Here is a 115,343-nt window from a genome sequence, read left to right on the forward strand (position 1 = left end):
ACCCATCCGACCCTGCGCACGCACAACTTCGTGAACGACGCGAACGGCAACGCCCTGTACGCCTACTACGCCTACGAGGGCACGCCCCAGGTGCACGCCAACGGCCAGCGCCAGCTGGTGGTCAACGGCGAGGTGCTGGGGCGCTACGGCCTGCTCGCGGACACCCGCTTCGAGGGCACGGCGCTGGCGCAGAACGGCCCGCTCTTCAGCGCCCAGAGCGACTTCAGCTTCGGCTACCAGCCCATCGACGGCAACTACCCCGCGGGCAGCCCCGGCACCTATGCGGTGGCCACGGGCGACACCCTGCAGAGCATCGCCAAGGGGGCGTACGGGGATGCGAGCCTGTGGTACCTGATCGCGGATGCGAACGGGCTGAGCAGCGATGCGGACCTGCGCACCGGGCAGGTGCTCAGGATTCCGACCAGGGTGGGGAGTGCGGACAACGCGAGCACCTTCAGGCCGTACGACCCGTCAAAGATTGCCAGCGACTCGCCGACCATGATGGCGACGCCGCAGGCCGAGGATGGCGGCTGCGGGGCCGTCGGCCAGATCATCATGGTGGTGGTCGCCGTGGTGGCTGCAGTCTTTACCGCAGGAGCGGCGCTCGCTGCCATGGGCGCCACACTGGCGACCGCCGGGACGGGCACGCTCATCGCGGCGGGGGCCATTGGCGGTGCCGTTGGCTCCATCGCGAGCCAGGCGGTCGGAATAGCGATCGGCGCGCAGGACAGCTTCAGTTGGAAGGGCGTGGCGCTGGGGGCCATCGGCGGCGGTGTCACGGCCGGCCTGGGCGGGGCCGGGTTGCTCCCAGATACGGGCAATGTCTTCCTCGATGGGGCGATTCGTGGTGCCGTGAGCAGCACCTTGACGCAAGGTATCGCAGTGGTCACCGGCTTGCAGGACAAATTCAGCTGGAAGTCGGTCGCTGCATCCGCAGTCGGTGCGGGTGTGGGCGCGGCGGCAGGCCCGGCCATCGGCAAGGCGTTCGGCGAAGCGTTCGGCAACAACGCAGGCAGCGCCTTCGCGGCGCGACTTGCGACGGGCCTGGTCGCGGGCACGGCGGCTGCGGTGATGCGCGGGGGCAAGGTGGCGATTCAGCAGGTCGCGACTGATGCCTTTGGCAATGCGTTGGGGGAATCCATCGCAGCGGCGAATGGGCAGCAGGCGCAAGGCGTCGGGCCGCGGATTACCGCAACGGGATGGACATCGAGAGCGACAACGCCGCGCTGCAGCGGCAGACGCAGCCTTACTACGACCAAATCGTGGGGGCATTCGGTCAGCCCGGTGACGGCAACCGGTACGCTGGCGTGCAGATCGCAGCGGGTTCGGGCTACAGCGGCATGGGTTCGGGCAGCGGCCGTGATCAGAACATCGATCGCATGCTCGATTTGGCTAATAGACCCGAGTCGGGTGGAACGCGGAGCAGCATGGGTGCCGATGGCGTGCCGCGTGTGGGCTTCGGTGTGTTTGGGCCGGCCGAGAGCATTCGCAGCGACGGGCGCGGCTTCATCGATGAAGTCAGGAGTGCGACGGAAGGGTCGATCAATCAGGGGAGCGCGATCGGCACGCCATTGCCACCGTCACCGTACAAGTGGGTATCCAACGAGATGGTCGACGGAAGAGTTGTCCCTGGGCATTGGACAGACGGCGTCGACACAGGAGACGATTCGGCGCGCCTCCTGGCGCGGTCCAAGGACAGTCCGGCGATGCAACAGTGGGCGAAGAACTACTACAGCGATGGTGCCAACTCGTTGAATGCGGCCGAGCGCGCGGATGGCTTTGCGGACAGCACGAACCGCTTTATGCCTCCAGCATCGACACAGACGCTGGGTGATTTGTATGCGGCAAATGCACGGATGGTTGGAGCTGCAACAAGCAAAGAAGGCTGGGTGGCCGCTGCTCGCGTGGTGTTCTCGAACCCGACCGATGGCGAGAGGAGATCGGCCCTCGCCACGGTCGGGTCTGCGGCCATGATTGGACTAGACGTGGCGCCTGTCGGTATCGTCGGTAAGGAAGTCAGTATGGCGATGGTCGGAGGGGTCCGGTCAGCCTGGAATGGGGCCAAGGCCGAGTTGAGGCTGGCTGCTGCGGCCCAGGATGCGGTTGAAATGCGCGTAGCGGGTGACATCGGCGTGCCTGCGACCCGGTCTGCTAATCCACTGAGCACGGTGCTGGAGTTCGATGCGCATGGGAATGAGATCATGTATCGGTCGATGTCGAGAGAGGACTACAGGTATCTGCGAGACTTTGGTGAACTGCGTCCAACAACCGAAACCTCCATCTCGCCCAACTTGGCCTATTCTTCAAAATACACCAACAACAACAGCGTGACCGTCCGCTTCGCCACCACGCCGGGCACCTCGGCCGCGTTGCAAGAAATAGGCATTGCAGCCAACCCACCGGCAGCGAAGGCTTTGAGCTTGGCCGAGCGCAACGACAGCTGGATGCAAACCAACACGCGCTTCAAGGTCGAAGGCGGGCAGATGACCACGCAATTGGGCCAAGGCCCTGGCATCACGACTTTCAATCGTGGCATCGTTGACTTTGAGCTCGTTCGCTAAAGGGAAGACCAATGTTTTTACAGTTCGATCAATCCGGCGTTCCCATGAAGCGCGTGTACCTGCTCTCAGAGGAACTGAAGGCAGACCCCGGTCGGATCGCCTTGGCGCAAGCCTTGACCCTGAATGCTGCCAAGCCACGCATGGGCCTCAAGGGCACGCTGGGACTCTTTGGATCGCCCGAATGGTGGGCCAATATAGAGCAACGAAGAATGCCCTTGCGGTTTGTGCAAGGCATCATTCGCAGCACGTATTTCGCTGGGCAGGATGAGCCGGGCGACCACAACTCCTTTGAGTTGCTGCTGGAGGATGGTGCAACCTACGATGAAAGTATTTACGCCAACGACAAGGCCAGTCGTGCACTGTTTCGCGTCGGTCATCGGGTCGAAATCGTCTACGCGCTCGATGAGTCAAAGCGCCAGCCCGCCCAAGATGGCGGCGTGAATTATTCAGACATCGTGCTCGAAATGGCCGTCTCCCTGGAGCCCGTCAAGTAGCCTGCTGACCGGGGTAGGCCTGCTCCACCGGTAGCTTGTTGGCAGCTTCTTGGAGCTGCCCTTGCTGCACCAGCGCGCGCACTTCATGGGCCGTCGCCGTCACTTCCGTGATCCTGCGCGTCCACTGGTTCACGTAGAGCCGCACAGCCTCCTTGCTCAGGCCAATCTGAATGGCCCGATGCTCCAATGGCTGCAAATGCAAATCGCGCTCCGGATCCCATTGCACCCGCACCGGGCGGCGCTGCTTGAGCTCGGCGTAGGCATCCATCGACATGCCTGCTGGCGAGTGGCTCGGACAGCTATGGGCCAAAGCCCACTCGAAGCCCTCGCGCGTGATGTCGATCGCCAGAATGCGCTTCTGGCCTTCGTCCTTCAACCCCCAGCCGGCGCGGTACATCATCCAGAGGAAAGAAGGCTTGATCCACGTCATGCGCTCCAGCTTGAACGGTGGCGAGATGAAGCGGCCATGCGCCAGAGCAGAGTCGGCAATCGCATCGCTGTACGCCTGATAGACCCGAATGGTGTCGGCGTCGTACATGGCGCGGATTTGGTTGTGGGGAATTGCGTCGGTCTTCATGCGTGCATGCCTGTTCAGTAGCAGCTAAAAAAATAAATGCCTCGCCCAACCCCTTGGCCGCCGAGTGCCGGGGTTCTGTGGTCGCAAGCTGCGACCACCCTGGGCGCGTCATCGGTGTGTCGTCTGTCAGCCCGTGCGCGCCTTGCCCTTGGTCGCCTTCTTCTCCTCGGGCGTCACGAACCCGATCGGCCGCTTGGGCGACTCCGGTGGCATCGTCAGTTCCCTGACCGCCTCGAAGAGCTGCCTCAGCTGATTGCGCGTGTTGCGGCTGAAGGTGTCGTGGCTCAATTCCAGCCGCTCCGTCTTCTCCTCGATCTCGGCCAGCCGCTTGGCCGGGTCCTCATGCAGGCTCGCCGCCTGGCGCAGCCGCACGAACGCGCGCACCACGTAGATGCCCATCTCGACGGCCTGGCTTGAGGCCAGGATATTGGCCAGCGCCACCGCCCCGAACTCCGTGAAAGCAAACGGCAGCGATCTGGAAAACTTCAGCTTCGAGAGGTGGTCACAGTTTGTGACCACCTCGGCCTTCTCGGCCGCGTCCAGCTGGAACATGAAGTCCGACGGAAAGCGCCCCGCGTTGCGCTTGACGGCCTGGTTCAGCGCCTTGGTCGGCACGCCATAGAGCTCGGCCAGATCGGCGTCGATCATCACCTTCAGGCCGCGCAGCAGCTGGATGCGCCCCTCGATGCGCGGCAGCAGCGCGCCGGCTGTTCTTGTCGTTGTTGTCGCCATGCGTTCCCTGGTCTTGTCTTCCGGTCTTTGTTCTTCAGTGGCTGGCCTGCGCCAGAACCGTCTCCAGCATCTGCGAGACGAACTGCTGCTTGGTCTTTGGCAGTTGCTCCACCGCATCGATTTGCTGGTGCAGCCGCGACACCGGCCCGCGCCTGGTGGTACCGCGCCGCGTGGTGCCGGCAGCGGCCGGCTGCGTGTTCTGGCCCATCAGTTTAGCCCGGCCCTAAGCGTTTCACGCGAAGTGCGGATGCATTGACGGAGACCCTGAGCACCCAGCTGGTGGCCGCGCCGGAGCAAGACAGCCAGCGCTACTTCCAGATTGGCGGAGTCGCGCTTATGTCCAGACTCGACTGTCAAGAAATAAATTCCTTGATGCTTCACAGCTAGACACCCGTCATCTCGCCCGAGCAAGTTACTCGAAAAGCCGCCCTTGTACTTGCCCCTTGGCATACTCTGGCGAACACTCCGTCTCTCATTCATCCAAGGTAGGCACGATGCCGAACGCAAGAAAAATCGTCAATCTGGGCATCGCCACTCCGGCATACAACAACACGGTGCTAATGAGCTATGCGAACACGCTGTTCGGCATTCAGGCGGCGGCAATGAACGGGGGGATCGGGTGCCGGCTGCTGTGGTCGTCGAGTTCGAGTGTGATCGCGGTCGCGCGGAATTTGCTTGTCGACGAATTCTTGCGTGATGATCGCCTGTCTCATCTGTTGTTCATCGACGCGGATATGGCCTTTCCGCCGGAGGATTTGATGCGCATGTTGGCAGCCAGTGAGTCGCTGGAGCCTCACGACGTTGTTGCGGCCATCTGTCCCCGCAAGCGCTTGAACTGGGAGCGTGTGATGGCGGCAGCACGCATGCAGCCTCAACTGGCAAGTGAGGGTCTGGCCACGCTGGCCGGGTCGTTCGACGGCATGTTCAAGCCGCTATCGGGACGGATGGAGGATGTGTTCGAAGATCGTCCTGTGGAAGTCGAGGCGATCGGGACGGGCGTCATGCTGATAAGTCGCTCCGCTCTAGAACACCTGATGGCGCACGGGGTTCAGCGCGTCAGGATGGGATCGCAGCAAATCGAACTGAATGTGTTTTTTGAAGAGACCGTGGTCAACGGCTTCCATACCTCGGAAGACATCTCTTTTTGCCACAAGGTGCGCCGCGCGGGTGGGCGAGTGTGGGGCGTTCCATGGTTCCGCGTGACGCACGGCGGCAATTACGACCACATCGGGGATATCGGTGCCATCTCGCGAGCCCATATGGCGCTGTAACGGCGATGTCTTGCGGGCGGGAGGGCAGCACTCACGGCGAGCCGTGCAACTGCCGCGCGATCATGCAGGGACGACGAGCGGGATCGGTGGCTCACGTCGCATGTGGCGCTCCATCATCATCTGATACGCGGCTTCGATACCAGATCGGTACCGCTCTATATCGAACAATGGTGCACTCGTCCTTGCCTGGTGTAGATGCTCCCTTTGGCCCTGGAGCTCCATAGGATCTGCGGCCAACTCGATGGCCCTCGTCGCATACGCTTCGAGAGTGGGCATCACCATCTCCGGCAACCCGACGGCATGGAGCAGGCTGGCGGCAACGCGGCTGGCAAACGTTGTTCCGAGGCAAGTGAGCAAGGGAAGGCCTGCCCAGAGAGCGTCGCTCCCCGTGGTATGCGCATTGCAAGGAAACGTGTCCAGGAACAAATCAGCCAGCGCATGCCGGCTGAGGTGATCAGGCAGGGGTTGCCGTGGCGCAAAAACAAGGCGCTCAGGCGAAATGCCGAGATTCAACGCTTCCTGCCGCAGGCGAGGTTCTGTCCCGCTGTCCGGCCTGTACAGCCATAGAACGCTGTCGGGGACCGCATGGAGAATTCGCATCCAGACCGCAAAGACGGCTGGGGTGATCTTGTAGGTGTTGTTGAAGCAACAGAAGACGAATCCGTTTGCAGGAAGGCCGGCTGCATTTCTGGCAGTTGCCTTGTCAACCTGCAGAGGCGCGATCGAACGCAAGCCCGAGGCGTTTGGTTGATAGCAGTGAGGCAGGGTGACGATTTGTTCGGCATAGAAACGCGCGTGTTCCGGCGGCGTCACAATCGCATCGCCCACGATGTAGTCGATACATGTGGTCCCCATGCTTGCGGGATAGCCCAGGTAGTTGACCTGCACGGGTGCGGCACGTTCGGTAAATATGCGTGGGCGGCAGTTTTGTGTGTAGCCTTTCAAGTCGATTGCTAGGTCGATTTCCAGCTTGCGGGACAAGGCGCAAACAGCGCTATCCGACTCCTGGGAGACGTCGAAAAAATGATCTATCGACTGTGTCAGACGCTTGGTCATGTCATCTGGAGCCGACGGTCCGAAGGAAAAAAGAAACACCTCGAACTTCGAGTTGTCATGCTTTTCAAGAAGCTCAGCGATCAGCAACGTGGTCGCGTGCGCATGAAAGTCCGCAGAAAAATACCCCAGGCGAATCCTTTCGTGGGGACTGCGTTCGGGCAGCGGCAAAGGCTCGGCATCTGGGAAAAAATGCGCCATGAACGTCGCTCCCGCCTGTCGGATCACTTCAAGGTCATCGCATCCGACCGCCATGACAAACGGGGATGCGGTTGGTTCTCCCCGCATGACGGCTTCACACAGACGGGCCTTGGCGCTGTCGAAGTCGCGCCAGCGCACCAACTGCGCCATCGCAAGGAAATGGTCTCCCGCGGCGTAGGCTGGCACCGGATCGGAGTCGAGGGCCTTTTCAAGATGAAGGAGCGCTTCGTCATGCCGGTTCCCTACGACGAGCGAGCGCGCGGCAAGGAAGTGGTCTTCCCCGCAACTGCGCGGCGATAGCGCGCCGAGAGCGATCACGCGTTCAAACGCTTGCACGGCCTTGGGCGAATTTCCCATCCCAAGAAGCACATGGCCGTGCGCTCTCCAGGCGTCCACCGACGAAGCGCGGCGAGCGATTGCCTTGTTGCTTTCGGCCAGGGCCTCCTGATGCAAATGCAAGCCGCATAGCGCGTAAATGCGTCTGCACTGGGCATCGGGGTCATCGCTCGACCTTGCCAGCACGGCATCAAAATCGACCAGCGCTTCGGCATGCCGTCCTTTCTCGAACAGCGCCACCCCTCGGTTGTAATGCGTGTCGATGGAGGTCGGGCAGATTGCCAATGCGCGGTCATAGCACTGCATTGCCCGCTCGAAGTGGCCCTGCCGATTGAGAGCATTCGCGAGATTTGTAAGAACGTCATGCGCGCCGGGGTCCAGTAGCAGCGCCACTTGATAAGCCTCTATCGCTTCTTCATGGCGCTTCAATCCGTGCAAGGCATTGCCGCGGGTTGCATGCGTATTTGAAATGCGCGGTTCGATGGCAATCGCGAGATCGGCGTACCGCAACGCGTCGTCGAGATGGCTTCGCTGAATGCCCAAGATGCCAAGCATTCCAAGGCTCTGGTGATGGCGCGGTGCGCGGCGCAGGATTTCCTGATAGCCGGCTTCCGCTTGATCCAGCAGGCCCTCCTGGTGAATGCGCAACATCGCGTCGAATTCACGATCGATCTCTTTGGTCGCACTCTCCATCGAATCTCCCTGAATGGTTGCACGCGCCTAGAACGGCGCTCACCCGATTCTCCCTCCCCTTTTGCGCCACTGAGACGGTGCACTTTTCCACAAATCGGGCCCTTCAATTGTCAAATATCGTCGCGCCCGCTCTGAGGCAGAACGCCTCGCTCTATATTGCCGACGCAAACGTTCGACCGGTTCAATTGCATACATTGATGACGCCCTTATCGAGGGCCCGTCCCTGCACGCAAATTGTTCAGATCAAAGTCTGTGACGCATTCAGGACTCCTTCGCACGAAGGTCCTTGGATATCCTACAAAAAACATCAACGGGGCTCCGATGCAGGTTCCCCAAGGGAGAAAGTTTTGAATTTATCGCTTACCAAAATCGCGGCCGTGATCGCCTTTACGTGCGCGCTGCCCGGTGCTTGGGCCCAAGGTGCAGGCGCCGTCGTGGTCGACGGCGCTGGAACGGCGGTCTATGGTTCGACCGGTACGACATTGGACCCTTCGACCGGTAGCCCGGTGTTCGGCGCCATCGCCAGTTCGGCCACGGAGTTCTCAGCACTCACGCTCACGCCTACGGCGGCGCAGACCCTCGTGACCGACGGCACGAACGCCTCGGCCGTGACGCAAACGCCGACGAGTTTCGACGCGACGGCGGCGGGTTCCGGCGTTTTTCTGGGGCCCGTCGGCGCTAGCCTGTTGCGCACCAACGCCACTTCGACCGTGAATTCCGGCTATGTTGCAGTCGACAACGCCGCTGCGGGTGGCACATTCGAAACCGGCACTGGCCGTCAATACAACGGAACCCGCACCTTGTTTGGCCCCGGCTTGGACACGACGCAGACGGGTTCTTTCGATGCGAGCAGCAATCTCGCTACGGGGTTGCTGACCGATGGGGTCGCCGGCACCAACACGCTACTGGGAAGCACCTCGACAAATGGCATCGTCAATGCAGGAAATATCGCGACGACGACGCTGAACGTCAGCGGTGCCACTACCACCAATGGAATCGCGAACACGGGCCACATCGCTACGACGTCCTTGTCCACAACTGGCAATGCGACCGTCGGCGGCACGCTTGCGGTGTCCGGCGCCACAACCACCAATGGCATCGTGAACACAGGCAACATTGCAACGACGTCGTTGTCCACAACTGGGAATGCGAACGTGGGCGGCACACTCGCTGTGTCTGGCGCCACGACGACCAACGGCATTGACAACAGCAACCAGAAAATCACTGGCGTTGCGCCTGGCACCGTCAGCAGTTCGAGCACGGACGCGGTCAATGGCAGCCAGCTTTACCAAGTGAGTTCGGCCCAAGCGACGGCGAACGCCAATCAGGCCGCGATCAACAACAACCAGGCGTTGGTCAATGCCAACCAGGCCAACATCAACGCAGCGCAGTCGCTGACGAATCAGCAGATGCAGGCCCAAACCGCAAGCAACCGCAAGATCTCCAGTGGCGGCATCGCATCGGCCACTGCTACCGCATCAATGCCCGCTCTCCAGCGTGAGCAAAAGTTCGGAATAGGAGTAGGCGTGGGCAATTACGACGGCCAATCGGCCCTCGCCATCGGTGTGGCTGCGCGTGTCTCCGAACAGCTCCAGTTGAAATTTTCTGTGGGTACGAGCGGCGGCGGCAAGACAACTGTTGGCGCTGGCGGTATGTACGCCTGGTAGCGGGTCAAGGGATTTCATGATCGGCTTCCTCGCGATTCTCGGTCACCCCTCGCTGCCCTCAACCGCAGCGCATTCGTGATCACAGACGCCGAACTCAGGCTCATCGCCAGCGCCGCGATCATCGGGGACAGCAGCCATCCCGCGAATGGGTACAGCACGCCGGCGGCCAGGGGGACGCCGAGCGCGTTGTAGACGAAAGCGACGCCCAGGTTCTGCTTCATGTTGGCGATAGTCTGTTCGGAGACGATGCGCGCCTGCGCGATGCCGCGCAGGTCGCCCTTGACGAGTGTGACCTGCGCGCTGTTCATGGCCACGTCGGTGCCGGTGCCCATCGCGACGCCCACGTCAGCCTTGGCGAGCGCGGGCGCATCGTTGATGCCGTCGCCGGCCATGGCGACGATGCGTCCCTCCCGCTGCAGCTTGTCCACCAGCGCGAGCTTGTCGGCGGGCTTGACTTCGCCGTGCACCTCGTCGATGCCCAGCCGGGCGGCGACGGCGCGGGCCGTGGTCAGCCCGTCGCCGGTGGCCATGATCACGCGCATGCCCGAACCATTCGAGCTCTCCAACGAGAAAACGGGAAGATGAGGCGCTCCGTGCAGAGCGCAGCTCCAGTTTCCAGGTTGACGCCGTGTCAAGGTCAAGCCCGGCAAGGCTTCTGGCCGGCGGGCCTTCTCAGACGGCGGAGGTGGTGACGGCCGAGGCGCCGCTGCTGCCGGTGCCCGGCGGCGTCTTGACGATGGAAGTGAGCGCGGGTTCGGCCATGCGCAAAGTCGCGAGGTCGGGCCGTGGGCGGCGCAACTGCGCGTCAGATGCGAATGCCATCTCCATCGCATGCGCCGCGCCCAGCACCTGATGGTCGGTCCGGAACCCGCCCACTATCTGCAGCCCGAACGGCATGCCTGCATGGTCGACGCCGCAGGGCAATGAGAGCGCGGGATGCGTCGTCAGCGTCACGACATACGTCAGCGCGAGCCAGCGGTAGTAGTTCTCCTGCTTCTCGCCATTGATGGTGTCCGCGTAGAGCTGCGTCCACGGGAACGGCGACACCGGCGTGGTGGGCGAAAGAATCAGGTCGTAGTCGGCAAAGGTTGACTGAAAGCGCTTGATGAGCCGGGTCTGCTCGGCCTGCGCCCAGGCGCTGTCGAGCAGGCTCATCTGCGCGCCCATCTCGTAGTTGGCGCGGGAGTTGGGCCCGAGGCTGGCGGGGTCCTTTTCGTAGGCCGCATGCATGCCGGCCACGAAGGCTTCGGCGCGCAGCACGTCGAAGCAGCGGTGCGCTTCGCCCAGGTCGAGCGTCACTTCGTCGCAAGACTTGAACAAGTGCCGCATGGCGCCGACCTTGCGGCGCATCGTGGCGCGGATGTTGTCGTCCACAGCGCAGACACCGAAGTCTTCGGTCCACGCCACGCGCAGCTTGCTCAGGTCGAGGTCGGCGGGCTTCAAGAAAGACAGCGGGTCCAGCGGATAGCTCAGCGGATCGCCGGCGTGCATGCCCGCGGAGGCCGCCATCTGCAGGCAGGCGTCTTCCACGGTGCGACCCATGGGGCCGACAACGGAGATAGGTGTCCAGCCCAGCAGCTTTCGCACGCTGGGCACGACGCCCGGCGAAGGCCGAAAGCCGACCACGCCGCATTTGGCAGCCGGAATGCGCAGCGAGCCGCCGGTGTCGGAGCCGGTGCACACGGGCAGCATGTCGCACGCCAGTGCCGCCGCCGAGCCGCCCGAGGAGCCACCGGCATTCAGGTTGGGGTTGAACGGATTGCCGGTGGCGCCCCACACGTCGTTGCGCGAGTTGGCGCCGGCGCCCATCTCGGGAACGTTGGTCTTGCCAGCGACGATGGCACCGGCCCTGCGCAGGCGGGCCACCAGTTCGATGTCTTCGCTGGGCACGTGGTCGCGGAAGATCGCGGAGCCCCAGGTGGTGAGCAGGCCTTCCGTGGGTTCCAGGTCTTTCACGCCGAGCGGGAGACCGTGCAGCAGGCCCAGCGAGTCGCCGCGCATGACGGCCGCCTCGGCCGTCTTGGCTTCGGTTCGCGCGCGGTCGAAGCAGGTCGCTGTCACGGCATTGACGAAGGGGTTCACCCGCTCGATCTGCGCAATGCAGGCCTCCAGCAGATCGACCGGTGAAACTGCCTTGCTGCCGATGAGGCGCCGCAGTTCGACCGCGGATTTTTCGACCAATTCGTTGTGAGTGCTCATGTCGGTTGTTGTTTCATCAGGCCCAGTCCAGTGCACCCGCGGAACGGGCTTTGCCCGGCCGCCGGGTGCGCCCCCCGTGGGGGGAGGCGCCGAAGGCGCTTCGGGGGGCGTTCATCATCTAGTCGGAGGTGATGTTGGCGCGCGCAGCAATGGCGCGCATCAATGGCAGTTCCTTGCTGATCAGCTCGCTCACGGCGGCCGAATTGCTGTAAGCAGGCTCCAGGCCCTGCGCGGTCAGCTTGGCACGCGTGTCGGGGTCGGCAATGGTTGCAGCCAGCGCCTTCTCGAGCTTGGCCTTCACATCGGCAGGCAGGCCCTTCGGTGCAGACACCACCAGCCAGCTGTCCATGTTGATGTCGGGGTAGCCGCTTTCGGCCAAGGTGGGCACGTCGGGCAACAGGGTGGAGCGCTTGGCCGTGGTCACCGCAATGGCCTTGATCTTGCCGCTCTTGAGCTGGGGGATGGCGGCGCTCACCGTGTCGATGCTGAACGGAACCTGGCCGCCCATCAGGTCCGTCATGGCCGGGGCGCTGCCCTTGTAGGGCACGTGCGTCATCTTGAGGCCGGCGGTGTGGAGGATGGTTTCTCCCGCGAACTGGGACGTGGTGCCGGTGCCGTACGAGGCGTACGAATACTTGCCGGGCGATGCCTTCACGTAGTCGACGAACTCCTTGACCGTCTTCACCGGCACCTCGCTGTTCGCGAGCAGGATGAGGCCGACGCGTCCGACAAGGCCGATCTGGTCGAAGCTCTTGACCGGGTCGTAGGGAAGATTCGATCGGATGGCCGGGTTAACGGTGAACGTGGTGCCCGAGCTGACCAGCAGCGTGTAGCCGTCTGGCGCCGCCTTGGAGACATAGCTTGCTCCGATCACCGTGCCGGCGCCGGCACGGTTCTCAATGACGATGGGCTGGCCGAGTTCCTTGCCCAGGCGCTGGGCAATCACGCGCCCGTTCACGTCGGTGGCGCCGCCGGGTGGAAAAGGAATCACCAGCGTGACCGGACGCGTGGGAAATGCGGTGTCCGCGGCAACCGCTGCCAGGGACGACAGTGCCAGGCAGGACATCAGCACCATGCGGGCGAAAGCGGGAAGGCGTTTCATGAAGAGTTCTCCTGAGGGGGCGGGACGCTGCAATAAAAGGCGGGACTGCGAAAGCGCGAGGCGGGGGAGGCAGTCTCATCGTAGGAGTCGCAAGCCGCTGCCACAAGCGCAATGTTTAGAATTGTGGATTGCCGTTTCGGCAATCGACGCGTTGCGGTTTCGAGCAACGATCGCGAAGGAGCATCCATGTCGCTTCACGCACTTCAGGAGACGGCGGTCCGGTACTTTCTGGAGGTCGTCAGAACCGGCTCCGTCAAGGAAGCCGCGACCAAGCTCAACGTGGCGCCGTCGGCGGTGAGCCGGCAGGTGGCGCGTCTGGAGCGCGAGCTCGACACCTTGCTGTTCGAGCGCCATGCGCGCGGCATGGTGCCCAATGCGGCCGGCGAACTGCTGGCGGCGCATGCCAAGCGGGTGCAGCAGGACATCGAGCGGGTTGCGAGCGACATCGAGGGCTTGCGCGGCCTGCGCAGTGGGCGTGTGCGGGTGGCAAGCACAGAAGGCTTCGCCTTCGATTTCCTTCCGACGCTGATCTCGCGCTTTCGCAGCAAGCACGAGGGCATCCGTTTCCATCTGGAAGTCTGCTCGCCGAGCGAGATTCCAGGCCGCATCCGCGACGGCGACGCGGACGTCGGCATCACTTTGAGCGCGCTGCCCGAGCCGGGCATCAAGATCGAGCTGCGCCACCCGAGCCCGATCCTCGCGGTGATGGCCAACGACCACCCACTTGCGGCGCAGCGCCAGCTCTCCCTGCGCCAAGTGGTGGGCTACCCGCTAGGCCTGCCGCCGCAGGACAGCTCCATCCGCCAACTGCTCGACATCAGCTGCAGCCGGCAAGGGTTGCGCTACATGCAGGCCATGTCCAGCAACCATGCGAATGCACTGGTGAGTTTTGCCGCGGCGGGGCGCGGCATCATCGCGTTCTACGGTGAGCTGTCGATTCGCACGCTGCTGAAGTCCAAGGCGCTGGTCGCCATTCCGCTCAAGGACCGCGAAATGAACGAGCGCCATCTGGAGGTCGAGACACTGGCGGGCCGTTCGTTGCCCGACGCGGGGAAAGCCTTCGTGCGGTTTCTGACGGATGCCATCAAGGAAGCGGCCTGAAAGCACTCCGCACAAGCGACTTGGCGAAGCCGCAAAAGCGCTCGCAAATTTAAGAGGCACGCCGCGTGCGCTACACTCCGCGCCGCTTGCAGACGGCCTCAGCCGCTGCGCCGTCATTGGCAACATGACGAGAACAATCCTAAGGAAACTTTCAAGTGAACCGTATCGAACTGGTCGAAAAGATCGCCACCGCCCACACCGTCAGCAAGGCTGAAGCCGCACGCATCCTGGAAACCGTCACCGGCTCCATCATTGCCGCAGTGAAGAAGGGCGACCCCGTGCAACTCATCGGCTTCGGCACCTTCAAGCAAGTGGCCCGCGCCGCGCGCACCGGCTTCAACCCCCAGGCTGGCGCCAAGATCAAGATCGCCGCGCAGAAGGTGCCCAAGTTTGTGCCGGGCGCCGCATTCAAGGCCGCCATCGACCCCAAGGCTGCAAAGCGCAAGGCCGACAAGGCAGCCGCCAAGCCCGTCGCCAAGAAGGCAGCGCCGGCCAAGAAGGCCGCCGCTCCCGCCAAGAAGGCCAAGAAGTAAATCGCGCAATGCGCAAGTTGGCGGCAGCTGCAAGGCTGCCGCTGCGACGACGGCCCTTCGGGGCCGTTTTCTTTTTCAGGGCTTCAGTTGAGTGTGCCCAGCCGCGCAAGGATCAGGTCGTGCAACGTCTGCGCCGCGACGGAAAGGCTCCCTTCTCGCCGCTGCACCAGGTAGATGGTCCGCGTCAGGCCGGGCAGCGGCAACGGCCGGGTCGCCAGGGTGTCGCGCCGGAAGTGAAAGAGCGTGAGCTCCGGCACCACGCTGATGCCGATGCCCGCCTCCACCAGGCCCATGACGGTGGCCAGGTGCTCCACTTCGAACACCGCATTGAGCCGAAGCGGATGCAGTGCGACATCGAGCGACTGGCGCACGCTGCTGTTGCGCGCCATCTGGATGAAGGGCCAGGGCGCGAGCTGTTTGGCCGTGAGCCGGGGCACGGCGGCCAGCGCATGGTCCTTGCGACACACCAGGTGAAAGCGGTCGTCGCAAAGCTTGCGTCCGCGCAGATCGCTGGCCGCGGCCGCGCCGGCGCCCGTGGCCGCCAGGGCAAAGTCTGCCTGGTGGCTGCGCAACTGGGCGATGCAGGCGTCCGACAGTGCATCATGCAGCTCGACGGTGATGCCGGGCCAGGCCTGCATGAATTCCGCCAAGATGGCCGGCAGCCAGCCGGCCGCGAGCGAGGGCAGTGCTGCCACGCTCACGCGGCCCTTGCGCCGCTGGGTGTGGTCGGCAAGGTCGCCGATGGCGCCCTGCATGTCGTCCAGCAGGCGCCGCGCGGAAGGCTCGAACAGCCGCCCCTCGGGCGTGAGCTGCACGCTGCGCGTGTCGCGGTCGAACAGGCGGGCGCCAAGCGTCTCTTCCAGCGCCCGGATCAGCGCGCTGAACGCCGGCTGCGACAGATGGCAGGTCTCTGCCGCCCGGGTGAAGTTGCGCTGCTCGGCCAAGGCGGTGAACGCGCGCAATTGGCGGCTGGACAAATCGGGCGCTGGCATCGGTTGGAAAATGAATGAAATGGTCCGCAGTTCCGGAAAATCGGGTCCGTCGGCTCTGGGGATAGTATTCCTGTGCCGTGGACGCAACGGGCCCTTGCCGACATTGCCGCGCAGGATGCTGGAAACGTGGTTTTCTGTAAAAAATTTGTGACTTGAAGCGCAATTCGGCATCATGATCCGGGCCATGAAGTCCGGCGAAGCATCTCCCGCTCGGCAACGCGTCCTGTGGATGGCGCAGGTTGCCGCTCTTTTTCTGGCTTTCGCAGCGACGAACAGCGAGGCTCAGCAGTCCGTGCCTGTGCAACGGCTGCGGGTGGTGGGCGGTCTTGCCAGCGTGAGTCAGTACACGCTTCAAGAGGAGCCCTTCTGGAGCAAGGACCTGGCCCGTTTGAGCGGCGGCAAATACAGCGCGAGCATTGTCCCCTTCAACCAGGCCGGCGTACCCGGTCCGGAAATGCTCAACCTCATGCGCCTGGGCGTTATCCCCTTCGGCACTGCGCTTCTGACGCAGATCAGCAATGAGTACCCTGAACTGGGTACCCCGGACATCGCCGGCCTGAACCCTGACATGCCGACGCTGCGCCGGGTGATCGGCGCTTTCAGGCCCTATCTTGAGAAAACGCTGCGCGAGCGCCATGGCGTCGAAGTCCTTGCGGTGTACGTGTATCCGGCCCAGGTGATCTTCTGCAAGCAGCCCGTGAAGCAGCTCTCGGACATGGCGGGGCGGCGCATCCGCGTTTCGGGCAGCACGCAAGCCGACTTCGTCCGGGCCCTGAAGGGGGTCCCGGTGTTCACCGAATTCGCCGAAATCATGGCCAACATGAACTCGGAAAACACCGAGTGCGCAATCACGGGTGCCATGTCCGGCAACACGCTCGGCCTGCACAAGATCACCGGTTCCCTCTACACGATGCCCATCAGCTGGGGTATTGCCGTGTTCGGCGCCAACACCGACGCATGGAACGCACTTCCCCCGGACTTGAAGCTCCTGTTGAAAACCGAGCTTCCAAAGCTGGAGGCCGCAGTCTGGGCCGAATCGGAGCGCGACACCGGCAACGGCATTGCGTGCAACACAGGTGCTGCTACATGCGTGAAGGGCACCAAGGGCGCCATGGTGGAGGCACGTCCTTCGGCGGATGACGACCGCCGCAGGCGCGAAATCTTCGCCTCGAGCGTATTGACACGATGGGTACAGCGGTGCGGCGCGGTGTGCGCGGAGGTCTGGAACCAGACCGCGGGCCCCGTGGTGGGCATCAAGGCTCCCGTCGGACAGTGAACACGCAACTGCCCCGCCGCATCACCGCCTTCGTTTATGGGGTTGCGGCGCTGTTTCTCGGCGCCGTCCTGTCGATTGCCGCCCTCACGATGTGGCAGACCTACCAGAAGGCCATCGCCGAAAGCGAGAGCGAGGCCAAGCGCTTCGTCGGCGCCTCGGAAGCCGCGCTCAACCGAAGCCTCTTGGCCGTGGACATGCTGCTCGCGGGCATGGGGCAGTTCCTGCGTAAATCCACGGAAGCCAGCGTTGCGGACGATATTGGGCAAGCCGACACTGCGCAATTGTTCGAGACCACCGTGCGGCAGAGCCTGCTGGTGCGTTACCTTGCCTTCCTGAATCCGGACGGCAGGGTCGTCGGGTCTTCCGACCGCCGAGGCGCAGGGCTGGCGGTACAGCTGCCCGACGGCTTCCTGAAAGAGCTCTTGAACCGGCCGGGGGCATTGCTGTCGATCAGCGCGCCTTCGGTCAGCCTCGCCACATCGCAGCAGGTGCTGTACTTCGGTCGTGTGCTCCGGCTCGCCGACGGCAGCCGGCTGGTGGCGGTGGCTGAAGTGCAAGTGTCGATGCTCACCACCATTCTTGCGCAGGGCGCGAGCATCAAGGGGCTCGAGGTCACGCTGGAGCGAGAGGCGGGGCCGCTCCTGGCCAGCATGCCGCCGCGCGACGATCTTGCCGGACGGGTCATTCGCCCGGTGATGACGGATCCGGTCAGCGACGGGCGTCCGCTCAGGATGGATGCGCGGCTGAGCGGCACTCCCGCCATCATCGTGGCCCGCCCCACGCTTTACCGGAACCTGCTGATCGTCGCAGGCATTCCGCTCGAGGTTGCACTGGAAGATTGGCGCAGGGAGCGCGATCTGATCCTGGGCACGGCACTGGCCTTCACGCTGATGATCCTGGCCGTGAGCTACTTCGCCCATCTGCAGCTGCGCCGGCAGTGGAGCGCTCGCGGCGACCTGCTCCGCTCCAAGGCCACGCTGGACCAGGCCCTCGAATCGATGGCCGACGGCTTCGTGCTGCTCGATCCAGAGGGCCGCATCGTCACGTGGAACCGCCGCTTCGTCGATTACTTTCCCTGGACCGAGACATTGCTTTCGCCGCGGGCAACGTTCCAGCAGATCGACGATCAGAACGTGCGTCACCTGCAAGCGCAGAACGAGCAGGAACTCACCTTGCCGAACGGCCAGGTGATCCTCGCGGTGAAAAGTCCCACGCCGGACGGCGGGCTGGTGTGCGTCTACCGCGACGTGACCGAGAAGCGGCGCCATCTGGCGGACATCCTCGAAGGCAAGGCACAGTTGCAGGCCACGCTGGACGCCCTGCCCGACGTGCTGCTCGAGGCCGGCATCGATGGCCGGTGCTACCGCTTCCATTCGCCGCGCCGCCCCAGGTCCTCCATCAAGGTGCGCGAGCCGGTCGGCAAGCTGATGTCCGAGCTGTTGCCAACCAACGCCGCCGCCGAGGTGATGGTGGCGCTGCGCGATGCGTTCGAGTTCGGTTTCTCGTCCGGCAGGCAGTTCGAAAGCCGGGGTCCCAAGGGCGCGCTCTGGTTCGAGATTTCGGTGTCGCGCATGGCGGTTGGCGAAGGTGCGGACGCTCGCTTCATCGTCATCCTGCGCAACATCACGGACAGCAAGCTCGCGGCCCGCGAGATCGAGCACCTCGCCTTCTACGACATCCTCACGGGCCTGCCCAACCGCCGGCTGCTGCTTCATCGCCTGCAAGCCAGCATCGACTCCAACATCCGGCGCTCGCGGCACGGTGCCTTGCTGTTTCTCGACCTGGACGACTTCAAGACACTGAACGATGCGCTCGGCCACGCTGTGGGCGACGAGCTGCTGAAGCAGGTGGCCGTGCGGCTCCAGGGCAGCCTGGGCGAAGGCAGCACTGTGGCGCGGCTCGGCGGCGACGAATTCGTGGTGCTGCTCGAGAACCTCAGCGAAGATCCAGCCATTGCCGCCATGCAGACCAATGCCAGCGGCGAGGCCATCCTCACGGGGCTGAACCAGTCGTTCCAGCTGGACAATCATCAGTACCACAGCACCTGCAGCATCGGTGCCGTGGTCTTCAACGCCACGCATCAATCGCTGGAAGACCTGCTGAAGCAGGCGGACATCGCCATGTACTACGCCAAGTCGGCGGGTGGCAACGCGCTGCGGTTCTTCGAGACTGCAATGCAGACGGCCATCACGGCCCGTGCCACGCTGGAGAGCGAAATGCACGCGGCGCTGGAAGGCGGGCAGTTCTTGCTGCACTACCAAAGCCAGGTCACGTCGGAAGGCCACATCGTAGGCGCCGAGGTCCTCATTCGCTGGCAGCATCCGGAAAAGGGCATGGTGCAGCCCGGAGGCTTCATCGAGCTGGCCGAAGAAACCGGGCTGATCGTGCCGATCGGCATGTGGGTGCTCGAAACCGCCTGCGTGCAGCTCGAGCGCTGGAGCCATGACCCGAGGCGGCGGCACCTGCAGCTCGCCGTCAACGTCAGCGCGCGCCAGTTCCGAAGCGACGATTTCGTGGATCGAATCCGCGATGTGATCCGAAGAACCGGCGCAGACCCGACGCGGCTGAAGCTGGAGCTCACCGAAAGCCTGCTGCAGGACAAGGTGACCGAAACCATCGGCAAGATGCAGTCCCTCGCGGCCATGGGCATCCACTTTTCGATGGACGACTTCGGCACCGGCTATTCGTCGCTTTCCTACATGACGCAGCTGCCGCTGAACCAGATCAAGGTCGACAAGTTCTTCGTGCAGAACATCGGCATCGATCCGAAGGTCGAGCTGATCATCCAGGCCATCATCGGCATGGCGCACAACCTGGACCTCGAGATCGTGGCAGAGGGCGTCGAAACGCAACAGCAGTTCGAGTTTCTCCAGGCGCACGGGGCCATGCTGTGCCAAGGCTACCTGTTCAGCAGGCCAGTGCCGATCGAGCAGTTCGAAGCGCAGCTGGACGTCGCGATGGCCGACTGAATGCATGTCGCGCTGATCGAGTTCACACGATGATGCGCTTGCCCACATTCAGCCTGCGCACCCGCCTGACGGCGGGCGTGGTTGCGATCGTTTTCCTCACGACCTTCGGGGTGACCACCGCTGCGCTTTACTTCGTCAAGCGCAACATGCAGGCCGCCATTGCCAGCGAGCAGCTCGAACGGATATCGGCCATTGCCGAGGCGGTAGACCAGAAATTCCTAAGCCGGCGCACCTTGCTGAAGACCTTCGGCGACGCCGTCGAGAGCCACGACCTCGCCAGGCCCGAGGGATTGCAGGACTTGGTCATGCGGCACAAGTCGCTGAAAGAGGCCTTCGACAACGTCGCCTTCGTGGACACCGATGGCAAGCTGGTTGCCAACCTCAACGGCGCACACCAGATCGGCCGGGTCAACATCAAGGATCGCGAGTACTTCCAGCGCACGATGGAGGCCAAGGCCGGCGTGATTTCCGCGCCCTACCGCAACCGGCTCAATGGCCTGGCGCAAATCGCCATGACCGAACCGGTGCTGGACCGGCAGGGCAACGTGGCCTACGTCATCGCCGCTTCGATCAATCTCAGCGAACAGAACTTTCTCGGTGAGCTTGCCAACGTGAAATTCGGCAAGACGGGGTACATGTTCATCACCAACACGGATGGCATCGTCATCGAGCATCCCGACAAGTCCAGGCTGCTCCAGCATGTGGAGGCCGATGGCGTGCGCAATGCCGCCACGGAGCGCGCCATTGCGGGCTACGAGGGCACGGCAGAAGCCGTCAACCGCAAAGGCGTGCGCGGCCTGTACGCGTTCAAGCCGCTCCGCCAGACCAACTGGGTGCTGGGCGCCATTTATCCGCGCGCCGAAGCCTTTGCGCACATCGAGCGGATCGAGCGCTTTGCATGGGCGGGCGCAGTGCTGCTCACGCTTGTGGCGGGCGCGCTCGCCTTGGTGACTACGCGGTCGCAGCTCGCGCCCCTGTCGCGGCTGCGCGAGCACATGCAGGTCTCGCGCGCGGTTGCGGTCTATGCGCCAATGAAAGAGGCGCCGCCGTCCACGGACGAGATCGGCGATTTGTCGCGCACCTTCGATTCGCTGATGCAAGAGCGCCAGGCGTCTCAGGAGCGGGTGCAGGCCAGCGAAAGATTCCTGCGCGACGTGACCGACAACCTGCCGGCGGTCGTCGCCTACTTCGACAGCGACCAGCGCTGCCTGTTCGCCAACAAGGCGGGACTCGGCATGCGTGGCAGGACGCAGGCCGACATCGGACGCATGACCATGCAGGAGTCGCTGCCCGATGCGGTCTACCGGCAGCTCGTTCCGCACATCGACAAGGTGCTTGCGGGAACGCCGACGCGCGCGGAAGGCACCTACGACCGCAACGGCAAGGAAGGCTTCTTCGAGTGCCATCTGGCGCCCGACATCCGCGATGACGGCATGCTGGCCGGCTACTACGTGATGACCTTCGACATCACGCGCCAGAAGGTGGCCGAGCGCGAGCGCGCCGCTGGCGAAGCCCGCGTGCGCACCATCACCGACAATCTTCCGGCGCTCGTGTCTCACGTGGACTCGTCGCTGCGCTTCACCTTCGTGAACGAGCATCTGCGTGCCCTGTTCGACGGCACCGAGCTGGTGGGAAAGCTGCTGCCCGAGGTGCGAGGCGTCGAGGACTTCGAGGTGGTCGAGCCTTATGTTCGCCGCGTGCTCGCAGGGGAAGCCGTCACCTTCGAGAAAAAGGGCGATGCCGCGCGCGGCATCGGGCACCGGTGGCACCAGTCGCACTACATTCCCGACCGCAACGCGGACGGCACCGTGCGCGGCTTCTACGCAATGACCTTCGACATCACCGAGCGCAAGCAGGCCGAGATGCGAAGCGCCGAGAGCGAGCGCCGCCTGCGGGGCCTGACCGACAACGTTCCGGCGCTGCTGACCGAACTGGACAGAGAAGAGCGGGTGGTCTTCTGCAACGGCAGGTATCAGACCTGGCTCGGCATCTCGCCGGATTCGATCATGAATCGCCCCATCCGAGAGGTGATCGGCGACGCGCACTACGAGATGCGCAAGCCACTGCTGGCCCGCGCATTCGCCGGCGAGGTGGTGTCTTTCGAGCAGTCGGCCCGGCTGCTGATCGGCGAGCGAACCCTGCAGACGACCTACCTGCCGCAGAAGAATGCCGAGGGCGAGGTGGTGGGCCTCTATGTGCTGGCGAACGACGTCAGCGACCTGAAGCAAAAGCAGCTGCAGCTGGACGTTCTTGCGCGCGAAGATGCGCTCACGGGCCTGCCGAACCGCCGGTCGTTCGAAGAGCATGCGCACGACGCGATGGCCAGGTCGCGGCGCTCCGGCCTGTCGGTCTGCCTACTGTTCCTGGACATCGACTACTTCAAGACCATCAACGATTCGCTGGGCCACGCAGCGGGCGATGCGGTACTGAAGGAATTCGGCCGCCGGCTCCGGCAGAGCGTGCGCGACACCGACATGGCGGCGCGCTACGCCGGTGACGAATTCGTGATTCTTCTCGAAGGGGTGGCGGGCCCCTCCGAAGCGCAAATGGTGGCGGGCAAGGTGCTGGCTTCCATGCGGCCGCCCTTCGATCTGCCCAGCCGCAGCCTGAACACAACGACCAGCATCGGCGTTGCGATGTCGGAAGACGACGAGGACTTTCCTTCCTTGCTGGTGCGCGCCGACAACGCGCTGTACGCGGCCAAGAAAGAGGGCAAGAACCGCTTCGTGATGGCGGCGCCCAGGACCGAAGCCAGGGGCGCCGGCGCATGGCCGCGGCAGGAGCCCTACAGCGCCTGAGGCCGCGGCTTTCGTCGTGCCCGCCGCTCGCGATCTCGGCCTTGTCCTACGCGGAAAGTACCCGAGGCTGCCCTAAATTTGCGGCAGCACCTTCACGGCCAGCCTGCATGCGCCAGCGCATGTACGCAGCCTCGTGCGGGGATGTTCGAGCGAAGGAATTCGGGAGTTCGGCATCAGCCGCTGAAGCGGGGAGCCGCATGCCGCTGCACCGATGCGCGGCCACTGGAAGGGCGAAGAGCAATGGCAGAACACGGCGGTGGGAGTGCACCCCTCAACCAACGTACTCTGACCGACGCCGATTATCGGCTGATGGTCGATACAGTCACCGGCTACGCCATCACCGTTCTGGACCCGGGCGGCATCTTCATCAGCTGGAACGACGGGGCGAGAAAGCTCAATGGCTACGAGCCGTCCGAGGTGCTCGGGCGCCACTTCTCTTTGCTTTACCCGAGCGAGCTCATCGACCAGAACCGGCCGGAGCAGGAACTCGCCCGGGCCCGTGACGAAGGCTATGTGGAAGAAGAGGGCTGGCGCTTGCGCAAGGACGGCACGCGCTTCTGGGCCAGTGTCGTCCTCACCCGGATGACCGGTCCGGGCGGTGATGTCCGCGGCTATTCCATCATCACGCGGGACCTCAGCGAGCGGCGCCGCCAGGACGAAATGCTGCGCATGAGCGAGGAGCGGTTCCGGCTCCTGGTCGAAGGCGTGAAGGACTACGCGATCTTCATGCTCGATCCCGGCGGCCACATCGTGAGCTGGAATCTGGGCGCGCAGAAGAACAAGGGCTACGAGGCATCCGAGATCATCGGGCAGCACTTTTCCAAGTTCTATCCGCCCGACGTGGCCGCCAGCGGCTGGCCGGAACAAGAGTTGCGCTATGCCCTGCGCGACGGGCGCTTCGAGGACGAGGGCTGGCGCATCCGCAAGGACGGCAGCCGGTTCTGGGCCAGCGTGGTGATCACCGCGCTGCACGACGCCACCGGCAAGCACCGCGGCTTTGCCAAGGTCACGCGAGACCTGACCGAGCGGCGCCGCGTCACGGCGCTGGAAGACGAGGGGCGGCGCGTGACCAACTTTCTCGCCATGCTCGGGCATGAGCTGCGCAATCCGCTCGCGCCGATCTCGAATGCGCTCGAACTCCTCAAGCGCGAAAAGACGGATTCGGGGGTGGTTGCGCATACACGCGACATCATCGGCCGGCAGCTGCGGCAGATGACGAGGTTGGTCGACGACCTGCTCGACGTGGGCCGCATCACGAGCGGCAAGATCCATCTGGAGAACAAGCCGGTGCGCCTGCGCGACGCCATTGCCCAGGCCATCGAGGCAGCGCGGCCGTTGATCGAAAGCAAGTCGCAGACGATTCACCTCGAGGCCCGTGACGCGGACCCGTGGATTTCAGGAGACAGCGCGCGGGTCATCCAGATCGTCAGCAACCTGATCCACAACGCGGCCAAATTCACGCACAACGGCGGCAACATCCACGTGTCGCTCTCGCAAGGCACCGCCGATGCCGACATCAGCGTGCGCGACGACGGTCCCGGCATCCTGCCCAAGGACCTGCACCGGATCTTCGACCTGTTCGTGCAGGGCGAACAGAACATGGCGCGGACGCAGGGCGGGCTTGGGCTGGGGCTCAGCCTGGTGCAGCAGCTGACCACGCTGCACGGAGGCCGGGTGAGCGCCTTCAGCACCGGCAGGGCGGGTGAGGGCAGCGAGTTCGTGGTGCAGTTTCCCACCGTCCAGGCGCCGATTGCCACGCTCGAGGCGCAGCCCCGGCCCTTGGGAGAGCAGCGCGTGCTGGTGGTGGATGACAACACCGACGCGGCCGAAACCATGGCGCTGTTGCTGGAAGCGCTTGGCTACAGGTCCAGCGTCGCGCATGGCGGGCTCGCGGCCATCGAGGCGGTCAAGGCGCAAGACCCCGACGCCGTGCTGCTGGACATCGGCCTGCCCGACCTGAGCGGCCACGAGGTTGCCAGGCGCCTCAGGGCCGAGATGATCAACCCGCCGCCGCTGATTGCCGTGACCGGCTACGGCCAGGCCAGCGACCGAGACACGAGCCTCGAGGCCGGCTTTCGCGCCCACCTCACGAAGCCGGTCGACGTCGACAAGCTTTCGGCGCTGCTCGAGCGCCTGCTGGAGCCGCCGCCTCGCTCGAAGGCGGCGTAGCAGCCCCTAGAAGTCCACCAGACTCAGGCCGATGCTGAGCACGGTGCGCTTGCGGTTGTAGTCGACCAGCGTGTCGCCGTAGCCATGGAACAGCTGCGTGTGGAAGCGCAGGTTGCTCGTGGTCGCATCGCCAATGGCCTTGAGCCATTCGAGCCGGACCGAGCCGCGGCCGCTGTCGCGCAGGTTGTTGCGCACGGTAATGCCCAGCGTGTTGTCGCGGTTGAAGTTCCAGCGGCCCGTGATTTCGGCCCGGCCGATGTAGTTGGAGATGTCCGGGTTGTCGTCCTTCGCCGCCTCTTCCGACAGCCGCTGCCACACGCGTCCGGTGATGGTGAAGCGGTCGTCGAGTTCGGCGCCGCCCATCAGGTAGACGCGGTTCCAGCTGCGCGACAGCGGCAGGCTCTGCCCGTTCGACTGGTGCACCAGGCCCACGCCCGCGTAGCGCCAGCGCCAGCCGCCAGGTAGGTTGAAGTCGAGCGGATAGACGTACATCAGCTCCGGCTCGTGGTCGGTGGTGCGGAACGGGCGCGAGACCGAGCCGTTGAACAGCTGCCAGGTCGACTGCTGCGAATACGCGAACCACAGCGAGTCCTTCTTGGCCGGCTCGTTCTGCGTGAGCAGGCCCTGCGCGATCTTGGTCCGCACCGAGAGGCCGATGCGCATTTCGTTGGCCTGGTAGGACACGGGGGTTGCAGTGTGGCCTTCGGCGGGCGAGGTGGGCGTGTCGGGCTTGCTGGTGGCGGCCGAAGCCGACACGTTCAGCGGGCGGTAGCCGCGGAACACGAAGGCGCCGCAATCGGTGCCGTTCTCGAGCTCCCAGAAGCGAGACAGGATCGAATACTGCCGGTCGCGGCAGCCTTCGCTGGTGGCGACCGAAACCACGCGGGTGGCCGGAATCGATGCGTCCACCGGAGGCGGCGGCTGCGTGCTGGCCAGCACCGGCGGCGCCACCGGCACCGAGACCGAAGGCAGCGTCTGCTGCTGCGTCCAGCGGTCGAAGCAGGCCAGCCGCGCTTCGTTGTTGTTGCCGAGCGCGGCGCACTGCTGCCAGGTCAGCTGGGCATCGGCCAGCGGGCTGCGCGGCCGGTCGACCGCCTGTGCCTGGGCCGGCGCCGCAAAGAGGCCGGGAGCCAGCAGCAGGCCTGCGGCCAGCGTGGTGCGTAGTTGGATTGCGTTCATTGATCTCGTGTGGGTTCCGTCTTTTTCAGAGTGAAGGGATGTGTGCTGTCGTCGGCGGCGTTGCGCCACGTGCCCTTGAACTCGCGGCCGCACGAGTCCGGCTGCAGAGCGCCCGACCACACGCCGCTGATGCTCCGGCCGTCGAGCGATTCGTCGATGGCGAGCTCGCCCTCGTCGTCGACGTCACCCGCGAGCTGGGCCACGGTGGTGCGCGCCGAAGGTGCGGCCGCCCTGCGCGTGATGGTGCCGCGCACCCCCGCGTACTCGGGGTGTTTGCCGAGCCGCACCAGGGCCGCATCGGGCTGGCCATCGAAACGCGCCTGCCAGTCGCCATAGAGCGCCTCGACGGGCAGGTCTTGCGCAGTGGCCGGGCATCCGGCCTCGGCCGCGCTCCGGCCGCCGGGGCCGGCGCAGGCCGTGCAGAGCGCCGCCACGAGAAGAAGAGAGAACGGTGCCTTCATGGTGCTGAGGCGGCGGCTGCTGCGGCGGCCGCGCTGTCCTGGGCCTTGCGCGCGAATTCGGCGCGCAGTGCCTTGAGTTTTTCGCGCGGGTCTTCCCGCGTGGTGGTCTTGTCCAGGCCCATCTCGGCAATGAAGCGGCTCGGCACGCAGGGCACCATCTCGCGGCCCTGCTTGCGCTTCTTGGTCCAGCTCACCGCAAGGCTGCGCTGCGCGCGCGTGATGCCCACGTACATGAGGCGGCGCTCTTCCTGCAGCCGCTGCAGCGTCTCGTCGCTCACCTTCAGCTGGCGGCCGTTGTCGTCTTCCAGCTTGAAGGGCAGCAGGCCCTCGGTCACGCCGATGAGCATCACGTGCGGCCATTCGAGACCCTTGGAGGCATGCAGCGTGGAGAGCGTGACCACGTTCTGGTCTTGCTCGCGCTCGCTGATGGTCGAGAGCAGAGAGATGGTCTGCGCCACCTCGAGCAGGCTCTTGCGCTCGCCTTCGATGTTGTCGTTGGCGCCGGAAGCATCGTCGAGGCCGCCGCCCGCGCGCTGCGACATCCAGTCGACGAACTCCAGCACGTTGGTCCAGCGCGCGGCCGCGGCCTGCTCGCTGTCCTCGCCGTCGTACAGGTGCTTCTCGTAGTCGATCTCCTTCAGCCAGTCGAGCATGAAGGTGCGCGAGTCTTCCGCGCCCATGGTGCGGCGCGCGCGGTATTCCAGGTCGTTGATGTAGCGGCCAAACTCGTGAATGCCCTCCAGCGTGCGCTTGGGCATCACGCTCGGCAGCGATGGGCTGAAGAGCGCCTCGAACAGGCTCAGCTTGTACTGGCTGGCAAAGGTGCCGAGGCTCGCGAGCGTGGTGTGGCCGATGCCGCGCTTGGGCGTGGTGATGGCGCGCAGGAACGCCGGGTCGTCGTCGTTGTTGACCCACAGGCGGAACCAGCCGCACAGATCCTTGATTTCGGCGCGGTCGAAGAAGCTCTGCCCGCCCGACACCTTGTAGGGGATCTGCGCCTTGCGCAGCGCCTGCTCGAACACGCGCGCCTGGTGGTTGGCGCGATAAAGAATGGCGAAGTCGCGAAATTCCTTGTACTGCTTGCCTTGCGTGGTGGCATCGCCCGCGCGCTGGCTGACGATGCGTGCCACCGCGCGCTCGGCCTCGTGCGCTTCGGAGTCGGCATCGACGATGCGCACCGGCTCGCCTTCGCCGAGCTCGGAGAACAGCGTCTTCGGAAACAGCTTGGGGTTGGGGCCAATCACGTTGTTTGCCGCCCGCAAGATCGCGCTGGTCGATCGGTAGTTCTGCTCCAGCTTGATGACCTTCAGGGTCGGGAAGTCGACTGGCAGCTTGCGCAGGTTGTCCAGCGTGGCGCCGCGCCAGCCGTAGATCGACTGGTCGTCATCGCCCACCGCCGTGAAGCGGCCGCGCTCGCCGGTCAGCGCCTTCAGCACTTCATATTGGGTGGCATTGGTGTCCTGGTATTCGTCCACCAGGATGTGGCCGAGTGCGGCCTGCCACTTGGCGCGCACTTCGTCGAAGTCGCGCAGCAGCTTGAGCGGCAAGCCAATGAGGTCGTCGAAGTCGACGCTCTGGTAGGCCGAAAGCCGCTCTTCGTAGCGCGCCATGATGCGCGCCGTGATGCGCTCGTTGTCGTCCGCCGCGGCCGCCTCGGCCTGTGCGGCGTTGAGGCCCATGTTCTTCCACTTGCTGATGGTCCACTGCCAGATGCGTGCGGTGGCCGTGTCGGTGGTGCCGCCCGCATCCTTCAGGATCTTGGTGACGTCGTCGCTGTCGAGAATGCTGAAGGCGGGCTTCAGGCCCAGTACGGCGCCGTCTTCGCGCATCATGCGCACGCCCAGCGCGTGAAAGGTGCAGATCACCACTTGCTTCGCGTCGCGCCCGATCAGCCCCTTGGCGCGCTCGCGCATTTCGCTGGCGGCCTTGTTGGTGAAGGTGATGGCCGCGATGCGCTTGGGTTCGAGTCCGGCCTGGATGAGCCGGCCGATCTTGTGCGTGATGACGCGCGTCTTGCCCGAACCCGCGCCCGCCAGCACGAGGCAGGGCCCGTGCAGGTAATTGACCGCTTCTTGTTGCGCGAGGTTGAGGCCGGAGGACATGGGGAGTGGGGACGGAAGGCCCGCAGGGGAACGGCGGGCGCAAAGCGCGCAATGATACGGGGCGCATGTGTCTGGAAAGGCCGCCCGAGTTCACGATGCGGGACGCAACGACAATAGCCCCGTGCTGCCTGTATTTCTCGTAACTTTTCCTTTCTTCGCATTGATCGCGGCCGGCTACGGCGCCGCGCGCGCCCGCGTCCTGCCGCTCGATGCAATTCCGGGTCTCAACACCTTCGTTCTGTACTTCGCGCTGCCTTGCATGTTGTTGCGATTTGGCGCCGGCACGCCGATCGGGCAGCTGCTTGACGGCAGCGTTGCGCTGGTCTGGGGCTTGGGCGCGCTGGCCGTGGTGGCAGGCGTGGTGGTCTTCACCCGCAATGCACGCATCGGCTGGAACGACGCCGCCTTCGGCGCGCTGGTGGCGGCCTTCCCGAACACCGGCTTTATGGGCGTCCCGCTGCTGGTGGCGCTGCTCGGTGCGCAGGCCGCGGGGCCGATCATCATCACCATCGCCTTCGACTTGATCGTGACCTCGTCGCTGTGCATTGCGCTGTCGCGCCTTGACGAGGTTGGTGGTGGCGCGGCGCAGCACGGCCCGCGGCAGGCGGCGCGCCAGGCGCTGCGCGGCGTGCTGGTCAATCCGATGCCGTGGTCGATCCTGCTGGGCGTGCTGCTGTCGGCCGCGCGCTGGCGCCTGCCGGGTCCGGTGGAGCGCACCATCGCCATGCTGGCCGATGCGGCTTCGCCGGTGGCGCTGTTCACCATTGGCGCGGTGCTGGCGCGCTCGGCCTTGCTAGCGCGTGAGCATGGCGCCAGCGCGGCGGTGGCGGCGGCCATGGGCACCCGGTCGGCCGTGCCGCCCAAGGCGCCGCTGGCCGACGTGCTGCCGGTGGTGCTGGTCAAGCTGCTCGCACATCCGGTGCTGGTCTGGGCGCTGGGGCAGGGCGCGATCGCGCTCGGCCTGTCGCTCTCGTCGTCGGCGCTGATGGTGATCGTGCTGGTGGCGGCTCTGCCCAGCGCCAGCAACGTATCGATGCTGGCCGAGCGCTTCGGGGCCGACAACGGCCGCATCGCGCGCATCATCCTGTGGACGACTGTCGCAACCTTCTTCAGTTTTCCGCTGGCGGTGGGGCTGCTGCGCTGAACCGGTGCGGCCCGGCCTCAGGCATCAGGGTGTCAGCACGCCGAGCTTGAAGGGGTCGGCGTCGGGCAGACGCTCGCACTTGGAAAAATCGCGGCCTTGGCTGCCGTCGCAATAGAACGCGTTGTAGATGCGCCCGAAGAGCGTGGGGCTGGCCGTGAAGAGCACGCCATGGTCGGGCTGCCAGTTGTCCTTGGCCGACCCAGTGCTGGGCTCCGGCTCCTTGGCGGGGGCGGCCGCCGCGATCGGCGTGAATTCCGCCAGTGTCTTGTGGGCTTCGTCGCCGCGCCAGCGCGACGCCAGTTCGGTCGCCGACGGCCTGGTCGCCACTGGCAGCAGCACGCCGTTCACCTGCAGGCCGTAGCCGAAGCGGTGCGTCTTGCCGGCCAGAAATGCGTAGGCGCAAGCGGCCATGCACTGGCCGCGGACCTCGGTGTCCACGCCGCTCGATCGGATCGCGTCGGCATAGGCGCCGGCCGCGTCGGCGGTGCCGCCGAACGAATCCTCGAACACCACGGTACGCACGGTGCCTTTGGCGAGATATTGGGCAAAGGTCTTGATGGCGCTGCCGTCGAGCATGCCCGACACCATCAGCCGGCTTCCCTGCAGTTCGAGTTCGGCCGCAGGGCATGCAAGGCATGCGAACAAAAGAGCCGAACCAAGAAATAAAGGCAGTTTCACGACAACCCCTGCAAACCAGCGTGCTTGCTTGATGCGCGAAGCCGGAACGGGCTTCGCACAGCGACAGCTTGCGCAACCAGCCGGTGCTCGGTCAACCTCTTTTTCAGAATATTTCCGGCTTTGCGACCGGCCGTAAGACATACCTACTGGTATTACCGTTATTACTTCAGATGAATACTTGTGTTTTCATCGCACCTGCTAGAGTGTTTGCAAATCAAAGTATGAATGGGCAGCACGATGACAATACTTGTTCGTGTCCTGTTGTGGCTGGCATGGATTGCTGGCGTGAGCTGGTTCTGGCACGCCGGGGATCTCGGCACCGGGACTTCGCTGGCGCTCGGCGCCCTGAGCCTCATGGTGTTTGCATGGCCCGGCAGCATTGCGCGGCGTCGCAGCACCGAACTGCGCTATATCGACGTCGGCAAGGAGCCTGCAGGCCTGCACCACTGACCGCGGTGCGCACGGCTCAGATGCTGTGCGGATCGACGTCGACGAGCCAACGGATCACGCCCTTGCCTTCGGGCGTACGCCGCAACGCATGCAAGAGCGGCTGCCAACCGGCCAGCAGGCGCTGCAGCGCGGCGCGCGAGGGGCTTTCGATCAGCATCTGGGCCCTTTCCACATTCGCCACGCGCTGGATGGCGAGCGGCACGGCCGGGTATCGCACCACGCGGTCAGCGCCTTCTAGCGCATCGGCGGCCGCACTCGCCGCATTCAGGAAAGCCTGCGCGGCCTCCTGCGTGCGCGCATCGGCCCGCAGCAGCGCCTGAAACGCGAACGGCGGCATGCCAGCCGCGGCGCGCTCCTCCAACTGCTGCCGCGCGAAAGCGGTGTAGTCGTGCCTGCGCAGCGCGGCAAAGAGGGGATGCTGCGCATGGTGGGTTTGAATCCACATTTCGGCCGTAGCGCCTTGCGCCGCCAGATACGCGGCATCGCGGCCGGCCCGGCCGGCCGATTGCATTAGCAGGCTGAACAGCCGCTCGGGCGCGCGAAAGTCGCTGGAAAAAAGCGCGCCGTCCGGGTTCACAGCAGCCACCAGCGTGATGCGCCGGAAGTCGTGTCCCTTGGCGATCATCTGCGTGCCGACCAGTACGTCGACCTCGCCGGAATGCACAGCCGCAAGCTGCGACTCGAGCGCGCCCTGCTTCTTGGTGCTGTCGGCGTCGATGCGCGCGATGCGCACCGCGCTGCCATCCGGCCGCTTGACCGCTGCGAACAGCTCGGCCAGGTGCTCCTCGAGCCGCTCGGTGCCGCGGCCGACGGGTGCGATGTCGGGGTTGCCGCAGGACGGGCAGGCGCGTGGCACGCGCTCGGTAAAGCCGCAGTGGTGGCAGCGCAGCGTGCGGTCGATCTTGTGGAACACCCGGTAGGCGCTGCAATGCGGGCATTCGCTCTTCCAGCCGCAATCGGCGCAGGCCAGCACGGGTGCATAGCCGCGCCGGTTGAGAAACACCATGCTCTGCTCGCCGCGCGCAATGCGCTGGCCGATGGCGTCGAGCAGCGCGCTGGAGAGCACCGTCTTCGGCGGCTGCAGGTTCATGTCCACGAGCCGCACCGCGGGCAGTTCGCCAGCGCCAATACGCGATGGCATGGCCAGCCGCACGTAGCGCCCGCCCGGGTCTTCGCCCTCGGCGGGGCGGCTCTGGTGCCAGCTTTCGAGCGAGGGCGTGGCCGAGCCCAGGATGACTTTTGCGCCCTCGCGCTGGCCGCGCCACACCGCCAGGTCGCGCGCCGAGTAGCGTGCCCCTTCCTGCTGCTTGTAGCTGGGGTCGTGCTCCTCGTCGACCACGATGAGCTTGAGCCCCGGTATGGACGCGAACACTGCCATGCGGGTGCCCAGCACGATGCGCGCGGCACCGCTGTGCGCCCCGAGCCAGCTCGCGAGTCGCTGCGGGTTGGTCATGCCGCTGTGCAGCGACACCACCGCTTCGTCACCGAAACGCGCCTTGAAGCGTGCCTCGAGCTGCGGCGTCAGGTTGATTTCCGGCACCATCACCAGTGCCTGCGCGGCGGCATCACGGGCGAGCAGGTCGGCCACGCAGCGCAGGTAGACCTCTGTCTTGCCGCTGCCGGTGCTGCCGACTAGCAGAAAGGTGCCCGTCTCGGCCTCGATGCGGGCGAGGGCGGCCGTCTGCTCCGGGCTCAGCGCGATCAGGTTGGCGGATTCGTCGGTGGCGGCCACGGGTCCGGTCGTCGCCTTGCGTTTGAGGCGGCGCGCCAACTGCGTCGTCGTGAGGTCGCGAAGTTGCGGCGGCAGAGCGGCCAGGGCGATTTCGCCGATCGAGCGCTGGTAGTAGCGCGCGGCAAAGGCGACCAGGTCACGCCAGGCGTCGCCGAGCGGAGCCAGCCCATCGAGGGCGGCGCCAACGGGCTTGAGGGCCATGTCGGGTTCGGCGCCGTCGAGCGGGGCCGCGTCGTTCCAGACAACGCCCAGCACCTCGCGCCGCCCCAGAGGCACCCGCACCAGGGTGCCGGGCGCGAGCGGCATCGCGGCGGCATAGCTCAGCAGGTCGCCCAGAGCCGCGTGCGCGGGGGTCTGCACGGCAATATCGAGCCGCCAGGCCGCCGATTCGGTTGCCGCTGCGTCCGTCGGGAGGTCAAGGCTGAGAGGGGAAATGGACGTCCTCGCTGGCAGGCTTTGTTAATGCGAATTTGAGCAAAATCACTTAAGTTGTTGATTTTCCAGAGCTTTGGCGGCCATCCAGAGTTTCTGTGGATAACTTTGTTGACAACGAGGCTCGACAGGCCGCCAAGCCTTGCAGATCAAGCTCCTGGCTAATTTGCCCTCAAAAAAAGCAAAGTCCAATTTCTATATAAATCAACAACTTACGAGTGCTACGAGTTTGTGAGCAAAGAAGGGTTCGCCTCAGACGATCTTGCGCAGTGCAGCACATTTTTTGTGTATAAGTCGGGCCTCTTACACGGTTTCCAGGGCTTGACAAACGGCTTGGAATTGATTTCCAACGCCCGAGTCCCTCCGGCGCAGACTGCCCTGGTAATGACGGGTTTCAGCTGCGCAGAGCGCGCGACTGGGCGTGCACCGCCTGCACCAGCGCCGCCACGTGGTCCGGCGGCGTGAACTGGCTGATGCCATGGCCCAGGTTGAAGATGTGGGTCGGCCCGGGCACGCCGCTGTCCGTGTGCGGCTTGCCGAAAGCGCTCAGCACCTTGGCCACCTCGGCTTCGATCCGCTCGGGCGGCGCGAACAGAACGTTGGGGTCGATGTTGCCTTGCAGGGCCTTGGCCTTGGCGTCGGTGCCTTCGCCGACCAGCCGGCGCGCAGCCGCGAGGTTTACCGTCCAGTCGACGCCGAGAACTTCGCAGTCGAGTTCGCGCATGGCCTCGAGCCACAGGCCGCCGCCCTTGGTGAACACGATGCGCGGCACAGGCTGCCCGTCGGAGCCGTTGCGCTTCAGGCCGGCCAGCACGCGGGCCGTGTAGGCAAGGCTGAATTCCTGGAACGCACCGTCAGCCAGCACGCCGCCCCAGCTGTCGAACACCATCACGGCCTGCGCGCCGGCGTCGATCTGCGCATTGAGATAAGTGGCCACCGAATCGGCATTGACCGCGAGCAGGCGGTGCATGAGGTCGGGGCGGCTGTAGAGCATGCTCTTCACGAGCCGGTAGTCGCTGGAGCCCGCACCTTCGACCATGTAGCAGGCGAGCGTCCAGGGGCTGCCGGAGAAACCGATGAGAGGCACGCGGCCATCGAGCACCTTGCGGATGGATGCCACGGCGTCGAACACGTAGCGCAGCTTGGCCATGTCGGGCACTTCGAGCGCCGCAACGGCCGCTTCGCCCTGCACCGGCCTTGCGAAGCGCGGGCCTTCGCCGGCTTCGAAGGACAGGCCCAGGCCCATGGCGTCGGGCACGGTGAGGATGTCTGAAAACAGAATGGCCGCGTCCAGCGGATAGCGCTCGAGTGGCTGCAGGGTGACCTCGGTCGCGTAGTCGACGTTGGTCGCCAGCCCCATGAAGCTGCCGGCCTTGGCACGCGTGGCCACGTACTCGGGCAGGTAGCGCCCGGCTTGGCGCATGAGCCAGACGGGCGTGTGGTCTGTGGCCTGGCGCCAGCAGGCCCGCAGGAAAGTGTCGTTTTGCAATGGGGCGAAAGGCATGGCCCGATTGTCGCAGGGGCCCGCACATGGACCGTGTGACGGCCCTGCGGCAGGCCCGGAAAAGCTCAGACCACCGGCACGCGCCGCGAATCGGCTGGGCTCACGTTGCGCCGGTAGAGCATCAGCGTGGCGACGAGCCCGCAACCGGCGGCAGCCGTCATCCACAGGCCCGGCGCGCCCTTGTCGCCGGTAATCTCGATCAGACCGGTCGCAATTGCCGGCGTGAAGCCGCCGAACAGCGCCGTTGCGAGGCTGTAGGCCAGTGAGAAGCCGGCGGTACGCACATTGACCGGCATCACCTCGGTGAGCGCCACCACCATCGCGCCGTTGTAGCTGGCATAGAGGAACGACAGCCACAGCTCGACCTCGAGCATGCGCCCGAAGCTCGGCGCGCCCACCAGCCATTTGAGCGACGGGTAAGCGGTGAAGATGGTCAGCACCGTGAAAAGAATCAGCAGCGGCTTTCGGCCCACGCGGTCGGACAGCGAGCCCATCACCGGCAGCCAGAAGAAGTTGGAGACCGCCACGCACAGCGTGACGATCAGCGCATCGGTCGTGCTCAGGTGCAGCACCGACTTGCCGAAGGTGGGCGTGTAGACCGTGATCAGGTAGAACGACACGGTGGTCATCGACACCAGCATCATTCCCGCCACCACGAGGCCCCAGTTGGCCACCATCGACTGGAAGATCTCGCGCGCATCGGGCCGGTGCTTGCGCGCCATGAACTCCTCGGTCTCCTGCAGCGAACGCCGGATGATGAAGAGCACCGGCACGATCAGGCAGCCGACGAAGAACGGAATGCGCCAGTAGAAGTCGCCGATCTCCTGCGAGGTGAAGGTCACGTTGAGCCAATAGCCCAGTGCCGCCGCCACGATGATCGCCACCTGCTGGCTGGCCGACTGCCAGCTCACGTAGAAGCCCTTGCGCCCGGGCGTGGCCATTTCCGACAGGTAGACCGAGACGCCGCCCAGTTCCACGCCGGCCGAAAAACCCTGCATCAACCGCCCGATGAGCACCAGGAGCGGCGCCGCAAAGCCGATGGTGGCGTAGGCCGGCACGCAGGCGATGAGCAGCGTGCCGAGCGCCATCAGCGCGAGCGTGGCGATGAGGCCCTTGCGGCGGCCCACGCGGTCGACGTATGCACCAAGGAAGATCGCACCCAGCGGCCGCATCAGGAAGCCCGCGCCGAAAGTCATGAAGGTCAGCATCAGCGACGCGAACTCGTCGCCCGCCGGAAAGAAGGCCTTCGATATCTGCGTGGCGTAGAAGCCGAACAGGAAGAAGTCGAACATCTCCATGAAATTGCCGCCCGTCACGCGCAGGACGGTGGCCAATTTCGAGGAGGATGCGGTGCTTGAAGAAGAGGCGCGGACGGCCGTGCCCGCTTGCGCTTCGGAGTGCGCAGGATTCATCTCGTTGTCCCCTTGGGCGATGTAATGCGCCAAGGGTAGGCCGGGGTTCCCGACCGCTGCCTGACCGTGCGAGTCAGGTAGCTGTCACTCGCGGCTTCTTCAGCTCTTGTATTTCACCGAGCAGCCGTAGGGCCGCGTCGATGCCGCCGAGATCGGTTTGCCGCCAAAGGCTTCGCCGAGCGCCTGGTTCACGTAGTTGGTCGCGCTCTTGATGTCGTCGGGCCGGGCCGACGCAATGCTGTCGATGCCGCCCGCATACACCAGCATTCCCTTGGGATCGATGATGAAGATGTGCGGCGTGGTGCGTGCGCCGTAGGCCTGGCCGATCACGCCGTCCTCGTCCATCAGCACCGCGGTGGGCGACGCCTTTTGCGACTTCATCCAGGCGTCGAGCGCGGCGGGCTGCAGATAGTCGCTGGCCGCGCGCTCGGTGGAATTGACCGACAGCCAAACCACGCCCTGGGCCGTGGCGGCCTTCTGCGTGGCAGGCATGTTGCCGCTGTTGTAGTGCTTACGCACGAAGGGGCAGCCCGGGTTGGTCCACTCGAGCACCACGAACTTGCCGGCGAAATCGGACAGCTTGTGCTTGGCGCCGCTGGTGTCCACGGCAACGAAGTCGGGCGCCTGCTGGCCGACGGCGGGCGCGGCGAAGGCATGGTTGCCCATCAGGAAGGTGGCACCCAGGGCCACGGCGGCGGCCACCACGGCGCGGCGTGAGGCGCGGCTGAGCGCGGCACGGGCCTGGCGCGCGGCACGGAGAGAACGCGAGTCGGAAGATGGCGAAACTGACATGGCCAGCTAGAACTCCAAAATAAAAACGAACAACGGCGACAGCTTAGAGCGCTTTGCTCATGTGCATGTGACAACCCATGTCACACCGGGGTCAAAGCGAAGCCAGCGCCGCGCGCACCTCGTCCTTGCCCAAAATTTCGGTCAGCACGACCGGCGGCTTTCCGGGTGCCTGCAGCACGTACAGCGGCACACCGCTGCGTCCGAGCGAGGTCAGCGCGGCCGTGATGGCGGGATCGCGGCGCGTCCAGTCGGCCCGCAGCATCGCGACCTTCTTGCTGTCGAAGTCGGCCAGCACCTCGGCGTCCGCAAGCGTGGCCTTCTTGTTGTACTGGCAGGTCACGCACCAGGCGGCCGTGAAGTCGATGAACACCGGCTGCCCCGCGCCCGTGAGCTCGGTGACGCGATCGGCCGACCAGGGCTGCCAGCGCTGGCTGGTGTTGGACGCGAGCTTGGCGGGCTCCACCGTCTGCAGCACGTTGCGGCCGATGGCGGCGGTGAGCATCGCGGTGAAGGCGACCAGCACCGTGGCAATGACCAGCCGAGTGCGGCCGCGCAGGGTCAGCGCCCACACGATGGCGGCCATGCACACCAGCAGCGCGAGCAGCGTGCCGGCACCGTCGATGCCGCTTTGCTGGCCGAGCACCCAGACCAGCCAGGCCACCGTGGCGAACATCGGGAAAGCCAGCAGCCGGCGCAGCGTGCCCATCCACGGTCCCGGCTTCGGCAGCAGCCGCGCAATGGCTGGAACGAAGCCCGCCACCAGGTAGGGCAGCGCCAGCCCCAGGCCCAACGCTGCGAACAGCAGCAGGGCTTGCGTGGCCGGGAGCCCGATCGCAAAGCCGAGCGAAGCGCCCATGAAAGGCGCCGTGCAGGGCGATGCGATCACCACCGCGAGAACGCCCGAGAGAAAGTCGTTGGCGATCGGGTGCTTGGCCTGCGCCGAGCACAGCGACACCGGCGCCGCGCGGCCGAATTCGAACACACCCACCAGGTTGAGCCCCATCAGCGTGAACAGCGCCGCCAGCGCTGCCACCACAGCCGGCGATTGCAGCTGGAAGCCCCAGCCGAGCTGGGCGCCCGCCGCGCGCAGCGCAAGCATGGCGCCGCCCAAGGCGAGAAAAGAGAGCATCACGCCCGCGGTGTAGGCCAGGCCCGCCGTTCGGTGCGCGCTGCGGTTGCCCGCCTGCCGCGCAAAGCCCAGCACCTTGATGGCAAGGATCGGGAACACGCAGGGCATGAGGTTCAGAAGCAGGCCGCCTAGCAGGGCGCCCAGCAAGGCGACAACGAAGGTGCCGGCGGGTTGGGGCGGCAGGTCCGTGGACGAGGCCGGGGCGGTCGCCGCGTTCGCGGCATTGGCGGCAAGCGCAGCCTGCAGCGCGGGCGACACTTCGGCGCGCGGCGCAGCGGCCGCCGGCCAGGTGCCGCTGACCGGCGCCTCGGTGCGCCAGGCCACCGGCTGGCCCGGCTGCCGGTCGGGCTCGGCCAGCGCAACTACCAGCGGCAGGGTCGTGGGACTGGCGCTGCGCTGCTCGGCCAGCGGCAGCGTGGCCGTCCAGGTGCCACCCTGCCAGCTTTGCGTCCAGTCCTTGCCGGACTCCGCGGCGGTGCGGATCAGCTCGGGCGTTTCGGGGAAGAAACCAAGCGTTTTGCCCTGTGCGGCGGCGGGCAGGCCTTCAAGGCGCACTTGCAGATTGTTGCCATTGACCTCCACGGCGCCCGGCTTGGCGAGCGGTTGCGGCTGGGCCGCCTGGGCCGCGTCGAAATCGGCCTTGTGCAGCGCCGTGGAGCCCTGCAGCGGCAGCGCGAGGGTGAACTCGCCTTCCTCAGGGATGCATTCCTTGCGGCACACCAGCCACGTGGCCTTGAGCCGGATGTCCATCGACGAAGCCCCCGCGCCCAAGGCCAGTGGCGGCTTGAAATTGCTCGACACCTCCAGCGGCACCGGCAGCAGCACCGTGCCCTCGTAGCCGTAGTTGGCGAGCGTGCCTACGGGGATCTTTTTCGGCACCGGCCACGCGATGTCGCCGGCCGCCACGCCCGGCGGCAGCGTCCAGTTCAGTTCGGTGGGCAGGCCGGAATCGCCGGCGTTCTTCCAATAGGTGTGCCACTCGGGCTGGTGGGTGATCTGCAGCCCGACCCAGACCGGTGCGCCCGGCGTAACGCCTTCCGGCGCGTGCGCAACCAGTTCGGCGCGCACGTGGGGGGTGGCGACGACGGCACCCGGTTTGGATGACAGTTGAGCTGCAGCCGGCATGCAGGCTGCGGCGGTTGCTACAAGAAGCGTAGCCAGATGAAAGATGCGGGAAAAGATCATGCCGATAAGTCGGAGCAGGCGGGCGGTGCGAAGTTCCGGGCTTGGAGGGGCTTCAAGCGGCCCAGCCCAGCACCACGCGGCGGCTGTTGGCGCTCTTTTTCTCTATTTTGGTGACCATCACCGCGCCAATTTCCAAAGTGTTTGCAACATGCGTGCCGCCGCAGGGCTGGAAATCGATCTGCGCTTCGCCCTCGCCGCCGATGCGGATGGTGCGTACCGTGCCCGTGCCGCGCGGCGGCTGCACGCTCATGCTCTTTATCAGCGCCGGATTCGCGTCGAGCTCCTCGTCGGTGATGGCGCCCACGGTCAGCGGATGCGCCGCTTCCACCAGCCGTGCGAGACCGGCGGTCAGCGCTTCCTTGTCGAGCTGATCGGTCATGTGGAAGTCGATGCGCGCGTAGTCGGGCGTGATCGAGCAGCCGTTGACCGGCACCGGCACAAGGTGGCACAGCAGGTGGCTGGCCGTGTGAAAGCGCATCAGCCGGTGGCGGCGCTCCCAGTCCAAGCGCGCGGTCACGCTGTCGCCGGGCTTCAGCGCGGCCAGCAGTTCCGCCTGCCCGGGGGCCGGCACGTGAACGAATTCGGCGGTGGGCTGGCCTTCGTCGTTTTTCGCCTTGCGGGTGTCGGCAATGGCGATTTCGCGGCCATCAGGCAAGGCCAGCACGCCGGTGTCGCCGGCCTGCCCGCCGCCCAGCGGATAGAACACGGTGCGGTCCAGCACCACGCCCGCGTCGTCGATGCGCAGGATGCGCGCTTCGCAGGCGCGCAGGTAGGCGTCGGCGCGGAACAGGTCGTCGGTCATGCCGCCGATGGTAGCGGCGATGCGCCGATGGGGTGCGCCCACGCCAAAAAGCGCCCATGACCGACAGCCCATCGCAGCGCCGCCCGCATGATCTGTGTCAAAGCGGCCTGCAAGCCGCGACAAACCGAGGAGAGCGAATGAAGGTCCCGAGCATCGCTGTTTCTTCCCTGGTCTCCATGGCCGCCGTGGCAGCCGCTCTGGCGCTGACTGGTTGCGGCGAAGCCGCCAAGCTGGCGCCCGAAGCCACCATCGGGCCGAGGCCCCGACTGGCCGAGCCCCACAAGACCGTGATTCCCACCGTCAACGTCGCCACCGCGGTCGGCTGGTCCGACACCGCCGGGCCCAAAGCCGCCGACGGCTTGCGCGTGAATGCGCTGGCGCGCGGACTGGACCATCCGCGCTGGGTCTACACCCTGCCCAACGGGGACGTGCTGGTGGCCGAAAGCAACAAGCCGCCAAAGCCCGAGGGCACCACCGACGGGGGCAGCGGCCCCATGGCCAAGATCCGCGACTGGGTCATGGGCAAGGTCATGAGCCGCGCTGGCGCGGGCGTGCCCAGCCCCAATCGCATCACGCTGCTGCGCGATGCCGACGGAGACGGTGCGGCCGAGGTGCGGCACGTTTTCCTCTCGAACCTGAGTTCTCCCTTCGGCATGGCGCTGGTGGGCAACGAGCTCTTCATCGCCAACGCCGACGCGCTCGTCAAGGTGCCCTACACCGAAGGGCAGACCTCGGCCAGCGCCGCGCCCACCGTGGTCACGCCGCTGCCCGCGGGCATCAACCACCACTGGACCAAGAACGTGATCGCCAACCCGGACGGCACCAAGCTCTACGTCACGGTCGGCTCCAACAGCAACATCGGCGAGAACGGGCTCGCGGCCGAAGAAGGCCGCGCCGCCATCTGGGAGGTCGACGTGAAGAGCGGCGAGAAGCGCCTGTTCGCGAGCGGCCTGCGCAACCCCAACGGTCTGGCCTGGCACCCCGAGACCAAAGCGCTTTGGGCCGTGGTCAACGAGCGTGACGAAATCGGCAGCGACCTCGTGCCCGACTACCTGACCTCCGTCAAAGACGGTGCTTTCTACGGTTGGCCCTGGAGCTACTACGGCAATCACGTCGACTCTCGCGTCACGCCGCAAAAGCCCGACATGGTGGCCAAGTCAGTCGTGCCCGACTACGCGCTAGGCTCGCACGTCGCGCCGCTGGGGCTCGCCTTCTCCGATGCGCGCGGCATGCCGCCCGAGTTTGCGAGCGGCGCCTTCATCGGCGAGCACGGCTCGTGGAACCGCAAGCCCAAGTCGGGCTACAAGGTGGTGTTCGTGCCATTCGTCGGCGGTCAGCCGGTTGGACCGCCGGTCGATGTGCTGACCGGTTTCCTCACCGCGGACGAAAAGGCCCAGGGCCGTCCGGTGGGCGTTGCGCTCGACAAGAACGGCGCGCTGCTGGTGGCCGACGACGTGGGCAACGTGGTCTGGCGCGTGTCGCGCGCAAAGCCGCAGTAGACGCCCCGCCAGTCTCTAGCGCTGCGGGCGGCCGATCCGGAACAGCCGGTGCCGGCGCAGCGGGTGCCCCTCGGGCACGCTCGGGTGCTCGAAAGCGCCGGGCAAGTCTTCATGCATGCCGATACGTTCCATCACAGCCGCCGAGCGCACATTGCCAAGCGCCGTGAACGCCACGATTTCGTCGAGCCCGAGCCGCTCGAAGCCGACCTGCAGCGCGCCCCGCGCCGCCTCGGTCGCAAGGCCTTGGCCCCACCACCGGCGTGCGAAGCGCCAGCCGATCTCCACGCATGGTGAAAAGGGCAGCGCGGCCAGCGGCGCGTTGAGCCCAGTGAAGCCCGCGAACTCGCCCGAATCCTTGTGCTCGACGGCCCATAAGCCCCAGCCGTTGGCGGCGATGCGTGCCTTGAGACTTGCCGCCAGCCCATCGCTGTCGGCCCGAGTGGGAAGCGGCAGCAGGAACGCCATGACTTCCGGGTCGGAGGCGAGCGCGGCAAAGGGCGCGAGATCGCCCTCGCGCCACTGCCGCAACCGAAGACGCGGGGTCTCGAATTCGATCGGCGGTTGAATGATGGTTTCGGCCATGCGGCCGATTGTGCGCAGAAGTGCTCAGAACCCCGCGAGCACCACCTTGCCCTGCGCCGTGCCGCTTTCGATCAGCGCATGCGCCTTCCTGAGGTTGGCCGCGTTGATGGTGCCGAAGCTTGCGTTGGCGGTCGTGCGGATGCGGCCCGCATCGACCAGCGCCGCCACCTCGGCCAGCAACGCGCCCTGCTCGGCGATGTCCGGCGTTTCGAAGCGCGAGCGCGCGAACATCATTTCCCAGTGCAGCGAGATGCTCTTGGTCTTGAGCGGCATCGCGTCGAGCGAGGGCAGGTCGTCGATCACCGCGAGCTGGCCCTGGGGCTTGAGGCTTTCGATGATCTGCGCGTAGTGCTGGCCGGTCTGCGTGAGGCTCGCGACCATGTCGACCTCGCCGATGCCGGCGGCCTTGAGTTCGGCCGCGAGCGGCTTCGAATGGTCGATGACCGCATGCGCGCCGAGCGCCAGGCACCAGGCCCGCGTCTCGGCCCGCGAGGCCGTGGCCACCACGCGCAACTGCGTGAGCTGGCGCGCAAGCTGGATGAGGATGGAGCCCACGCCGCCGGCCCCGCCGGTGACCAGCAGCGTCTGTCCCGCGCCGCCGTTCTTCGGAACCTTGAGGCGATCGAACAGCAGCTCGTACGCGGTGATGGTGGTGAGCGGCAGTGCGGCGGCCTGCGCGTCATCGAGGCTCTTGGGCGCCAAGGCCGCGATGCGCTCGTCGACCGCATGCAGTTCCGAATTGGCGCCGGGCCGGACGATCGAGCCAGCGTAGTAGACGCGGTCGCCGACCTTGAAGTTCTTCACCCCCGCGCCAATTGCCTCGACGGTGCCAGCGGCATCCCAGCCCAGCACCTTGGCCTGGCCGGCTTCGGGCGCCATGTTCTTGCGCACCTTGGTGTCGACCGGGTTCACCGAGATCGCCTTCACGCGCACCAGCAGATCGCGCGGGCCGGCCACGGGCGCGGGCAGTTCGATGTCCTGCAGCGACTCCGGGTTGTCGATGGGGAGGGCTTGGTAGTAGCCGATGGCTTTCATGTCGGAGACCTTTCTTGAATGGATGGCCTCACTGTAGGATGGCAATCAAAAATTGATAAGCCCGTCTGAATAAGCAACACTTTCAAATGAAGATTGAAAATCTGTCGGACCTGCAGGTGCTGGTGCAGACCGCGCGCGGCGGCACGCTCACGGCCGCCGCCCATGCGTTGGGCATGACGCCGGCAGCAGCCAGCGCCACTCTCAAACGGCTGGAAACGCAGCTCGGCGCGCGCCTGTTCGAGCGTTCGACCCGCGCCATGCGCTTGACGTCGCAGGGCCAGACCTTGCTCGATTACGCGGTGCGCGCCTTCGAGCTGCTCGACGAAGGCGAGTCGCTGGTCATGGCCGACCGTGGCGAACTGGTCGGCACCTTGCGCGTGGCCGCTCCGTCGGATCTCACGCGCAGCACGCTGCTGCCATGGTTCGACGAATTCCTCGAACTGCACCCCGGCGTCCAGCTGTCGCTTTCCGTCGGCGACCGTCTGCTCGACGTGACCCGCGACGAGGTCGACGTGGCGCTGCGCTACGGTGCGCTGGCCGATTCACGCTTGGTGGCGCGGCCCTTTGCCCTGACCCATCCGCTGCTCACCGCATCGCCCGACTACCTGCGCCGCCATGCCGCGCCAAAGACGCCGCAAGACCTGGTGCACCACAACTGCCTCACCTTCGATCGCGGCGGGCGCCGGCACCGCACGTGGCGCTTCGCGCAGAACGGGCAGTGGACCGAAGTGCGGGTGAAGGGCGATCGCAGCGTAGATGACGCCTCGCTCGCGCGCGATTGGGCCGTGGCGGGGCGCGGCATCACGCTGAAGTCGGCGCTCGACGTGCGCAGCGACATCCAGAGCGGCCGGCTGGTGCACCTGCTGCCCGAGTGGGACACCGAGCCCTATCCGCTGCATGCATTGCTGCCGAGCGGGCGCTTCGTGCCGGCGCGCGTGCGGGCGCTGGTGGATTTTCTGGCGCTGAAGTTCGAGGCGCTGACCGCCACCGCCTAGATCATGGGCGTGACGGCGCCGTCCATTGCGACGATGGCGCCGGTGATGTAGCTCGCCTTTGGCGATGCCAGGAACACGACGGCATTGGCAATCTCTTCCGGCGCGGCGATGCGCCCGAGCGGGAGCCGCGCCTTGGCACGCTGCAGCGCCTCGTCGCTGCCGATGCCCTGCAGCTTCGCATCCGCCTTCATGCCTTCCTGCAGCCGCTCGGTCAGCGTGAGGCCGGGGTTCACTGCGTTCACGCGCACTCCCTTGCCCGCGTAGGCCGCGGCCATGCCGGCGCTTACCAGCATCAGCGCCGCGTTGGCCGCGCCGCCGGCCATGTGGACCGGACTCGCAACCTTTCCGCCCTGCCCAATGACGTTGACGATGGCCCCGCTCCCGCGCTGGCCCATGCGCTTCACGACCGGATCGATCATGTGGATGTAGGTGAAGTACTTGGCGTCCATCGCGTCGTGCCAGGCGGCGGCGTTCAGCTCGTCGGGCGGTGTGCGGCGCGCGGCGCCGGCCGAGTTGACCAGCACGTCGACGGGGCCGAAGGCCTGCTCGGCCGCATCGAGCGCGGCCAGCGCACTTGCCGGGTCCTTGAGGTCGGCGGCGTGCACCGAGACCCGACCCACGGTTTCGGCAAACGCTTCGACCAGCGTCTTGCGACCCTGCTCCAAGTTCTGCAGATCGCGCGAGACGAGGCTCACGCGCGCGCCCTCGCGCAGAAAGCCCAGCGCGCAGGCCAGGCCGATGCCCTTGCTGCCGCCGGTAATGAGAACGTGCCGGTCCTGGAGCTGGAGGTCCATGTGAGAGAGTCCTTGAGTCGTGAAAAGAAGGCCGCGCCGCGCGGGTCGCGTGGATTGAATCACCGCTCTAAGATCGGCGGATGAATGCATCTTCGGTATCCCTGCCCCGCTACTGGTCTCAACTGACGACGCGCGACTTTGCGGCGCTTGATGTGGCAGCCACCGTGGCAGTACTGCCACTCGGTGCGACGGAACAGCACGGGCCCCATCTGCCGCTGGGCGTGGACACGGTGCTGGCCGACGGCATCGTGACCGCGGCGCTGCCGCTGCTGCCGGCAAAGCTGCCGATACTGTTCCTGCCGACGCAGCAGATCGGCCTGAGCCCCGAGCACGCGCGCTTCGCGGGCACGCTCACGCTGTCGGCCGAGACCGTGATCCGCATGTGGAACGAGATCGGCGCCGGGGTGGCGCGTGCCGGCGTGAAGAAGCTGGTGCTGTTCAACGCGCACGGCGGGCACGTGGGCGCAATGGACATCGTGGCGCGCGAGCTGCGCGCGGCGCACGGGCTCATCGTCTACAGCGTGAGCTGGTTCAACCTGCCGCTGGGCGATGCGGGCGCGCAGTTCGGCGCCGACGAACATCGCTTCGGCGTGCATGCCGGCGACATCGAAACGTCGATGATGCTGGCGCTTGCGCCGCAGCAGGTGCGCATGGGCGAGGCGAAGAATTTCCGCTCCACCTCCGAGCAGCGCGCGGCCGACTACGCGATTCTTGGCAACGGCAAGAGCGCGAAGCTGGGATGGGCCATGGAGGATTACAACCCGCAAGGCGCAGCGGGCAATGCGGCCGCGGCGACTGGTGTGCGTGGGCAGGCTGTAATCGATGCGGCTGCGGAGCAGCTCGCGTTGTTATTGGCGGAGGTGTCTCGGCTGCCGTTGGAGACGGCTCATACGGGGCCGCTGCCGTAGCTTTGGGTCGTTGAGTGTTTGGTGCGCCGTTCAGGGCGGCGCTCCCGCCGACGGGGTACCTTTCTCCGCGAATGTCCCCCGGCCTGCGGCCTCCTCCTTTATTTCGCTGCGCAAGGCGCCCCGCCAGCGGGAGCGTGATTCAGAGCAGTCGTTGATTAGCGGTACAACCGCAGCGTGCCCCAGTGCACAGGGCATCGGGTGCTCCGCGCAGCGAAATAAAGGAGGAGGGCGAAGCCCGGGGGACATTCGCGGAGGGGAGTACCCGGTGGCCTTTGCACGCGCCCTGAACAGCAGCGCCAAAAGCACGCGTCCAAAAAAACGGACTCCTAAATCTTCAAGCCACCCGCCCCAGCACCCCCGCGAACATGTCTGAATCGACATTGCCGCCGCTCACGCAGATGCCCACCGTCTTGCCGCGCCAGCGCTCCTGCTGCTGGAGCGCACCCGCCAGCGCCGCGGCGCCCGCCCCTTCGGCCACGTTGTGCGTGTCGCTGAAGAGAATGCGCATGGCCTCGGCAACTTCGTTGTCGCTGACGGCGATCACGTCGTCGGCTTCGCGCAGGATCACCTCGACCGATTCGGGCACCGGCGTGCGGCAGGCCATGCCGTCGGCCAGCCGCGTGCTGACCGGCGATTCGACGGGCCGGCCCGCGCGAAAGGAATCCTGGTACGCCGTGGCATGCGCCGACACCACGCCGATGAGCCGGGTCGATACGCCGCAATGCGCCCGCGCGGCGGCCGCGGCGGCAAAACCCGAGCCCAGGCCGATGGGCACGAACATCACGTCGGGTGGCGTGTCTTTCAGCGCACTGAAGAATTCGACATACGCGGTGGACACACCGCGCACCAGCTCGCGGTGGAACGACGGCACGCGATGCATGCCGTCGCGCTCGGCGAGCATGGCCGCGTGCTCCGAAGCCGCCTGGAAATCGTCGCCATGCTCGACCAGCTGCACGCCCAGGGCGCGCATGGCGGCATTCTTCTCGATCGAGTTGCCATGCGGCACCACGATGGTGGCCGCGAGCCCATGGCGCCGCGCCGCGAAGCCGACCGATTGGCCGTGGTTGCCGCGCGTGGCGCTGATGACGCGGCGCACGCCGGGTTGCTCGCGCGCCAGGGTCTCGAAATAGGTCAGTCCGCCGCGGATCTTGAAGGCACCCGCTGGCGTGTGATTTTCGTGCTTGGCCCACACCGTACTGCCCAGGCGCTGCGAAAGCAGCGGCCATGCGTATTGGGGCGTGGGTGGCATGGCGGCGCCGACCGTGCGCTGCGCCGATTCGATTTCTTCGCGGGTGAACTTCACGGGCGTTTTCTTTCTACTTGCGTTCCGTCAGCGCGACACGCACCGCCAGCGCAGCGAGCACGCTGCCCATCACGTAGCGCTGCGCCCGCAGCCAGCCGGCGCTTTGCGACAGCACGGCCGTGATACTAGCGGCGCCGAAGATCATGACGGTGTTGACCGCGGCACTGCTCGCCATCTGCGCAACGCCCAGCTGCATGCTCTGCAGCAGCACCGAGCCGCGCTCGGGATGGATGAACTGCGGAAAGAACGAGAGGTAGAACATCGCGACCTTCGGGTTCAGCAGGTTGGTGAGAAAGCCCATGCGAAACAACTTGCCGGGCCGGTCCGAAGGCAGAGCGCGCGCCTCGAAGGGCGCATTGCCGCCGGGCTTGACCGCCTGCCATGCCAGCCACAACAGATACGCCGCGCCGGCAAGCCGGATCACGTCGAACGCGATCGGCACTGCCAGCAGCAGCGCGGTGAGCCCGAGCGCAGCCGCAAACAGGTGCGCGAGAAAAGCCATCATCACGCCGCCGAGCGAGACCAGCCCCGCGCGGCGACCCTGGATCAGCGTGCGCGACACGCAATAGATCATGTTGGGACCGGGCGTGAGCGCGAGCAGCACGGAGGCGAGCGCGAACCAGGCGATTTCGGTCAAGCTGAGCATGTTGGTCAGAGCCCTTCGGACTGAAGTGTGACGGGGCCGCGGGGTGTGTCGAGCACCGCTACGAGATTTGGCGCGCCGGGCTGCACGGCCATGTCGGCCATGCCAATGGCGGACAGCGCGGCAGCCAAGTCGGCCGCGCGTGGATGGGTGGCCTGGAGCGACCGCATCGAAAGCCCCGAGGCGGGCATGGCATCGGTGGGGTGCACCGGTCCCCACTGGATCAGCGTGGGCAGCGCGCCGTAGAAAAGCCGCTGCCCGTCGTCGCGCACCGTGATCTGCCATTCGAGCCGGCCGGCGGGCGTGTCGCGCGAAGCCTCGAGCAAATGGCCGCGGTCGATGTGCGCGTGTTCGTCGCGCGCCAGCGCCTGCAGCGCGGCGTGTGCATCTGGCACGCGCGCCACGAAGTGCACCAGCCGAGGCCCGCGTCGCAAGAGGCCCATCTGCAGCATTGCATCGTCGAGGTCGAACCAGCGGTGGGTGCCGGACCGCGACGGCTGCTTGCCGGGCTCGATGGCGATGATTTCGAGGTAGGCCTGCGGAAAGGCCGCGCTCGCGATATTCAGCAGCCGGTTGTGCGTGCCCATCAGCGGATGCGAACCGCCGGCGCCCGGCGTCACGCCCAGAGTTGCCTCGCACCACGCCACGCCCTCGGACAGCGAGGCGGCGGCGATCACCAGGTGGTCGAGCTGCGCGCGCATGGTGTTCTCCTCTTACAGCGTCACCTGGCCGTCGACGCAGGTCACGGCATCGCCGCCGACCCACACCTTGCCGTCGCCGTCGCGCTCGATGGACACGCGCCCGGCGCGTCCGAGGCACTGGCCTTGCGCGGCGGTGTAGCGCTCGGGCATGTGGCCGTCCGCAATCAGCCATTCGGCGAGGCTGGCGTTGAGGCTCCCGGTGACCGGGTCCTCCTCGACGCCGATCGGCGCTGCAAAAGCGCGCACCTCGAGATCGATCTTCGGGCCGTCGTCGGCTTGGGCCATGGCGGCCTTGCCGCCGAAGGCGCGCGCCTCGCGGTTCGAGCGCCCGATCAGCATCGATGAGCCCTCCGCCACTGGCACGCCCGCTACGCCGGCCTTGACGCCCAACTCCTTGAGCATTCGGTGGTCGGGCACGAGCCTGAGCACGGTGTCGGCATCGCTGAGCAGCAGGCCGAACCAGACCGGACCGTTGTCCAGCACCTGGGCCGCGACGATCTGCTGCGCCTTCAGGCCCAGCGCACCCGCCACCTTGGCCAGCAGCGTGGGGCTGGGCGCACTGCGCTTGAGTGGCGGGGCAGAGAAAGCCAGCCGCTCGCCTTCATGGCGCAGGGGCACGAGGCCGGCCGCGCACTGCTGCACGATGCGGCCCGCCGCCTTGGGCGTGCCGCCGGCCTGCAGCCAGGCATGGCAGCTGCCGATGGTCGGGTGGCCCGCGAAAGGCAGCTCGCCGCCGGGCGTGAAGATGCGCACGCGGTAGTCGGCGGTGGGGTCGGTCGGCGGCAGCAAGAAGGTGGTTTCGGACAGGTTGGTCCACTGCGCGAAGCGCTGCATCTCGGCGTCGTCGAGGCCTGCGCCGTCGAGCACCACGGCAAGCGGATTGCCGAGGTAAGGCGTTGCGGTGAAGACGTCGACTTGTTTGAACGGGCGGGGTTTCATGCGTGTCATTCGAGCGGAAGGTCGAGCACGCCGCGCGTGCCCGGACGGGAAATCAGTTCGCCGTACCAGCGTTCGAGGTTCGGCCAGCTGGGGCGCTGGTATTCGGCCGGCGGCAGGCCGAACCAGCGGTGGGCTTCGCAGCCGATGGGAATGTCGGCCATCGTGAAGCGCTCGCCGGCCATGTAGGGTTGCCGCGCAAGGTGCGCGTCGAGCATCGCGAACAGAGACTCGCTCGCATGGACGGAAGCGTCGATGAGCGTGAAGTCGCGGTCGGCCGGCGCCGTGCGCACCCACTGCACGAAGGCGTCGCGGCTCGCGCGGTTGAGCGTGGTCTGCTGCCAGTCCATCCAGCGCTCGGCATCGAAGCGCGCGGGCAGGTCGCTCGGGTAGAACTTGCCGTGCGAATGCTTGGCGCACAGGTAGCGCACGATCACGTTCGATTCCCACAGCGTGACGCGCTCGCTGCCTTCGCCGTCGTCGATGGTGGGCACCAGCGCGTTCGGATTGAGCGAAAGGTACTCGGGCGTCTGCACCACGCCGAACCGGCCGCCGGCTTCGGTGCGTTGAAAGTCGAGCCCCAGCTCCTGCGCGCACCAGACGACTTTGCGCACGTTGATCGAACTGATGCGGCCCCAGATGTTGAGCATGTGTTCAGCTTCCTTGGACAGGTGTGGCGGACAAGGCGGACGGCACGGAAGGACGGTCGAGCAGCAGCAGGCGGATGGCCAGGCCGACCATCACCAGCGCCAGCAGGCCGCGCTGGAATCTTTCAGCCCCCGGACGGCGCTGAAGCCAGCGTCCGACCTGCCCGCTGCATGCGCCGAGCAGCGTGTTGAACGCAAGCGCGGCAGCCGAGAGCATGACGCCGAGCTGCACCAGTTGCAAGGGCACGCTGCCGCGCGCCGGGTCGACGAACTGCGGCAGAAACACCATGAAGAACAGCAGCGCCTTCGGATTGACGAGGTTGTTGAGGAACGCCATGCGCACGATGCGCGCGAAGGCGGACGGCTGCACGCGCGCACCCGCGGGGAGGCCGCCGTTGCTGCGAAGCGCCTGAAACGCGAGCCACAGCAGGTACAGAGCGCCGGCATAGCGCAGCAGGTCGAAGTAGGGCGGCCATGCCGCCACCAGCGCGGTCACGCCAGTGGCGGCGAAGAGCGTGTGCACCAGGTCGGCCGACGAGATGCCGAGCGCCGCCGCGAAACCGCCGCGCGGTCCATGGGCCACGCCGTGCGAGAGCACGAAGGCCATGTTCGGCCCGGGCGACAGGAACAGCGCGAGGACGGCCAGCAGGAAGAGCGCGAGCGTGGCGAGGCTGATCATGGTGTGCCTTGCAATGCTTCGTTCAGGCAGCTGCGGCCGTGGCTGCCGCAACCGGCGGGAGGTAGGGCTCGATGTTGCGCATGGCGCGTGTCACGTAGTCGTCTTTCTCGCCGACCGGCGCAACGTAGTGCAGCGCGCTCTTCGCGGCCTCGATGCCTTCGCTGCGCGCAATGAGCCAGGCCGCGAGGTAGGGCGCTGACAGGCAGCCGCCGGCAGTGGCGACGTTGCCTTGCGCGAAGAAAGGCTGGTTGAGCACCTCGACGCCGGCTTCCTGCACCCAGGGCTTGGTCGTCAGGTCGGTACACGCCGGCACCGCGCCCAGCAGGCCCAGCTTGGCGAGCAGCAGCGTGCCCGAGCACTGCGCGCCGATCAGTTGCCGCTTGGCGTCGAGGCGGCGCAGCACGCCCATGATGGCGGGATCGGCCGCAATCTCTCGCGTGCGGATGCCGCTGCCGACGAGCACCGCCTCGGCCTCGGTGGCCGCCTCGAGCGTGGAGCTCGCATGCACGGTCACGCCGTTCATCGAGGTAACCGTGGCGCTGGGGGCGGACAGCGTCACGCGCCAACCTGGCTTCTTGATGCGGTTGAGTACCCCGAGCGCAATCAGCGAGTCGAGCTCGTTGAAGCCGTCGAAAGTGAGGATGGCGATGTGCATCGTGATTGCCTCGGGGAGTGGCTCAGGCGGGTTCGGGCGCGAGCTTGCGTTCGCCAAGCAGCGCCAGTTCTTCGCGCAGCGTCAGGGCGAGTGCGGCGATGGCGATGTCGATTTCCTCGACGCTGGCCGTCACGAACGACAGGCGCAGCGTGCGCGGATCGCCCTGGCCTGCATAGAAGGGCGCGCCCGGCACGAAGGCCACGTTGCGTTCCACCGCCTTGGGCAGCAGCGCCACTGTGTCGATGCCCTCGGGCATGCGCGCCCACAGGAACATGCCGCCCTTGGGCACGTTGAACTTCACGTCGAGCCCGGCCATCTCGCGCGTGAGCGCCGCGATCATGGCGTCGCGCTGGCGCTTGTAGAGCGCGCGGATCGTGGGCACGTGGCGCTCGAGAAAGTTGTCTTTCATCACCGCCGACACCATGCGCTGCGTGAAGATGGGCGTGTGCAGGTCGACCGCCTGCTTGGCCTGCAGCAGCTTCGGATAAATGGCCTTGGGCGCAACCAGGAAGCCCAGGCGCAGGCCCGGGGCCAGCACCTTCGAGAACGAGCCCAGGTAGATGCAGCCCTCAGGGTTGCGCGCGGTCAGCGGCAGCGGCGGGGCTTCGTCGAACCACAGCTCGCCGTAGGGGTTGTCTTCGACGATCGGCAGGCCGGCCGCGGCAGCGGCGGCCGACACGGCGGCGCGGCGCTCTTCGGTCATGGTGCGGCCGGTGGGGTTCTGGAAGTTGGGCAGCAGGTAGACGAAACGGGCGTCCTTCGACTTTGCGACCAGGTCGTCCACGATGACGCCCTCGTTGTCGCTTGCCACGCTCACCGGCACCGGCTCCATCGGGCCGAAGGCCTGCAGCGCGCCGAGGTAGGTGGGCGTTTCGACCAGCACGGTGCTGCCGGGATCGAGCAGCACTTTGGCCACCAGATCGAGGCCCTGCTGCGAGCCGGTGGTGATGAGCACCTGCGCGGGATCGACGTTCCACGGCAGCATGTCGGCCACCGCCTGGCGCAGCGGCGCATAGCCTTCGCTCGCGGCGTATTGCAGGGCCGCCTGGCCGTCGTTGTGCAGCACCTCGGCGCAGGCGTCTGCAAAAGCCTGGATCGGGAAGGTCTTGGGCGAGGGCAGGCCGCCGGCCAGGCTGATGATGCCGGGGCGCTCGGTGACCTTGAGGATTTCGCGCAGCACCGACGGGTTCATTTTTGCGGCGCGGGCGGCGAGTTTCCAGTTCATGGGTTCTTCTTTCAGGCGGGTGAGGTGAGAGGCGAATTTGTTCAAGATTGTTCGGCACGCGCAGCGCGTGGCGAAACGGCATGAGCGGGCTGCGGCTGCGAAAGGCGTTTGCCGAGCATCACCGTGCAGACCACGGCAATGGCAAAGCCCAGTGTGACCACGTCGAGCGGCTCGCCCAGCAGCGGAATGGAGGCAAGTATCGAGAGAAAGGGCTGCAGCAGCTGGGTCTGGCTCACGCGCAGTGCGCCGCCCATTGCGAGGCCGCGGTACCACGCGAAGAAGCCGATCCACATCGAGAACACACCGACATAGACGAAGCCCAACCAGGCCGACGTGGCGATGGGTTCCTGTGGCCACAGGGCCCACGTGGCCGGCAAGGTGACGGGCAGCGCCATCACGCAAACCCAGCAGATCACGCGCTCGGCACCGAGGGACGGCGTGACCTGCGCGCCGTAGATGTAGCCGAACGAAGCGGCGATGACCGCACCGACCAGCAGCAGATCAGCCCATTCGAAACCGAAGCCATGGCCGTTCTGGCTGGCACGCAGCAGCGAGAACAGCACGACCAGCACGCTGCCTGCGATGGCACACAGCCAGAAGCCGAGCCGCGCCCGCTGGTGCAGCACCAGGGCGGCGACTGCCGCGGTGACGAGCGGCAGCAGCGCGGTGACGACAGCCGCGTGGCTCGCCGTCACCACGCGCAATGCGTAGGCCAGCAGCAGCGGGTAGCCGATGACGTTGCCGAGCACCGCCATGCCCAGCGGCTTCCACTGGTGCGGTGCGGGCCGCGGTGAGCGCGTGGCAAGCAGGAAAACGGTCGAGAGAATGCCCGCCAAGGCGGCGCGCCCGAGCGTGACGAACCACGGCGAAAGCTGCGGGGCGCCCTGCGTGCCAGTGGCCAGCCGGGTCATCGGCAAGGTGATGGCGAACAGTGCCACGCCGATCACGCCGAGCCACATGCCGAGAGTCTCGTCTTTGATTCGGCTCATACGCTCAGCATCCACCACGCCGTGAGCACCAGCACCAGCCCCATCGCACGGTTGAACCACAGCAGGCGCTTGCCCTTGGAGAGCCATTCGCGCAGCAGCGCGCCGGCCAGCGCATAGGTGAAGTTGCTGACGAAGGCGTAGACCAGCATTACCGGCGCGACGATGGCGAAGCGGCCGAGAGCATCGGGCTGCCCCGCGATCCAGCCGGCCACCAGCGTGAGCGCGAGCAGCCAGGCCTTGATGTTGACGAACTGAAGCATCACGCCCTGGCCGAAGCCGATATTCAGGCTGGCACTGTCCGCACGCCCCAGCGTGGCACTGCCGCTGAGCTTGTAGGCCAGCCACAGCAGGTAGCCCACGCCCAGAACCTTGATGGCCAGGCGCAGCGAAGGCACCGCCACCACCAGCGCGCCGATGCCGGCCGCGCAAAGAACCAGCAGCAGCGTCCAGCCGACCGGCACCGCCATCACGAAGCGCATGGCGCGCGGCAGTCCGCCGTTGGCTGCAAGGGCAGTCGAGAGAGTGGTGTTGGGACCGGGCGAGAAGCTCATCGCCGTGGCCAGCACCAGCAGGGCGGTGAATTCTTGCCAGTTCATTGCATACACTCTAAACTTTGCGACCATTACAGTTCCAATACAGTTGATCGAACATATGCGAAAACTGTATTGGCCTGACTTTCGACACAGAAGCCGATGCTGACACGAACCTCCACCCAGTCGCTCACCGGCCAATTGGCCGATCGGCTGGCCGAGCGCATCCGCACGCGGCTTCTGCCGCCCGGTGCGCGCCTCCCCTCGGTACGCGAATGCGCCCGCCAGCAGGGCGTGAGCCCCTACACGGTGGTGGCGGCTTACGACCAGTTGCTGGCCCAGGGCCTGGTCGAGGCGCGCCGGCAGCGCGGCTTCTATGTGCGCGATGCCGCGCCCGCGCAGGAGGAGCGCCCGTCCAACGCGGCGCCCATGGTTGCCCAGATGATGGCCTCCCGGGTGCCGGCCGACGCCAGTTCCCTCATCCGCAGCATGTTTCACCGGCCGAGCGACAAGCCGCAGCCGGGGATGGGCGTGTTTCCGCCCGACTGGATGTCGTCGACCTTCATGCCGACGGCGGTACGTCGCATGACCAGTACAGCGGCGCTGCAGGAGCTGTCGCTCCAGTACGGGGAGCCCGCCGGCGATGCCGCCTTGCGCCGCAGCCTGTCGAACAAGTTGATGGGCATCAACGTGCCCGCCGCACCGGACCAGATCGTCACGACTGTGGGCGCCACGCATGCACTGGACATCGTGAGCCGCACGCTGCTGCGCGCGGGGGATCCGGTGATGGTGGAGGAGCCGGGCTGGGCGCTGGAGTTCGCGCGACTCGAGGCGCTGGGCATGCGCATCCTGCCGGTGCCGCGTCGTGCCGACGGGCCCGACCTGGAGGTGATGGCGCAGTACTGCGCGCTGCACAGCCCCAAGCTCTTCGTGAGCGTGAGCGTGCTGCACAACCCGACCGGCTATAGCCTCACGCCGGGCAGTGCGCACCGCGTGCTCAAGCTGGCCAATGCGCATGACTTTCACATCGTCGAGGACGACACCTACAGCCACCTGGCGCCCGAGCACGCCACGCGTCTCAGTGCGCTCGATGGGCTGCAGCGCACCATCTACGTCAGCGGTTTTGCCAAGATCCTGGCGCCCAACTGGCGCATCGGATTCCTGGCCGCATCGCCGGAACTGAAAGAGCGGCTGCTCGAAACCAAGCTGCTGGCCACGCTCACCACGCCCACGCTGTTCGAGCGGGCGCTCTCATGGTGCATCGACCAGGGGCAACTGCGGCGGCATGCCGAGCGCATACGCATCCGGCTCGACGGCGCGCGTGGCCGTGCGGTGAAGCTCGCCATGTCGCACGGCTGCACGTTCGCGTCGGAGCCGGCAGGCCTGTTTGGCTGGGTCGATACGGGTGTGGACACCGATGCGCTCACCCAGCGCATGCTCGACCAGGGCTACCTGCTGGCGCCGGGTTCGCTGTTCCACGCGCGGCGGCCGCCGAGCACGATGATGCGAATCAACTTCGCGACCTCGCAGGACGCGGCATTCTGGAAAGTGTTCAGCAAGGTGCGCGCGGAGCTTTGACGGTTCTTTGCCCTTGCACGACATGGGCGTTCGCGGGTCGAAAAGAGGGATGCCTTGGAGTAAGCTGGCATCACAAGAAAACCCAACCCGGAGACCGCCGCATGAGCAACGCCAGCCAGCCCTTCGATTTCAGCCAATTCGTCCCTGGATTCGATTTTTTGAAGAACCTTGCCGGCGGTGCCGCCGGTGGTTCGGGTGGCGGCGCAGTGCCGGGGTTGCCCGGGCTTGCAAGCTGGGTGGCGCCCACGCTGAGCGTGGAAGAGGTCGACAAGCGCATCCAGGAGCTCAAGACGGTGCAGTACTGGCTCGAACAGAACGGGCACGCGCTCAAGGCCACCATCCAGGCGCTCGAAGTGCAAAAGATGACACTTTCGACCTTGCGCGGCATGAACGTGCGGATGGAAGATATCGCCAACGCGTTCACCAAGCAGGCGGCCGCCGTGGCGCCTGCCGCTGCGCCGGTCGAGCCCGAGCCTGAAGCCGAGCCGGAGGAAGAAGCACCGGCAGAAGCAGCGGCGCCCGCCAGGAAGGCGCGCAGCAAGCCGGCATCGTCCACTGGCACTTCGACCGGCAATGGCGGAGTGGTGGATCCGATGCAATGGTGGGGCTCGCTGACGGAGCAGTTTCAGCAGATTGCCAGCTCGGCGCTGCAAGATGCAGCCCAGCTCAAGGTGCCGGCCATGGCCCAGCCCGTGGTCGATGCGGTAGACAAGGCAATGGGCAAGCCGGCGGCCTCCGCGGCTTCCAAGCCTGCGGCCAAGAAGGCGGCAGCGACGCCCGCCGCGAAGAAGAAGGCGCCCGGCGCCGCGCGAAAGCGAACGGCCAGCCGGCGCTGACGCCATACACACGAACGCATTTTTGTTTGAAGAGAACGGGTTGGCACGCATCATGAAGTTGTTTCCTTCCGGCCATGCCACCCATCCGCAATGGCGCATGGCGGCCGGCCTCGTGCTGGCCCAGTTGCGGGCGCAGATGGCGCTGCCCGACTACGCGTCGTCGCCGACCCTGGGGTTGCTCTACATCACCGACCACTACGCGTCGGATGCGCAAGACATCCTCGACCACCTGAGCGCCGAGCTTCCCGAGGTCACCGACTGGTCGGGCACCGTCGGCATCGGCGTGTCCGCCAACAATGCTGAATATTTCGACGAGCCCGGCCTCTGCCTGATGCTCTGCGCGCTGCCGAGCGACCAATACCGCGTGTTTTCCGGCGTCGCGCCGCTGGGTAATTCGGAGATGAGCGGTTTCGAGGCCCACACGGCGCTGGTGCATGCGGACCCCGCGACCCCCGACCTGACCGAGCTGATCGGCGAAATGGCCGGCCGCACCGACACCGGCTACCTGTTCGGCGGACTGTCGTCGGGCCGCGCGGGCGCGCTGCAGTTCGCCGTGGGCGGCAACGGCAACATCCGCGGGCATGGCGCGGCGGGCGGTGTGTTCTCGGGTGGCTTGTCGGGCGTGGTGTTCGGCGAGGGCGTGCGGCTGGTTTCGCGCGTCACTCAAGGCTGCCAGCCGCTGCGCTCGGGCGGCGGGCGCGAACGCGAGATCACTGAGGCCGACGGCAATCTGCTGCTCAAGCTCGACGGCGAACCCGCGCTCGACGTGCTGCTGGCCGACCTGCAGGTGTCGCTCGAGCGGCCGCAGGAAGCCATCGACGCCGTGCGCGCCACCCTGGTGGGCCTTGCCGATGCGGGCAGCGACGGCATCCGCCGCACCGGCGACTTGGGCGCCGACGTGCTGGTGCGCCACATCATCGGATTGGACCCCACGCGCCGCGGCATCGCCATTGCCGACGTGGCCGAGGCCGGCATGCGCCTGACCTTCTGCCGCCGCAATGCGCAGGCTGCGCGCGCCGACCTGATGCGCATATGCGCGGAAATCCGCGAAGAGCTGGAACCCGAGGAACAGACGCTGGCCACCGCGCGCGCCGTGGCGGCCGGAGAGGCCGAAGCCGCGCCGCATCCGGCGCGCCGCATCGCGGGTGCCGTTTATGTCAGCTGCTCGGGCCGCGGCGGGCCGCACTTCGGCGCGCCCGGCGCCGAACTGCAGATCGTGCGGCACGCCCTGGGCGACGTGCCCTTGGTCGGCTTCTTTGCCGCGGGCGAGATCGCCCGGCACCACCTGTATGGGTATACGGGGGTGCTGACGGTGTTTACCGCCGCGGATTGACGGACGAGGTTTCTAACTCCTTGCGCTGAGGTCGACTGTGGTTGCCTTCATAGAATTAACCGATTGGCGCTGCCGCGCGGAGAACCTCTGCTGACCAGCGCCCATTTAGTAGGCGTGGCTTTGCGGCACCCGCCCATCGGGTCTATTACGATTTCGTTTTTCGGCCGACACAGCGAACGAACTCAAAACCAGCACGCGCGTCTAGCCTTCAGGCGCACAGAAGATGAGTTCGACGTCTGGATTGAAGTAAGAAACGGCCGTCGACACGTTGCTGACGATATGGAGCAGCGCATTACATCTCGCCATTGTCATCGCGTCTCGGATGACTTCCCAGGCCATCCGAACTGACCAATTGGACTGATCTGCAGCCACCAGGTGCTGGACCTGAAAACCTTCGGCACCTTGTTCACTCTTGCTTAAACTGTCGAAACGGGCGTCTTCGTGTTCTCTGGTTCGACGAACGTCGTCGTAGCAAAACACCCGCTCGCCGAATGCTGACCTGAAGCGGTCCACCACGCGATCCTGATCGGTAGCGAGGAATATCCCCCAGTCCGGGGATGAGAAGGCAATACCGCGTTTTTCCAATTCCAAGCGAATAGAATTGACGTAATTTTCCGTATGCGCAATGGCGCCGTCCGGCTGCTCTATCACATGACTCGGGTGCTTGATATGGGCCGCGATCATGAATTTTCTTTGGCGAAAATTGGATTCGACAAAGGCATCAAGTTCTGCCTGAAAATTCGGCAGAAGGCGAACATGCTGCTTCAGCACCGAGTTGTATTGCTCCCGGAATCTGAGGAACTGCCCGCTTTTGTATAGCTTGTAGGCATGCACATAGGTCAATTGAGGTTCCCGATGATCATTAAAGTGGGCGTCGGGAAGCTTTCCTTTGTCGTAGAGAAACGCCGGGTCATCCATTTGCTCGGGGGTGAGGCCGAACAGGGGGTGAAACAACTTTGTCCAGATATTTCCATCATCCGGCTTGCCATAGCAAAAACTGATGAATGGCTTGTTCTCATGGCGTTTCATCATGCGGGCGACATTCCAATCGGGCAAAACCATGTGACACCGAGTTTCGCGTTGGTCCCAGACGAGATGGCTCATGAAGGTATTGAAAACGGAGAAAAAGCCCCCGTCATGAGATTGAACGACTGTTCTGTCGATGTGGGGGAGGTGTTGGTTTCGCACCCCCAATTTGGCAGCTTGGCGCTCCGCAAATTTCTCGGGCCAGCGCGTATATTTTGATCCTAGTGCTTGTGGTCGGAAGTGCGGTAAATCGAAATCAACGAGTCGCGCATAATCGTTGGCCAGAGTTGAAAAACTGAATTCCGATGCTAATTCCTTGCGTACGTGTGCAGTGCGAGCAGGCTGACCTGTCGTAACAAACTGAAAACTCTCCTCAAGGCGTGCTCGGACATCCTTGATAGTCGCGCCAAATTGGCGGCCGGCGATCAAGTTGTCTACCTCTGGATAACGAGCCGGAACTGCGATATCTGCTGGCACAACAAAAACACCAGGCGTTGGGTAAAGATCCCGATGGCCGCCCACATCGGTGATGACCAGCGATTTTCCGAGCGCCAACGCTTCGCGGGGCCCGATCGAAAATCCTTCGCCTTTGGAACAATTGACAAAGATGTCGCAAGCTTCGATTAAGTCATTTTTTTGCTGATCACTCAACGCTTGATCACTGATGATTATGTTCTTGGCGGAACTCGTACGAACCTTTTCCTGGATTCTCTCCAAGTACCGTCCTATCGCCAGATTGGAGTGAATTGTCAGTTCCGCTTCCGGGTTTTCGCCGAAAGACTGGAGAAAGGCATCGACTAGTGTCTCCACACCTTTGCGGGAATGAAAGGCTGCGACCGAAAGAAATTTAATTTTCGCCTTGTGTGGCGGCCTGTAAGGGCGACTTAGCAAGGCTTCGAGATCGAGGCCCAGTGGCAACGTGCCGATGCCGATTTGAACGCCCGATTTTCGCGCGACGTCTTCCAATGTTTTATTCATGAAGAGCACGAAATCCAATCGCTCGTTCATGACTTGTACCCATTGTGGCAAAAATTCATCGGAATCCCATGCGACATGGGCGATTCGCAATGCGTCGGGGGGGATTAATTTGTAATTGAAGTCGTGGGCGCCGTTCCACAGGACATCGGTATAAAACGCGACTTGTACCTCGGAAAGATTCTTGCAGACAGGAATCCGCGTTCCATTGGGCAGGAAGATTTCGTTCAGCTCCCGAAGTTTGGGTTCCACGGGGAATATGGAAACTTCGTGAAACCTACTCAGCAACTCGCACGCCGCGTAGGTGGTCCGACCGATTCCGGTTTCAAAGGCGCATCGACCGATGACGCAAACAGACGAAAACAATTGCTGCTTCCTATTATTCATTTTCAGCGGGGAAGCATGCGTCTGATGGCTCGGAGCGGTCGCGTAATGCGCCACGAGAGCGTTCGAAATACTTCGTCCAGCCGGGATGCATGCTGCTCTCTTTGGCTTAGGAGTTCGGATTCCAAACTGCGAAGCAGTTCTTCTCGTTGCTGCTGTGACTCCACCAAGGCTTGATGTGACCCCACCAGGGCTTGATGTGCCCCGGCCAAGGCTTGCTGTGCATTTTCGCTCTGAGACAGGCGATGGCTGAGTTGCACCCGTTCATGGCTCAGCCAAGCGATATGTCGCGAGGACTCAAAGGCCTCTTGGTAGTAGGCCTCGATTTGGCTGGTCAACGTATCCTGCATTTGACGGAGCAGATCCAATTCGCTTTTGGCGACTGCGAGTTGCTCTTGCGCTTGCATGGAGTTTTGCGCTAGTCGGCTGCAAGAATCGGCTCGGTCCGAAGCCGATTTGACGAGGGCCGAAATCTCCGTTTGAGCATCTTTGAGCCGCTGCTCCAGTTGTTCGCGCGCCGTTTTCTCGAGGCGCCAGCCAGCATCCATTTCATTAAGCTCCGACGCGGTTTTTTCCAATTCAGAGGTTACCTCACTGAGTTTTCGTTCGAGCAATACCTTTCCGGAATCTAGTTCTACAGATTTTTGAAGGGCAGTTGCTTCTGAGGCACGCATGAAATGATCAAACCAGTTAGGAGGCGAGTGAAAATAAGCTTCAAGTTCATCCAGTTTTTCATTGGCGACGTAGAATCTGTTCAATCCGTCAAAATAGACAAAGGTGTATCTTTGGGAGAGAAGAAGATCTTCCCATTCTTGGTGGGTCGGAGTCTGAGAGTTGGGGAGCGTTGCTTCCACCAGAATGATCCAAGGGCGAAATCTTGCAAAGTCTCCACCAAGCAATACAGCACGTTCCTTGCCTTCGACGTCGACCTTGAGAAAATGAATGGCGCGACCTTGGGCATGCTTTTCGCAAACGTCTCTCAGCGTACCGATGGTCACTGGGACACGCTCGACCTCCCAGTTTTCGTTTTTGTACTTGTTGCCAAGTGCGGGTACGCCAGTGGATATCCCATTGCCTTCTCCAACGGAGAAATACGAAGCGACTCCTGATTTTTCCTCAAGGGCCAATTGAAGGTTGATGTCTCGGCTACGAGCGGCAGCGAGTCGTGCGTAGGCGCCAGCCATTGGCTCAATGTTAATCCCAGACCAACCACGCTCATAAAAAGCGGCGGTCACAGAATCGGCAATCGGTTCGGAGGCGCCCACATCGATATAGAAACCATCCTTGACCGTTGAGAGCGCACGCCACAGCATGACGTCTTCGAAATTCTGCGCGTAAGAAACAAATGTCATGCATTTATCCCGAGTGCGAGTGAGCGAAAGCAAGCCTTGAAAGCGGTTCACCTTCTCGCACGGGAATAATTCTCCTTATACCAGTGATAGGTCAGAGAAAGCGCCTGTTCGAATGACTGCCTTGGTTTGAAGCCCAGGGCCTGAAGACGAGAAATATCGTACTCTCTTAATTTCTGCCCGTCGGGTTTGGTCGAATCCCATTCAACTGTCCCGGTGTATCCGGAAATTTTATGCAGCATGTCGACAGTGTCGCGAATCGTTACCGAGGTGCCTGTGGCGAGATTGATCGCACCTTGATATTCCTCTGCGAGGAGGCGCAGCGCTAAAGCGGCATCGTGGCTGAAGAGAAAATCTCTTTCTGCTTTTCCCGTGCCCCAAACTGAAACCGATTCACCGTGAGTCTGGCCTTTGTAGAATTTGGAAATCAACGAAGGAATGACGTGGCCGAATTTTTCATCGAACTTGTCATGTGGACCGAATAGGTTGGTAGAAATTCCGTAGGCAAAATTCAGACCGTACTGATCTTTGTAGGCCTCCAATTGGGCCAGCATGCTGCGTTTAGTATGAGCATACGCGGCCTCGGAGTAATGCGGTGGGCCATTCCAAATCTGGTCTTCCGACATCGGCAATTTGACCATGTCCGAATAGATGGCAGCAGACCCCATGGCGACAATTTTTTTTGTGCCATACATTCGTGCAGACTCCACAACATTTGTATTGATTCTGATGTTGTCTAGATAGGCGATGCCTTTATTCGACAGATTGCCCATGATTCCCCACACGCGGGCCGCGAGATGAAAAACCAGCTTTGGCTTAGTCGCGTTGAACAGGCGTTCTGTGGCCGGTTGGTCGGTCAGATCGACCTCTTTGCTTGTTACGGAGGTTACGTTTTTATAGCCTGCGGATGCCAGTTCATGCTGCAAGGCACGGCCGATAACGCCCCCGGCTCCTGTAATTAGGATCGAATCATTTGTGATGCTCATTTTTACTCCCTGGCTATGGATGTTGATCCGCGAGCATAACTGCTCTGAAAAAGAGGTCCGCGCAGCTGAAAAGCGGTGAAGGAATTCTAATCGACCGGTTAAATGAATGCTTAAGTATTAAAATGTCTTCCATTGTCATTAATTTGGCCAAGGTGGTCTCCATGTGCGCCACTCCGGCATCGGTGAGGTTGAGGGTTCCAATGCCCAGCAAATCCCACGCCACAAATCAATTTCAGCTTAGATCGCCCTTGCCGCGTGGCAGGCTGACTCGTCAAGGTTTCAATAAGGATGAACTCGGTGGGAAGATGGGTTTCATCTGCGTGAGCTCCGCGGACGCAACGCCCGTAAACGCGAAATCCACCTCCGGCGCAAGCCCGCTCACAATGCGCGCAATCGACTTGCCCGAGCCGCAAGCGTGCGTCCAGCCCAGCGTGCCGTGGCCGGTGTTCAGATATAGGTTCGGCAGCTTCGTCTTGCCGATCAGCGGCACGTTACTCGGCGTCGCAGGACGCAGCCCGGTCCAGAACTGCGCCTGCGCGGTGTCGCCGGCGCCCGGGAAGAGCTCTTCGACGCGCCGCAAGATGGCCTCGCAACGCAGGCGGTTCAGATCGCGGTCGTAGCCGTTGAGTTCGGCCGTGCCGGCGATGCGCAGGCGGTCGCCTGAGGCGGACGTGTAGCGCGAGAACACCAGCTTGTATTCGTCGTCGGTCAGCGAGACCTGATGCGCCTTCGAGGCGTCCTGGACCGGCAAGGTCACCGAATAGCCCTTGGCCGGATAGATCGGCAGCCGGATGCCCAACGGCGCGGCAACGATCGGGCTCAGCGAGCCCATCGCCAGCACGAAGGCGTCGCCCCGGATGCGCTGGAAGCGGCCTTCGTCGTCGGTCGCTTCGACGTGATCGATGCTGCCGCCCGCTTCGCGCAGCGCAGTGATCGTGTGGCTCATGAGGAACTTCACACCGGCCGCCCTCGCCAGCGCGACCAGCTCGCGCGCAAAGCGGTTGGCGTCGCCCGATTCGTCCTCGGCCGTGTAGGTGGCGCCGGCCAGCTTCGGACGGATGTGGGCCAGGGCCGGTTCGATCTTCACCGCCTCGTCGGCCGAGATCACCTGGCGCTCGCAGCCCAGGGCGCGCATCTGCTCGGCCGGCGCGAGGGCACCGTCGAACTCCTTCTGCGTCGTGTAGAAGTGCAGGATGCCCTGAGTGCGCTGGTCGTATTGGAGGCCGGTGTCGGCGCGCAGCTGCTGCAGCGTGTCGCGGCTGTAGGTGCCCAGGCGCACGATCTGCTCGATGTTGTGGCGCGTGCGCGCCGGGGTGCATTCACGCAAGAACTGCAGGCCCCAGAGCCACTGGCGCATGTCCGCGCGGATGCGAAAGAGCAGCGGCGCATCTTCCTTGCCCAGCCACTGCAGCACCTTGAGCGGTGCGCTCGGGTTGGCCCAGGGTTCGGCATGGCTCACCGAGATCTGCCCGCCATTGGCAAAGCTGGTTTCGGCCGCCGGCGTGGCCTGCCGGTCGATCACGGTCACGTCGTGGCCGAGTTGCTGGAGGTAGTAGGCCGAGGTCACGCCGAGCAAGCCGGCGCCAAGAACGATCACGCGCATTTCAAGTACCTTTGAGTGAGGCACCTGAACGACGGACTGGGTGTGCTACCGATTCAATAGCAAGCAACCGGACGACCGACGTCCAAGTTGCCGCTCCCCCTGTCCTCGGTACCTGAGAGATTCACCCGCTGCGCCCGCAGCGGGTTTGCTCCTTCGGTGCATCACGCTCACATTCCAGTGGGTGATGGCTCTCCAGACGGCGTGTCAGTTGATGCAGTACAGGCCCCTGTCGAAACTCTTTGAAAGAAGAACTTCAAGAATTCGTCGGACCGACCTGAGCGTTTATGGGAGTTTGCGCCTTCGGTGGAGTAGTAAAAAGTTCTACTCGCTCTCCTGCAGTAAGAGCATTGTAGGTGCATGTGCCGACCTGCTCGCCCTTAATCTTGACAATTCGGACCAATGGGATAATCCCCGGCAGACTCGCCAAAGGGCGATTGTTCGACAACTTCGGGGGACTCAATGATTCTGGTAACCGGCGGCGCCGGCTTCATCGGCGCCAATTTCGTACTTGACTGGCTTGCGCAGAGCGACGAGCCGGTCGTGAATCTCGACAAACTCACCTACGCCGGCAACCTCGAGACGCTCGCCTCGCTCAAAGGCAACACGAACCACATCTTCGTGCAGGGCGACATAGGCGACAGCGCACTAGTCGATCGGCTTCTGGCTGAACACAAACCGCGCGCGATCGTGAACTTTGCCGCGGAATCGCACGTCGATCGTTCCATCCACGGCCCCGAAGATTTTGTGCAGACCAACGTGCTCGGCACCTTCCGCCTGCTCGAGTCGGTGCGCGGCTACTGGAGCGCATTGCCAGCAGACCAGAAGGCTGCATTCCGCTTCCTGCATGTGTCGACCGACGAGGTCTACGGTTCGCTCTCCAAGACCGACCCGGCGTTCACTGAAGAGAACAAGTACGAGCCCAACAGCCCCTACTCGGCCAGCAAGGCCGCCAGCGACCACCTTGTGCGTGCATGGCACCACACCTATGGCCTGCCGGTGGTCACCACCAACTGCTCCAATAACTACGGCCCGTTCCACTTCCCCGAGAAGCTCATACCGCTGATGATCGTCAACGCACTGGCCGGCAAGCCGCTGCCCGTGTATGGCGACGGGATGCAGGTGCGCGACTGGCTCTACGTGATGGACCACTGCAGCGCCATCCGCCGCGTGCTCGAAGCCGGCAAGCTCGGCGAGACCTACAACGTCGGCGGCTGGAACGAGAAGCCCAACATCGAGATCGTCAACACCGTGTGCGCCTTGCTCGACGAACTGAGCCCCAAGGCCGACGGCAAGCCCTACAAGGAGCAGATCAGCTACGTGACCGATCGCCCGGGCCACGACCGCCGCTACGCCATCGACGCGCGCAAGCTCGAACGCGAACTCGGCTGGAAGCCTGCAGAGACCTTCGACAGCGGCATCCGCAAGACAGTCGAGTGGTACCTTGCCAACGGCGAATGGGTGCGCAACGTGCAAAGCGGTGCGTACCGCGAATGGGTCGAGAAGCAATACGATGCCGCGCCCGCGGCCAAGGCCACGGCATGAAGTTGCTGCTGCTGGGCAAGGGCGGACAGGTCGGTTGGGAGTTGCAGCGCAGCCTCGCGCCGCTGGGCGAGCTGGTCGCGCTCGATTTCGACAGCACCGACTTTCACGCCGACTTCAGCCGCCCGGAGCAATTGGCCGAGACCGTGCTGAAGGTGCGTCCCGACGTCATCGTCAACGCCGCGGCGCACACCGCTGTCGACAAGGCCGAGAGCGAGGCCGACTTTGCGCGCAAGCTCAACGCCACCTCGCCCGGCGTGGTGGCCGAAGCCGCGCAGCAGATCGGCGCGCTCATGGTCCACTACTCCACTGACTACGTGTTCGACGGCAGCGGCAGCAAGCCCTGGAAAGAAGACGACGCCACCGGCCCCCTCAGCGTGTACGGTCGCACCAAGCTCGAAGGCGAGCAGCTGGTGGCCGAACGCTGCGCCAAACACCTGATCTTTCGCACCAGCTGGGTGTATGCCGCGCGCGGCGGCAACTTTGCCAAGACCATGCTGCGCATCGCCAAGGAGCGAGACCGCCTGACCGTCATCGACGACCAGTTCGGCGCGCCCACCGGGGCCGAACTGCTGGCCGACGTCACCGCACACGCCATCCGCGCCACGCTGCAAGACCCGGCCAAGGCCGGGCTCTATCACGCAGTGGCTGGCGGCGAAACCACCTGGTGCGGCTATGCACGCTTCGTGCTCGAGCAGGCCCGGCAGGCTGGCGCAGAACTCAAGGCCGGCCCCGCTGAAGTCGATGCCGTTCCCACCACCGCGTTTCCCACCCCCGCCACCCGCCCCGCCAACTCGCGCCTCGACACCCGCAAGCTGCAGTCCACCTTCGGCTTGGTGCTGCCTCCGTGGCAGCAGGGCGTGGCCCGCATGCTGCGCGAAACCCTTTAAACACGCCGAGCGCGGCAAAGCAAAGAAAGCAAGGAGAGAAATAAAACAATGACCACCAAGACCACGACGAAACGCAAAGGCATCATCCTTGCTGGCGGCTCGGGCACGCGCCTGCACCCCGCAACGCTCGCGCTCAGCAAGCAGTTGCTGCCGGTGTACGACAAGCCGATGATCTACTACCCGCTGAGCACGCTGATGCTCGGCGGCATTCGCGACATCCTCATCATCAGCACGCCGCAGGACACGCCGCGCTTTCAGCAACTGCTGGGCGATGGCAGCCAGTGGGGCATTAATCTGCAATATGCGGTGCAGCCGAGCCCCGATGGCCTGGCACAGGCGTTCATCATCGGCGACAAATTCGTAGGAAATTCGCCGAGCGCGCTGGTGCTGGGCGACAACATCTTCTACGGCCACGACTTCGCGCATCTGCTTGCCGATGCTGATTCGAAGTCTTCGGGTGCCACGGTGTTTGCCTACCACGTGCACGATCCTGAGCGCTACGGCGTGGTGGCCTTCGATGCCGAGGGCAAGGCCAGCAGCATCGAGGAAAAGCCGGCCCAGCCCAAAAGCAGCTATGCGGTCACCGGCCTCTACTTTTACGACAACCAGGTGGTCGACATTGCCAAGGCCGTGAAGCCCAGTGCGCGTGGCGAGTTGGAGATCACGGCCGTCAATCAGGCCTACCTGGATCTCAAGCAGCTGAACGTGCAGATCATGCAACGCGGCTATGCGTGGCTCGATACCGGCACGCACGAGAGCCTGCTGGAAGCGGGGCAGTTCATCGCAACGCTGGAGCACCGGCAGGGCCTGAAGATCGCCTGTCCGGAAGAAATCGCGTGGCGCCATGGCTTCATCGATCGCGAACAGTTGGCAAGGCTTGCGGCTCCGCTGCAGAAGAATGGCTACGGCAAGTACCTGAACCATTTGCTGGCCGAGGAGGTGCGCTCGTGAAGGTAACGCCCACCGCAATCCCCGAGGTGCTGATCATCGAACCGAAGGTCTTCGGAGATGCGCGCGGGTTTTTCTACGAGAGTTTCAACGGCAAGGCGTTCGACGAAGCCGTCGGGCGGCATGTCGAGTTTGTTCAGGACAACCATTCACGATCGGTGAAGGGGGTGCTTCGGGGGTTGCACTATCAAGTGCAGCAGCCGCAGGGCAAGCTCGTGCGCGTGGTGCGCGGTGCTGTGTTCGACGTAGCCGTGGACATCCGCAAGTCATCGCCGAGCTTTGGTAAATGGGTAGGTGTGGAGCTCAGCGAGGACAACCACAGGCAGTTGTGGGTTCCGCCCGGTTTTGCGCACGGCTTTCTTGTGCTGAGCGAGACGGCGGAGTTTCTGTACAAAACGACGGACTACTACGCGCCGGCTCATGAGCGCTCAATCAAGTGGGACGACGTCGATTTGGCAATCGAATGGCCGGCAATAGGCATGGATTCGCAGCTGTCCGCCAAAGACCGGGCAGGTGCATGTTTTAGTCAGGCCGAAGTCTTTAGCTAATTAAATCTGTCACGGCGGTTTCGCCAGCGAGCAACATTCGCGACGTCTTCAAACTTGCCCCCTGGGATTGGCCAGCAATCGTCGAAGCTTGGATGGATCTTCGCAGGGGCAATTTCGTTCGCCCCTGACTAAGACTGAATTTACGCGGAGTCTCTTCGGCTTCGTACGGCACGCTACTCGAAGAAACAAGATACTGCAGGCAGCATCCATAGTCTGCCGCACCGTCTTTGTATCTCAGTGTTCGTCTACAAACAAGTGCAGATTAAACCCACATGCCATTCATCTCTCACGCTCAAAATTTCGAAGATGTAATGCTCTGGCGAGCCCTCGGCGGCGTCCAGAACGGTTTCTTTATCGATGTAGGGGCGTGGTCCCCCGATCTTCACTCCGTCACAAAGTCGTTCAGCGAGCGTGGCTGGCGCGGGATCAACATTGAACCCAATCCGTTCTATTTCGCCCAGATAACCGAAAAGAGGCCGCTTGAAACGAATCTTCGTGTTGCCGTAGGAAATCGGGTCGGCCAAATTTCAATGAATTTCATCGAAGATACGGGTCTATCGACGGCGGATCAGGGTATTGCTCGGGCGCATACAAATGCCGGATGGAGCGCTCGACAAGAGGAAGTCGAGATCACGACCCTTTCCGAGATCTGGAAGAAGAATGTTCCAGTAGGCACTGCGGTTCACTTTCTAAAAATTGATGTAGAAGGCCTTGAGCGTGCCGTAATCGAGGGAAACAACTGGAAGGTGAATCGGCCGTGGGTGGTGGTCATAGAGTCGACGCTTCCTCTATCTCAAATTGAAAGCCATCAGCAATGGGAGTCGCTGCTAACAGAAGCGGAGTATGTTCACTGCTATTCTGATGGGCTCAATCGGTTCTATATTGCGGCGGAGCACAGCGAACTTGTTGACAAGTTCCGGTTTCCTCCAAACGTCTTTGATGGTTTTACCCTCGCGGAAGTTAAAAGAGAAAAAGAGCGCGTACAGAACTGCGAGGCTGATTTAGACCTCACCGCAGGCAAATTGCGCCTCGCCGCAGACAAGCTGAGAATTGCGGAGGCCCGGCTAGTAAGTGCGCAGGCTATTGCAACGATCGCGGAAAATCGACGTGCCGAGGCCGAGAAGCACGAAGAAGAAATTCAAAAGACTGCGAAATCGCAGTTGATTGCATTAAGGTCGGAGTTGCATTCCGTGAACGAGTCGAAGAACGCGCAAGTCGCTGCCGCCAATGGCCAGGCGGCTCTCGCCGAGCACCGCTACATTGCAATACAGAACTCCACAATGTGGCGATCAACGGCACCGGTCAGAAAATTGACCGGAATGCTCACCGGAACAGCCCGAGCTCGGGTGAGACGTGCTGCTAAAGCGGTGTGGTGGCTTCTAACGCCCGCGCTAATTCCTCAGCGCTTGAAGTTTATTCGCGACAGAAAAACGATCCTGGTAGAGCAGGGTGCTACGCAGCAGCCAGAGGGAACTTCGCAGGCATACGCTACGTCACCGACGAGTGAATATGCAAGATGGATACTCGAAGTCGAACGATGGTCTAATGCACGCCCTTTGCCCTCAGAAAGTTTTCCGATAGTAACTTTCGTGGTGACCGGAATTACACCTGTCGAAAGTCTGCTACGAACAGTGGGGTCTATTCAAGCGCAGGTTCATCAAGGATGGGAAGTCGTCCTATGCGGAGCGTTTCTAACAGAGGAGCCCAATTCGGCGGCGCATCAACTTGTTAGCTGTGATTCTCGGATTCGCCTAGCGACTACGGAGAGCGATGACAAGGCTTCGAGCTTGTCGGCCGGGCTTATGCTAGCCCGGGGCAAATTCATTGCCATCTTGGACTGCGGCGATATCCTCGCGCCAGCAGCGTTGAATGAATTTTCAGTAGAACTGAACCGCTTCCCCGATGCAGAGATCTTCTACAGCGATGAGGATCAGCAATCCAGCATGCAGTCTCGGGAGAGACCGCTTTTCAAGCCCGAATGGTCGCCGGAGCTGCTTTATTCCTTCAATTATTTCGGGCGACTAGTTTTTTTGCAACGCGCACTGATTGAAAAGGTTGGTGGTATAGATACAACTTCCGGAAGCGCGGTGGAATGGGACCTGAATTTGCGCACCAGCGATCTTGCTCAAAACATCAGGCGAATTCCGAAGGTACTTTGTCACATTAAAGCGGGCGGAGACAGGGGACGCGGACTGTCGATCGAAGACGCTGCGGAAAATCGTAAAGCGATAGAGAAATTCTGGGCTGCCAAAGGAGTTTCGATTGCCGCACGAACCCAAGAAAATGGGACGCAACACATCCAGTGGCTGCCGAGTAAATTTCCCAAGGTCTCCATCATTATCCCCACAAAAGATAAATCCCATCTTTTGCGAATGTGCATGAATGGACTCTTGTTTGGGACTGACTACCCCAATAAGGAAATCGTGATCGTGGATACCGGCTCGAAAGAGCCGGAGACTTTCTCCTACTACCAAGAGCTTGCTGCACACTCCGACGTAAAAATTGTTAATTTCGAAAGAATTTTCAATTACTCCGCAGCCTGCAATTATGGCGCATCTTGTGCCGAGGGGGAGATGTTGCTGTTTTTGAATAATGACATAGAATGCATCTCGCCGGCATGGTTGAAAGAGATGGTGGGATTTGCCGTGCGACCTGGGGTTGGTGTCGTCGGGACAAAATTGATTTATCCCTCACTCGAATTGCAGCACGGCGGCGTTGGAATCGGTCCTCATCTGTGTGCATTGATGTACCGAAGCGGCGGCGGGCAGTCTTGGGATATTTATGGGACTCCCGACCATCCAAGGAACTGGCTTGCCATTATGGGTGCGTGCCAGCTAGTTCGACGCGATGTTTTCGAACTTATCGGAAAGTTTGACGAATCCTACCTAATTGCGATGAGCGACGTTGCGTTATGTCTACGAGCATGGCAAGCGGGGTACCGGACCGCATATGCGCCTTCTGCTTGCCTCGTTCATCATGAAGGTGCAACCCGCGGAAATAGTAATCCAGTGAAGGATGTGCGCCGAATTGCGGACGATATCCGAGCGATTGGAATTGATGAAGATCCTTACCTTCATCCTGAATTAAGCGGAAGTCACCCCATCCCCAAACTTAAGCTGGCCGGTGAATCGAATCCGCGGCAAGTTCTGGAGGATCAGGTGCGGGATTGCGGCTCCATTTTGGCATTCAATCCTAAACTTAATCTCACTAACGAGGGAGCTTGCATCCAAGTTGCGGGGCTACCCCGTTCGGCAGTGCTTTGGACTCCTCAGGCCGTTCACTTGGTATCGGACAAATGGTCGGCAGCCCGCTGGTGTATGGATTTGCTCCGCTCTCGTCGAGAGCTTCGTGTGAGATTCCCGGACGCGCTTTCGGCGGGCACCGGCGGGGCATTTTATCGATGGATTCGCGAAGAGGCAAAATTTAAATTTCAGTTGCCCGCAACGTTTGATAATGCAATCGAGTCGCTATTTTTAGAGGATATTTCCGCTCGAGCCCGGCAGCTATTTTTGTTCAGAGAAGATGTGCGGCAAGCGATTCCTCATGGCCTAACTCCGGCAGGACAGACCGAGCTTTTTCGGTGGTACATGAGAAATGGGCGGGCGGAAGGCGATTTGCGGCTGGAGGAGATTTGGTGGCTGTTTTGGTTGGCTGCTGAGAATCCGGCGCGTGAACTTGTACAGGCATATCGCTTTACCCCAGCATGGCAATCGTTATATCCAGATGCACTGACGATATTTGGTAGAAGCGATTTTTCGGCGTGGTTCTCGGCCACTTACAACGCGGCTGATTCTTGGGTGGATCCGTCGCAATGGGCGATCGATCTTTCGCCCGAGCAGCATTTGAGATCCGCTTACAACGCAAGGCACCAGTGGCGCACCCTTCATCCGCGGGCATTTGAGAATGAAAAGGATGCGCACGCGCTGATTGACTGGCTGAGTGCGCACGAAGGAATTTCAACGGAAGCGCGAGTGTGGTGTTCTAGTTTGAACCGGCAAGAGACAGTTGCGGAGATGATTGCACCTGGCGTTAACATCATCGGGCACTTTTGCTACCCCTCGGGTCTCCGCGTCTCCGTCGAGGCGCTCGAAGGCGCATTGAAGAGCGCATCCGTCCATACTTCCTTGCGCGATATTCGCACGGATAAGCGGGACGACCCGATGCGATGGAAATTCAATGGCTTGGAATACTACGGTGTTACGTTGATCCATACGCAACCAGAGCCATTCTTCAATGAAGCTTATAAAAGATCTGATCTTGCTCAGCAATCATTCAAGCCATATCGAATCGCGTACTGGTATTGGGAGTTCGATTCAGTTCCAGAATCTTGGATTTCTGCGGCAGGGCAGGTGGACGAAGTGTGGACGGCCACAGAATTCGTTGCAAAAGGTTTGAGGGATCGACTGTCGATCCCTGTGCGAACGCTTTTTCCTGGCGTCAAATTGGGGCATTATTTGCCACGAAAGCGAGAGTTTTTTGGACTAAGTCAGGATAACTATACTTTCCTTTTTACATTTCACATGATGAGTGTAATGGAGCGAAAGAATCCCCTAGGGCTTATTCAAGCATTTAAACGAGCATTTAAATCCTCGGAGCCAGCTACTCTGGTGCTCAAGACATCATTTGGCGATAGACATCCGGCACAAATTCTCGAATTGCAGGAAGCCGCTGCGGGTGCCAACATCAAGATCATTGATCAAGTTTTCAGTTCGGACGAAGTGCTATCTCTCATGGACGCATGTGATGCATATGTGTCTTTGCATCGAAGCGAAGGTTTGGGGCTGACGATGGCAGAGGCGATGCTGATGGGGAAACCTGTCATAGCGACTAATTATTCGGGCAACATCGATTTCATGGACGAGTCCAATAGCCTGCTTGTACCATTCAAATTGCAAAAGCTGGGACGTCCAATCCCCCCGTACGACGCCAACTCCGAGTGGGCCGAACCTTCGATCGAATGCGCAGCTAATTACATGAGGCGCCTGTACGAAGATCGAGAGTGGGCGGCGGGATTGGGGGCTAGGGCTAAGGTCAGCGCCGAAAAATCACTTTCATTGGATGTGGCTGGCTTACGGCTTGCAGAAAGAATAAAAGAAATACGCGCCAGCGAGATTTATTGGAAATGAGTTGCATAACTACTCACGGCTCACGGCTCACGGCTCACGGCTCACGGCCCACGGCCCACGGCGCAACAACTTCGCCGACGCCGTCTTTTTTGGCTGTACCCGTTTAAAAGAACTGCCGAATCACCATGCGTAGCCGGCTTGAACGCGTACTCCTGTGCGGCTTCCTCGACCGCTTGAGGTCGAGATTGCAGCGCCTACGTTTATGTTCTCGTCGATTTGATACCCAAATCCCATTCCAAGAGCGCTCTCGCCTGCGTAGTAACCCCCAGCCACTCCGACCCATCTCATGCCGGGTGGCAAATGAGGCATGGCGGGAATAGCCATTGCCGCTGCAACCCCTTTCGCGGAAAAAGTATTGGCATCTCTGAGCACCTGAGCGGTAGCTTGACGCATTTGGTCTAAATTGACTGCGTCTGTGCTTGCTACACCCGGTGCCACATTGGTGATGCTGCGTGTGAGCCCCGCGGCTGCATTGCCTACTGAAACGCTATTGTCGCGGGCGGCTAGCGAGTTTTGGCCTAGGGCTACAGAGTTGTTTCCTATGGCGAGCGCGTTCGCGCCGAGCGACGTGCTGTCGTTTGAAATTGCTTGAGCACCACTCCCGATGGCAACGCTGTTATTTCCGCGAGCCATCGTAACGGTGTTTCCAAGCAGGATCGCGTTGCTGCCCAGATTGGCTGCCACCAACTCCGTCAGCATGCGCGTATCGGGGTACACATTAGGAATCCCACTTATGAAAGCCCAACCGCCCCTGCCATTGGGTTGTATGCACGACCAATTCGTAGTCGAGAATCCAGGAGTGCTGCAGATATTGCTCTCGGCGCTGCCTGCGTAGCCGCCGCCGATCGCTGTGGAAGCATATGCACCTCCTTGCAGGCCTCCTATAACCAAGGCAGTGCTTGCTAGCTTCAAAACAGTCATCTGGCTGACTTTTTTTTGTACTATTTGACTAACACTTGACGAGGCGTGATTTTTGTCTCTTCTGGACATGAAGTCTTTCTCCTTCGCCTGTGGTGACGAGTTGCGAAAGCTTACAAGATTGAGCTTTGCAAGAGAAGAGACTGTGAAACAGGGCTGCTCCGGCGAGACTGCCGATGAAGGAACGACGCGGGTTCTGCCTCTAGGCAATCTAGACGCGATGTGCGGGTGGTCCGCGATGCGATTCCTCCCCGCAGCAAAATTTTCTTACGAGCTTGCTAGGAAGGTCTGAAGAACCCTTCGCACCCGAGCCCGGATGCCATGAAGGGTTCGGCGTTTTTGTGTTGCCATTGCCTTCCAAATCGAAGCACCTTTCGCGTCCTCGCGCGCCCTTTAGGAGTCGCCCAGAACGGCTATTTTGTGGAGTTCCCCACCCCATATGGCGCGGTCTGGGCAAGGCAGTGTGCATCTCTGTATTGGCAGGGCATATAGCGCCCCGCATCACGTCCCCGACTACCTGCAGCAAGGCAACGATCTGGTTGGATTCGCCTAATCCTAGACCTTCACTACTACGCTGATCGCCGCCGATGCCAGCATGCTTTCCAGAGTCTCTTCGAGACGCGGTATCTCGAGCCGGGTGCCATGGCGCGCAAGCAGCGCATCGAGCTTGGCCGGATTGCCGCAGAGCCTGTGCACTTCGTTTGCTCTCACGAAGGCCGGGTTGATCTCGATGCGCGGCGAATGGGCCGTCATGCGCATGAAGGTGTCCAGTATGTGGCGAAGCGTGTGTGGACGTCCGGTACAGATGTTGTAGCTTTCGCCGGATTCTCCGTGGGCAAGGAGTTCAAGATAGGCGTCGCAAAGCATTCGCACGTCGTTGAATTCGCGTTCCACATCGAGATTGCCAAGCTCGATGGACCGGGCGCGCTGCGCGAAGTGGAGTGCGAGCTTGGGGATCAGGAAGCTCGGGCTCTGTCCAGGGCCTGTGTAATTGAACGGCCGCGCAATGATCAGGTCTAGGCGCCCTTCGTAGGTTCGCGCCATGTATTCCATGGCGAGCTTGCTCATGGCGTAATGGTTGACGGGCGCGGGCGGTTGTGTTTCGCTGATTGGCGATGCTTGCGTGTTGCCGTAAATGTTGGCGCTGCTGGCCAGCAGCACGCGCTGGGGCCGAGAGGGCAGTTTGGCAAGCGCGTCGAGCAGGTTCGTAGTACCGACCACATTCACGGCATAAAGCGCTTTTTCATCCGCATGCCCGACGAAGCTGATCGCTGCCAGGTGGACCACTGTGTCAGGTGAGACTTCGAGCACCTCCTGGCGAAGCGCTTGATCGTCCATCAGATCGGAACGCAGCGCAACGACCGAATGTCCCTTGGCCGATGCGCGTTCTATGAAGTGCCGGCCAGTAAAACCCTCAGCACCGGTGAGCAGGATTCTCAAAACGAGAAGCCCTGGCGATTGCGCCGCAGGTCTGCTTCAACCATCATCTGGCAAAGTTCCTCGAGCGTAGTCTTCGGTTCCCAGCCGAGTTGGGTCTTGGCTTTGGCCGGGTTCCCGATCAGCAGTTCGACTTCTGCAGGACGATGGAACTTCGGGTTGATTCGCATGACGGTCTTTCCCGTGGCGATGTCTACGGCCGATTCGCCCTCTCCACTGCCCTTGAAGTCCACGGCAATGTCCGCGCCCTTGAACGCCATGCGCACGAAGTCGCGAACGGTTTCAGTGCGGTTGGTCGCCAACACGTATGTGTCGGGCGTGTCGACCTGAAGCATGCGCCACATACCCTCGACGTATTCCTTTGCAAAGCCCCAATCTCGCTTGGCATCGAGGTTTCCGAGCTCCAGCACGTCGAGCTTGCCGAGCTTGATCTTGGCGACGCTGTCGGTGATCTTCCGCGTCACGAATTCGCGGCCGCGCAGCGGACTTTCGTGGTTGAAAAGGATGCCGCTGCAGCCGAAGATGTCGTAGCTCTCGCGGTAGTTGATGGTCATCCAGTGGGCATACAGCTTGGCAACGCCGTAGGGGCTGCGCGGATAGAAGGGTGTGTCTTCCACCTGCGGAATGGCCTGCACCTTGCCAAACATCTCGGAGGTGGACGCTTGGTAGAAGCGAATCTTCGGGTTGACGAGGCGAATGGCTTCGAGCAAATGCAGGGCCCCAACGCCGGTGATCTGAGCAGTTGCCACGGGTTGATTGAAGCTCACCCCCACGAAGCTCTGGGCCGCAAGGTTGTAGACCTCGACGGGTTCCGCTTGGCGGAGCAGCTCGATCGAGCTTCCCAGATCAGTCAGGTCGTACTCCACCAGGTGCAGGTCGGGATTGTTCTGAATCCCAAGTTCCTCAATGCGCCAGAAATTGACCGAACTGGTGCGTCGATAGGTGCCATAGACGACGTAACCCTTGGCAAGCAGGAGCTCGGCCAAGTAAGCGCCGTCTTGGCCTGTGATGCCCGTTACAACGGCATGTTTTTTCATGAGACTCTCTCTGTATTGTTAAAGATTGCGCTCGTCGCGGCTTGCGCCGATCGTGAGTGAGGACTGAGCGGACAGATTTGTGAAGGTCCAGATTCTGCCAAATCGAAGGACTCGAAGGTCAGGCCGTGTTTGGTTGAGTAACTTAGGCCTGCGAAGGAATCACCCGTTACAGCGATTGACGAAGACGGCTACGACCAAGAAGCCTACGCGCCGCATCGGACGTGCAACATTGATTCAAATTGCGTGGCTGAAAGCCAACAGTCAATGGTGATAATAAATGTGAGAGCCTCGGCCATGGGCACCCATGGCTGTTTCGACGCAAGGGAGTGACTGGCAACGAATGGGCAGGCCGCCAAGCTTCAAGCATATAAAGACAAGCAAGTATGAGTGACACACCACGAAGCGCAGACAGACTAGCCGAAGCGGAAAGGCAGATTGCCGTTCTTAAATTGCGGCTGGAGTTGCAAGAGCGACTCGTACTAAGCAGCGAAGATTCGGTTGAAGCCCAGATCGAGTCCGCAAACCAGCGTGCAGCCTTGGCACTGCAGCAGCAAGACGCGTTCCTCAACTCTACATCTTGGCGGCTGACTGCACCGTTGCGCAAAGTGTCTGCCGCGATCCCTCCCGCATGGCGAGGTCATCTGCGCCGCGCGGCAAAAGCCACGTGGTGGGTTGCAACGCCCTGGCGCATGCCGCAGCGGCTTAAATTTCTCAAGGAGCGCCGCAGTACGGATGAGGCGCATGCCTCCTTTTTCCCGCCCGTGGTTGGCACCGAAACCAGCCACAGCTCTCAGAACTCCTATCGGCAATGGATTGCCGAGCACGAAAGTCGCTCTGCCTTGCTCGGCGACCTGTCGGCAATACCCAGGTTGAGTTTTTTGCTTTGTGCAAGCAGTGCTCAGCTTGCGATGCTGACCGCGACGGTGAAGTCGATCCGGGCGCAAAACTTTCCCCAGTGGCAGCTCATCATCGCAGTCACCGGTGACCATGTCGACGCTCTCGATAACTCGCTGCGCATGCTGCAGGACGAAGAGCCTCGCATCGTCTCGGTACCCGCTTCTGGCAAGAACGGCGCCGAAGCGCTTGCCGCATGCGTTTCGCTCGTCAATGGTGATTTCATCGCAATGCTTGATGCCGGAGACGTCATCGCACCCGGCGCCGCAGTCGAAATGGCCAATGCGTTCATCGAATCGCCGGCCAGCGACATTCTTTACTGCGACGAAGACGAGTGGTCGGTCGAAGGCGGCCGCGCCCAGCCTTACTTCAAGCCGAATTGGTCGCCGGAGTTGCTTTATGCCTTCAACTACTTCGGACGCTTGACGCTGCTGCGGCGGCAGCTGGTCGAGGTTGCGGGCGGAATCGACCCCGCGCTGGGCGCCGGTTTCGAATGGGATCTCAACCTTCGCGTCAGCGATCTCGCCCAAACCATCACCCGCATTCCCAAGGTGCTGTGCCATCGCGCGACTGGTGGCGGTCGCCGGGAACGGCCGTCGACCGACTCGGCTGAAGCCGCCTCGCATCGCTCGGCATTGCGCAAATACTGGGCGCAAAAAGGCATTGACGCGTCAGTCCAGACGCAGCCGGACGGCACCCACCACGCGACCTGGGCCATCGATCGGCCGCCGCTCGTCTCGATCGTGATTCCATCGAAAAACAAGGACCACCTGCTGCGCATGTCCGTGGGCGGGCTGCTGCGGGAAACGGCTTATCCGAACAAGGAAATCATCATCGTGGACACCGGCTCCTCCGAGCCGGAAACGCTGGCGTACTACGCCGAGCTCGCCGCCGAGCCGAGCGTCCGCATCGTTCATTTCAACAAGACCTTCAACTACTCCGCCGCTTGCAACCATGGAGCGGCGTTCTCGCACGGCGAAATCCTGCTGTTCTTGAATAACGATATTGAAATCGTTTCGCCCGATTGGCTGCACGAAATGGTGCGCGTGGCAATGCGGCCCGGCGTCGGCGTGGTCGGTGCCAAGCTGGTGTTCCCGTCAGGCGAACTGCAGCACGGCGGCGTGGGCGTTGGCATCCACCTTTGCGGCCTGATGTATCGCAGTGCCGAGCGGCTCGGTTGGGGCGTGTTCGGTTCGCCGGATCACGCCCGAAACTGGCTTTCGATCATGGGTGCCTGCCAAATGGTACGGCGCGATGCCTTTGAGCGCGTGGGCGGGTTCGACGAGTCGTACCTCATTGCAATGAGCGACGTTGCACTCTGCCTGCATGTCTGGCGCGCTGGTTATCGCATTGCCTATGTACCGCAGGCACGCCTCGTGCACCACGAAGGCGCGACACGGGGCGACAGTAACCCCGAGATCGATATGCGTCGAATGGCCGATGACATTCGCACCCTGGGTATCGACGAAGACCCCTATCTTCATCCCGAGCTGGATGCTAACCACGCGATTCCGATCCTTCGAGTCGGCGCAGCGCCCTCGGTTCGCGAGAAGCTCAAGGCCAGCCTTCGCGAATTCGGCTCGCCGAGGCCGCAGGTGCAGACGCTCGACCTTTCGAACGATGGCGCATGCCTGTCGGTTGCCATGCTGCCCCGCGAATGCGTGATCTGGCCGCCCCAGCCGGCGCATGGTGTACGCGATGCCTGGTCTGCAGCGCGGTGGTGCCTGGATCTCTTGCGTACATGCGCCGACATCCGCCTGCGCTTTCCAGCCGCACTGTCCGAAGGCCCGGACGGCGCGTTTGTCCGCTGGCTGGAAGCTGAGGGTGCGAATCGTTTTGGACTGAGCAAGGATGCGCTTGCCGCGATTCGCGCGATGTGGTCGGAGGACTTGGCAGTCCGGGCGCGGCAGGCCTTTCTCTTTCACTCGGAGGTCCGCGCATTGCTGCCGCACGGCTTGCTGCCGATTGGACGACGCGAACTGTTCCATTGGTTCATGCTGCATGGCCGGCGCAGCGCGGGTTTGAGGCTGGAAGAAGTCTGGTGGCTGTTCTGGACAGCCGCTGAAAGGCCGGAGGCCGAACTGGTCAACGCTTATGAGTTCACCCCGACCTGGCAAAAGCTCTATCCCGATGGCCTGACGGTTTTCGGCCGCCGTGCCTTTGCCGCATGGTTCCGCGCCAACTATCGCGTGGCTGATCTGTGGGCCGACCCGGTGCGTTGGCCGGTTGATATTCCACCTGGCCGCCAGCTTCGGTCTGCGTATCGGGCGCGCGAGCAATGGCAGCGCATGCACCCCAAAGCACTTGACGCTATCGAGTCCGCGAAGGCGTTGATCGACTGGCTGCAGTCGCCAGAAGCCATGCAGACCGAGGACGTGCGGGCATGGTGCGCCGGCCTCGACAAAGAGGCCGCGGCAGCCGAGATGACGACGCCCGGCGTCAATGTCATCGGACATTTTTCGTATCCGTCGGGTCTTCGGGTCTCCGTGGAGGCGCTGGTCAAGGGCCTGCGAGAAGTCGGCGTGCAGACCGCGCTGCGTGACCTTCGAACCGACAAGAAAGACGATCCGGTTCACGCGCAGTTCCGCGATTTCGAAGATTTCGAAACGACCATCATCCACACACAGCCCGAACCCTTCTTCAACGAGGCCTATAGCCGCAGCGATCTGAACGAGCACTTGCCGCGCACTTATCGGATTGCCTACTGGTATTGGGAGTTCGATTCGATTCCAGATTCATGGCTCGATGCAGCTGCCAAGGTCGATGAAGTCTGGACGGCCACTGAATTCGTTGCAAAGGGCCTGCGTGATCGGCTCTCCATCCCGGTGCGCACCATATTCCCTGGCGTTGCGTTGGGTGCTTACCAGCAGCGAGAGCGCAAGTACTTCGGCCTGAAGGATGGAAGCTTCACGTTCCTGTTCACGTTCCACATGATGAGCATCATGGAGCGCAAGAACCCGCTTGGCCTGATCCAAGCGTTCAAGGCCGCATTTTCCCCGCAGGAAGACGTAACACTGGTCCTGAAGACTTCGTTCGGTGACCGTCATCCGGCGCAGCTGAAAGAACTGCGCGCCGCCGCAGAGGGCCATAACATCGTGGTGATCGATCAGGTCTACAGCCCCGACGAAGTGCTGTCGCTGATGGATGCGTGCGACGCCTACGTCTCCCTGCATCGCAGCGAAGGGCTGGGCCTGACGATGGCCGAGGCGATGCTGATGGGCAAGCCGGTCATTGCAACCAACTACTCTGGCAACGTCGATTTCATGGGCGAGGATGACAGCCTGCTAGTGCCCTACAAGCTGGTGAAACTCGGTCGTCCGATTCCGCCTTACGACGAGAAGCTGGAGTGGGCCGAGCCATCCACAGAGCACGCGGCACAACTCATGCGGCGCCTGTATGAAGACCGGGTGTGGGCCAAGGAAGTCGGTGCGCGCGGCAAAGCACGCGCGGCTATTGATCTGTCTTTGAAAATGGCGGGCCAGAAGGCCGCGGCACGGCTGGCCGAAATCCGCGCGACGCTCCAGACAGAATCGAAGAGTTGAGGAAAAGAGCTCCGGGGCGTGTTTGCGGCCCCGGTTGCCGCTCACTCGTTCAAGCCGCGAGTCGCGCGTGCTCGGCCATGTACGCTTCCATGTCCACCGCCTCCAAGCGGCCATGGCTGAGTTTCACGACCTTGTTGCATTCCTTGGCGATCAGGTCGGGCGAGTGCGAAGCGAGCACCAGAATGCCCGATTTGGACACCACGTCGCGCATGCGCTGCTCGGCTTTCTCGGTGAACTCGGCATCGCCTACTGACAGCCATTCGTCCATGAGCAGGATGTCTGCCTCGACGCTGGTCGAGATCGAGAAAGCCAGGCGCATCATCATCCCTGTGGAGTAGGTGCGCACAGGCATGTCCACATATTGGCCGAGCCCGCTGAATTCGCAAATTTCGGGCGTACGCTGATCGATCTCTTTCTTGCTCATGCCCATCACTAGGCCGCGCAGCATGATGTTCTCTACACCCGTCGCGTCCATCTCAATACCAAGTGATGGATCAATGAGGCTCGACACGCTTCCTTCACGCCGGAATTCACCGGCTGAGGGCTCGTACACGCCCGCCAGAGTGCGTAAAAGGGTCGATTTGCCAGCGCCGTTGTGGCCGATCAGCCCCAAGCGGTCGCCGCTGCGCAGTTCGAGATTGATGTCGCTGAGGGCCTGGACCACGGTAACACCGGTCTCCTTGCCGAAACGCCCGCCCGTCACGGAGGCTGCAAGCGTCTTCTTCAGAGAGGCTGCGCCCGCACCGTAGATTGGGAAATTGACGGCGACGTTCTTGAGTGAAATGGATGCCATAGATCAGAGCCAGTAAACAACGCGGCGGCGATACTTGATGAAGAGCAGCGTAGAACCCACGACGCTCACCACAGTCCAGGCCAGGATGCCGAGCCAGCTGTGCAGTTCCGCCACGCCGCCCATCAGGGGTGTGCGCAGCAGATCAAGCATTTGTGCAAAGGGGTTCCACAGGACGTACTGGGCGCGTTGCGGCAGGCTTTCGGGCAGCCAAAAAACCGGTGTCAGGAACATCAGCATCTGCATGACGCTGTTCACGATTTGCGTCACGTCGCGAAAACGGGTGCAGATCAGCCCAAGCAGTACGCCGATCGCATGTGCATTGACGACTGCGATCACCATCGCGGGAAGGATCAGCAGCGCCGACCAGGACAGCGAAATGCCCGCCCAGAGCGCGACCGGCACATACAAAACGATCTGGTGGGCAAACTGGATCAGATTGCGCGCAAGGCTTCGCCAGACGAAAAGACTGATCGGAAAGTAGCCCTGCTTCAGGTAGTTGGACGAGCCCACGAATGCGTTGCACGCCTCGGAGACCACGCTGGAAAAAAAGCCCCAGAAGATGATTCCGAGGGCAAGGTGAGGGAAGAATTTTGACAGCTCCGTGCCAAAGAGCGAGCTATAGAGCGGACCCATGCCGCCAATCATTGCGCCCATGCTCAGCGTGAGCCAGAGCGGACCGAGCATCGAACGCCGATAGCGAAGAACGATGTCAAACCAGGCCAGTGTCCACCAGATGTCGGTGCGGCGCGTCCCCTCCCACCAGTCGGATAGGGCGCTACGGTGGAGGTTGGAGTGAATTTCTTGGGTCATGCGCGTCCGTAGGTGTCTGCGAGCCTGACGATGTCGTCCTCGCCAAGGTAAACACCGCACTGGACTTCAATGAGCACCAATAGTTCTTCGCCGATGTTGGTCAAACGATGTTTCTCCTTCAATGGAATATGGCGGTATTCGCCCGGCCCGGTGACATGTTCGATGTCGCCGATCTGCACGATGCCCCGCCCTTGCACCACCACCCAATGCTCGGAGCGCTGGTGGTGGTACTGCAATGACAGCGATTCTCCGGGTTTGACGGTGATTCGCTTGACCTTGTAGCTATCTTCTTCCTTGAGTGTTGCGTAGGTGCCCCATGGGCGGTGCACCACCGAGGGCAGATAAACCGCCTCGTGCTTGCGAGATTTCAGCGTGTCGACCACCTTCTTGACTTCCTGGGCGCTGTTCTTGTGGGCGACCAGCAGCGCGTCGGGAGTGTCGACGATGACGAGGTCGTGGACGCCCAGCGTCGCCACCAGTTTCGGAATATGGCTGTCTACCTGCACATGGGTGCCGGTGGTGTCGATGGCCACCACGTCCGATGGCATGGTGTTGCCGCTCGCATCTTGGGGCTGGGCTTTTGCCACCGCAGGCCAGGAGCCCACGTCGCTCCACTGAAACTTGGCGGGCACGACGTGCACGTTGTCGGCCGGCTCCATCACTGCATAGTCGATGCTGATGTCGGGCTGGAGTCCGAAGGCATGCAAATCGAACTGGATGGTGTTGCCTTGCTGTTCCGAGCTCTTCAGCGCTTTTCTGGCGGCCTCCAGCAGTTCGGGCGCGTACTTCTCAAAGGCGGCCACTATGGCGTCTGCCGTAAAGCAGAACATCCCGCTGTTCCAGTAGTAGCGACCCGTGGCCAGATACTCCTGCGCGGTCTGCAGATCAGGCTTCTCGACAAAGCGCTTGGCTGGTTGACTCGACCGCGAGACCTGAGCCACTTCGATATAGCCGAATCCGGTGTCCGGACTCGTCGGACTGATGCCGAATACAACCAGCGCTCCTTGCGTGGCAAGTTTGAAAGCCTGGCTGGCACTCGCGACGAAGGCCTCGACATCGGGGACGAGGTGATCGGCGGACAGCACGAGCATCACGGTTCCGCCACCGAACTTCTCGATGCATTGCAGCGCCGCGAGCGCGATGGCGGGGCCAGTATTGCGGCCTTTCGGCTCGAGAAGCAGCGTGGCGTCCGGCGGGTCGGCCATCTGGCCCAGCACATCCTTGGTCAGGAAGAGATGGTCCTTGTTCGTGACGATCATCAGATCACCGGTACCGCAGGCTTGGCCGCGTTCGATGGCCTGCTGCAGCAGCGTCGAGCCGCCCAGCTTCATAAAAGGTTTTGGAAACGCCTGCCGTGAGGCTGGCCAAAGTCGGGAGCCTGCCCCCCCCGAGAGCACAACTGAAAGTACGTGCATTTTTTATAGGAGTGTGAAGAAGGGGATAATTTTACCGGCCTTGCTCCAAAGGGCCCGTAACCAGTGGAAGCCTCTATTTTTTGTGATCTCGAGCAATGTTCAGTAAGCCTACGCTGCCAGCCGCGCAGCCCCATATCCGGCGAAAAGGGCTTGAAAACGGCTTGAGCAGTGCACGGCTTCAACGCCGGATCGCCTTGCTCGAGCACGAGACGCAGTCCCTCGAAACGCGGTTATTGGAGATGCAGCGGTCCACCAGTTGGCGCGTCACGGCGCCGCTGCGCTGGGCCAGCCGGTATCTTCAGCGGGTCGTGCGCGGTGCACCCTTGCCGCAGGTCGAAGAGCGAGGAGATTACGCGGATTGGGTCGAGCGTTACGACAGGATCGAACCGGCCGACACCGATCGCAGGCGCCGGGAAATCGACGCATGGCCGAAACACCAGCGTTTGCTGCTGCTGCCCGCAGGCGAACTGAGCGCAGGCACACTCGACGCGCAGTTGTACAGCGAATGGACGCAAAGGCCGTCCGGATCCTTGCCCGAGGGCTTCAACGCGGCGGCCTCCGCCGACTGGGTCATCTGGATCGAACCAGGCTGCACACTACCGTCGCACGCACTATGGGTCATCGCCCAACAGAGCACTGCGCACCCCGAGGCCCGCTTGATCTATGCCGATGAAGACGAGCTGGATGGCAACGGTCGGCGCATCAATCCTTTTTTCAAGCCCGACTGGAATCCGGACCTTTTCCTCAGCCGCAATCTCTTTTCTTCGTGGGTTGCCATCGAGGCCCACCTGTTCGATGAATCCGGCGGAGTTCGTGCGGAGCTGCCGCCCTCCGAGCAGGGCTATGACCTCGCGCTGCGCTGTGTGGAAGGGGTTGGCAGCGAGCAGATACGCCACATCCCACACGTGCTCGCCCACCGCCGTGCTTCTGAGGTCGAGTTGGGTGGTCGGCCTGGAGGCGTTGCCGTGCTGAATGCCCATTTCATGCGAACGGCCACCGCAGCCAGGGCCGAGGCCACGCAGTTTGGCTATCGCACCCGTTATGCGTTGCCATCTTCGCCGCCGCTGGTTTCGCTGATCATCCCGACGCGCAACGCGCTGCCGCTGGTACGGCAGTGCATCGAGAGCATCGTGCTCGAGACGGACTATCCGAACTACGAAATTCTTCTGGTCGACAACGAATCGGACGACCCTGAAGCGCTTGCCTACTTCGCCGCACTGAATGCGCAGCAGGGCATCACCGTCATCCGTGACGTGCGTGCGTTCAACTATTCGGCGCTGAACAACGCGGCAGTTGCAAGGGCGCAGGGCGAACTTGTCGCGCTGCTCAACAACGACATTGAGGTCATCTCGCCCGGCTGGCTCGCGGAGATGGTGTCGATTGCGTTGCAGCCGGGAGTGGGCGCTGTCGGCGCGAAGCTGCTTTATCCCGACATGACGGTCCAGCACGGGGGCGTGATTCTGGGTGTCGGCGGCATCGCAGGCCACGCCCACAAGCACTTGGCTCGTTCGGATCCCGGCCATGGCGGGCGTGCGCAGCTTGCGCAGTCTTTCAGCGCCGTGACTGCCGCCTGCCTGGTTGTGCGCAAGGCGCTTTACGAGCAAGTGGGAGGACTCGACGAGGAACACCTCACGGTGGCCTTCAATGACATCGACTTCTGCCTGCGCCTTCGCGAAGCCGGTTACCGCAACGTCTGGACGCCTGAGGCCGAACTGTTCCATCACGAATCGGCGACGCGTGGCTCGGATTTCTCCGGGCCGGCGCTGCAGCGCTTTCTTCGTGAAGAGAAGTTCATGCGCGGGCGCTGGGGCGCGCTGCTGACGGCCGACCCCGCCTACAACCCCAACCTGAGCCTCGCCGCCGAGGATTTCAGCTACGCTTGGCCGCCCCGAACCCCTTAGCTCCCCCTTCGACATGACAGCAGGCCCGAACGCCGCCGCGCCAACGCCCCCCATTGTTTCCGTCGCCCTTTGCACCCACAACGGCGCGCGTTTCCTGCGTGAGCAGGTGCGAAGCATCTGCCTGCAGACCTTGCCGCCGGTGGAAATCGTGCTGTCCGATGACGCATCGACCGACGGCTCGGTGGACGTGGTGCGCGCTGCGGTGGCCGAGTGCGCAGCCGAGCGGCCGGCGCATCCGGTGGCGCTGCGCATTTTCGAGAACAGGCCTGCGCTGCGCGTGGTCAAGAACTTCGAGCAAGCGATCGGCGCCTGCACCAGTGGCCTGATCGCGCTGAGTGACCAGGACGACGTCTGGCTCCCCGATCGTCTCGCGCAGATGGTGCCGCTCTTCGAACGCGATCCGAAGCTGCTGCTCTTGCACACCGATGCACGCCTGGTCGATGCCGAACGTCGCGACCTGGGCCATACGCTTTTTCATGCGCTCGAGGTCACGCCATCCGAAATCGAGCGCATCCATGGCGGAAACGCATTCGACGTGTTCCTCCGGCGCAACCTCGTGACCGGCGCGACTACGGTGTTTCGCCGCTCTCTGCTCGAGCACGCGCTGCCCCTGCCAGTCGAATGGGTGCACGATGAGTGGCTGGGAATCATCGCCTCGGCCATCGGGCGAGTCGACCTGCTGGAGCAACCGCTGATCGACTACCGCCAGCACGAGTCAAACCAGATCGGGGCGCGACGTGACACTTTCGTAGCCAAGGTGCACAAGGCGCTGGCTTCCAGGGGCAGCACGCACGTCGAGCGGGCTCACAAGGCCGAATTGCTTCTTGCGCGGCTGCAGAAATTCGGAGACGCGGTCTCGCCGGAAATTCTTGCGAAGGTGCGCAGCAAGATCGAGCATCAGCGGTTTCGCGCCGCGTTGCCCGCCTCGCGGATCGCCCGTTGCCTGCCGATCCTTCGCGAAGCGATGACCGGGCGCTACGACAAGTTCGGCCGCGGTTTCCGGGGCGTGGTTCGCGATCTGTTCGAATCTGTGTAGGCTCGCCCGCCACCGAACCGCGTTCTTCCAGAAAAACAATGACCCCAATGAATTCCTCTCCAACATCCGTCGCCGGCGGCACGGGCGTGTCGCCCACGGTAGTGGTGATCATCCCGTTCTACAACGGCGCCGATTTCATCGAGCGTTCGGTCCGCAGCGTGTTCGAGCAGTCCGTGCCGGCGAACGAAGTGATCGTTGTGAACGACGGCTCTCGCCCCGAAGAGCGCGCGGCGCTCGACGCGCTGGCCGAGCGCTATCCGTTTCGCATCCTGGACAAGGAGAACGGGGGGCAGGGCTCGGCGCGCAACGCCGGAGTGGCTGCTTCCACGTCCGAGTACATCTGCTTTCTGGATCAGGATGATTTTTATCTGCCTAACCACATTGAGATACTGGTCGAAGCGATTCCTGCTAAGGAGGCGCGGTTCGGCTATGTCTATGCGGATCTCTACGAGGCCGATGCGGACGCCAATGTAATCCGGACTGGTGTGGTCAAGCTGGGCGCCAAATCGCACCCAAAAACGGATCTCTTCGACCTGCTGCGCCACGACATGTTCGTCCTGCCATCGGCCAGCCTGATCAGCCGAACCGCCTTCGATGCTGTTGGGGGGTTCGATCCGCAGTTCACCGGGTATGAAGACGATGATCTTTTTCTGAGGATCTTCAGGAAAGGCTACACCAACCATTTCGTCGATCGGGCCGTGACGGTCTGGTGCATCCACACCGCGAGCACTTCGTTCGGCGTTCGCATGGTCCGCAGCCGTTTCAGGTATTTCATGAAGCTGGCCGCAGCCTTTCCGGACGAGCCGCGGCGCTCGCTGTACTACCTGCGCGATTACCTGGTGCCGCGGTTCCAGGCGTACTTCGTCGACCACGCTATCGATTCGACCAAGCACGACAACGAATTCCGCGCCGAGATGCTCGACATCCTGGAGCAGTACGCCGCCGTGGTCCTCGCCAATCCGTCGGTGGGCCGCAAGTCCAAGCTCAAGCTGCGCATGGTCATCTTCCTGCTGCGCCGCGTTTCGCCTTCGACGGTGGCAGCGATCGGCTCCCTGACCAAGCTGCCAGGGCTTAGCGCCGTTAGGCGCCTGCTCGACTGATGGCGCCTGGCGTCCGGGCGAACTGAGCGGCCGGCCTTGCCTTCATCGGCCGTGGCGTTCGAGCAGGATGTCGTCGAGGTAGGGCACTGTCCGAGCGTAGTCCGATCGAAAATGGTCACGATCTTTGTACACCGGCGTCCCGTCGGCGAGGGCCCGGATGCACTGATTCTCGGGGCACAAAAAAGGCAGCGGATCGACAACCGACGCACCGCTACGGGCGGCGATCTCGGCCATGCGCTGGTTGAGGTTGTTCTGCGTTGTGCGAAGCGCAATGTGAGGTGTCATCCGCCCGACGTGCATGGTGCCAAGCCGGTGCCCGCTGATCAAATGCTCGGGACTGAATTCCAGGCCGATCGGGTTGTCCAGCAGCAGGTAGACCTTCTTCCTAAAAGCGATGCGTTTCAGCAGAATCTCCAGCGAGGCCAGTGATGCGTCCACTCCGCTGCCTTCGCGGAAGAGGAGCTTTTGTGGGCCTGCGCGGAAGTAGAACCCTTCTTCGCTGAGCGCGCCCGTGGCCGGCTGGGCCTGGTCGATGAAATAGCAGTTCCAGCATCCCCCGATCACGATGGTGTCGACATCGTCGCTCAAAGCGTAATCGATGAAGGCCGTTCGCAACTCGTCGCAGCCCGGCGTGGCATCGCGAAAAATACCCGGGACGAAAGGACATCCGGGTGCGGTTGCGAACGTGATCGAGTTCAGCTGCTGCGCTGGATCCTTCGCCAGTTGTGCGGCACGGATTCCATATTGCTGGACGTGGCTGTCGCCCATGATCAAGACGCGCTCCTTGCCGGAGCCGACCCTAAAGACGGTCTGTCCGCTTTTCAGTTTTGCCGGGGTTAGGCCCTCCCCGAACACCCAGTTCTTTCGTGCCGCCTCGACCGTGTCGAAGTAAGAGTCGTCCAGGCGGCCTGTGAGCCGGCTCGTCAGGGCGAAGACACCGAGCACAGCCAAGCAGGCCACGGCTGCGCCGAGTGTGCGCACCATGCGCGGCGCCGACGAGGCCCGTGCCGGGCGTTCGACAAATCGGTAGGTGATCCAGGCCAGCAGAACCGCTGTCGCCAACAGAAAGGCGCGCAGGCCTTCGGATGGCAGGCCACCTTCCACGATGCGCGCGAACACGAGCAAGGGCCAATGCCAAAGGTAAAGTGGATAACTGATCAGGCCGATCCACACCATCGGCTTCGAGGCAAGCACGTAGCGGTTGAGCACGCCGGTCGGGCCGGCTGCAATGCAGTAGAACGCACCCAGCGTGGGCAGGATGGCCCAGAACCCCGGAAAAGCCTTGTTGCCGCGGATATAGGCCAGGCCCAGGCCGATCAGCACCAGCCCGGCAATCGACTGCGCATGGCGCCCCCAACCCGGCTTTGGCAGGGGCCGATGAAGCCGCATGTACGCCAGCATGCCGCCGAGCATCAGCTCCCAGAAGCGCGACAGCGGCGAGTAGAACGCCGCCGTGCGGTGGCTGTGGATGGTCGTGACGTTGAGCAAAAACGACATGGCCGCCACCGCGCCCACCACCGCAAGCACTCGCCACTTGCGCTTCCATGCCAGGCCCAGCAGCACGGGCCAGAAGATGTAGAACTGCTCCTCGATACCCAGCGACCACAGGTGCAGCAGCGGCTTGGTTTCGGCCGCGTTGTCGAAATAGCCGGCTTCGTTCCAGAAGGCGAAGTTCGAGACGAAGCCCGCACCCGCCGCCACGTGCTTGCCAAGCTGCACCCACTCGTTCGGCAGCAGCGCATACCAGCCGAAGGCGAAAGTGGCCGCCAGCACCAGCACCAGCGCGGGAAAGATGCGCTTTACCCGCCGCGCGTAGAACTCGCGGTAGCTGAATCCGTCACCTTCGAAGCTCCCCAAAATGATCGTGGTGATCAGGAAACCCGAGATGACGAAGAAGATGTCGACGCCGATGAAGCCGCCCTTGATCCACTGCGGAAACGCGTGGTAGCCGAGCACCGAAATCACGGCGACGGCGCGCAGGCCGTCGATGTCGGGTCGGTATTTGGGGTGAACGAGGTGGGCGTGTTCCTGCGGGGATGTCGGGCTGCTGGTTGTCGTCATCGTCGTCGTATGAGAGGGAAAGGCGGCTTGGCTCCGGCTTCCCGGCCCCGGATTGTCTTCGCAAACGGAAAGCGTTTGTTTCAGGATTGGCGGGGGCGCGCCCGCAAGTAGCGCCAGAACACCGCCGAGCTCCACACCTTCAGCAGGCTGGTCACGTGCCAGTAAAGGTGCTTCTTGCTGCTGCGGCTGGCGCGCTGGGCCTCGTGGCGCGCGAGCAGGTCTTCTCCAACCTGCAGCTTCCAGCCTGCCAGCTGGGTCCTTGCGCAGATGTCGAAGTCTTCGCCGTACATGAAAAAGCGCTCGTCGAAACCGCCGATCTGGCGGTAGGCGTCGCTTCGAAACAGCATGAACAGGCCCGGAATCCAGTCAGGTACCGCTGGGCGCACATAACCGGGCTTGCGCCGGGTGAGGATCTCAAGCGGCGTGATGATCGCGCGGTGCTGCTCGGGGGCGCTCTTGTCCGGCTCCAAGATTCGCGGCGTCAAAAGGCCTGCATCCGGCGCGGCCTGTGCAACCAAGGGGGCCAGCACGTCGCCGTCGAAGCGGATGTCCGGGTTGAGCACCAGGAACCATGGCGTGTCGCAGCGTTCGAACGCCTGGTTGTGGTTGGCCCCAAACCCCTTGGGGCTCGCGTTTTCGATGCGCTCGATGGCTAAGCCCCATTTCCGGCCGTCCAGCAGGTCGGGTTCGGGGATGTTGATCGTCAGCACCACCTTGGCCGTCGAGGCCCGGCTGAAGCGGTCGAGTTGCTCGAGCAGCGGCAGCACCAGCGCGAGCTGGCCGTGGCTGACGATCGAAACGGTGATCGGGGGTTGGGAGGGGGAGGGCGCTGGCATGGTCTAATTTCGCTCGGGAATTCTAGGGTTCCCCAACAACCACACATGATTGCTCTGATCGTCATCAGTTTTTTCGTCTCCGCCTTTGCGGTCCAGGTGTTCATGCGCCGCGCGCGCAGGCACGCCCGGCTCTACGGCACCGACATGCCCCAGCGCTTCCACAGGGGACACGTGCCGCGGCTTGGCGGCGCGGGGATCCTGCTCGGCATGGGCGCGGCCTGGTTGGCTTCCGGTATTACCGGCACCGATCCGTTCAACGTGTCCTGGCCGGTCAAGACCTCGATGCTTACGCTGCTGTGCATTGCGCCGGCGGTGCTCGCGGGCATCGTCGAAGACGTCACGCAGAACGTCAGAGTGCGCTACCGGCTGGGGCTCACTATCGGCTCCGCCTTGCTGGTGTGCTGGGTGCTGGGGCTCAGCCTGTCGCGCACCGGCATCGAAACCGTCGACACGTGGCTGGCCATGGTTCCCTATGGCGCCGTGCTGTTTGCGGCCTTGGCCATTGGCGGCCTGCCGCACGCCTTCAACATCATCGACGGGTACAACGGCCTGGCCGGCACCGTGGCGGTGCTGGTCTGCCTGGCTGTTTCGCACGTGGCGCTGCAGGTGGGCGATCGCCAGCTGGCGGCCATGATGGTGTGTCTGGTGGGTGCCACCGTCGGTTTCCTGATCTGGAACTATCCGCGAGGCAAGATCTTTGCCGGCGACGGCGGCGCCTACGTATGGGGCATGGTCATTGCGGTAGCCTGTGTGACGCTGGTGCAGCGGCACCGCGTCGTCTCGCCATGGTTCCCGATGCTGCTGCTGATCTACCCCGTGTGGGAGACGTTGTTTTCCATCTATCGCAAGCTGGCGCGCGGGCAATCCCCCGGCACGGCCGATGCCCTGCACTTTCACCAGCTGATCTTCCGCCGCATCGTTCGGGTGGCGTTTGCCGACGACGAAGCCCGGCAATTGCTCGCACGCAACAACAGGACTTCGCCGTATCTGTGGATGTTCGCGGCGCTGTCGGTGGTGCCGGCCGTGCTGTTCTGGAACAACACCGTCGTGCTGATGCTGTTCTGCCTGCTGTTCGTCACGACCTACGTGGGCGCGTATCTCATGATCGTGCGTTTCAAGGTGCCCCGCTGGCTGCGCCCCTGACCGCGCTTTCCTTGCGAGAATCTCCCTCATCGTCCTTCGCTTTGGAGCCTGACCGCCCATGACCGACCCCGTCCTCAATATTCCCCCGCGCGACAAGGCCGAGATCCTGGCCCAGGCGCTGCCGTACATCCGCAAGTTCCACGGCAAGACCATCGTCATCAAGTACGGCGGCAACGCCATGACCGATCCGGCATTGCAGGCCGATTTCGCGGAAGACGTGGTGCTGCTCAAGCTGGTCGGCATGAACCCGGTGGTGGTGCACGGCGGCGGCCCGCAGATCGAGGCGGCGCTCAACCGCCTGGGCAAGAAGGGCAGCTTCATCCAGGGCATGCGCGTGACCGACGCCGAAACCATGGAAGTGGTCGAGTGGGTGCTGGCCGGCGAAGTACAGCAGGACATCGTGGGTCTCATCAACCAGGCCGGCGGCAAGGCCGTGGGCCTGACCGGGCGCGACGGCGGCCTGATCCGGGCGCAAAAGCTCAAGATGGCCGACCGCACCGACCCCAACCTGCACCACGACGTGGGCCAGGTGGGCGACATCGTCTCCATCGACCCCAGCGTGGTCAAGGCGCTGCAGGACGACGCCTTCATCCCCGTGGTCAGCCCCATCGGATTTGGCGAGGAGAACGAGAGCTACAACATCAATGCCGACGTCGTCGCCGGCAAGCTGGCCACCGTGCTCAAGGCCGAGAAGCTCATGCTCCTGACCAACACGCCCGGCGTGCTCGACAAGAACGGCAATCTGCTCACCAACCTGAGCGCACGCGAAATCGACGATCTGTTCGCCGACGGCACGATCTCGGGCGGCATGCTGCCCAAGATCGAAGGCGCGCTCGACGCGGCCAAGAGCGGCGTGAACGCGGTGCACATCATCGACGGCCGCGTGCCGCACGCGATGCTGCTCGAGATCCTGACCGACCAGGCTTACGGCACGATGATTCGCGCGCGCTGAGCGCGCTACTGGGCTGCGACCGCTCGCCTATTGGTACCCGTTCGGGTTCCCCTGCTGCCACCGCCAGCTGTCCACACACATCTGCTCAAGCCCGCGCCGGGCACGCCAGCCGAGGGTCGTCTCTGCGAGCGATGGATCACCCCAATACGCGGGCACGTCGCCAGGCCGGCGTGGGCCGATCTCGTAAGGCAGCGGCCGCCCGCTCGCACGTTCGAAGGCATGCACCACCTCGAGCACCGAGGCACCGCGGCCGGTGCCGAGGTTCAGCGTGACCAGGCCTGCCTGCTTTTCTGCGTGCCGCAGGGCCGCGACGTGCCCCTCGGCCAGGTCCATCACATGCACGTAGTCGCGCACGCCGGTGCCATCGGGTGTTGGGTAGTCGTTGCCGTGGATGAGCAGCTTGTCGCGCTGGCCCACGGCCACCTGGCACACGAACGGCATCAGGTTGTTCGGCTTGCCTTGCGGGTGTTCGCCAATGAGCCCGCTCTCGTGCGCACCCACCGGGTTGAAATACCGCAGCAGTGCAATGCGCCAATTCGGCTGCGCGTGGTGCAGATCAATCAGCGCTTCTTCCACCATGCGCTTGGAGCGCCCATAGGGATTGGCCGGCCTGCAGGGCGCGTCTTCGGGAATGGGTGAGTGGTCGGGTTCGCCGTAAACCGTGGCCGACGATGAAAAAATCAGCGCGTGCACGCCCGCCTGCTGCATGGCCGAGGCGAGCACCAGGCTGCCATGCACGTTGTTGTCGTAGTAGGTGAGCGGATCGGCCACCGAGTCGCCGACGGCCTTGAGGCCCGCAAAATGGATCACGGCCGAGAAGCGTTCGCTCGCCAGCACGCGATCGAGCAAATTCCTGTCGCGCACGTCGCCCTCGATCAGCCGCGGCGCGATGCCCGTGATCTGGCGCAGCCGCTCCAGCACCCGCACGTCGCTGTTGCCAAGGTTGTCGAGAATGACTGGCGCGTATCCTGCGGCCGCCAGCGCCACGCAGGTGTGGCTGCCAATGAAGCCTGCCCCGCCGGTCACCAGAACGCTGTTTTGGGCCATGTGAACTCTTTCTTGTGTAGAGCATGATTCTGTACGAGCTTTCCCAGGGCTGGTTTGCACGTGCTCACTGTGCAAGCGCCCCTGTGCGAGAATCAATTGATTACATCTTTGCACGCGCTCCCATGCAGAACGAAGAGACAAGCTATCCCGGCGTAGAAAACCAGTCAGAGGCGCTGAGCACCACCGCGGCTCCTGTGCGAAAGCGGCCCAAGCCCGGGGAGCGGCGCGTGCAGATATTGCAGGCGCTGGCGTCCATGCTCGAACAACCCGGCGCCGAGCGGGTAACCACCGCGGCGCTGGCGGCGCGGCTGGACGTGAGCGAGGCCGCGCTCTATCGCCACTTCGCGAGCAAGGCCCAGATGTTCGAGGGCCTGATCGACTTCATCGAGCAGAGCGTCTTCACGCTGGTGAACCAGATCCTCGAGCGCGAAGGTGCAACGGGCGCGCAGCAGGCCGCACGAATCCTCACGCTGCTGGTGCAGTTTGCCGAACGCAACCCGGGCATGACGCGTGTCATGGTGGGCGACGCGCTGGTGTTCGAGAACGAGCGGCTCCAGCAGCGCATGAACCAGTTCTTCGACAAGATCGAAGCGACCTTGCGCCAGGTGCTGCGCGGCGCGTCCGCAGCGGACGGCTCGAGCACGCCTACGGTGGATGCTCAGGTGCGCGCCGCCGCGCTCACGGCCTTCGTGGTCGGGCAACTGCAGCGCTTCACGCGTTCTGGCTTCCGCCGCGCGCCTTCGGAGCATCTCGAAGCCACGATCGCGTTGATCGTCTAGCCGTATAGCGCCAAGGCGGTGCTGCGTTGGGGATCGGGCGCCTATCGAGGCGATAGCTCAATGTGATGCAGAAAGGCTGTGTCCATTGAGAGAATGCATGGGCTTCGACAACTCACAAGAGGAAAGCCACATGACCGACTCCCGCAAACTCACTACCGAAAACGGCGCGCCCGTCGAGAACAACCAGCAGTCGCAGACCGCCGGCGTGAACGGCCCTGTGCTGATGCAGGACCACAACCTCATCGAGAAGCTGGCCCGCTTCGACCGCGAGCGCATTCCGGAACGGGTGGTTCATGCGCGCGGATCGGGCGCCTTCGGCACCTTCGAGGTGACGGCCGACGTATCGAAATGGACCAAGGCCCGGTTCCTCGGCCAGGTTGGCAAGAAGACCGAAGTGCTGGCGCGTTTCTCGACCGTGGCGCTCGAGCTCGGTTCGGCCGACACGGTGCGCGACCCGCGCGGCTTTGCGCTCAAGTTCTACACCGAGGAAGGCAACTACGACCTCGTCGGCAACAACACCCCGGTCTTCTTCATCCGCGATCCGCTCAAGTTCCCGGACTTCATCCATTCGCAGAAGCGCGACCCCTACAGCCACGTGCAGGAGCCCAACAACGCGTGGGACTTCTTCTCGCATTCACCCGAAGCCACGCACCAGTTCACCTGGCTGTTCGGCGACCGTGGCATTCCGAAGAGCTACCGCCACATGGACGGCTTCGGCTCGCACACCTTCCAGTGGGTGAACGCCAAGGGCGAGGCGTTCTGGGTCAAGTACCACTTCAAGACCAACCAGGGCATCGAGACCTTCGTCGCCGAAGAAGCGCAGCGCGTCGGCGGCGAGAACCCCAATCACCACCACCTCGACCTGCTGCACTCCATCGAGCGCGGCGAGTTCCCGAGCTGGAAAGTGCAGGTCCAGATCATGCCGGTGGTCGAGGCGCAGACCTACCGCTTCAATCCCTTCGACCTGACCAAGGTCTGGTCGCACAAGGACTATCCGAAGATCGACATCGGCATCCTCACGCTCAATCGTAACCCCGACAACTACTTTGCGGAGATCGAGCAGGCCGCGTTCAACCCGGCCAACTTCGTGCCCGGCATCGGCCCTTCGCCCGACAAGATGCTGCAAGGCCGCCTGTTCAGCTACGGCGACACGCAGCGCTACCGCCTGGGCATCAACCACACGCAGCTGCCGGTGAACCGCCCGCACGCGACGACGGCACAGAACTATGGCCGCGACGGCGCCATGCGCGGCGACGGCAATGGCGGCCGCGGCCCCAACTACGAGCCCAACAGCTTCAGCAACGCGCCCAAGCAGAGCAACGAGCCGGTCTACGCGCCGCTCGAGATCCATGGCTGGACAGGCAGCCACCAGTGGCAGAAGCACCCCGAGGACAACGACTTCGTCCAGGCGGGCGACCTCTACCGTCTGATGAACGAGGAAGCGAAGCAGCGTTTGGTGAACAGCATCGCGGGTGGCCTGGGCGCCGTGACGCGGCAGGACATCATCGATCGCTCGGTGAGCTACTTCCGCCAGGCCGATGCCGATTACGGCGCGCGGCTCGACAAGGCCATCAAGGCGGTGCAGGCGAAGCTCAAGGGCGAGGAAGTGAGCGTCCAGATCGGCAAGCCGGCGCACGACGCGAGCCGCAGCTGATCGGAGAGCAACCAGAGGGTACCCAGGCGATAGCTGCGGCACCGGGGCGCCGCACTCGACTTGCTTCATTGCGAAGCGTACGATCAGCGCCCCCTTGCCGCTGAGTCGCGGCGACAAGTCCGAGTTTGTGTGGCTTCTGAACGGAGGTTCGTATGAGCTATCACCTGGAAGGTCGCCTGCTGGAGGTTTGCAACTGCAATGTCCTGTGTCCCTGCTGGATCGGCGAGGACCCCGACAACGGCACCTGCGACACCATCGTCGCTTGGCGCATCGACAAGGGAACCATCGACGGCGTCGACGTCGGCGGCAACACCATCGCGGCCGTGGCGCATGTGCCCGGAAACATCCTCGAAGGCAACTGGACGGCGGCAATCTTCGTCGACGACAAGGCCTCCAAGGAACAAGAGGAAGCGCTGCTCAAGGTCTACACCGGGAAGGCCGGCGGGCCGATCGCCGACCTGGCCGCGCTCATCGGCCAGGTGGTGTCGGTCGAGCGGGCGCCCATTCGCTTCACCGTGAACGAAGGCAAGGGCGAACTGGAGATCGGCAAGGACTATTACGCCGAACTCGAGCCCTACCGCGGCGCGACCGGCGGACAGACCACGCTGTCGGACACCGTGTTCTCCACGGTGCCGGGTGCCCCGGTGTTCGTCGGCAAGGCACCCACCTACCGGTCGAAGAATCCCGCCCTCGGCATCGATCTCGACATCAAGAACCACAACGCGCTGCAGAGCACCTTCGTCTTCGACTCATGAGCGCCGCGCCGGGCCGCCCCAAGCAAGCTCGCACCGCAGTGCGAAGCACGGAGGTTGCCCAATGACCTCTATGGCCGGCTCGCCGCCGCGCCACGCCGTCCGCCACCGCCGCGTGTTCCTGCCGGTTCTTGCCGCGCTCGCCACGCTTGCGTGGCTGGTGTTGTGGGCCTGGGCGCGCAGCCCTTACGGACGCTATCTCGAACACGGCGACTGGACCGTCTCGGGCCCGGCCGCGTTCCTGTGTCAGGTCGTTCCCGCCGGCGGCGTGGTGGTGCCCGCGGTGCTCTATGCGGTGGCGTGGATCCTCATGACAATGGCCATGATGCTGCCGACCACGCTGCCGCTTTTCAACGCCTTCGATAGGTTGACAACGGGGCGCCCGGATCATGCGCGCCTGCTGGTGATGCTGGGGCTTGGCTACATGGCGGTGTGGGGTGCCTTCGGGCTGCTGGCGCACGGGCTCCACAGCGCGGTGTTGGCTTTGCTCTCCAGCGCGCCAACGCTGGCCTGGCACGGTTGGGTGATCGGCGCCGCGACCATTGCGCTGGCCGGCGCCTTCCAGTTCAGCCGCCTCAAGCACCAGTGCCTCGAAAAGTGCCGCTCGCCATTGAGCTTCGTCATCGAGCACTGGCGCGGGCGGGCGCAGGCCCGCCATGCCTTCGTTCTGGGCACGCACCACGGGCTGTTCTGCGTTGGCTGCTGCTGGGCGCTGATGCTGCTGATGTTCGCCGTCGGCACGGGCAGCCTCGGCTGGATGCTTCTTCTGGCCGTCATCATGGCACTGGAAAAAAACGTTAGCTGGGGCCATCGCCTGAGCGCACCGCTCGGGTTCGCGCTGATGGGCTGGGCCGTCTTCACGGTGGCGTCGCATGTCTGAAGCCGTGTCCGAGGCGCGCGGCGCTCCGTCCCTCCTGCAGACCGTGGCCCTCACCGCGGCGGCCATGGTCGCGTTTGCGGCCAATTCGCTGTTGTGCAGGCTGGCACTGCAGCACCAGGGCATCGATCCGGCCAGCTTCGGCAGCATCCGGCTGGTTTCGGGCGCGCTCACGCTGGCTCTCGTCGTGCGTTTCCGGGCGCGGCCGCCGTCGCCCGCCCGCGTCGACTGGCTCGCTGCCGCGATGCTGTTCGCCTACGTCGCGTTCTTTTCTTTCGCTTACCTCAGCCTGCCGGCGGGGACGGGCGCGCTGATTCTGTTCGGTGCGGTCCAGCTCACGATGCTCGGTGCGGGCCTGGGGTCCGGCGAGCGCTTCGGGCCGGTTGCATGGCTCGGCTTCGTGCTGGCGGCGGGCGGGCTCGTCTACCTGGTGCTGCCGGGCGTTGCCGCGCCGCCGCTCCTGGGCGCCGTGCTGATGGCCGTCGCCGGCGTGGCGTGGGGCGTGTATTCGCTGCGCGGACGCGGCGTGGCCGATCCGCTGGCCGCCACGGCACGAAACTTTCTGCGGGCCGTGCCGATGGCCCTGGCGCTGAGCTTGATCTTTGTCGCCCGCGCCCATGCGGACGCGACCGGCATCGCGCTGGCCGTGGCGTCCGGCGCCGTGACCTCGGGCCTCGGCTATGTCATCTGGTATGCAGCGCTGGCCCGTCTTTCGGCCATGCAGGCGGCGACCGTGCAGCTGTCGGTGCCGCTGCTGGCGGCGATCGGCGGCGTGCTGCTGCTGTCGGAAGCCATCACGCCGCGGCTCGCGGCCGCATCGGTGGCCATCCTCGGCGGCATTGCGATCGTGCTGAGCCAGAAGTCGCGCAACGCACGCCGTTAGCCGGGCAGGCGGGCTTCTACGCGATCGCCACGCCCACCTTCGACCCGGCCGCGACGATTTCTCCCCACGTCGCATCGTCCAGCCAGATGCCATCGCGCTCGCGTGCCACGCGTGCGGCGCGCTCTGGCTCGCCGGCAATCTGCACTTGGTCGAAGCCGGCGCCGGGCGGGCTCTGGCGCAGCCACTCGACGAAGGCGGTCGCCTCCTGCTCGAAGCTCGCCTGGGTTCCCAGCTTGGCCGGGTCGATCAGGATCGTCAGCATGCCGTTGAGCACCGTGCGAGCGGTGTCGGCCGGGCGGTGCCAGGTTCCGCCGCCGCTGAGCGCACCGCCAAGCAGTTCGCACGCCATCGCCATGCCGTAGCCCTTGTGCTCGCCGAAGGTCATCAGCGCGCCGAAGAGGCCATTGGATTGCGGCACCACCACGACGCCGGGGTCGTTGGTGGGCGCGCCACGCTCATCGATCAGGTAGCCATCGGGCACCCGTTCGCCCTTGTTGTGGGCGACGCGCATCTTGCCCTGGGCCACGCGGCTGGTCGCAAAATCGAGCAGGAAAGGCTCGGCTCCCGCCAGCGGAATGCCGATGCAGCACGGATTGGTGCCAAAGCGCCCGTCGCCGCCGCCCCACGGCGCCACCACGGGCCGCGACAGCACGTTGACGAAGTGCATCGAGACCAGGCCTTGGGCCGTCGCCATTTCGGCAAAGTGCCCGATGCGGCCCAGATGATGCGCATTGGCGAGCGTGAAGATGCAGCTGCCGTGCTGCTTGGCGCGCGCGATGCCGAGCTCCGTCGCCTGCACGCCGACGATCTGCCCATAGCCATGCTGCCCGTCGAGCGCGAGCATCGTGCCGATGTCGGCATTGACCTTGATCGATGCATTGGGCACGAGGCCGCCCTCGGCCACCGCATCGACATAGCGCGGCAGCATGCCCACGCCGTGCGAATCATGGCCACTCAGGTTGGCCAATACTAGGTTGTCGGCCACCTGATTGGCTTCGGCCGGGGTACTACCGGCGGCTTCGAGGATGCGGGCGCATTGCGTCCGGAGAACGGAGGCGGAAAGAGTCTGGGGCATATGTTCCTTACATCACGGCGCCGACTTGCCATGGGACGAATTCGTTCTGGCCGTAGCCATGCTTCTCGCTCTTCGACGGTTCACCCGACGCGGTGGCCAAGACCAGTTCGAAGATGCGCTGGCCCATCTCCTGGATCGACGACGTACCGTCCACGATCTCGCCGCAGTTGATGTCCATGTCCTCTTCCTGCCGCTGCCACAGCGCCGAGTTGGTCGCGAGCTTCAGCGAAGGAGAAGGCGCACAGCCGTAGGCCGAGCCGCGCCCGGTCGTGAAGCAGATGACGTTTGCGCCGCCGGCCACCTGCCCGGTAGCGCTCACGGGGTCATAGCCCGGCGTGTCCATATAGACGAAGCCGTGCGCCGTGACGGGCTCGGCATACTCGTACACCGCCTCGAGGTTGCTGGTGCCGCCCTTGGCCACCGCGCCAAGCGACTTTTCGAGGATGGTCGTGAGGCCGCCCGCTTTATTGCCCGGCGAGGGGTTGTTGTTCATCTCGCCTTCGTTGATCTCGGTGTAGTGCTCCCACCACTTGATGCGGTCCACCAGCTTCTGGCCGACCTCGCGCTTTACAGCACGGCGCGTCAGCAGATGCTCGGCGCCATAGACCTCGGGCGTCTCGCTGAGGATGGCCGTGCCGCCATGCGCCACCAGCAGATCGACCGCCGCCCCCAGCGCCGGATTGGCACTGATGCCGGAGTAGCCGTCCGAGCCGCCGCATTGCAGCCCGATCGTGATGTGCGCCGCGCTGCAGGGATCACGCTTCACCGCATTGGCGCGCGGCAGCATCTCGTTGATCAGCGCGATGCCTTTCTCCACCGTCTTGCGCGTGCCGCCGGTGTCCTGGATGTTGAAGGTGCGAAAGTTCTCGCCCTCGGCCAGGTGACCGGTCGCAAGCCAGGCATTGATCTGGTTCGCCTCGCAGCCCAGGCCCACCACCAGCACCCCCGCGAAGTTCGGGTGCGTGGCATAGCCCGTGAGCGTGCGCTCCAAGATCTGCATGCCCATGCCTTGCGTGTCCATGCCGCAGCCGGTGCCATGCGTGAGCGCCACGATGCCGTCGACGTTCGGGTAGTCGGCCAGCGCCGATGGATTGGTCTTGCGCGAGAAGTGGTCGGCAATGGCGCGCGCCGCCGTGGCCGAGCAGTTCACGCTCGTGAGCACGCCGATGTAGTTGCGTGTGGCCACGCGGCCGTCGGCGCGCTTGATGCCCATGAAGGTGGCCTCGCGCTTTGGGGGCACGGGCTTCACGTCGGCGCCGAACGCATAGTCGCGCTCGAAATCTCCCTTGTCGGGACCCATGTCGAGGTTGTGCGTGTGCACGTGTTCGCCGGCCGCAATGGGCTTGCTCGCAAAGCCGATGATCTGGTTGTAGCGGCGCACCGGCTCACCGGCGGCAATGGCGCGCGTCGCCACCTTGTGGCCGGCGGGAATCAGGCCGCGCACGGCGAAGTCTTCGACCTTGGCGCCGCCGACCAGTTGGCTACGCGCGATCACGACGTCGTCGGCCGGATGCAGTCGAATGAAGGGATTCATCGTGGAACTCGTGGTGTGGGTTAAAGAAATTTGATGAAGGAAACGCTGGCGATTCAGGCGGCTTTTGCGCGGCGCCAGCTCGCGCTGAATCGTTGGTGCGAGTTGTCCATGTGGGCGTGCATCGCGGCGCGCGCGGCCTCGGCGTCGTGTGCGGCCACCGCGTCGCGGATGGCCTCGTGCTCGGCAATGGCCGAGCGCCAGGAGGCCACTGTTTCGAAGTAGCCGCCCAGCCGCGTGAAGATGGGGCCGTTGCGTGAATCCCAGAAGCTTTGCACCGTCTCCATCAGCACGGTGTTGCCGCTGGCGTTGACGATGGCCACGTGGAATGCGCGGTCGCCTTCGAGCGGCATCACTTCGCGGTCGGCGAGCTCGCGCATCATTTCGATGGCGCGGCTCATGGCGTCGATGTCCTTGCGCTTGCCGACGGTGGCCGCGATGGCGGCGGTCTCGCCCTCGATCACGCGGCGCGCGCGAATCAGCTCCAGCGGGCCCCATTCGGTGGGCGCGATCGGCTTGGCCGCGCGATGCGAGCGGTCGAGCACGTACACGCCCGAGCCCGTTCGAACCTCGACCCAGCCTTCGACTTCGAGCGCAATCAGCGCCTCGCGCACCGAAGGCCGGCTCACGCCAAGTTGCTTGGCCAGGTCGCGCTCGGCCGGCAGCCGCGCACCGACCGCGAATTCGCCCTTGCCGATCAGCCCTCGCAGCTGGTCGGCAATCTGGCGGTACAGGCGCTGGGGTTCGACGGTCTGGAGCGGCACGGGTGGTGTTAAGGGTTGTCCTGAATTGGACAAGTGGTAAGGCCAATTCAGAATACGATCTCGCTGCGCCGTTGCCATCGGGCCAAACCCTGAACGGCCGCTTCCAACTTTCAAGGAGACATGCATGAGACTCAAGGGCAAGACCGCGCTCGTCACGGCGGCCGGACAAGGCATCGGCCACGCGAGCGTTCTCGCCATGGCGGCCGAAGGCGCCCAGGTATGGGCCACCGACGTGAACGAGAAGCTGCTCGAGCGCTACGCCGGCGTGGCCAACGTGCGCACCGCCAGGCTCGACGTGCTCGACAAGGACGCGATCGCCGCCTTCTTCAAGAGTCTTCCGGCGCTCGACGTGCTGTTCAACTGCGCCGGCGTGGTGCACAACGGCACCGCGCTCGACGCTACCGACAAGGACCTGGAGTTCGCGTTCAACCTTAATGTGCGCGCGCAGTTCTGGACCATCCAGGCCGCTCTGCCCGTCATGCTGGCGGCTGGACGCGGCAGCATCATCAACATGGCGAGCGTCTGCTCCAGCATGAAGGGCCTGCCCAACCGATTCGTCTACGGCACCACCAAGGCGGCGGTGCTCGGCCTCACCAAGAGCGTGGCGGCCGACTTCGTGACCCGCGGCATCCGCTGCAATGCCGTCTGTCCTGGCACGGTCGATACGCCCTCGCTCGGCGATCGCATCAACGCCAACGAAGATCCCGAGGCTGCGCGCAAGGCATTCATTGCGCGCCAGCCCATGGGCCGCCTCGCACAGGCCGAAGAGATCGCGCCCGTGGTGGTGTTCCTCGCGAGCGACGAATCGGTGTTCGCGACCGGCCAGGCCTTCACGGTCGACGGCGGTCTCACCATATGAACCAGCTCGACTTCGCCGGCCGCCATGCTGTGGTGACCGGCGGCGCGGCGGGGCTGGGTTTCGGCATTGCACAGCGGCTGATCGCATCGGGCGGCAGCGTCACCCTTTGGGACCGCGACGAAGCCGCGGCCCGCCAGACTTGCACTGCGCTGGGCGTCAAGGCCTTCGCGGTCAAGGTCGACGTGGCGCAGCAGCCTTCGGTGGCCGCGGCCGTGGCGGCCACGCTGGCCCATGCGCCGCGCATCGACGCGCTGGTCAACAGCGCCGGCATCACCGGTCCCAACACCAAGCTGTGGGACTACCCCGTCGACGACTGGCGGCAGGTGATGGACGTCAACGTCAACGGCGTCTTTCTCTGTTGCCGCGAGGTGGTGGCCCAGATGCAAAGGCAGGGCTATGGCCGAATCGTGAACATTGCTTCCGTGGCCGGAAAAGAGGGCAACCCGAACGCCAGCGCCTACAGTGCGAGCAAGGCCGCCGTCATTGCGCTCACCAAGTCGCTGGGCAAGGAGCTGGCCGACACCGGTATCCGCGTCAACTGCGTGACGCCCGCGGCGGTGAAGACCGCCATCTTCGACCAGATGACACCCGAGCACATCGCGTTCATGCTCTCGAAAATTCCCATGGGCCGCTTCGGCACGGTGGAGGAGGTGGCCGCTATGGTCGGCTGGCTCTGCACCGAAGATTGCTCGTTCTCCACCGGCGCCGTGTTCGACCTCTCCGGCGGCCGCTCCACTTACTAGCCAGTCAATCAGTCTCACAAGAAAGGACAACATGAAACTCGTTCGCTATGGCAACCCCGGCAAGGAAAAGCCCGGCCTCATCGACGGCGAAGGCCGTCTGCGCGACCTGAGCGCGGTGGTCAAGGACATCGGGCCCGAGCAGCTCGGCGACGCCGCCCTTGCCAAGCTGCAGAAGCAAAAGGTCGACAAGCTGCCGCTGGTCAGGGGCAAGCCGCGTTTCGGCAGCCCCGTCGCCAACGTCGGCAAGTTCATTGCCATCGGCCTGAACTACGCCGATCATGCGGCCGAATCGGGCCTGCCGATCCCCGCGGAGCCCGTGGTTTTCATGAAGGCGACCAGCTGCATCCAGGGCCCGAACGATCCGGTCATGCTGCCCAAGAACTCGGTCAAGAGCGACTGGGAAGTCGAGCTCGGCGTGGTCATTGGCACGCGCGCGCGCTATGTCTCGCAGAAAGATGCGCTCAATTTCGTGGCCGGCTACTGCACCATCAACGACGTGAGTGAGCGCGAATACCAGATCGAGCGCGGCGGCACCTGGGACAAGGGCAAGGGTTGCGACACCTTCGGCCCCCTCGGCCCCTGGCTCGTCACGCGCGACGAAGTGCCCAACCCGCAGAAGCTGTCGATGTGGCTCGACCTCAACGGCAAGCGCATGCAGACCGGCAACACCAAGACCATGATCTTCAGCATCGCCAAGATCGTGAGCTATCTGAGCCAGTTCATGACGCTTTTGCCCGGCGACGTCATCACCACCGGCACGCCGCCCGGCGTCGGCCTTGGCATGAAGCCGCCGCTCTATCTGAAGAAGGGCGACGTGATGACGCTGGGCATCGAAGGCCTGGGCGAGCAGCGCCAGGAAGTGGTGCCTTTCAAGCTCTGAGCCTCGCGGCAGCGAGCCACGAAAGGCGCGGCGGGCGAAAGCCCGGCGCGCCTTTTTTGTTGACGCGCGGCAGCGCGCTCAGCGCAGCACCCGGATCAGCTCGTCGTACACCAGCCGCACGCGTGCCGGCACCGGCGCGCGCTGCGGACGATAGACGTGAATCGGAAATGGCTCCGGCGCATCCGCCTCCAGCACGGCCACGAGCGCGCCCGACTGCAGCCATGGTTCGGCCAGCGGTCCGATGAGCTGGCCGAAGCCGACGCCGCCCAACACAGCGGCGCATTCGGCATCGATGTTGTCCGTGACGAACGCGGGCGACGAGACCGTCAGCACCCGCCGCTTGCTGAATGGCCACGGCCAGGGGCGGCCGGAGCTGCGGTTGATCAACGCCGTCAGCGGCAGGGCGGACAGGGCATCGAGATCACGCGGCGTGCCCAGTCGCGCAATGAGCGCTGGCGCGGCCACCACACGCAGGGGCATTTTCCCGACGGCCCGCGCGACGAAGCGGGCGTCGCGCATCGGCCCCACGCGCACGCCGATGTCGATCTGCTCGTCCACCACGTCGGCATGCTGTTCCGACAGGCGCAGGTCTAGCACCAGCCCCGGATGCGCTGCCACGAGCGGCGCCAGCGCCTGCGGGATGAGCCGCGCATACACATGCGGCGCCGTGACCCGCACCGTGCCCGCATGCTGCGACAGCGTGCGTCGGTCGATATGGTGGAAAAGTTCGTCGACGCCACCCACCGCTACTCTCGCGCGCTCCGCGAGTTGCCCCCCGAAATCGGTGAGCTGCACGCCGCGCGTGCTGCGGTGGAACAAGGGCTCGCCCAGTTCTTCTTCGAGCTCGCGCACCGCGCGTGTCACCACCTGCGGCGAGACGGACAGGCGCGCGGCTGCTTCGCGGAAGTTGGCGGCAGCGGCGGCGGTGCAGAACACGCGCAGGGCTTCGAGACGATTGGCCATGGGCTGCTTTCAAGAGGAGGCGAATTCCAGTTTGAGGAATTCTGAAGTCGCAAGAGTTTCATTTACGGGAACGCATGGATTTTCCACACTGCATGCACTTCTTCTTCAACACACCCGAAAGGAAATCCCCATGACATCCGTACAAGACAACATCCGCGGCAAGGTTGCCATCGTCACGGGCGCGAGCAGCGGGCTTGGCGAATCGACCGCGCGCCACCTGGCCGCACGCGGCGCCAAGGTGGTGCTCGCGGCACGGCGCACCGACCGGCTCGACAAAGTGGTCGCCGAAATTCGCGAAGCCGGCGGCGAAGCGATGGCCGTCGCCACCGACGTGGCGAAGCGCGCCGATTTGGAAAAGCTCGCGGCCGCCACCGTGGAAGCCTTCGGCCGCATCGACGTGCTGGTCAACAACGCCGGCGTGATGCCGCTGTCGCCGATCGAGAAGCTCAAGGTCGACGAATGGGATCGCACCATCGACGTCAACATCAAGGGCGTGCTCTACGGCATTGCCGCGGTGCTGTCGCGCATGCAGGCGCAGGGCAGCGGCCACATCGTCAACGTGGCGTCCATCGCGGGGCTGAAGGTGTTTACGCCGATTGGCACCGTCTACAGCGCGACCAAGCACGCGGTGCGTGCCATCTCCGAAGGGCTGCGCGTCGAAATGGGCAACAGCGGCGTGCGCGTGACCATCGTGTCGCCGGGCGCGGTGGATTCGGAGCTGAAGTTCGGCAGCAGCGACGCCGAGAGCGCGGCCGGGGTGAAGGCGTTCTACGAATCCAACCAGATTCCCGCTGACTCGGTGGCGCGCGCCGTGGTCTACGCCGTCGAGCAGCCCGCGAACGTGGACATCAACGAGGTGGTGCTCCGGCCCGTTTCGCAGGAATTTTGATCCGGGCGGGCGGGGCAGTGGCGGCCCCGCCCCGCACCGATTAACCTTCAACTATAGAAGGACATTGACAGCCAAAATCGCAAAGCGCCTGCAAAATAGAACGACCGTTCGTTTTATTCGGAGCTTCCACGATGTCCGTCAATGCCGTTCCCGCCAAACCGGTCCGCGCCGCCCAGAAGGGCCAGCAGACCAAGGCCGTCATCGTCGACGCGGCGCTGGCGCTGGCGGCGCAGATCGGGCTCGAGGGCCTGTCGATCGGCGCCGTGGCCGAGATCACCAAGATGAGCAAGTCGGGCGTGTTCGCCCACTTCGGCTCGCGCGAGGAACTGCAGATCTCGGTGGTGCGCGAGTATCACGCGCGCTTCGAGCAAGAGGTGTTTTTTCCGGCCCTCGAGGCGCCGCGCGGCCTGCCGCGGTTGCGCGCCATGTTCGCCAATTGGATGAAGCGCACCTCGGCCGAGATCGACTCGGGCTGCATCTACATCAGCGGCGCTTCCGAATTCGACGACCGTCCCGGCCCGGTGCGCGATGCGCTGGTGGAGTCGGTCAGCATCTGGCAGGCGGCCGTCCTGCGCGCCATCGTGCAGTCCAAGAGCGAAGGCCATCTGCGCGCCGACGCCGACGAGCGCCAGCTCGCTTTCGAGGTCCACGGCCTGATCCTCGCGCTGCACTACGAAGCGCGTTTTCTCCAGGTGCCCGGCTCCATTGGCCGCGCCAACGTCGGCTTCGACAACATCCTCGCGCGCAGCGCCACACCTGAAGCGCCGCCGGCCGAAGCGACTGCCGCCAAGGCCAAGCCTTCCGCTTCCCGCCGGCTCAAGCCGGTGCGCTGAGCCCCCTTTTTTTTCGTTCTTCCCTTTTCTTTTTTTCCAGTTTTCGACCAGGAGAGTTCCGGATGCCTACTTACAACCCACCCGTACGCGACATGCAGTTCGTGCTGCACGAAGTGCTCAACGTCGCCGACGAACTCAAGGCGCTTCCGGCCCATGCCGAGACCGATGCCGACACCATCAACGCTGTGATCGAAGAGGCCGGCAAGTTCGCCGCCGAAGTCACGTTCCCGCTCAACATCAGCGGCGACGAAGAGGGCTGCAAGCTCGACAAGACCACGCACGAAGTCAAGACGCCGAAGGGCTTCAAGGACGCATACGCCAAGTACGTCGAAGGAGGCTGGCCCGCGCTGTCGTGCGACCCGGCCTTCGGCGGCCAGGGCCTGCCGTTTGTGGTGAACCAGTGCCTGTTCGAAATGCTCAACAGCGCGAACCAGGCCTGGACCATGTACCCTGGCCTCTCGCACGGCGCATATGAAGCCCTGGTGGCCCACGGCACCGACGAACAGAAGAAGACCTACCTGCCCAAGCTCACGAGCGGCGAATGGACCGGCACCATGTGCCTGACCGAACCGCACTGCGGCACCGATCTGGGCCTGTTGCGCACCAAGGCCGAACCGCAGGCCGACGGCACCTATCGCATCACCGGCAGCAAGATCTTCATCTCGGCCGGCGAGCACGACATGACGGACAACATCATTCACCTGGTGCTGGCGCGCCTGCCCGATGCGCCGAAGGGCAGCAAGGGCATCAGCCTGTTCGTGGTGCCCAAGTTCAAGGTCAAGGCCGACGGTTCGCTCGGCGAGCGCAACCCGATCTTCTGTGCCGGCCTGGAGCACAAGATGGGCATCCATGGCAACGCCACCGCGCAGATCGTGATCGAAGGCGCCACCGGCACGCTGGTGGGCGAGCCCAACAAGGGCCTGCAGGCCATGTTCGTGATGATGAACGCCGCGCGCCTGGGCGTGGGCAACCAGTCGCTCGGCCTGACCGAAGTGGCCTATCAAAATGCGCTGGCCTACGCCAAGGACCGCACGCAGATGCGTTCGCTCTCCGGCGTGAAGGCCAAGGACAAGGAAGCCGATCCCATCATCGTGCACCCCGACGTGCGCAAGATGCTGCTCACGGCCAAGGCGTATGCCGAAGGCGGCCGCGCGCTGCAGATCTTCTGCACGATGCTGCTCGACAAGGAGCACAACCATCCCGACGAGAAGGTGCGCAAGGACTCGGGCGAACTGGTTGCGCTGCTCACGCCCATCGTCAAGGCCTTCATCACCGACAACGGCCACATCGCCACCAATGCCTGCATGCAGGTGTTCGGCGGCCATGGCTTCATCAAGGAATGGGGCATGGAGCAGTTCGTGCGCGACAACCGCATCAACATGATCTATGAAGGCACCAACACCATCCAGTCGCTCGACCTGCTGGGCCGCAAGGTGCTGGGCAACAACGGCGCATCGCTCAAGAAGTTCGGCAAGCTCGTCGCCAAGCTGGTGGAAGAAGAAGGCGTGAACGAGAAGATGGCCGAGTTCATCAACCCGATTGCCTTGCTGGGCGACCAGCTCACCAAGTTCACGACCGAGATCGGCTTCAAGGGCTTCCAGAACCCCGACGAAGTGGGCGCCGCCGCGGTGGACTACCTGCGCGTGGCCGGGCACTTCGTGTTCGGCTACCTGTTCGCCCGCATGGCTCAGGTGGCGTTGCGCGAAATTGCCGCCGGCAACACCGACCCGTTCTACGTTGCCAAGCTGCAGACCGCGCGCTTCTACTTCGCCAAGCTGTTCCCCGAAACCGCGACGCTGATGCGCACCGCGCGCGCCGGCAGCAAGGTGTTGATGGACACCGAAGCGGCGCTGGCCTGAGGCTGCTGTCCTTCTTCATCGTCCAGCCGGGAGCTCAATATGAAATCGTTGTTTGCAGCCATCGCGTTGGCCGCTATCTCTGCCACAGCCATGGCCCAGAGCACCCCGGTGGGCCTGTGGCGCAACGTCGACGACAAGACGGGCGAGGTCAAGGCCGAGATCCGCATCGGCGAATCCGGCGGCGCGCTCATCGGCCGCATCGAGAAGTCGCTCCGGAAGGACGCCAGGCCCGACGCGATCTGCGATGAATGCAGCGACGACCGCAAGGGCAAGCCCATCACCGGGCTCGACATCATCCGCGGCGGCAAGAAGGCCGAGGGCAAGGACGTCTGGGAAGGCGGAAAAATCCTCGACCCGGAGAACGGCAAGGAGTACCGCGCGAGCTTCACGCCCATCGACGGCGGAAAGAAGCTCGAAGTGCGCGGCTACCTGGGGCCCTTCTGGCGCACCCAGACCTGGAATCGTGTCCAGTAGACCGCCGCGTTTTCAATCCAAGAAATACCAATCAACATGTCCCGATTTCAAGTGAAGAAGGTCGCCGTGCTCGGCGCCGGCGTGATGGGCGCGCAGATCGCCGCCCACCTCGTCAACGTGCACGTGCCCGTGGTGCTGTTCGACCTGGCGGCCAAGGACGCGACCGGCGCTGTCGCTCAAGGTGCAGCGAAGAACGGCATCGTCACGCGCGCCATCGACAACCTCAAGAAGCTCAAGCCCGCGCCGCTCGGTGACGTGGCCGATGCGGTGCTCATCGAGCAGGCCAATTACGAGGACGACCTCGCCAAGCTCGGCGAGTGCGACCTCATCATCGAAGCCATTGCGGAGCGCATGGACTGGAAGCTCGATCTCTACAAGAAGATCGCGCCGCACGTCGCCAAGCATTCGATCCTGGCCTCGAACACCTCGGGCCTTTCGATCACCAAGCTGAGCGAAGCGCTGCCCGAAGCCCTGAAGCCGCGCTTTTGCGGCATTCACTTCTTCAACCCGCCGCGCTACATGTTCCTGGTGGAGCTGATCAACACGCCCACCACGGAACCGAAGGTGCTCGACGACCTCGAGGCCTTCGTCACCAGCACGCTCGGCAAGGGCGTGGTGCGCGCGCACGACACTCCCAACTTCATCGCCAACCGCGTCGGCATCGCCGGCATGCTGGCGACGCTGAAAGAAGTGGAAAAGTTCGGTCTCACGCCCGACGTGGTGGACGACCTCACCGGCAAGAAGCTGGGCCGCGCGAGCTCGGGCACCTTCCGCACGGCCGACGTGGTGGGCCTGGACACGATGGCGCATGTGGTCAAGACGCTGCAGGACAACCTCGATGAGAAGAGCGATCCGTTCTACGCCAACTTTGCGACGCCGCCGGTGCTTGCCAAGTTGCTCGAGCTCGGCAACCTAGGCCAGAAGACCAAGGCCGGCTTCTTCAAGAAGGCCGGCCGCGACATCCTGCGCTTCGATCTGAAGAGTGGCGATTACGTGCCCGCCGGTGCCAAGGCCGACGAGGTGTATGGCCGCATGCTCAAGAAGCCCGCGGGCGAGCGCCTGAAGCTGTTGCGCGAGAGCGAAGGACCGCAGGGCCAGTTCCTCTGGGCCATCATGCGCGACAGCTTCCATTACGCCGCCGTGCATCTGGAGACCATTGCAGAGAGCGCGCGCGACATTGACTATGCGATGCGCTGGGGCTTCGGCATGAAGCAGGGTCCGTTCGAGCTCTGGCAGGAAGCCGGCTGGGCGCAGGTTGCCAAGTGGGTGCAGGAAGACATCGACACCGGCAAGGCATTGAGCACTGCGCCGCTGCCCAAATGGGTGTTCGAAGGCCCAGTGGCCGAAGCGGGTGGTGTACACACGCCCGAAGGCTCGTGGAGCGCTTCGCAGAGCAAGTTCGTGCCGCAGCGCAAGCTGCCGGTGCATGACCGCCAGTTGTTCCCCGAAAGCGTGCTCGGCGCGAACGCGGCCGATGCGAACACCGCAGGCACCACGATCAGCGACGAAGGCGACGTGCGCGTGTGGACGCTCGATGGCGAAGTGCTCATCGCGAGCATCCATTCGAAGATGCATGCCATCAGCCCCGATGTGGCCGAGGCGCTCGGCGCCGCGGTCGACCTGGCCGAAGCCGAATACAAGGGCCTCGTCATCTGGTCGCCCGATGAGATGTTCTCGGTAGGCGCCGACCTGCAGGCAATGCTGCCGGCCTTCGTGGTCGCCGGCATCGGCGCGGTCGAAGGCGCGGAGGAAGAACTGCAGAACGTGATGCTCAAGATCCGCTACGCGAGCGTGCCGGTGATCTCGGCCGTACGCGGCATGGCGCTGGGCGGCGGCTGCGAGTTGGCTGTCTATTCGTCCAAGCGCGTCGCGGCGATGGAAAGCTACATCGGCCTGGTCGAAGTGGGTGTGGGCCTGATCCCTGGCGCGGGCGGTCTGACCTACATCGCACGTCGTGCGGCCGAAAACGCCGCGGCCTCCACCGGCAACGACCTCCTGCCGTTCCTCACCGAAGGCTTCACCGCCGCGGCCATGGCCAAGGTCGGCACAGGCGCGCTCGATTCGAAGAAGCTCGGCTACCTGCTCGATAGCGACGTGATCGTGCCGAACAAGGATGAGCTGCTCTACGTGGCACTGCAGCAGGCCAAGGCCATGGCCGACGCCGGCTACCGCGCGCCGCTGCGCCGCAGCTTCCGCGTGGCGGGTCGCAGCGGCGCCGCGACGATCAAGGGCCAGCTGGTGAACATGCGCGACGGCGGGTTCATCAGCGCGCATGACTTCCACATCGCGAGCCTGATCGCCAACGTGGTGACCGGCGGCGACGTGGACGCGGGCTCGCTCGTGACCGAGGAGTACCTGATGACGCTGGAACGCAAGGCGTTCTGCTCGCTGATCGTGCATCCGAAGACGCAGGAGCGGATCATGGGGATGTTGAGTACGGGGAAGCCGGTGCGGAACTGACCTGCATTTCTCCTTCCCCCTCCGGGGGAAGGCAGGGATGGGGGCGATCTCCAACCAGACACGATGCGAAACCAAGCCACACCGAATGCCCGCGCGAACGCACAAGTGCTTCGCCGCGAGATGACCGAATCGGAGCGAAAGCTCTGGGGCGGCCTGCGCGGCGAGCAGTTGGGCGTCAAGTTTCGCCGTCAGCATCCGCTCGGCAACTACATCGCTGACTTTGCATGCCTGGAGCCGAAGCTCATCGTCGAACTCGACGGCTCTCAGCACCAGACGCAGCAGGGTTACGACGCGAAACGCGAAACCTTCCTTCGCGAGCATGGATTCGAGGTACTGCGCTTTGCGTCCAACGAACCGTTCACCAATCTTGATGGGGTGCTTCAGGCGATTGCCAATCGGCTCGACCTGCTGACGCCGCCGGCCCCCATCCCAGCCTTCCCCCGGAGGGGGAAGGGGCAAGAAAATCCAGGAGCTTCTTCATGAGCAGCAAACAAATCCAAGACGCCTACATCGTCTCCGCCACCCGCACGCCCATCGGCAAATCCCACCGCGGCTACTTCCGCAACTACCGTCCCGACGACCTGCTCGCCACCACGCTCAAGGCCGCGCTCGCCGCCGTGCCGGGTCTTGACCCGAAGGCCATCGAAGACATCATCTGCGGCTGTGCGATTCCGGAATCGCAGCAGGGTCTCAACGTCGCGCGCATCGGCGCGGTGCTGGCCGGCCTGCCGACCAGCATCGGCGGCATTACCGTCAACCGCTTCTGCGCTTCGGGCCTCTCTGCAGTGCAGATGGCCGCGGACCGCATCCGTGTCGGTGAGGCGGACGTGATGATCGCGGCCGGTGTCGAAAGCATGAGCATGGTGCCGATGATGGGCAACTCGCCGTCTCTCTCTCCCTCGATCTTCGAGCGCGAAGGCGACGTCGGCATTGCCTACGGCATGGGCCTCACGGCCGAAAAAGTCGCTCAGCAGTGGAAGGTGAGCCGCGAGGCGCAGGACGAGTTTGCGCTCGCCTCGCACCAGAAGGCACTGGCCGCGCAGAAGGCCGGCAAGTTCACGGATGAGATCACGCCCATCGAAGTGACCGACCGCACGCCGAACCTGGAGACCGGCGAGTCGATCGCGAAGACGCGCACGGTGAACCTCGACGAAGGCGCGCGCCCCGACACTAGCCTCGAAGGCTTGGCCAAGCTGCGCACCGTGTTTGCCGCGCGTGGCACCGTCACGGCCGGCAACAGCTCGCAGACCTCCGACGGCGCGGGCGCGCTCATCCTTGCGAGCGAGAAGGCCGTGAAGCAATACGGCCTCACGCCGCTCGCGCGCTTCGTGAGCTTTGCGAGCAAGGGCGTGCCGCCGCACATCATGGGCATCGGCCCGATCGAGGCGATTCCCGCTGCGCTGCGCTATGCGGGGCTCAAGCACGAGGACATCGACTGGTTCGAGCTCAACGAAGCCTTTGCCGCGCAATCGCTCGCAGTCATCAACACGCTGGGGCTCGATCCGTCGAAGGTCAACCCGATGGGCGGCGCAATCGCGCTGGGCCATCCGCTCGGCGCGACCGGCGCCATTCGCGCGGCGACCGTGGTGCACGCGCTGCGCCGTGAAAACCTGAAGTACGGCATGGTCACCATGTGCGTGGGGATGGGGCAAGGCGCAGCGGGCATTTTCGAGCGGGTCTGATCGGCAACGCGCGAGACACGGCGACGAGTGTCGGCACACGAAGGAGACACTTCATGCAGATGCAGCAGCTTCCAGTTGGCGAGGGCGTGCAAGTCGCCGTACGCCGCTACGATCCGTCGAGCGAACCGCGGGCGACCATCGTGATCGGCGGCGCCATGGGCGTGCGCCAATCGTTCTACGAATCCTTTGCGCAATGGCTCGCCGGGCAGGGTTTGCGCGTCTGGACCTTCGACTACCGCGGCAGCGGCGATTCGCGCAACGGCGCCTCGCTGCGCGGCTTCGAGGCCGACCTGTTCGACTGGGCGCGCGACTACGAGGCGGTGATCGACACCGCCAAGGCTGCGCTGCCCGGGCAGCCGCTCTATCTTCTCGGCCACAGCCTCGGTGCCCAGCTGCCGGGCTTCCTCAAGCGGCCGGAGCAGGTCGATGGTCTCGTCAGCATCGCCGCGGGAAGCGGCTATTGGCGCGAGAACGCGCCCAAGCTCAAGCGCAGCATCCTCTACTTCTGGTTCGTGCTGGTGCCGCTGGTCACGCAGCTGTGCGGCTACTTCCCGGGCCGCAAGCTCAAGAAGGTCGGCGACCTGCCGCGCGGCGTGATCCTGCAGTGGCGGCGCTGGTGCCTCCATCCGCGCTACAGCGTCGGGGCCGAAGGCGAGCGCGCGTTGCAGAGCTACGGACGCGTGCGTTTTCCGGTGCTTGCGCTGTCGATCACGGACGACGAACTCATGACGCTCGCGGGGACCGAGAGCCTCCTGAGCTTCTATGCCGGCGCGCCGAGCGCGGTCCAGCGCATTGCGCCGGCCGACGTGCAGGCCCGGCGCATCGGCCACTTCGGCTTTTTCCGCGAGCAGTTCAGCCAGAGTCTCTGGCCGAGTTTGCTCGACAAGCTGCACCGGCTTACGGCACTTACCGCGGTGCAGCAAGCCAGCGTCCCGCACACGACTGCGTGACGCCATCCACCGGAGGCACACTGCAACCATGAGCACGCACCCCTTCGACAAAGCCATCGCGCTTGAGCACAGCGACATCCGCGCTGGCAACTTCACCGGCGCCACGAGCACCGACTACTGGAACATGGTCGGGCCCTTCGGCGGCACCACCGCGGCCATTGCGCTGCAGTCGGTGCTGCGGCATCCGGACCTGCTGGGCACGCCCATTGCACTGACCGTCAATTTCGCGGCCGCGCTGGAGGCAGGCGCTTTCGACGTGCAGGCCACCGCCGTGCGCACCAACCGTTCGACCCAGCATTGGACCATCCAGATCACACAGGCCGGCGCAGACGGCGAGCCGAACATGACGACCACCGCCACCGTGGTCACGGCCGCACGGCGCGAGACCTGGAGCGCAAGCGATATGCCGATGCCGGAGGCGCCCACTCCTGAGTCAGTCGAGCGCCTCAGCATCGGCCCCTCGGGCGTGGCCTGGCTCGACCGGTACGAGATGCGTCCGTTCAGCGGCGGCATCCCTGCAAAGTGGGACGAGAGCCTGCACCACAG

Annotated in this window: 94 protein-coding genes, 1 pseudogene and 2 riboswitches (1 of these 97 running past the window's edge); of the genes and pseudogenes, 47 read left to right on the top strand and 48 right to left on the bottom strand. The window is 63.8% G+C overall.

Features of this window, described 5'->3' with window-relative positions; translation table 11 throughout:
• The 3 genes from J2X92_RS24325 to J2X92_RS24335 form a co-directional block, all read left to right on the top strand.
• Positions 1-1,755: LysM peptidoglycan-binding domain-containing protein (locus J2X92_RS24325; RefSeq protein ID WP_307579551.1), on the top strand; the 1,755-nt coding region annotated here is incomplete at its 5' end.
• Positions 1,707-2,561, top strand: a complete 855-nt coding sequence (locus tag J2X92_RS24330) for a hypothetical protein (protein ID WP_307579553.1) — start codon at positions 1,707-1,709, stop codon at positions 2,559-2,561. The genes J2X92_RS24325 and J2X92_RS24330, both read left to right, overlap by 49 nt.
• Positions 2,562-2,572: 11 nt before the next feature.
• A complete protein-coding gene (locus tag J2X92_RS24335; protein WP_307579554.1) occupies positions 2,573-3,055 on the top strand; it encodes a hypothetical protein in 483 nt (160 codons plus the stop codon).
• On the opposite strand, the gene J2X92_RS24340 is transcribed toward J2X92_RS24335, so the two are convergent.
• The 3 genes from J2X92_RS24340 to J2X92_RS24350 all read right to left on the bottom strand — a co-directional run bounded on the left by J2X92_RS24340 (position 3,048) and on the right by J2X92_RS24350 (position 4,572).
• A complete protein-coding gene (locus tag J2X92_RS24340) occupies positions 3,048-3,593 on the bottom strand; it encodes a DUF4291 domain-containing protein (RefSeq protein WP_307579555.1) in 546 nt (181 codons plus the stop codon). The genes J2X92_RS24335 and J2X92_RS24340 overlap by 8 nt on opposite strands.
• A gap of 165 nt (positions 3,594-3,758) precedes the next feature.
• Positions 3,759-4,364 carry an ORF6N domain-containing protein gene (locus J2X92_RS24345; RefSeq protein ID WP_307579557.1) on the bottom strand — a complete coding sequence of 202 codons (606 nt, stop codon included), beginning with the start codon at positions 4,362-4,364 and terminating at the stop codon, positions 3,759-3,761.
• Positions 4,365-4,398: 34 nt separating this feature from the next.
• Positions 4,399-4,572, bottom strand: coding sequence for a hypothetical protein (locus J2X92_RS24350; protein WP_254787612.1), 174 nt, complete (start codon positions 4,570-4,572; stop codon positions 4,399-4,401).
• Positions 4,573-4,858: 286 nt separating this feature from the next.
• Between J2X92_RS24350 and J2X92_RS24355 the strand changes: the two genes are divergently transcribed.
• Positions 4,859-5,635: a glycosyltransferase family 2 protein gene (locus J2X92_RS24355; protein ID WP_307579559.1), complete on the top strand. Its 777-nt coding sequence runs from the start codon at positions 4,859-4,861 to the stop codon at positions 5,633-5,635.
• A gap of 60 nt (positions 5,636-5,695) precedes the next feature.
• On the opposite strand, the gene J2X92_RS24360 is transcribed toward J2X92_RS24355, so the two are convergent.
• On the bottom strand, positions 5,696-7,918 hold the full coding sequence (locus J2X92_RS24360; protein ID WP_307579561.1) for a tetratricopeptide repeat protein: 2,223 nt from the start codon (positions 7,916-7,918) through the stop codon (positions 5,696-5,698).
• Between the two features lie 347 nt (positions 7,919-8,265).
• Here J2X92_RS24360 and J2X92_RS24365 point away from each other — a divergent pair, with 347 nt between their 5' ends.
• Entirely contained in the window at positions 8,266-9,585 is a 1,320-nt protein-coding gene (locus tag J2X92_RS24365) for a beta strand repeat-containing protein (RefSeq protein ID WP_307579563.1), read from the top strand.
• Positions 9,586-9,599: 14 nt separating this feature from the next.
• Here J2X92_RS24365 and J2X92_RS24370 read toward each other — a convergent pair.
• The 3 genes and pseudogenes from J2X92_RS24370 to J2X92_RS24380 all read right to left on the bottom strand — a co-directional run.
• Positions 9,600-10,130: pseudogene (locus tag J2X92_RS24370) on the bottom strand (HAD-IC family P-type ATPase); the annotation flags it as partial.
• Between the two features lie 127 nt (positions 10,131-10,257).
• On the bottom strand, positions 10,258-11,784 hold the full coding sequence (locus J2X92_RS24375) for an amidase (protein WP_307579565.1): 1,527 nt from the start codon (positions 11,782-11,784) through the stop codon (positions 10,258-10,260).
• Positions 11,785-11,902: 118 nt separating this feature from the next.
• A complete protein-coding gene (locus tag J2X92_RS24380) occupies positions 11,903-12,886 on the bottom strand; it encodes a Bug family tripartite tricarboxylate transporter substrate binding protein (protein ID WP_307579567.1) in 984 nt (327 codons plus the stop codon).
• A gap of 186 nt (positions 12,887-13,072) precedes the next feature.
• Between J2X92_RS24380 and J2X92_RS24385 the strand changes: the two genes are divergently transcribed.
• Positions 13,073-13,987, top strand: coding sequence for a LysR family transcriptional regulator (locus tag J2X92_RS24385; RefSeq protein ID WP_307579568.1), 915 nt, complete (start codon positions 13,073-13,075; stop codon positions 13,985-13,987).
• 155 nt (positions 13,988-14,142) lie between these two features.
• Positions 14,143-14,520, top strand: a complete 378-nt coding sequence (locus J2X92_RS24390; RefSeq protein WP_028258556.1) for an HU family DNA-binding protein — start codon at positions 14,143-14,145, stop codon at positions 14,518-14,520.
• Between the two features lie 83 nt (positions 14,521-14,603).
• Here the strand turns inward: J2X92_RS24390 and J2X92_RS24395 are convergent, their stop codons facing one another.
• Positions 14,604-15,512 carry a LysR family transcriptional regulator gene (locus J2X92_RS24395; protein ID WP_307579569.1) on the bottom strand — a complete coding sequence of 303 codons (909 nt, stop codon included), beginning with the start codon at positions 15,510-15,512 and terminating at the stop codon, positions 14,604-14,606.
• Positions 15,513-15,696: 184 nt separating this feature from the next.
• On the opposite strand from J2X92_RS24395, the gene J2X92_RS24400 reads away from it, so the two are divergent.
• The 4 genes from J2X92_RS24400 to J2X92_RS24415 all read left to right on the top strand — a co-directional run bounded on the left by J2X92_RS24400 (position 15,697) and on the right by J2X92_RS24415 (position 24,724).
• Positions 15,697-16,788: a TRAP transporter substrate-binding protein gene (locus J2X92_RS24400; protein WP_307579570.1), complete on the top strand. Its 1,092-nt coding sequence runs from the start codon at positions 15,697-15,699 to the stop codon at positions 16,786-16,788.
• The gene (locus J2X92_RS24405) at positions 16,785-19,757 is read left to right on the top strand and encodes a bifunctional diguanylate cyclase/phosphodiesterase (protein WP_307579571.1); all 2,973 of its coding nucleotides are present in this window, start codon (positions 16,785-16,787) and stop codon (positions 19,755-19,757) included. Before J2X92_RS24400 ends, J2X92_RS24405 begins: the two co-directional genes overlap by 4 nt.
• Before the next feature lie 29 nt (positions 19,758-19,786).
• Positions 19,787-22,555 (top strand): sensor domain-containing diguanylate cyclase, encoded by a 2,769-nt coding sequence (locus tag J2X92_RS24410; protein ID WP_307579572.1) that lies wholly within the window; start codon positions 19,787-19,789, stop codon positions 22,553-22,555.
• 240 nt (positions 22,556-22,795) lie between these two features.
• Entirely contained in the window at positions 22,796-24,724 is a 1,929-nt protein-coding gene (locus J2X92_RS24415; protein WP_442480526.1) for a hybrid sensor histidine kinase/response regulator, read from the top strand.
• Positions 24,725-24,730: 6 nt separating this feature from the next.
• Here J2X92_RS24415 and J2X92_RS24420 read toward each other — a convergent pair whose 3' ends face one another.
• From J2X92_RS24420 to J2X92_RS24430, 3 genes are read right to left on the bottom strand one after another with little or no spacing between them, the layout of a single operon-like run.
• Entirely contained in the window at positions 24,731-25,903 is a 1,173-nt protein-coding gene (locus J2X92_RS24420) for a phospholipase A (RefSeq protein ID WP_307579574.1), read from the bottom strand.
• On the bottom strand, positions 25,900-26,364 hold the full coding sequence (locus J2X92_RS24425) for a hypothetical protein (protein ID WP_307579575.1): 465 nt from the start codon (positions 26,362-26,364) through the stop codon (positions 25,900-25,902). Before J2X92_RS24425 ends, J2X92_RS24420 begins: the two co-directional genes overlap by 4 nt.
• Positions 26,361-28,466: an ATP-dependent helicase gene (locus J2X92_RS24430; protein WP_307579578.1), complete on the bottom strand. Its 2,106-nt coding sequence runs from the start codon at positions 28,464-28,466 to the stop codon at positions 26,361-26,363. Before J2X92_RS24430 ends, J2X92_RS24425 begins: the two co-directional genes overlap by 4 nt.
• A gap of 121 nt (positions 28,467-28,587) precedes the next feature.
• Here J2X92_RS24430 and J2X92_RS24435 point away from each other — a divergent pair, with 121 nt between their 5' ends.
• On the top strand, positions 28,588-29,610 hold the full coding sequence (locus tag J2X92_RS24435) for an AEC family transporter (RefSeq protein ID WP_307579580.1): 1,023 nt from the start codon (positions 28,588-28,590) through the stop codon (positions 29,608-29,610).
• A 24-nt stretch (positions 29,611-29,634) separates the two neighbouring features.
• Here J2X92_RS24435 and J2X92_RS24440 read toward each other — a convergent pair whose 3' ends face one another.
• Positions 29,635-30,288, bottom strand: a complete 654-nt coding sequence (locus J2X92_RS24440) for a hypothetical protein (RefSeq protein ID WP_307579582.1) — start codon at positions 30,286-30,288, stop codon at positions 29,635-29,637.
• A gap of 237 nt (positions 30,289-30,525) precedes the next feature.
• Between J2X92_RS24440 and J2X92_RS24445 the strand changes: the two genes are divergently transcribed.
• Entirely contained in the window at positions 30,526-30,738 is a 213-nt protein-coding gene (locus J2X92_RS24445; protein WP_307579584.1) for a hypothetical protein, read from the top strand.
• 16 nt (positions 30,739-30,754) lie between these two features.
• On the opposite strand, the gene priA is transcribed toward J2X92_RS24445, so the two are convergent.
• The 6 genes from priA to J2X92_RS24475 all read right to left on the bottom strand — a co-directional run bounded on the left by priA (position 30,755) and on the right by J2X92_RS24475 (position 39,726).
• Positions 30,755-32,830 (bottom strand): replication restart helicase PriA, encoded by a 2,076-nt coding sequence (gene priA / locus J2X92_RS24450; protein WP_307579586.1) that lies wholly within the window; start codon positions 32,828-32,830, stop codon positions 30,755-30,757.
• A 466-nt stretch (positions 32,831-33,296) separates the two neighbouring features.
• A complete protein-coding gene (gene hemE, locus J2X92_RS24455) occupies positions 33,297-34,406 on the bottom strand; it encodes a uroporphyrinogen decarboxylase (RefSeq protein WP_307579588.1) in 1,110 nt (369 codons plus the stop codon).
• Positions 34,407-34,471: 65 nt separating this feature from the next.
• Positions 34,472-35,818 carry an MFS transporter gene (locus J2X92_RS24460; RefSeq protein WP_307579590.1) on the bottom strand — a complete coding sequence of 449 codons (1,347 nt, stop codon included), beginning with the start codon at positions 35,816-35,818 and terminating at the stop codon, positions 34,472-34,474.
• Between the two features lie 99 nt (positions 35,819-35,917).
• A complete protein-coding gene (locus J2X92_RS24465) occupies positions 35,918-36,610 on the bottom strand; it encodes a redoxin domain-containing protein (protein WP_307579592.1) in 693 nt (230 codons plus the stop codon).
• Positions 36,611-36,701: 91 nt separating this feature from the next.
• Entirely contained in the window at positions 36,702-38,864 is a 2,163-nt protein-coding gene (locus J2X92_RS24470; protein WP_307579593.1) for a protein-disulfide reductase DsbD family protein, read from the bottom strand.
• 112 nt (positions 38,865-38,976) lie between these two features.
• Complete coding sequence (locus tag J2X92_RS24475) at positions 38,977-39,726, bottom strand: alanyl-tRNA editing protein (RefSeq protein ID WP_307579779.1); 750 nt, start codon at positions 39,724-39,726, stop codon at positions 38,977-38,979.
• Positions 39,727-39,863: 137 nt separating this feature from the next.
• On the opposite strand from J2X92_RS24475, the gene J2X92_RS24480 reads away from it, so the two are divergent.
• Positions 39,864-41,225, top strand: a complete 1,362-nt coding sequence (locus J2X92_RS24480) for a PQQ-dependent sugar dehydrogenase (protein ID WP_307579595.1) — start codon at positions 39,864-39,866, stop codon at positions 41,223-41,225.
• 15 nt (positions 41,226-41,240) lie between these two features.
• Here the strand turns inward: J2X92_RS24480 and J2X92_RS24485 are convergent, their stop codons facing one another.
• On the bottom strand, positions 41,241-41,807 hold the full coding sequence (locus J2X92_RS24485) for a GNAT family N-acetyltransferase (RefSeq protein ID WP_307579596.1): 567 nt from the start codon (positions 41,805-41,807) through the stop codon (positions 41,241-41,243).
• A 24-nt stretch (positions 41,808-41,831) separates the two neighbouring features.
• Positions 41,832-42,842, bottom strand: a complete 1,011-nt coding sequence (locus J2X92_RS24490) for a zinc-binding alcohol dehydrogenase family protein (protein WP_307579598.1) — start codon at positions 42,840-42,842, stop codon at positions 41,832-41,834.
• An 86-nt stretch (positions 42,843-42,928) separates the two neighbouring features.
• On the opposite strand from J2X92_RS24490, the gene J2X92_RS24495 reads away from it, so the two are divergent.
• Positions 42,929-43,837, top strand: a complete 909-nt coding sequence (locus J2X92_RS24495) for a LysR family transcriptional regulator (RefSeq protein WP_307579600.1) — start codon at positions 42,929-42,931, stop codon at positions 43,835-43,837.
• On the opposite strand, the gene J2X92_RS24500 is transcribed toward J2X92_RS24495, so the two are convergent.
• Positions 43,834-44,631 (bottom strand): SDR family oxidoreductase, encoded by a 798-nt coding sequence (locus J2X92_RS24500; protein WP_307579602.1) that lies wholly within the window; start codon positions 44,629-44,631, stop codon positions 43,834-43,836. The two genes, J2X92_RS24495 and J2X92_RS24500, sit on opposite strands and share 4 nt — an antisense overlap.
• 80 nt (positions 44,632-44,711) lie before the next feature.
• Here J2X92_RS24500 and J2X92_RS24505 point away from each other — a divergent pair, with 80 nt between their 5' ends.
• A complete protein-coding gene (locus tag J2X92_RS24505; RefSeq protein WP_307579604.1) occupies positions 44,712-45,539 on the top strand; it encodes a creatininase family protein in 828 nt (275 codons plus the stop codon).
• A 334-nt stretch (positions 45,540-45,873) separates the two neighbouring features.
• On the opposite strand, the gene J2X92_RS24510 is transcribed toward J2X92_RS24505, so the two are convergent.
• From J2X92_RS24510 to J2X92_RS24555, 10 genes are read right to left on the bottom strand one after another with little or no spacing between them, the layout of a single operon-like run.
• Positions 45,874-46,842 (bottom strand): threonine dehydratase, encoded by a 969-nt coding sequence (locus tag J2X92_RS24510; RefSeq protein WP_307579606.1) that lies wholly within the window; start codon positions 46,840-46,842, stop codon positions 45,874-45,876.
• A 13-nt stretch (positions 46,843-46,855) separates the two neighbouring features.
• On the bottom strand, positions 46,856-47,488 hold the full coding sequence (locus tag J2X92_RS24515; protein WP_307579608.1) for a LysE family translocator: 633 nt from the start codon (positions 47,486-47,488) through the stop codon (positions 46,856-46,858).
• Positions 47,489-47,493: 5 nt separating this feature from the next.
• Complete coding sequence (locus J2X92_RS24520) at positions 47,494-48,186, bottom strand: VOC family protein (protein ID WP_307579610.1); 693 nt, start codon at positions 48,184-48,186, stop codon at positions 47,494-47,496.
• Positions 48,187-48,198: 12 nt separating this feature from the next.
• Complete coding sequence (locus J2X92_RS24525) at positions 48,199-49,125, bottom strand: PhzF family phenazine biosynthesis protein (protein WP_307579612.1); 927 nt, start codon at positions 49,123-49,125, stop codon at positions 48,199-48,201.
• 5 nt (positions 49,126-49,130) lie between these two features.
• On the bottom strand, positions 49,131-49,772 hold the full coding sequence (locus tag J2X92_RS24530) for a glutathione S-transferase family protein (protein WP_307579614.1): 642 nt from the start codon (positions 49,770-49,772) through the stop codon (positions 49,131-49,133).
• Between the two features lie 4 nt (positions 49,773-49,776).
• Positions 49,777-50,448, bottom strand: a complete 672-nt coding sequence (locus J2X92_RS24535; protein ID WP_307579617.1) for a LysE family translocator — start codon at positions 50,446-50,448, stop codon at positions 49,777-49,779.
• Positions 50,449-50,470: 22 nt separating this feature from the next.
• A complete protein-coding gene (locus tag J2X92_RS24540) occupies positions 50,471-51,103 on the bottom strand; it encodes a DJ-1/PfpI family protein (RefSeq protein WP_307579619.1) in 633 nt (210 codons plus the stop codon).
• A gap of 22 nt (positions 51,104-51,125) precedes the next feature.
• On the bottom strand, positions 51,126-52,328 hold the full coding sequence (locus tag J2X92_RS24545; protein ID WP_307579621.1) for an aminotransferase-like domain-containing protein: 1,203 nt from the start codon (positions 52,326-52,328) through the stop codon (positions 51,126-51,128).
• A gap of 41 nt (positions 52,329-52,369) precedes the next feature.
• Positions 52,370-53,317 carry a DMT family transporter gene (locus tag J2X92_RS24550; protein ID WP_307579623.1) on the bottom strand — a complete coding sequence of 316 codons (948 nt, stop codon included), beginning with the start codon at positions 53,315-53,317 and terminating at the stop codon, positions 52,370-52,372.
• The gene (locus tag J2X92_RS24555; RefSeq protein ID WP_307579625.1) at positions 53,314-53,913 is read right to left on the bottom strand and encodes a LysE family translocator; all 600 of its coding nucleotides are present in this window, start codon (positions 53,911-53,913) and stop codon (positions 53,314-53,316) included. Before J2X92_RS24555 ends, J2X92_RS24550 begins: the two co-directional genes overlap by 4 nt.
• A 96-nt stretch (positions 53,914-54,009) precedes the next feature.
• On the opposite strand from J2X92_RS24555, the gene J2X92_RS24560 reads away from it, so the two are divergent.
• From J2X92_RS24560 to J2X92_RS24570, 3 genes are all read left to right on the top strand, one after another.
• Positions 54,010-55,425 (top strand): aminotransferase-like domain-containing protein, encoded by a 1,416-nt coding sequence (locus tag J2X92_RS24560; RefSeq protein ID WP_307579627.1) that lies wholly within the window; start codon positions 54,010-54,012, stop codon positions 55,423-55,425.
• Positions 55,426-55,526: 101 nt separating this feature from the next.
• Positions 55,527-56,261: a PhaM family polyhydroxyalkanoate granule multifunctional regulatory protein gene (locus tag J2X92_RS24565; RefSeq protein WP_307579629.1), complete on the top strand. Its 735-nt coding sequence runs from the start codon at positions 55,527-55,529 to the stop codon at positions 56,259-56,261.
• Between the two features lie 52 nt (positions 56,262-56,313).
• Positions 56,314-57,594 (top strand): FIST signal transduction protein, encoded by a 1,281-nt coding sequence (locus J2X92_RS24570; RefSeq protein ID WP_307579633.1) that lies wholly within the window; start codon positions 56,314-56,316, stop codon positions 57,592-57,594.
• Positions 57,595-57,795: 201 nt separating this feature from the next.
• Here J2X92_RS24570 and J2X92_RS24575 read toward each other — a convergent pair whose 3' ends face one another.
• The 4 genes from J2X92_RS24575 to J2X92_RS24590 form a co-directional block, all read right to left on the bottom strand.
• Positions 57,796-59,847, bottom strand: coding sequence for a glycosyltransferase family 4 protein (locus J2X92_RS24575; RefSeq protein ID WP_307579634.1), 2,052 nt, complete (start codon positions 59,845-59,847; stop codon positions 57,796-57,798).
• A gap of 137 nt (positions 59,848-59,984) precedes the next feature.
• Positions 59,985-61,331, bottom strand: a complete 1,347-nt coding sequence (locus J2X92_RS24580; RefSeq protein WP_307579636.1) for an FkbM family methyltransferase — start codon at positions 61,329-61,331, stop codon at positions 59,985-59,987.
• 47 nt (positions 61,332-61,378) lie between these two features.
• Positions 61,379-62,314 carry a GDP-L-fucose synthase family protein gene (locus J2X92_RS24585; protein ID WP_307579638.1) on the bottom strand — a complete coding sequence of 312 codons (936 nt, stop codon included), beginning with the start codon at positions 62,312-62,314 and terminating at the stop codon, positions 61,379-61,381.
• Between the two features lie 271 nt (positions 62,315-62,585).
• Positions 62,586-63,917, bottom strand: a complete 1,332-nt coding sequence (locus tag J2X92_RS24590; protein WP_307579639.1) for a D-amino acid dehydrogenase — start codon at positions 63,915-63,917, stop codon at positions 62,586-62,588.
• An 89-nt stretch (positions 63,918-64,006) separates the two neighbouring features.
• Positions 64,007-64,123: riboswitch (glycine riboswitch) on the bottom strand.
• Between the two features lie 46 nt (positions 64,124-64,169).
• Positions 64,170-64,263: riboswitch (glycine riboswitch) on the bottom strand.
• Between the two features lie 113 nt (positions 64,264-64,376).
• Between J2X92_RS24590 and rfbB the strand changes: the two genes are divergently transcribed.
• The 5 genes from rfbB (at position 64,377) to J2X92_RS24615 (ending at position 72,968) form a co-directional block, all read left to right on the top strand.
• Positions 64,377-65,459 carry a dTDP-glucose 4,6-dehydratase gene (gene rfbB, locus J2X92_RS24595; RefSeq protein ID WP_307579641.1) on the top strand — a complete coding sequence of 361 codons (1,083 nt, stop codon included), beginning with the start codon at positions 64,377-64,379 and terminating at the stop codon, positions 65,457-65,459.
• On the top strand, positions 65,456-66,346 hold the full coding sequence (gene rfbD / locus J2X92_RS24600) for a dTDP-4-dehydrorhamnose reductase (RefSeq protein ID WP_307579643.1): 891 nt from the start codon (positions 65,456-65,458) through the stop codon (positions 66,344-66,346). Before rfbB ends, rfbD begins: the two co-directional genes overlap by 4 nt.
• 48 nt (positions 66,347-66,394) lie before the next feature.
• On the top strand, positions 66,395-67,297 hold the full coding sequence (rfbA, locus tag J2X92_RS24605) for a glucose-1-phosphate thymidylyltransferase RfbA (RefSeq protein ID WP_307579645.1): 903 nt from the start codon (positions 66,395-66,397) through the stop codon (positions 67,295-67,297).
• Positions 67,294-67,842, top strand: coding sequence for a dTDP-4-dehydrorhamnose 3,5-epimerase (gene rfbC / locus J2X92_RS24610; protein ID WP_307579647.1), 549 nt, complete (start codon positions 67,294-67,296; stop codon positions 67,840-67,842). The genes rfbA and rfbC overlap by 4 nt, the downstream gene beginning before the upstream one ends.
• A 272-nt stretch (positions 67,843-68,114) precedes the next feature.
• Positions 68,115-72,968, top strand: a complete 4,854-nt coding sequence (locus tag J2X92_RS24615) for an FkbM family methyltransferase (protein ID WP_307579649.1) — start codon at positions 68,115-68,117, stop codon at positions 72,966-72,968.
• Between the two features lie 120 nt (positions 72,969-73,088).
• Here the strand turns inward: J2X92_RS24615 and J2X92_RS24620 are convergent, their stop codons facing one another.
• The 3 genes from J2X92_RS24620 to gmd all read right to left on the bottom strand — a co-directional run bounded on the left by J2X92_RS24620 (position 73,089) and on the right by gmd (position 76,360).
• Positions 73,089-73,958, bottom strand: coding sequence for a YadA-like family protein (locus J2X92_RS24620; protein WP_307579651.1), 870 nt, complete (start codon positions 73,956-73,958; stop codon positions 73,089-73,091).
• 483 nt (positions 73,959-74,441) lie between these two features.
• Positions 74,442-75,326, bottom strand: coding sequence for a GDP-mannose 4,6-dehydratase (locus tag J2X92_RS24625; protein WP_307579653.1), 885 nt, complete (start codon positions 75,324-75,326; stop codon positions 74,442-74,444).
• The gene (gmd, locus tag J2X92_RS24630) at positions 75,323-76,360 is read right to left on the bottom strand and encodes a GDP-mannose 4,6-dehydratase (protein WP_307579655.1); all 1,038 of its coding nucleotides are present in this window, start codon (positions 76,358-76,360) and stop codon (positions 75,323-75,325) included. The genes J2X92_RS24625 and gmd overlap by 4 nt, the downstream gene beginning before the upstream one ends.
• Positions 76,361-76,743: 383 nt before the next feature.
• On the opposite strand from gmd, the gene J2X92_RS24635 reads away from it, so the two are divergent.
• A complete protein-coding gene (locus J2X92_RS24635) occupies positions 76,744-80,796 on the top strand; it encodes a glycosyltransferase (RefSeq protein WP_307579657.1) in 4,053 nt (1,350 codons plus the stop codon).
• Between the two features lie 49 nt (positions 80,797-80,845).
• Here the strand turns inward: J2X92_RS24635 and J2X92_RS24640 are convergent, their stop codons facing one another.
• Genes J2X92_RS24640 through J2X92_RS24650 form a run of 3 tightly spaced genes read right to left on the bottom strand, consistent with a single transcriptional unit; the run spans position 80,846 to position 83,814 of the window.
• Positions 80,846-81,589: an ABC transporter ATP-binding protein gene (locus J2X92_RS24640; RefSeq protein ID WP_307579659.1), complete on the bottom strand. Its 744-nt coding sequence runs from the start codon at positions 81,587-81,589 to the stop codon at positions 80,846-80,848.
• A gap of 3 nt (positions 81,590-81,592) precedes the next feature.
• Complete coding sequence (locus tag J2X92_RS24645; RefSeq protein WP_307579661.1) at positions 81,593-82,399, bottom strand: ABC transporter permease; 807 nt, start codon at positions 82,397-82,399, stop codon at positions 81,593-81,595.
• Positions 82,396-83,814: a mannose-1-phosphate guanylyltransferase/mannose-6-phosphate isomerase gene (locus J2X92_RS24650; RefSeq protein WP_307579663.1), complete on the bottom strand. Its 1,419-nt coding sequence runs from the start codon at positions 83,812-83,814 to the stop codon at positions 82,396-82,398. Before J2X92_RS24650 ends, J2X92_RS24645 begins: the two co-directional genes overlap by 4 nt.
• 95 nt (positions 83,815-83,909) lie before the next feature.
• On the opposite strand from J2X92_RS24650, the gene J2X92_RS24655 reads away from it, so the two are divergent.
• From J2X92_RS24655 to J2X92_RS24665, 3 genes are all read left to right on the top strand, one after another.
• Positions 83,910-85,715 (top strand): glycosyltransferase family 2 protein, encoded by a 1,806-nt coding sequence (locus J2X92_RS24655; RefSeq protein WP_307579665.1) that lies wholly within the window; start codon positions 83,910-83,912, stop codon positions 85,713-85,715.
• Between the two features lie 13 nt (positions 85,716-85,728).
• Complete coding sequence (locus J2X92_RS24660; RefSeq protein WP_307579667.1) at positions 85,729-86,751, top strand: glycosyltransferase family 2 protein; 1,023 nt, start codon at positions 85,729-85,731, stop codon at positions 86,749-86,751.
• Positions 86,752-86,855: 104 nt separating this feature from the next.
• Positions 86,856-87,851 (top strand): glycosyltransferase family 2 protein, encoded by a 996-nt coding sequence (locus J2X92_RS24665; protein ID WP_307579668.1) that lies wholly within the window; start codon positions 86,856-86,858, stop codon positions 87,849-87,851.
• A 42-nt stretch (positions 87,852-87,893) separates the two neighbouring features.
• Here J2X92_RS24665 and J2X92_RS24670 read toward each other — a convergent pair whose 3' ends face one another.
• Together J2X92_RS24670 and J2X92_RS24675 are read right to left on the bottom strand one after the other, a co-directional pair.
• On the bottom strand, positions 87,894-90,047 hold the full coding sequence (locus J2X92_RS24670) for an acyltransferase family protein (RefSeq protein ID WP_307579670.1): 2,154 nt from the start codon (positions 90,045-90,047) through the stop codon (positions 87,894-87,896).
• The gene (locus J2X92_RS24675; protein WP_307579672.1) at positions 89,993-90,748 is read right to left on the bottom strand and encodes a glycosyltransferase family 2 protein; all 756 of its coding nucleotides are present in this window, start codon (positions 90,746-90,748) and stop codon (positions 89,993-89,995) included. Before J2X92_RS24675 ends, J2X92_RS24670 begins: the two co-directional genes overlap by 55 nt.
• Positions 90,749-90,793: 45 nt before the next feature.
• On the opposite strand from J2X92_RS24675, the gene J2X92_RS24680 reads away from it, so the two are divergent.
• Positions 90,794-91,891 carry a glycosyltransferase family 4 protein gene (locus J2X92_RS24680; protein WP_307579674.1) on the top strand — a complete coding sequence of 366 codons (1,098 nt, stop codon included), beginning with the start codon at positions 90,794-90,796 and terminating at the stop codon, positions 91,889-91,891.
• Between the two features lie 58 nt (positions 91,892-91,949).
• Positions 91,950-92,843: an acetylglutamate kinase gene (argB, locus tag J2X92_RS24685; protein ID WP_307579676.1), complete on the top strand. Its 894-nt coding sequence runs from the start codon at positions 91,950-91,952 to the stop codon at positions 92,841-92,843.
• A gap of 27 nt (positions 92,844-92,870) precedes the next feature.
• Here the strand turns inward: argB and galE are convergent, their stop codons facing one another.
• On the bottom strand, positions 92,871-93,890 hold the full coding sequence (gene galE, locus J2X92_RS24690; protein WP_307579678.1) for a UDP-glucose 4-epimerase GalE: 1,020 nt from the start codon (positions 93,888-93,890) through the stop codon (positions 92,871-92,873).
• Between the two features lie 122 nt (positions 93,891-94,012).
• Here galE and slmA point away from each other — a divergent pair, with 122 nt between their 5' ends.
• From slmA to J2X92_RS24715, 5 genes are all read left to right on the top strand, one after another.
• Positions 94,013-94,669 (top strand): nucleoid occlusion factor SlmA, encoded by a 657-nt coding sequence (gene slmA / locus J2X92_RS24695; RefSeq protein ID WP_307579680.1) that lies wholly within the window; start codon positions 94,013-94,015, stop codon positions 94,667-94,669.
• 130 nt (positions 94,670-94,799) lie between these two features.
• Positions 94,800-96,323 carry a catalase gene (locus J2X92_RS24700; protein WP_307579683.1) on the top strand — a complete coding sequence of 508 codons (1,524 nt, stop codon included), beginning with the start codon at positions 94,800-94,802 and terminating at the stop codon, positions 96,321-96,323.
• A 152-nt stretch (positions 96,324-96,475) separates the two neighbouring features.
• Positions 96,476-97,078, top strand: a complete 603-nt coding sequence (locus J2X92_RS24705; RefSeq protein ID WP_018903738.1) for a DUF1326 domain-containing protein — start codon at positions 96,476-96,478, stop codon at positions 97,076-97,078.
• A 61-nt stretch (positions 97,079-97,139) separates the two neighbouring features.
• On the top strand, positions 97,140-97,955 hold the full coding sequence (locus J2X92_RS24710) for a DUF2182 domain-containing protein (protein WP_307579685.1): 816 nt from the start codon (positions 97,140-97,142) through the stop codon (positions 97,953-97,955).
• Positions 97,948-98,835 (top strand): DMT family transporter, encoded by an 888-nt coding sequence (locus tag J2X92_RS24715; RefSeq protein ID WP_307579687.1) that lies wholly within the window; start codon positions 97,948-97,950, stop codon positions 98,833-98,835. Before J2X92_RS24710 ends, J2X92_RS24715 begins: the two co-directional genes overlap by 8 nt.
• A 16-nt stretch (positions 98,836-98,851) precedes the next feature.
• On the opposite strand, the gene J2X92_RS24720 is transcribed toward J2X92_RS24715, so the two are convergent.
• The 3 genes from J2X92_RS24720 to J2X92_RS24730 are packed head-to-tail and all read right to left on the bottom strand — an operon-like array spanning position 98,852 to position 102,205.
• Entirely contained in the window at positions 98,852-99,910 is a 1,059-nt protein-coding gene (locus tag J2X92_RS24720) for a malate/lactate/ureidoglycolate dehydrogenase (protein WP_307579689.1), read from the bottom strand.
• A 7-nt stretch (positions 99,911-99,917) separates the two neighbouring features.
• Positions 99,918-101,444: a UxaA family hydrolase gene (locus J2X92_RS24725; protein WP_307579691.1), complete on the bottom strand. Its 1,527-nt coding sequence runs from the start codon at positions 101,442-101,444 to the stop codon at positions 99,918-99,920.
• A 53-nt stretch (positions 101,445-101,497) separates the two neighbouring features.
• Positions 101,498-102,205, bottom strand: a complete 708-nt coding sequence (locus tag J2X92_RS24730) for a FadR/GntR family transcriptional regulator (RefSeq protein WP_307579693.1) — start codon at positions 102,203-102,205, stop codon at positions 101,498-101,500.
• 124 nt (positions 102,206-102,329) lie between these two features.
• On the opposite strand from J2X92_RS24730, the gene J2X92_RS24735 reads away from it, so the two are divergent.
• The 3 genes from J2X92_RS24735 to J2X92_RS24745 are packed head-to-tail and all read left to right on the top strand — an operon-like array spanning position 102,330 to position 104,687.
• On the top strand, positions 102,330-103,064 hold the full coding sequence (locus tag J2X92_RS24735) for an SDR family oxidoreductase (RefSeq protein WP_307579695.1): 735 nt from the start codon (positions 102,330-102,332) through the stop codon (positions 103,062-103,064).
• Positions 103,061-103,807 (top strand): SDR family NAD(P)-dependent oxidoreductase, encoded by a 747-nt coding sequence (locus tag J2X92_RS24740; RefSeq protein WP_307579698.1) that lies wholly within the window; start codon positions 103,061-103,063, stop codon positions 103,805-103,807. Before J2X92_RS24735 ends, J2X92_RS24740 begins: the two co-directional genes overlap by 4 nt.
• 31 nt (positions 103,808-103,838) lie before the next feature.
• The gene (locus J2X92_RS24745; protein WP_055801425.1) at positions 103,839-104,687 is read left to right on the top strand and encodes a fumarylacetoacetate hydrolase family protein; all 849 of its coding nucleotides are present in this window, start codon (positions 103,839-103,841) and stop codon (positions 104,685-104,687) included.
• A 78-nt stretch (positions 104,688-104,765) separates the two neighbouring features.
• Here the strand turns inward: J2X92_RS24745 and J2X92_RS24750 are convergent, their stop codons facing one another.
• Positions 104,766-105,650 carry a LysR family transcriptional regulator gene (locus J2X92_RS24750; protein WP_307579700.1) on the bottom strand — a complete coding sequence of 295 codons (885 nt, stop codon included), beginning with the start codon at positions 105,648-105,650 and terminating at the stop codon, positions 104,766-104,768.
• A 130-nt stretch (positions 105,651-105,780) separates the two neighbouring features.
• Between J2X92_RS24750 and J2X92_RS24755 the strand changes: the two genes are divergently transcribed.
• From J2X92_RS24755 to J2X92_RS24795, 9 genes are all read left to right on the top strand, one after another.
• A complete protein-coding gene (locus tag J2X92_RS24755; RefSeq protein ID WP_307579702.1) occupies positions 105,781-106,539 on the top strand; it encodes an SDR family oxidoreductase in 759 nt (252 codons plus the stop codon).
• A gap of 131 nt (positions 106,540-106,670) precedes the next feature.
• Positions 106,671-107,372 (top strand): TetR/AcrR family transcriptional regulator, encoded by a 702-nt coding sequence (locus J2X92_RS24760; protein WP_307579704.1) that lies wholly within the window; start codon positions 106,671-106,673, stop codon positions 107,370-107,372.
• A gap of 62 nt (positions 107,373-107,434) precedes the next feature.
• The gene (locus J2X92_RS24765; protein WP_307579706.1) at positions 107,435-109,231 is read left to right on the top strand and encodes an acyl-CoA dehydrogenase C-terminal domain-containing protein; all 1,797 of its coding nucleotides are present in this window, start codon (positions 107,435-107,437) and stop codon (positions 109,229-109,231) included.
• A 39-nt stretch (positions 109,232-109,270) separates the two neighbouring features.
• A complete protein-coding gene (locus J2X92_RS24770; protein WP_307579707.1) occupies positions 109,271-109,705 on the top strand; it encodes a DUF2147 domain-containing protein in 435 nt (144 codons plus the stop codon).
• 36 nt (positions 109,706-109,741) lie between these two features.
• Positions 109,742-112,165, top strand: a complete 2,424-nt coding sequence (locus J2X92_RS24775; protein WP_307579709.1) for a 3-hydroxyacyl-CoA dehydrogenase/enoyl-CoA hydratase family protein — start codon at positions 109,742-109,744, stop codon at positions 112,163-112,165.
• A 63-nt stretch (positions 112,166-112,228) separates the two neighbouring features.
• Positions 112,229-112,648, top strand: coding sequence for an endonuclease domain-containing protein (locus J2X92_RS24780; protein ID WP_307579711.1), 420 nt, complete (start codon positions 112,229-112,231; stop codon positions 112,646-112,648).
• Positions 112,645-113,847 carry an acetyl-CoA C-acyltransferase gene (locus J2X92_RS24785; RefSeq protein WP_307579714.1) on the top strand — a complete coding sequence of 401 codons (1,203 nt, stop codon included), beginning with the start codon at positions 112,645-112,647 and terminating at the stop codon, positions 113,845-113,847. Before J2X92_RS24780 ends, J2X92_RS24785 begins: the two co-directional genes overlap by 4 nt.
• Before the next feature lie 53 nt (positions 113,848-113,900).
• Positions 113,901-114,797, top strand: coding sequence for an alpha/beta hydrolase family protein (locus J2X92_RS24790; RefSeq protein ID WP_307579716.1), 897 nt, complete (start codon positions 113,901-113,903; stop codon positions 114,795-114,797).
• A 28-nt stretch (positions 114,798-114,825) separates the two neighbouring features.
• On the top strand, positions 114,826-115,343 hold the 5' portion of the coding sequence (locus tag J2X92_RS24795) for an acyl-CoA thioesterase (RefSeq protein ID WP_307579718.1). 313 nt of this gene lie beyond the right edge of the window; 518 of the gene's 831 nt are visible here — the first part of the coding sequence; it begins with the start codon at positions 114,826-114,828; its stop codon lies off the right edge, out of view.

Source organism: Variovorax paradoxus (assembly GCF_030811855.1).
Lineage (GTDB): Bacteria > Pseudomonadota > Gammaproteobacteria > Burkholderiales > Burkholderiaceae_C > Variovorax > Variovorax paradoxus_L.

What these genes read in the sequence shown, in the direction of transcription:
- J2X92_RS24330 (WP_307579553.1), top strand. Translation starts at nt 1,707, where the DNA reads ATGCAACAGTGGGCGAAGAACTACTACAGCGATGGTGCCAACTCGTTG.
- J2X92_RS24335 (WP_307579554.1), top strand. Translation starts at nt 2,573, where the DNA reads ATGTTTTTACAGTTCGATCAATCCGGCGTTCCCATGAAGCGCGTGTAC.
- J2X92_RS24340 (WP_307579555.1), bottom strand. Translation starts at nt 3,593, where the DNA reads ATGTACGACGCCGACACCATTCGGGTCTATCAGGCGTACAGCGATGCG.
- J2X92_RS24345 (WP_307579557.1), bottom strand. Translation starts at nt 4,364, where the DNA reads ATGGCGACAACAACGACAAGAACAGCCGGCGCGCTGCTGCCGCGCATC.
- J2X92_RS24350 (WP_254787612.1), bottom strand. Translation starts at nt 4,572, where the DNA reads ATGGGCCAGAACACGCAGCCGGCCGCTGCCGGCACCACGCGGCGCGGT.
- J2X92_RS24355 (WP_307579559.1), top strand. Translation starts at nt 4,859, where the DNA reads ATGCCGAACGCAAGAAAAATCGTCAATCTGGGCATCGCCACTCCGGCA.
- J2X92_RS24360 (WP_307579561.1), bottom strand. Translation starts at nt 7,918, where the DNA reads ATGGAGAGTGCGACCAAAGAGATCGATCGTGAATTCGACGCGATGTTG.
- J2X92_RS24375 (WP_307579565.1), bottom strand. Translation starts at nt 11,784, where the DNA reads ATGAGCACTCACAACGAATTGGTCGAAAAATCCGCGGTCGAACTGCGG.
- J2X92_RS24380 (WP_307579567.1), bottom strand. Translation starts at nt 12,886, where the DNA reads ATGAAACGCCTTCCCGCTTTCGCCCGCATGGTGCTGATGTCCTGCCTG.
- J2X92_RS24385 (WP_307579568.1), top strand. Translation starts at nt 13,073, where the DNA reads ATGTCGCTTCACGCACTTCAGGAGACGGCGGTCCGGTACTTTCTGGAG.
- J2X92_RS24395 (WP_307579569.1), bottom strand. Translation starts at nt 15,512, where the DNA reads ATGCCAGCGCCCGATTTGTCCAGCCGCCAATTGCGCGCGTTCACCGCC.
- J2X92_RS24400 (WP_307579570.1), top strand. Translation starts at nt 15,697, where the DNA reads ATGAAGTCCGGCGAAGCATCTCCCGCTCGGCAACGCGTCCTGTGGATG.
- J2X92_RS24410 (WP_307579572.1), top strand. Translation starts at nt 19,787, where the DNA reads ATGATGCGCTTGCCCACATTCAGCCTGCGCACCCGCCTGACGGCGGGC.
- J2X92_RS24415 (WP_442480526.1), top strand. Translation starts at nt 22,796, where the DNA reads ATGGCAGAACACGGCGGTGGGAGTGCACCCCTCAACCAACGTACTCTG.
- J2X92_RS24420 (WP_307579574.1), bottom strand. Translation starts at nt 25,903, where the DNA reads ATGAACGCAATCCAACTACGCACCACGCTGGCCGCAGGCCTGCTGCTG.
- J2X92_RS24425 (WP_307579575.1), bottom strand. Translation starts at nt 26,364, where the DNA reads ATGAAGGCACCGTTCTCTCTTCTTCTCGTGGCGGCGCTCTGCACGGCC.
- J2X92_RS24430 (WP_307579578.1), bottom strand. Translation starts at nt 28,466, where the DNA reads ATGTCCTCCGGCCTCAACCTCGCGCAACAAGAAGCGGTCAATTACCTG.
- J2X92_RS24445 (WP_307579584.1), top strand. Translation starts at nt 30,526, where the DNA reads ATGACAATACTTGTTCGTGTCCTGTTGTGGCTGGCATGGATTGCTGGC.
- hemE (WP_307579588.1), bottom strand. Translation starts at nt 34,406, where the DNA reads ATGCCTTTCGCCCCATTGCAAAACGACACTTTCCTGCGGGCCTGCTGG.
- J2X92_RS24460 (WP_307579590.1), bottom strand. Translation starts at nt 35,818, where the DNA reads ATGAATCCTGCGCACTCCGAAGCGCAAGCGGGCACGGCCGTCCGCGCC.
- J2X92_RS24465 (WP_307579592.1), bottom strand. Translation starts at nt 36,610, where the DNA reads ATGTCAGTTTCGCCATCTTCCGACTCGCGTTCTCTCCGTGCCGCGCGC.
- J2X92_RS24470 (WP_307579593.1), bottom strand. Translation starts at nt 38,864, where the DNA reads ATGCCGGCTGCAGCTCAACTGTCATCCAAACCGGGTGCCGTCGTCGCC.
- J2X92_RS24475 (WP_307579779.1), bottom strand. Translation starts at nt 39,726, where the DNA reads ATGACCGACGACCTGTTCCGCGCCGACGCCTACCTGCGCGCCTGCGAA.
- J2X92_RS24480 (WP_307579595.1), top strand. Translation starts at nt 39,864, where the DNA reads ATGAAGGTCCCGAGCATCGCTGTTTCTTCCCTGGTCTCCATGGCCGCC.
- J2X92_RS24485 (WP_307579596.1), bottom strand. Translation starts at nt 41,807, where the DNA reads ATGGCCGAAACCATCATTCAACCGCCGATCGAATTCGAGACCCCGCGT.
- J2X92_RS24490 (WP_307579598.1), bottom strand. Translation starts at nt 42,842, where the DNA reads ATGAAAGCCATCGGCTACTACCAAGCCCTCCCCATCGACAACCCGGAG.
- J2X92_RS24495 (WP_307579600.1), top strand. Translation starts at nt 42,929, where the DNA reads ATGAAGATTGAAAATCTGTCGGACCTGCAGGTGCTGGTGCAGACCGCG.
- J2X92_RS24500 (WP_307579602.1), bottom strand. Translation starts at nt 44,631, where the DNA reads ATGGACCTCCAGCTCCAGGACCGGCACGTTCTCATTACCGGCGGCAGC.
- J2X92_RS24505 (WP_307579604.1), top strand. Translation starts at nt 44,712, where the DNA reads ATGAATGCATCTTCGGTATCCCTGCCCCGCTACTGGTCTCAACTGACG.
- J2X92_RS24515 (WP_307579608.1), bottom strand. Translation starts at nt 47,488, where the DNA reads ATGCTCAGCTTGACCGAAATCGCCTGGTTCGCGCTCGCCTCCGTGCTG.
- J2X92_RS24520 (WP_307579610.1), bottom strand. Translation starts at nt 48,186, where the DNA reads ATGCGCGCGCAGCTCGACCACCTGGTGATCGCCGCCGCCTCGCTGTCC.
- J2X92_RS24525 (WP_307579612.1), bottom strand. Translation starts at nt 49,125, where the DNA reads ATGAAACCCCGCCCGTTCAAACAAGTCGACGTCTTCACCGCAACGCCT.
- J2X92_RS24530 (WP_307579614.1), bottom strand. Translation starts at nt 49,772, where the DNA reads ATGCTCAACATCTGGGGCCGCATCAGTTCGATCAACGTGCGCAAAGTC.
- J2X92_RS24535 (WP_307579617.1), bottom strand. Translation starts at nt 50,448, where the DNA reads ATGATCAGCCTCGCCACGCTCGCGCTCTTCCTGCTGGCCGTCCTCGCG.
- J2X92_RS24540 (WP_307579619.1), bottom strand. Translation starts at nt 51,103, where the DNA reads ATGCACATCGCCATCCTCACTTTCGACGGCTTCAACGAGCTCGACTCG.
- J2X92_RS24545 (WP_307579621.1), bottom strand. Translation starts at nt 52,328, where the DNA reads ATGAACTGGAAACTCGCCGCCCGCGCCGCAAAAATGAACCCGTCGGTG.
- J2X92_RS24550 (WP_307579623.1), bottom strand. Translation starts at nt 53,317, where the DNA reads ATGAGCCGAATCAAAGACGAGACTCTCGGCATGTGGCTCGGCGTGATC.
- J2X92_RS24555 (WP_307579625.1), bottom strand. Translation starts at nt 53,913, where the DNA reads ATGAACTGGCAAGAATTCACCGCCCTGCTGGTGCTGGCCACGGCGATG.
- J2X92_RS24560 (WP_307579627.1), top strand. Translation starts at nt 54,010, where the DNA reads ATGCTGACACGAACCTCCACCCAGTCGCTCACCGGCCAATTGGCCGAT.
- J2X92_RS24565 (WP_307579629.1), top strand. Translation starts at nt 55,527, where the DNA reads ATGAGCAACGCCAGCCAGCCCTTCGATTTCAGCCAATTCGTCCCTGGA.
- J2X92_RS24570 (WP_307579633.1), top strand. Translation starts at nt 56,314, where the DNA reads ATGAAGTTGTTTCCTTCCGGCCATGCCACCCATCCGCAATGGCGCATG.
- J2X92_RS24580 (WP_307579636.1), bottom strand. Translation starts at nt 61,331, where the DNA reads ATGACATTTGTTTCTTACGCGCAGAATTTCGAAGACGTCATGCTGTGG.
- J2X92_RS24585 (WP_307579638.1), bottom strand. Translation starts at nt 62,314, where the DNA reads ATGAGCATCACAAATGATTCGATCCTAATTACAGGAGCCGGGGGCGTT.
- J2X92_RS24590 (WP_307579639.1), bottom strand. Translation starts at nt 63,917, where the DNA reads ATGCGCGTGATCGTTCTTGGCGCCGGCTTGCTCGGCGTGACCTCGGCC.
- rfbB (WP_307579641.1), top strand. Translation starts at nt 64,377, where the DNA reads ATGATTCTGGTAACCGGCGGCGCCGGCTTCATCGGCGCCAATTTCGTA.
- rfbD (WP_307579643.1), top strand. Translation starts at nt 65,456, where the DNA reads ATGAAGTTGCTGCTGCTGGGCAAGGGCGGACAGGTCGGTTGGGAGTTG.
- rfbA (WP_307579645.1), top strand. Translation starts at nt 66,395, where the DNA reads ATGACCACCAAGACCACGACGAAACGCAAAGGCATCATCCTTGCTGGC.
- J2X92_RS24615 (WP_307579649.1), top strand. Translation starts at nt 68,115, where the DNA reads ATGCCATTCATCTCTCACGCTCAAAATTTCGAAGATGTAATGCTCTGG.
- J2X92_RS24620 (WP_307579651.1), bottom strand. Translation starts at nt 73,958, where the DNA reads ATGTCCAGAAGAGACAAAAATCACGCCTCGTCAAGTGTTAGTCAAATA.
- gmd (WP_307579655.1), bottom strand. Translation starts at nt 76,360, where the DNA reads ATGAAAAAACATGCCGTTGTAACGGGCATCACAGGCCAAGACGGCGCT.
- J2X92_RS24635 (WP_307579657.1), top strand. Translation starts at nt 76,744, where the DNA reads ATGAGTGACACACCACGAAGCGCAGACAGACTAGCCGAAGCGGAAAGG.
- J2X92_RS24640 (WP_307579659.1), bottom strand. Translation starts at nt 81,589, where the DNA reads ATGGCATCCATTTCACTCAAGAACGTCGCCGTCAATTTCCCAATCTAC.
- J2X92_RS24645 (WP_307579661.1), bottom strand. Translation starts at nt 82,399, where the DNA reads ATGACCCAAGAAATTCACTCCAACCTCCACCGTAGCGCCCTATCCGAC.
- J2X92_RS24650 (WP_307579663.1), bottom strand. Translation starts at nt 83,814, where the DNA reads ATGCACGTACTTTCAGTTGTGCTCTCGGGGGGGGCAGGCTCCCGACTT.
- J2X92_RS24655 (WP_307579665.1), top strand. Translation starts at nt 83,910, where the DNA reads ATGTTCAGTAAGCCTACGCTGCCAGCCGCGCAGCCCCATATCCGGCGA.
- J2X92_RS24660 (WP_307579667.1), top strand. Translation starts at nt 85,729, where the DNA reads ATGACAGCAGGCCCGAACGCCGCCGCGCCAACGCCCCCCATTGTTTCC.
- J2X92_RS24675 (WP_307579672.1), bottom strand. Translation starts at nt 90,748, where the DNA reads ATGCCAGCGCCCTCCCCCTCCCAACCCCCGATCACCGTTTCGATCGTC.
- J2X92_RS24680 (WP_307579674.1), top strand. Translation starts at nt 90,794, where the DNA reads ATGATTGCTCTGATCGTCATCAGTTTTTTCGTCTCCGCCTTTGCGGTC.
- argB (WP_307579676.1), top strand. Translation starts at nt 91,950, where the DNA reads ATGACCGACCCCGTCCTCAATATTCCCCCGCGCGACAAGGCCGAGATC.
- galE (WP_307579678.1), bottom strand. Translation starts at nt 93,890, where the DNA reads ATGGCCCAAAACAGCGTTCTGGTGACCGGCGGGGCAGGCTTCATTGGC.
- slmA (WP_307579680.1), top strand. Translation starts at nt 94,013, where the DNA reads ATGCAGAACGAAGAGACAAGCTATCCCGGCGTAGAAAACCAGTCAGAG.
- J2X92_RS24700 (WP_307579683.1), top strand. Translation starts at nt 94,800, where the DNA reads ATGACCGACTCCCGCAAACTCACTACCGAAAACGGCGCGCCCGTCGAG.
- J2X92_RS24705 (WP_018903738.1), top strand. Translation starts at nt 96,476, where the DNA reads ATGAGCTATCACCTGGAAGGTCGCCTGCTGGAGGTTTGCAACTGCAAT.
- J2X92_RS24710 (WP_307579685.1), top strand. Translation starts at nt 97,140, where the DNA reads ATGACCTCTATGGCCGGCTCGCCGCCGCGCCACGCCGTCCGCCACCGC.
- J2X92_RS24715 (WP_307579687.1), top strand. Translation starts at nt 97,948, where the DNA reads ATGTCTGAAGCCGTGTCCGAGGCGCGCGGCGCTCCGTCCCTCCTGCAG.
- J2X92_RS24720 (WP_307579689.1), bottom strand. Translation starts at nt 99,910, where the DNA reads ATGCCCCAGACTCTTTCCGCCTCCGTTCTCCGGACGCAATGCGCCCGC.
- J2X92_RS24725 (WP_307579691.1), bottom strand. Translation starts at nt 101,444, where the DNA reads ATGAATCCCTTCATTCGACTGCATCCGGCCGACGACGTCGTGATCGCG.
- J2X92_RS24735 (WP_307579695.1), top strand. Translation starts at nt 102,330, where the DNA reads ATGAGACTCAAGGGCAAGACCGCGCTCGTCACGGCGGCCGGACAAGGC.
- J2X92_RS24740 (WP_307579698.1), top strand. Translation starts at nt 103,061, where the DNA reads ATGAACCAGCTCGACTTCGCCGGCCGCCATGCTGTGGTGACCGGCGGC.
- J2X92_RS24745 (WP_055801425.1), top strand. Translation starts at nt 103,839, where the DNA reads ATGAAACTCGTTCGCTATGGCAACCCCGGCAAGGAAAAGCCCGGCCTC.
- J2X92_RS24750 (WP_307579700.1), bottom strand. Translation starts at nt 105,650, where the DNA reads ATGGCCAATCGTCTCGAAGCCCTGCGCGTGTTCTGCACCGCCGCCGCT.
- J2X92_RS24755 (WP_307579702.1), top strand. Translation starts at nt 105,781, where the DNA reads ATGACATCCGTACAAGACAACATCCGCGGCAAGGTTGCCATCGTCACG.
- J2X92_RS24760 (WP_307579704.1), top strand. Translation starts at nt 106,671, where the DNA reads ATGTCCGTCAATGCCGTTCCCGCCAAACCGGTCCGCGCCGCCCAGAAG.
- J2X92_RS24765 (WP_307579706.1), top strand. Translation starts at nt 107,435, where the DNA reads ATGCCTACTTACAACCCACCCGTACGCGACATGCAGTTCGTGCTGCAC.
- J2X92_RS24770 (WP_307579707.1), top strand. Translation starts at nt 109,271, where the DNA reads ATGAAATCGTTGTTTGCAGCCATCGCGTTGGCCGCTATCTCTGCCACA.
- J2X92_RS24775 (WP_307579709.1), top strand. Translation starts at nt 109,742, where the DNA reads ATGTCCCGATTTCAAGTGAAGAAGGTCGCCGTGCTCGGCGCCGGCGTG.
- J2X92_RS24780 (WP_307579711.1), top strand. Translation starts at nt 112,229, where the DNA reads ATGCGAAACCAAGCCACACCGAATGCCCGCGCGAACGCACAAGTGCTT.
- J2X92_RS24785 (WP_307579714.1), top strand. Translation starts at nt 112,645, where the DNA reads ATGAGCAGCAAACAAATCCAAGACGCCTACATCGTCTCCGCCACCCGC.
- J2X92_RS24790 (WP_307579716.1), top strand. Translation starts at nt 113,901, where the DNA reads ATGCAGATGCAGCAGCTTCCAGTTGGCGAGGGCGTGCAAGTCGCCGTA.